A 114,093-nucleotide genomic window follows, 5' to 3' on the forward strand; every position below is an offset into this window, starting at 1 on the left:
CGGCGGCAGCGGCGGAGCCGCCGGCACCAACGGCACTAGCGGCACCGGCAGCAGCGGCGGCAACGGCGGATCGGTCGGCAGCGGCGGGGCCGGCGGCAACGGAGGCAACGGCAGCAACGCCACGGCCGCCGGCGCCAACGGAGGCGGTGGCGGTAACGGTGGCAACGGCGGCAACGCCGGCATCCACGGTCTGGCCGGCGGTAACTCGGGCAACGGCGGAAACGGCGGCAACGGAGCCAACGGCATCTCCACGACCAACAACGGCGCCGGCGGCTCCGGCGGCAACGGCGGCAGCGCCGGAAACGTAGGCGCCGGCGGCACCACAACCGCGCTCGTTGGTCACGCCGGTAACGGCGGTAGCGGCGGCAACGGCGCCACCAACAACCTTGAAACAGGCCCCGGCGGACGCGGCGGCAACGGCGGCAACGCCGGGACTATCGGCACCGACGGCAACGGCGGCAACGGCGGCCACGGGGGTGACGGCGCCGACAATGACGGCACCGGGACCTCGGCGGCCGGCGGGGCCGGTGGCCGCGGCGGCGACGCCAGTGCCGGCGGCGTCGCCGGTCGCGGCGGCGACGGTGGAAGCGGCTTTAACGGCGGCCAGGGCGGAGCCGGCGGAAACGGCGGCAACGCCACCGGCGGGACCGCCGGCAGCGGCGGAAACGGCGGCACCGGCGGTCGCGGCGCGCAGGCGCAAAACAACTCAGGTGTCGGTGGTGCCGGCGGGGCGGGCGGCAACGCGGGCAGCGGCGCCGCAGCCGACGGCGGCACCGGCGGCAACGGCGGAGCCGGTGTGGGCGGCGCAACCGGCGGGGCCGGCGGCAACGGCGGCAACGCCACCTCCAACGCCGGTCACGCCGGCGCCGGCGGCAACGGCGGAAACGGCGGCGACGGCCAGCTCGGCACCAACAATGGTGCCGGAGGGACCGGCGGCCACGGCGGCAACGCCGGCACCATCGGCACCCCCGCCAACGCTGGTGCCGGCGGCGACGGCGGGGCCGGTGCCAACGGCGACGCCTCGCAAAACCTACTCGACGGCGGGGCCGGCGGATCGGGTGGCGCCGGGGGCAACGGCGCCGGCCACGGCGACGGCGGCAACGGCGGCAGCGGCGGCAACGGGACGTCCGGGGGCAGTGGCGGAGCCGGCGGTGCCGGCGGCAATGCCGGCACCAACGGCAACGGCGGTGCCGGCGGATCCGGCGGATCCGGCAGCGCTGGCGCCGCCGTCCACAACCCCAAACCGCTGCCCCCGTCGCAACAGCCCCCGGCGCAGACCGGCACCCCGGGCGTTGATGGCGGTGCACCCAATGGCATCGATGGGGGCAACGGAGGGCCCGGCGGCAATGGCGGTATCGCGCAGCCAGGCGGCGACGGCGGCAGCGGCGGCAGCGGTGAAATCCTGCAAAGTTCCAACGGCGGCAACGGCGGTAGGGGCGGCAATGGCGGCACCACCGACGGCACCGTTGCCGCCGGCGGCGGCAACGGTGGTGGCGGCGGTGACGGCCACTTCGACGGCAGCGGCGGTAACGGCGGTAACGGCGGCACCGGCGGCAGCGGCGGTGGCACCGGCGGCGACGGCGGCCGGGGCGGCCCCGCCGGCACCGGTGCCGGCACCGGCGGCGGCGGAGGCAACGGTGGCGACGGCGGCACCGGAGGCGGCACCGGCGGCAACGGGGGCGACGGCGGTAGAGGTGGCGGCCCCGGCGGCAACGCGGGCAATGGCGGCAACGGCGGCTTTGGGGGCGGGACCGGTGGCAACGGCGGCTTCGGCAGCGGAGACGGCGGCACCGGCGGCACCGGCGGGACGGGCGTGTCGGGCAGTACCGGCGGCAGCGGCGGCGCAGGCGGCGCCGGCGGGGCAGGCGGATCGGTGACGGGCAATGGTGGCAACGGAGGCAGCGGCGGCACCGGCGGCAGCGGCGGCAACGGCGCGATCGGTGGTGGCGGCGGCACCGGGGGCAACGGCGGCAACGGCGCCGGCGGCGGCGACGACGGCGCTCCCGGCGGGACCGGCGGCAGCGGCGGCACCGGCGGCGTCGGCGGCACGGGCGGGACCGGTGGCAGCGGCGGCACCGGCGGGTCGGCCGCCCATGGAGTCGGCGGTGCCGGCGGCGCCGGCGGCGGCGGCGGCACGGGTGGCACCGGCGGCACCGGGGGCACCGGCGGTAACGGCGGTAATGCGGGCATCATCACGGCGGGGGGCGGCGGTGTCGGCGCCCTCGGCGGCGATGGCGGCGCCGGCGGCACTGGAGGCGGCGCCGGTACGGGCGGCGGCGCGGGCGCGGGCGGGGCCGGCGGCGTCGGCGCAACCGGCACCGGCGAGACGGGCTTGTCGGGCGCGACCGGCCCGACCGGCATTCAAGGCGGCAAGGGTGCCGCCGGCGCGCCTGGCTCGCCGCGCTAGTTGCAGCGGTCCCCGCCATTTAACCGCGAGCAGACACAGAATCGCACGGCACGCGACGCGTGCGTGCGATTCTGTGTCTGCTCGCGCTATCTACTAGAGCGACAGGATGGTCGCCGAGGCGGTGCCCGGCGCGCCGTAGACCTGTGCCAGCCCGATGCGCGGGTTGCCCGGCACCTGACGCTCACCCGCCTCGCCGCGCAGCTGGCGGACCAGCTCATGCACCTGCCGCAACCCCGATGCGCCGATCGGCTCGCCGTTGGCGATGAGTCCGCCGTCGGTGTTGATCGGCAGCTCGCCGCCAATTTCCGTGGCGCCGTCGGCAATTAGCTTTTCTTGTTCACCGTCGGCGCACAGGCCGGTCTCGGCCATGTGGATCACCTCGGCGCCGGCATCGGTGTCCTGCAGCTGAGCCAGGTCGACGTCCTCGGGCCCGATACCGGCGGCCTCATACGCCGCCCTGGCCGCATACACCGTCGGCGAGGCGTCCTCATCCAACGGAGCCGAGGTGGCATGCACCTCGTAGGCGCCGTAACGGCGGGTGCGAATCTCGCTGGCGCGCACGTACACCGGCTTGTCGGTGAACTTGTGCGCCAGATCGGCACGACACATGATGACCGCGGCGGCCCCCTCGTCGGGCGCACAGAACATGTACTGGGTCAGCGGATAATTGAGCACGGCCGAGTTGAGTATCTCATCTTCCGCAATGGCCTTGCGGCGGAATGCATTTGGGTTCAGCGCGCCGTTTCGGTAGTTCTTAGCTGCCACCTTGGCCAGGGTGGCCGCGGAGATGTGGTGGTCGTGAAGGTACTTGTTGGCCTTCATACCGAAGAACTTGGTGGTGACGAACTGCCCGTTCTGCGCATACCACTGTGGCAGCGCCAGTTTGGCCGGGTCGTCGGTGAACGCGCCGCGCGGGTGCTTGTCCATGCCGATAGCGATGCCGATGTCGTACTTGCCCAACCGGATGGTGTCGGCAGTCTGCTGAATAGCACTGGCCGCGGTGGCACAGGCATTGAACACGTTGGTGAAGGTGATGCCCGTGAGCCCCACCAGGCGGGTCACCGCGTCGGGGTTGGACACCTCGTAGCTGCCTCCGAAGCCGAACTGGATGTCCTTCCACTCCACACCGGCGTCGGTGAGGGCCGCCTGAATGGCCTCGGCGCCCATCTGCATCGCTGTCTTCTCGAACCTGCCGAACGGGTGCAGGCCCACCCCGACGATGGCTACTTCACTCCCCATTTCAGCCTCCCACTGGTGCGAACGCGAAGGTGAGGATCTCGTTGCCCTCTTCGTCGGTGCTCAACGGCACCATGGTCAGCTCGACCTCCTGGCCGAACTGCAGCTTGGCCGGGTCGTTCTCGGTCAGCCGGCCCTCAACCCGGATCAGGTCGCCAAGCTGAACCAGCCCGATGCCGAACGGCACGAAGTCCTTACCCGCCGGGCCGGCATAGGGCGGCCCGGGCGGAAATCCCTGTGTCGTCCACGCCACCACGGTGCCGCGCCGTGGCAGCAGCAGCTCATTCATGTCCGGCCCGCTACAGCGTGGACACCGCTGCTGCACCGGGAAGGTGGTGGCGCCACAGCCGCCGCATTGACTGCCGATCAACTGGGGGTTCTCGTCGGGCCAGGTCGAGATGTCGGGGGCCAGCGCCTTCTGCATCGAGGGATCCTCCCTGGGTGGGCAGCGAGCGAGCAGGAGAATATTGCACCCCAAACGGTACAGCAGCATTCCACAAAAATGGAAACCACGTTCTCATAGCCCGGTGTGGCAGCATGACGCCCATGCCGGTCACCGTGATACTCGAACTCAAGTTCAAACCCGAAGCGGTCGCAGCCGGACGCGAGGTCATGGGCCGCGCGCTGCAAGACACCCGCGCGTTCGACGGAAACCTGCAAACCGACGTGCTCGTCAACGAAGATGACGAAGCCCACTGGCTCATCTACGAACTCTGGGACACCGTCGAAGCCGACGAGGCCTACCGCAGATTCCGGGCCGGCGAAGGTCGGCTGACCGAGTTGCCGGCGTTGCTGGCCGCGCCTCCCGTCAAGATCCGCTACCTGTCGTCGGATATCTGACGAGACGGCGAATTCTCGCCTTCTTTATAAAATCACGCCATTACAACGCTACTTTCCGACAAATATCTTCACTCTATTAATGGCTTTATAGCGCTCGTAGCGGCCATGCCGGGCGTGCTGCTAAGTTCGCAGTCTCAAAAGACTGGATTCTTCAATCGCCCGATTTAGGCGTTTGACGATGTTCACCCTCGTGGAGCGAATGTCATGGCATTTCAATATGTCCGGAACAGCAAAGCATCGACACGCCTTGCTGCGGCATCGCTTGCGGTGGGGATGGCGGTCGTTATCTGCGCGATTCCCACCGAAGGAAAGGACCGCAAGGCCGAACGGCTGAATTACGTCGCAATGGGCGACTCCGTGGCCGCCGCACCCGGCGTGCCGGACCCGGCGCCGCCCACCGGCTGCGACAAGTCGACGAACAACTACCCGTCCGTGCTGGCTCGGCACTTACGCGTAACACGTTTCATCGACGTCACCTGCAGTGGAGCCACGACCAAGCACATAACCAATCACGCTCAGCAAACGACTAGTGGCGCAATGGCCCGCCAGATCGATGTCGTTGACGAGGCGACCGATCTGATTACGATCACCATCGGCGCCAACGATGTCGCGTTGGCGATCGATGCCGAGCGGTGTGAGGTCAAGTCGCCAAACCCTAAGCCGTGCATGACCGATTTCGTCACCGGCAAGGTGGATAGCATTTCCGCCCACATCACTTCAAAAATCCCCTTGTGGGCCGCAATGATCGACCAGATCCGGGCGAAGGCACCACACGCGCAAATCATATTGGTGGGTTACTGGACCATCACCAACCCCGGCGGATGCTTTCCGGCCGAACCCGTTCTGCCGCAGGACTCCGACTATTTGCAGGCCAAGCTCAACGAAATCGACGACCGACAACGCCAACTAGCGGCGGACAAGGGAATTGACTTCTTCGACTCCCGGCCGCTTTCGCGCGACCACGGCATGTGTTCGCCTCCCGATCAGCGGTATTTCGAGGGGTACATAACGACATATCCCGCGGTCCCGCTGCACCCCACCCCCCTTGGCGCGCGCGTCGTGGGCGAAAGCCTCGCCGATTACGTGCAAACGCTCAATCGGTAGGGCACTACCCCAACGCTGGGATCACTTCCCGCTCGAACAACTCGATCCCGGACCGGTCATAGGCGGCTTCGGGGAAGTAGCAGATCGCGTACTCACACCCCAGGTCGCGAAGCTTGGTCAGCCGCTCGATGACTTGTTCGGTTGTGCCCGTCGCCGAATCCGGCAGACCGGCGGCCATCGAATCCGCCACGGCCTCCGGCACATAGCCGGACAGCCGGTCGCGCGCCCGCTGCAAACGGTCTTTGACGTCGGACTCCGACGACCCCACGATGGCGGTGAGATTGGCCGAGCGGACTATCGCGTCGAAGTCCGTACCCAGCTTGGCGCAGTGCTGCGCCAGCACCTCCGACTTGTGCGCGAACGCCTCGAGTTCGGGCGTGAAATTGGTGTACTGGGCATACTGCGCAGCGATGCGCAGTGTCACCTTCTCCCCGCCGCCGGCGATCCACAGCGGAATGCCGTTGTCCTGCAATGGCTTCGGCGAGACGATCGCGCCGTCAACCTGGTAATGCTTGCCGTCGAAGCTGACCTTGCCATCGCGCCAGGCGTCGCGCATGATTTGCACGCCCTCGTCCAGCCGGCCCAGCCGGACCCCCGCCGAGGGAAACCCGTAACCGTAAGCACGCCACTCGTGTTCGTACCAGCCGCCACCGATACCCATCTGAATCCGGCCACCGGAAATGATGTCGGCGGTGGCCGCCACCTTGGCCAGATACACCGGATTTCGATAGCTCATCGCCGTGCACATCTGCCCCAGCTTGATCCGGGACGTCGTGGCCGCATATGCCGCCATCAAGGACCACGCCTCGTGCGTGGCTTCGTCGCTAGGCAGTGGGACTGTATGGAAGTGGTCGTAGACCCAGAGGGAATCCCACGCCCCTGCGTCGGCATAAGTGGCCAGATCGCGCATCACCGCCCAGTGCCGCTCGGGTTCGATGCCGACCAGATCCATCCGCCAGCCCTGCGGAATGAAGAGACCAAAGCGCATAGTCAGTGACTCTAGACCGGGCCCGCCCGGTGGCGAAGACATGACATCGACCAACGGGCACTGGATACCCCCGGGGATATACTATGGTGCATAACTCACGAAGGGAAACATTATGGTTGGCGACGAGGACAGCATTACGGCGGTACTGAATCGGCTGCGGCGCGCGCAGGGCCAGTTGGCCGGCGTGATCTCAATGATCGAGCAGGGCCGCGACTGCAAGGATGTCGTCACCCAACTCGCCGCGGTTTCGCGTGCGCTGGATCGCGCCGGGTTCAAGATCGTTGCCACCGGCCTGCGCGAATGTGCCACGGGCAAAAAGGGAAAGGGCGCCCAGCCGATGACCGAGGCCGAACTGGAGAAGCTTTTTCTCGCACTGGCGTAACGCGCCAATTCTGATCCGCCACCGGTGGAGTGGCCGAGTGGCGAGGCAACGGCCTGCAAAGCCGCGCACACGGGTTCGAATCCCGTCTCCACCTCGTCTTTAGCCGCCGAGTAGGTCGCGCTGCGCTGCGGCGCGCCTTCCGTACGCCCATTCCAAGGCCGTCGTAACCACTTTACGTCGCGCCGCATGGCTGCCGCCGAAGCGCGACCTATGCTATACCGGGTAGGGTATATCCAGGCGGCACGCACCACTGCGCGCCGTCATCAGGAACGGAGGCGCTGGACATGCCCGCAACGACGATAGGTGCCGAAAGCCATGTCGCGGCGGGCCGAACGGCCCTATCCGCCGTGACTGCGTCGGCGTGAAACTTCGTATCGGCTAGAGCTAGACACAAGGGAAACTTCAATGTCCACTTTTCTCAAGCGGGCTTGGGTGCCGTTGATCGTGATCGTGGCGGTCGCCGCCGGCGCCACGGCCGTCGTACGCCTGCGCGGTGTCTTCGGCTCCGACGCGATGTTCTCGTCGGCCGGCAGCAGCGTCGAATCCATCGTGCCGTTCAATCCCAAGCAGGTGACCTACGAGGTTTTCGGGCCCAGCGCAACCGCGGGAAGCGTGAGCTATCTGAACAAGAATGCCGAGCCCGAACAGGCGAACTTCACCACCCTGCCGTGGACGTACACCATCACGACGACGATTCCGGCGGTGATCGCCAATGTGGTGGCTCAGGGCAATAGCGACACCATCGGGTGTCGCATCATCGTGAACGGCGATGTCCGCGACGAGCAGTCCACCACCGGACATCATGCCCAGACCTTCTGTTTGGTGAAGGCAGCATGAACGCCAACCAAGAAAGCGACAGCCGTCCCCTGTTCATGCGGATGATAAGGACGCTGGCGGTGCCAATCATCCTGGCATGGCTCGTCGTAACGATTGCCGTGAACGTACTGGTGCCGTGGATCGAATTCGTCGCGAGATCACACGCGGTCACCATGTCACCGCAAGATGCGCCGGCAATGATCGCCGCCAAGCACATCGGTGCGAAGTTTCAGGAATCCGATTCCGACAGCATGGTCATGGTCGTCCTGGAAGGCAACAAGGAACTCGGCGACCAAGCACACACCTATTACGACGGTTTGGTGCGCAAGCTCGAGGCCGACACCAAGCACGTACAGCACGTCCAGAATCTGTGGGGCGACCGTATCACCGCCGCCGGATCGCAGAGCGGGGACGGCAAAGCCGCATACGTTCAGCTCAACGTGGCCGGCAATCAAGGCAGCACGCTGGGAAACCAGTCCGTCGATGCGGTTCGCAAAATCGTCGACGATTCACCACCGCCCCCGGGGATAAAGACATACGTCACCGGCCCGGCGGCACTGACTACGGACATGACCGAGGCGGCCGACAAGAGCATGTTCAAAATGATGGGCGTGACGGGCGTGGTCATCATGATCATGCTTGCGATCGTCTATCGCTCCGTCAGCACCGTGCTGCTCGTTCTCTTTATGGTCTTCCTTGAGATGCTCACAGCCAGAGGGGTTGTCGCGATTCTCGGCAACTACGATCTACTGGGATTCTCGACGTTCGTCGTCGCGATGCTGTCATCGCTTGCCATTGCGGCCGGAACGGACTACGCGATATTTCTCATCGGACGCTATCAAGAAGCGCGCCAGGCCGGTCAGGACCGAGAAACGGCCTGGTACACGATGTTTCGTGGGACTTATCACGTCATCTTGGGTTCGGGGTTGACGATCGCAGGGGCGTCGTTCTGTCTGCACTTCGCGCGGTTGTCCTATTTCAAGGCTCTGGGCATCCCCTCTGCGCTGGGGCTTCTCGTCGTGATCGCCGGCGCGTTGACGGTGGCACCAGCTGTGGTCGCCGTGGCCAGCCGGTTCGGTCTGCTGGATCCGAAGCGGATGATCAAGACGCGGGGTTGGCGGCGGATCGGCACTGCTGCCGTCCGCTGGCCCGGCCCAGTGTTTGTGACGTCATTGCTCATCGCCCTGCTCGGTTTGCTCGTCGTGCCCAGCATGAAGATCAGCTACAACGACCGCTTCTACATTCCGTCGAATCTGCCGTCGAACGTCGGATACGCCGCAGCGGAAAAGCATTTCAGCGCGGCAAGGCTCAATCCCGACATCCTCATGGTCGAGGGCGACCATGATATGCGGAATTCAAGCGACATGATCATTCTGGACCGGATCGCCAAAGACATCTTCCGCACACCGGGAATCGCGAGTGTCCAGAGCATCACCCGGCCGCTGGGTGGGCCGATCGAGCACAGCTCAATCCCGTTTCAGGTCAGCATGCAAGCCCTTCCCATCCAGCAGAACCTGCAATTCATGAAAGACCGAACGGCCGACATGCTCACCATGAGCGACGATCTCGGCGCCATGATCGGCTCGATGGAGCACATGTATGCGCTGCTCGGCCAGATGAGCAACACGACTCATCGCATGGTCGGCGACATGGGCGAGATGAAGTCGACGTTGGACGAAATGCGGGATCATCTAGCGGATTTCGACGATTTCGCCCGGCCGTTCCGCAGCTATCTGTATTGGGAACAACACTGCTTCAACATCCCCGCCTGCTGGGCGGCGAAGTCGGTGTTCGAGGCGCTCGACGGCGTGGATAAGTTCAGCCAAGACATGAGCACGCTGCTCAAAGATGTGAACAGAATCGACGAGTTGCTGCCGCAGATGCTGGCCGAATTCCCGCCGATAATCGCGGTGGCGAAGTCCATGCAAGGGACCCTGTTGACGCTACACAGCAGCTTCTCGGGACTGGTCACGCAGATGTCGCGGATGACGGACACAGCAAGCGCAATGGGCCAGGCCTTCGACTCGTCGAAGGCCGACGACTACTTCTACCTGCCCCCAGAAGCGTTCGATAATCCCGACTTTCAGCGTGGCCTGAAACTCTTCCTGTCCGCCGACGGTAAGGCGGCGCGGTTCATCATCACCCATGACGCCGACCCGGCAACTCCGGCAGGAATCGCCGCGGTCAAGCCGGCGCTCAACGCCGCCCACCAAGCCGTGAAGGGAACTCCCCTGGCGAACGCCAAGTTCTATCTCACCGGCACCGCGGCGGTCTACAACGACATACAGACCGGCTCGAGATACGACTTGCTAATCGTGGGCATAGCGGCGATAACGCTGATATTCGTTGTGATGCTTATCATTACCCGCGCCTTGGTCGCTTCGCTGGTGATCGTGGGCACGGTGCTGTTGTCGCTGGGTGCCGCCTTCGGGCTGTCAGTGCTTGTCTGGCAACATATTTTGGGTCTGGATTTGAACTGGATAGCACCCGTGTTCGGGTTGATCATTCTGCTGGCGGTCGGGTCCGACTACAACCTGCTGCTGGTGTCGCGGTTCCAGGAGGAGATGCGCGCCGGGCTGAATACCGGCACCATCCGCTCGATGGGCGGAACGGGCGGTGTCGTCACTGCAGCGGGCCTGGTGTTCGCCTTCACCATGATGTCCATGGCCGCCAGTGACCTTCGGTCGATCGGCCAGGCGGGCACCACGATCGGCTTGGGCCTGCTGTTCGACACCCTGATAGTGCGGTCGCTGATGACGCCATCGATCGCCGCACTGCTCGGGCGCTGGTTCTGGTGGCCGCAACGGGTGCGGCCACGGCCGGCCAGTTACCTGCTGCGGCCCTTCGGTCCGCGCCGCCTGGTGCGCTCGTTGCTGCTGGGCGAGGATGTCGACGCCGTGCCCGCCAAACCGAAGGCCGAGCCGAGTTGCAGTCAATCGGAGCTGCGCGAGCGCCAGCCCGTTCATTAGGGTCATTAGTCCCTACGGCCCGGGGGCATGCGCGCGAAACGATTTCACGAGTGCCCGAAACTACTGCGCGGCGCGGCCCGGTCGGCTGATTCAATACGCGGCGTGGGCGGCACGATGAGCCCGAGCACGTCGCCGACGACGACGCCCGCTACGCCGCGTTCCTAACCGAGCGCGCTTACTGCCGCATGCAGTTTGGCGGCGGCCTCATCGGCGACTGCCTGCAGCGCCTCTGCCTCGCCGGCAACCTTGACCATGATTTGCGGATCCATCGCCTCGACCAGCACCGTGTCCCCTGGACCGTCCGGGTCGGTTCGCACCACGACGTTGCACGGCAACAATTGACCGAGCTGCCGGTCGATTTCCAGGGCGCGATGCGCCAATGTGGGATTGCAGGCACCGAGGATCAGATAGTCCTCCATGTCCTGCCCAAGCTTCTTCTTGAGCGTGGCCTTGACATCGATCGTGGTGAGCACGCCGAAACCCTGGTCTGCCAGGGCTTGAGTGGTGCGTTCGACCGCTTCCTCGAAAGTGGTGTTCAGCTTGGTACTCAGACTCGAGGTCATCAGTACTCCTTCCTCCTCGTTTTAGCCATTCCCCAGATTACCCTGGTCACTATGGAATACCCCGGTGGGTATTTGTATTGTATAAGGCATGACCGAGAACAGCCACTACCACGACGTCCTCAACGACCTCAACCCGCAGCATCGCGCCTTGCGCCAGATGATCCCGGATGTGTACCGGGGATTTGCGGAGATGAGCAACGGCGCGCTGACCTCAGGCGCGCTAGATAAGAAATTCAAAGAGCTCATCGCGGTGGCCATCGGAGTGGTTGCCGGCTGCGACGGTTGCATCGCCTCCCACGCCCAGGGCGCAGCCCGCGCCGGGGCATCCAAGGAAGAAGCCGCCGAGGCGATCGGCGTCAGCATTCTCATGCACGGCGGGCCGGCCACGATCTACGGTGCGCGCGCTTACAACGCGTTCTGCGAATTCGCCGACGAGGCCGCCGCAAAAGGATCAGCCCAATAATCACTCGCCGCGGGTCGCTGCCCGCTGCAAGTACCGAAAGGAAAGTAACATGACAGTAAAGCCCCTCACCACAACGGATTTCGAATCGACGATCCTGGCGAATCCCATCGTGCTGGTTGATTTCTGGGCGTCCTGGTGCGGTCCATGCCGGGCCTTTGCGCCCGTGTTCGAACGCTCCGCGCAGGACAACCCCGACGTCCTGCATGCCAAGGTCGACACCGAGGCCGAGCGCCAACTGGCGGCGACGGTCGGCATCCAATCCATCCCCACCATTATGGCGTTCCGGGATGGGATCCTGGTGTACAGCCAGCCCGGAGCCATGCCTTCGGCGGCGCTCACCGACTTGATCAACCAGATCAAGGGTCTCGATATGGCCAAGGTGCGCGCCCAAATAGCCGAGCGCAAAGCGGCCGCAAACGCCTAACACCCACTCATCTACGACCAAGAAGAGCCAAGATGTGCTATCCCGTGCGTTGCAATCGTTGCGGCAAGATCACCTGGGCCGGCTGCGGTCAGCACGCCAACCGCGTCATGAGCTCAGTACCGGTGCACCAACGATGCACGTGCGGGGACGGCCCCGCGTCATAGCGGATCCACCTCCCCGCCAAACCCCCACAGAAATCAGAAGGAATGACGAAATGCCACCCGACATCGCGCAAGGCCGCACGCCGCAAGAGGTTATCGACGTGGCGCAATGGCTGATCGCGGAAAACGCTTTCTACACCAACTACATCCATGCAGGAATGTATGAAACGCAGATGAAGATCGTCGCCGAGCTGCGCGCGGTCCAGGAGCGTAACGAGCAGCTAACGGACGCCAACGCCGAACTGCGAGAGCGCCTTACGATTCTCACCGAGGCTTATGGAACCCTGTTCGGCGACAAGATGAGCTTGGCGGAGTTCAAGCAGCACACGCCGGCACCGTTCGGCGACGGCGACCCGGCCTGGTGCGCGCAAGCCGCCGCCGCAATGTGCCGGTCCGCGTAGCTCAGAAAGGGAACCACGGGCCTTGCCGCAATGACCTTAGGCCCTACGCACCGTCACGGCATCGGGTGCATGCTGCAAGGCGGAGACGGCACAACGCGCCCACGACCTCAGCCAATAGCCATGCCCGCTCCGGGTAAGGGCTGAGCAACCACGGAAGGGATCGATCACGATGACCACCGCTACAGAAACCGGCGTCACGACCACATCGATGCCACGTATCGGTGACGCCGCGCCCGCTTTCACGGCTTCGACCACCCAGGGCGAGATCAACTTCCCCGGTGACTATGCAGGCAAATGGGTGATTCTCTTCTCGCACCCGGCCGACTTCACGCCGGTCTGCACAACCGAGCTCATGACCTTTGCGTCGATGCGCGACCAGTTCGCGGCCTACAACACCGAACTGGTGGGACTTTCGGTGGACGGGCTCTACAGCCATATCGCCTGGCTACGGACAATCAAGGACAAGATCTCGTTCCGCGGCCTCAAGGATGTCGAAATCGGTTACCCGGTAATCGAAGACGTATCCATGGATGTCGCCACCAAGTACGGGATGATCATGCCCGGGGAGGATTCGAGCAAAGCGGTGCGGGCGGTTTTCGTCGTGGACCCGAAGGGAACCATCCGCGCGATCATCTACTACCCGCTAAGCCTCGGGCGCAACTTTGACGAATTGTTGCGTGTCGTCAAGGCACTGCAGACCGCCGACCATTTCGGCGTTGCGACCCCGGCCGATTGGCGGCCGGGCGACCCGGTGATCTTGCCCGCTCCCGGGTCGTGCGGCACCGCACAAGAGCGCATGGAAGGACACGCTGAGCGCGAGCATTGTGAGGACTGGTTCTTCTGCACCAAAGAGCTTCCGGTCGACGAAGTCGAATCAGCCATCCGAATTTCCCAAGGACGCTGATGGTCGTTGACCGGCTGCCCGAATGGCGTTCAGTTCTCGCCGTGGTCGCCCACCCCGATGACGAGTCGTTTGGGTTAGGCGCAATCCTTTCCGCGTTCGCCGAACAAGGCGCGGAGCTTGCCGTGCTGTGTCTGACCCAGGGCGAGGCGTCGACGCTGCAGGGCGTTGCCGGCGATCTCAGCGAAATTCGCGCCAAGGAGCTGGCGGCCGCAGCCACCGAGCTGGGTGTTGGAACGGTGGAGCTATTGAGCTACCCAGATGGACACTTGGCCGATACGTCCGCCGACGAATTGGCCGTCCCGGTCATCGATCTCGCGAAGCGATTGGGCGCGGACGGCCTGCTGGTATTCGATCCCACCGGCGTCACGGGACACCCCGATCACCGGCAGGCAACTGCGGCCGCACAATCCGCGGCGGCCAGCATCGGACTGCAAGTGCTGGGATGGACATTGCCTGCAGGCGTGGCGGATTCGCTGAACGCCGAATACGGCGCGGACTTCTGTGGACATGCACTGGGCGATATCGACCTGGTCGTGCCCGTAGACCGGCATCGGCAATGTCAGGCGGTACGCCGGCATCGCAGCCAAGCCCTGCCAACCAGCGTGCTTTGGCGTCGCCTGGAAATGCTCGGCTCCCACGAGCATATGCGTTGGCTGCCTCGCGCGGCCTCCAGTGAGGTCGCGCCCCCCGACTCTTAGCAACCACAAGTCGCGTCACACCGAGAAGTGCCAGTAGCAAACGTGTTTGGCGGCTTCCCGGTTGCCCGCGATGACTTGCCGCTGAGCGCTGTAGGCTTACCGAACGTTAAGCAAGCAGGAGGTCGCCGTGCGGATTCTGATATCAGGGGCCAGCATCGCCGGCCCGGTTGCTGCGTACTGGCTCGCACGGTACGGGTTCGACGTCACCGTCGTCGAACGCGCACCCCAATTGCGAAAGACCGGTGGCCACGCCGTCGATCTGTTCCGGCCGGCCGTGGAAATCTCGGAGAAGATGGGTGTCCTACCGCAAATAGAGAAAATGTCAACCGGGACAACCGAACTAACGATCTACCGCGAAGGCGTCGCGCGGCCTGCTCGGGTGAATCTTACGAAGGTCTACGGCGCTTCGTCAGATCGTCATGTCGAGATAATGCGCGATGATCTAAGCGAAATCTATTATCGCGCAGGCAAAGACGACGCCGAATACATTTTTGGCGACTCCATAACCGCCATCTCCCCCGACGGCGACGTGACCTTTGAGCACGCGGCCGCCCGCACCTTCGATGTCGTCATCGGCGCCGACGGCATGCATTCGAACGTTCGCCGACTGGTCTTCGGAGGGGACGCCGCAACCAGCCGGTTCCTAGGCGGCTACCTGTCGGTCGTAGCCGTGCCGAAATCGTCGGCACACAGCGGGCAAATGGTCATTCATTTGGGAGCCGGGCGCATGGCCGGCATCTACACCGCGCAACCACTGACCGACGCGCGCGCACTGTTCCTGTTCCGCAGCAGCAGTGAACTGCAATACCACCACCGAGATGTATTGCGGCAGCAGGACTTACTCCGCGCAGCGTTCACCGGGATGCACCCACAGGTGGACCGCTGGCTCGAAGAGGCCGGCCGAACACCCTCGTTCTACTTCGACTCGATCACCCAGTTGCAACTCGATAACTGGTCGCGCGGCCGGGTCACGCTGGTCGGCGACGCCGGGTACTGTCCGGGACCCGCCGTCGGAGGCAGCACCAGCATTGCGGTGCTCGGCGCCTACATATTGGCCGGCGAACTGGCGCAGGCGAACGGGGACTATACCCAGGCGTTCGCTGCCTACGAGCAGCAGATGGCTGACCCGGTGACCCGCAGCCGCGCCTTCGCGCGGGCGGCCGCCAAGTCGATCGTTCCCAGCAGCGCGACCGGGGTATGGGCGCTGACTCGCGGTGCACAGCTCATCTCGCTGCTGCCCGCGGGACTCAGCAAGGCCGTGGCGAAACTGAACACCAAAGGCGCACGCCTGCACGACTCGATGCGCTACAAGGACTACTCACCCGTCTAAGCGCGACCAGACACAAAAGCTCCCGACACGCTATACGTGCGGGAGCTTTTGCGTTGCCTGGTACTACGTCAACGAGTCCGGCGGCAGGAAGCGGTCGCCGTACTTCGCGGCGAGCTCGCGGGCCCGGGCCACGAAGGCTTCCTTGCCCCTACCGAGCGGACCTTCGTATCCGACGATGTACTGCGCGCTACCACCGGTCCACGGCGGGAAACCGATGCCCATGATCGAGCCGATGTTGGCGTCAGCGGTCGACGTCAGCACGTTTTCGTCGAGGCATTTCTGAGTTTCCAGTGCCTCGGCGAACAGCATTCGATCGATCATGTCCTGTAACGGCGGCTCCGAGGACCCCGACTTGAACGTGTCGCGCAGGCCCGGCCACAAGCCGGACCGCTTGCCGTCGGCGTACTCGTAGAAGCCGGCACCCTTGAGACGGCCGGACCGGCCGAGCTCAATCATCTTCTCCACCACCGCTTCTGCCGGGTGCGGCTCGTACGTGCCGCCGGCGTCCTCGACGCCCTTGCGCGTGGCGGTGGCGATCTTGTGCATCAGCTCCAGGTTGAGCTCGTCGGACAGCTGCAGCGGCGGCGCGGGGTAGCCGGCCTGCGAACCGGCCTGCTCGATGCTGGACGGTTCCACACCCTCGCCGAGCATCGCCAGCGCCTCGTTGACGAAGGTGCCGATGACACGGGAGGTGAAGAAGCCGCGGCTGTCGTTGACCACGATCGGGGTCTTGCCGATGGCCAGCGTGTAATCGAACACCCGGGCCAGCGCCTCATCAGATGTCTTTTCGCCCTTGATGATTTCGACCAGTGGCATCTTGTCGACGGGTGAGAAGAAGTGGATTCCGACGAAGTCCTCCTGCCGCTTGACGCCGGTAGCCAGACCGGTGATCGGCAGCGTCGAGGTGTTCGAGCCCAACAGCGCATTGGGTTCGACGATGTCCTCGATCTCCTGGAACACCTTGTGCTTGAGTTCCTGGTTCTCGAACACCGCCTCGATGACGAAGTCGACGCCCTTGAGGTCGGCCGGGTCGCCGGTCGGGGTGATCCGCGCCAGCAGCGCGTCGCTGCGCTCCTGCGTGGTGCGGCCCCGTTCCAGCGCCTTGGCCTCCAGCTTTTCGGAGTAGCCCTTGCCCTTCTGCGCCGCTTCCAGCGAGACGTCCTTGAGCACCACGTCGTAACCGGCCTTGGCCGAGACGTAGGCGATGCCCGCGCCCATCATGCCCGCACCCAGCACACCGATCTTGTTGATCTTGACCGGCTCGATGCCGTCGGGCCGCGACCCACCGTTGTTGATGGTCTGCAGGTCGAAGAAGAACGCCTGGATCATGTTCTTCGACACCTGGCCGGTGACCAGCGTGGTGAAGTAGCGGCTTTCGATGCGGCTGGCGGTGTCGAAGTCGACCTGCGCGCCCTCGACCGCGGCGGACAGGATGGCCTTCGGCGCCGGCATCGGCGCGCCCTTGATCTGCTTGCGCAGCAGCGACGGGAACGACGGCAGGATGGACGCCAGCCCCGGCGACGACGGGGTGCCGCCGGGCATCTTGTAGCCCTTCTTGTCCCACGGCTGCTCGTGCGAGTCCGGGTTCGCCTTGATCCACGCCTTGGCCGCGGGCACCAGCTCCTCGACCGTCGGCAACACCTCGTCGATCAGGCCGAGTTCCTTTGCCTTGGCGGGCTTGAACCGGGTGCCCTGCGACAGCACCGTGACGAACGCGTTCTGGATGCCCAGCATCCGCACCGTGCGGGTAACGCCACCGGCACCGGGCAGCAGGCCCAGCGTCGCCTCGGGGAATCCGAACTGCGATCCCTTCACGTCGGCCGCAATCCGGTGATGGCACGCCAACGCGATTTCCAGGCCGCCACCGAGCGCAGCGCCGTTGAGTGCCGCCACTACCGGCTTGCCCAACGTCTCGATGGTGCGCAGCTGCTTCTTGACGGTCTCGACCAGATCGAACGCCTCACCGGCGTTCTCGGGACCGATCTGAATCATGCTCTTGACATCACCGCCGGCGAAGAAGGTCTTCTTCGCGCTGGTGATCACCACGCCGGTGATCGAATCCTTCTCCTCGACAAGGCGATCCACCGCCTTGCCCATGGATTCGATGTACGCCTCGTTCATCACGTTGGCCGACCCCGACGGGTCGTCCAGAGTCAGCGTGACGATACCGTCGGCGTCCTTATCCCACTGAATGGTGTTGTCGGCCATGTACTTAAACCCTCTCGATGATCGTCGCGACACCCATGCCGCCGCCAATACACAACGTGACCAAGGCGCGCTGGGCGTTGCGGCGCTCCAGCTCGTCGACCATGGTGCCCAGAATCATTGCGCCGGTGGCACCCAACGGGTGGCCCATCGCGATGGCGCCGCCGTTGACGTTGAGCTTCTCGTCCGGAATGTTCAGATCCTTCTGGAACTTCAGCACCACCGACGCGAAGGCCTCGTTGAGCTCGAACAGGTCGATGTCGTCGACGGTCAGTCCGGCGCGGTCGAGCACCTTGCGGGTGGCCGGGGTCGGTCCGGTCAGCATGATGACCGGGTCGGCACCGCTGGTGGCGGTGGCCACGATGCGCGCCCGCGGGGTCAGGCCCTGCGACTTGCCGGCCGCCTCGTTACCGATCATCACCAGCGCGGCGCCGTCGACAATGCCGGAGCTGTTGCCGCCGGTGTGCACGTGGTTGATCTTCTCCACCCAGTGGTACTTCTGCAGGGCGACGTCGTCGAAGCCACCCATCGCGGCCAGGCCCTCGAAGGCCGGCTTGAGCTTGCCCAGGCCTTCCTTGGTGGTGTCGGGCCGCATGTGCTCATCGTGATCGAGAATCAGCAGGCCGTTCTGGTCACGGACCGGTACCACAGACTTGGCGAAGTAGCCGCCGGACCATGCCTCGGCGGCTTTCTCCTGGCTGCGCAGCGCGTAGTTGTCCACGTCGTCACGCGAGAAACCCTCGATGGTGGCGATCAGGTCGGCACCGATGCCCTGGGGCACGAACATGACGTCGTAGTTGGTGGCCGGGTCCAGACCCATGGCGCCGCCGTCGGATCCCATCGGAACCCGGCTCATGGACTCGACGCCGCCGGCCAGGACCATGTCGTCCCACCCGGAACGCACCTTCTGCGCGGCGGTGTTGACGGCTTCCAGGCCAGAGGCGCAGAACCGGTTGAGTTGCACGCCGCCAGAGGTGACGGGCATGCCGGAGGCCAGCACCGCGGCGCGGGCGATGTCGCCGCCCTGGTCCCCGACCGGTGAGACGCAGCCCAGGATGACGTCGCTGATGAGGTTCTCGTCCAGGTCGGGATTGCGCTTGCGCAGCTCCTCGATCAGGCCGACGACCAGGCTCAATGGCTTGACTTCGTGCAGCGAGCCGTTCTTTTGCTTGCCGCGCGGCGTACGGATGGCCTCGTAGATGAAGGCTTCTTCGGACATGTCTATTCCTGTTCCAAAAAGGGGGGTTTGGATCCGTCTTAAGAGTAGGTCCAGTTGTAGGGGAACACTAACAGCCTCCTCGGCCAACCTGTTGGTTGGGCCAGAGTTCGCTGGTCAGAGCGGTGCCAGCGGCACGCAGTGTGCGCTTATGACATTCGCGGTGACATTCGCTGTGAACTGTGGGCGGGAATTTCGCCAAAACTGCGCCCGGTATTCACTCGCGAAGCCATAAACGCACACTCGTATCCTGGATCGCCATGACGGTGGAGCACCTGCGCCCGTATGCAACCACGGTCTTCGCCGAGATGTCGGCGCTGGCCGCGCGCATCGGCGCGATCAACCTCGGACAGGGCTTTCCCGACGAAGACGGACCGCCGCAGATGCTCACGGCCGCCCAGGACGCCATCGCCGCGGGCGTCAACCAGTACCCGCCCGGAATCGGCATCGCACCACTGCGCCAGGCAATCGCCGCACAACGCCGGCGCAAATTCGGCGCCGAATACGACCCCGACACCGAAGTGCTAGTCACGGTCGGGGCCACCGAAGCCATCGCGGCAGCGGTGCTCGGCCTCGTCGAACCCGGCTCTGAGGTCTTGCTGATCGAGCCGTTCTACGACTCCTACTCACCGGTGGTGGCGATGGCCGGCGCCCGCCGCATAGCCATACCTCTGATTCCCGACGGTCAGGGCTTCGCGCTGGACACCGACGCGCTGCGAAGCGCGCTGACGCCAAGAACGAGAACACTGATCGTAAACACGCCGCACAACCCGACCGGCGCCGTGCTCAACAAGGACGAGCTGGCCGCCATCGCGGAGATCGCGGTGGCCGCAGACCTTTTGGTAATCACCGACGAGGTATACGAGCACCTCGTATTTGACGGCCACCAACACCTGCCACTTGCCACCTTCGACGGCATGGCCGAGCGGACGATCACCATCTCCAGCGCCGCCAAGATGTTCAACTGCACCGGGTGGAAGATCGGATGGGCCTGCGGCCCAAGACAACTCATCACCGGTGTGCGTGCGGCCAAACAATACCTGAGCTACGTCGGCGGTGCACCGTTCCAGCCCGCGGTGGCAGCGGCGCTGGATACCCAGGACGGGTGGGTGGAACAATTGCGTAACTCCTTGCAGGACCGGCGAGATCGGCTGGCTTCGGGTCTGGCGGAGATCGGCTTCGCGCTGCACGACAGCTACGGGACCTACTTTCTGTGCGCCGACCCACGTCCGCTGGGTTACGACGACAGCACGTCATTCTGTGCGGCCCTGCCAGAGCAGGCCGGGGTCGCCGCCATCCCGATGTCGGCGTTCTGCGATCCGGTAGCACCGCACGCCGACACGTGGAATCACTTGGTGCGCTTCACCTTCTGCAAACGCGAGGAAACCCTCGACGAAGCGATCAGACGATTGGCCGTGTTGCGCGACCAGCCCGGGCCCTAACCGTCCATCACCCGCCGGCGCAACCCCTCCAGTGCGGCATTCAGAATTTTCTTGCGCGCGATCCTCACCCAGAACTGCGGCAGCGGCGCCGACGGCTCAACCGTGATCGTGAACCGCACCCGCGTCCGGTCCTCACCTTCGCGGCTCAGGTTGTACTCACCGTGCTGGCCGTGTTGTTGGGCGGTCTTCTTGGCATCCCATACCATCCAGTCCGGGCCCCAATGGTATTCAAGCAATTCGGTGTCGGTGATGCAGGCGACTTTGATGGTCACCTTCACATGGTTGGGCCGGCCATCTTGATGCCTATCGATGACTACGAGGCGCTTGTGCACCGAAGACCATGACGGCACAGCGTCCATATCGGCGAGCGCCTCCATGATCACTTCCGGCTGCGCGTCGATGACGATTTCGCCCGATGCTTGTACGGCCACCGCTACCAAATTAGCAATCCCGGCCCGTCATGGACCATGTTGAAACGGCGGAGGCTACGCAGTTTCTCCAGTGAGCAATTTCTGCAGCCCCTTCGCAGCGGATTCCAGCACATGCTCGCCGGCCCGCTTCACCACGAAACCCGGAATGGGCCCGGCAGGTTCTACGGTGATGTCGAAACGCACCCGCGCTTTATCGATGCCTTCGGGTTTGACGGTGTATTCAACGTGCTGACCATGTTGCTGGAAAGTCTGGCCAGCATCCCAGCACACCCAATCCGGACCCCAGTGATATTCGAGGATCTCCTTATCGGTCAGGCCCAGAATTTTGATGGTCGCCTTCACATGGTGGGGTCGGCCATCAGGGTAATAGTCGATCACTTCGACTTGCTTGTGCAGCGGGGACCAGGAAGTCAGGACGTGAGGATCTGCCAGCGCCTCCATCACCCTTTCCGGAGGCGCGTCAATGACAATCTCGCGCGATACCTGTACGGCCACCGAGCACAACGCTAGCAACGTCGCCCAGTTTATGGACGGTGTTCAGGCGTTACCATCCGATTTCGTTCAGGGGGGTGGTCTCAGCCGGCGGCGATCCGACCGGCCCGGCCGGCGTGCGGGAGAAACGCGGTGCTGGCGCGGCCTGCTGCACGCCATGCGCGTCGATCACGGTCGAGCGTGCCCGCAGATGGGCATCGCCGGCGGCTTCGTTGAAGGTCAGCACCGGCGTCACACACGCGTCCGTGCCGGCGAAGACCTCGGTCCATTCGTCCCGGGTTCGGCCGGCGAATCGTTCGGCGAAGATGGCGTGCATCTGCGGGTACGAGCCGACGTCGAGCTGGCTGGGCACCTCAGCCGGCGACAATCCGAGTCCGGTCAACAGCGCCGCGAAGAACTGCGGCTCGATGGCGCCGACCGCCAGGTACTTCCCGTCGGAAGTCTCATAGCAGCGATAGAACGGTGCGCCACCGTCGAGCAGGAAGGATTCGCGCCGATCGCGCAACCTGCCGGTGGCCTTCATCGTCCACATCATCTGGGCCAGCACGCTGACCCCGTCCACCATCGCGGCATCGATAACCTGGCCCTGGCCTGACCGCTCCCGCTCGTACAAAGCGGCGACGACGCCCAGCAGCGCCAGCATCGAGCCGCCGCCGAAGTCGGCAACCAGGTTCAGCGGCGGCATCGGAGGCCGGTCGGCGTAGCCCAGCGCCGAGAGCGCACCGGTCTGCGACAGATAGTTGATGTCATGCCCCGCAGTTGAAGCCAGCGGCCCGTCCTGTCCCCAACCGGTGATCCGCACGAAGATCAGCCGCGGGTTGACCGCGGCGCACTCGTCGGGACCGATGCCCAGCCGCTCGCACGTGCCGGGCCGAAAGCAGTCCAGTAGTACATCTGCCTTGGCGGCCAGCGTCAGCAGCGCATCGGGCTGCGTCTTGACGTCCAGGTCGACGATCCGCTTGCCGCGGTGCATTAAGTCCCGGTCCTCGGCGGGCATCGCCGCGGCGGCTGTCTGGCGACGACCCGCTTCGCCCGGCTTCGCCGCGCTCGCGATCGCCGCGGCGGCTGTCTGGGGCCGGCGCACTCGCACCACGTCGGCACCGAGGTCGGCGAGCACCATTCCCGCGTGCGGGCCGGGCCCGATGCCGCCCAGTTCGATGACCTTCACCCCGGTCAGCGGCCCCCCGCCGGTCACTCTTATTAGCTCCCCTTCTTCACCTTCAGCACCTGCTTGCGCAGATCTTGGGTCGCGGTATCGACCGTCCCCTTGATGGCGCGTTTGAGCACGAAGCCGGGCAGCGGCACGTTGGGGTCGACGGTTATCTCGAACTTGACCAGGGTGCTGTCGCCTTGGGGAACCAAGGTGTACTTCCCGTCCTGCGACTTCTGCTGGGCGGAGCTAACCAGCGTCCAGCTCACCGTGTTTCCGCTCCAGGTATAGGCGCACACCTGTTCGTCGGTGATGCCTGCCGTCTTGACCTTCATCTTCACTTGGCTCGGCCGCCCGTCATCTCCGGTCGCGAGGATCTCGGCGCTCTGATGGGGCGACGACCATTCGGGCATCGCTTCGAAATCGGCGATGACGTCGAGGATCTCCTCGGGGCTGGCTTCGATGACGATGTCGCGGGACTCTTTGATTGCCATGGCCCGCACGATAGCGAACCAGCGCCTCAGCTGGAATACCCTGCTGCCGGGCGTACCGTCGTGGTCGTGACTGAACCCGTGTATACCGTCGGCGACTATCTCCTCGATCGGCTCGCAGAACTCGGCGTAACGGAGATCTTCGGCGTTCCCGGCGACTACAACCTGAAGTTCCTCGACCATATCGTCGCGCATCCAGCCATCCGCTGGGTGGGCAACGCGAACGAGCTCAACGCCGGCTATGCCGCCGACGGGTACGGCCGCCTGCGCGGAATGGCGGCGGTGGTAACGACATTCGGCGTCGGCGAGCTTTCGGCAACCAACGCCATCGCGGGCAGCTACGCCGAGCACGTGCCGGTGGTGCACATCGTCGGCGGCCCCACCAAAGACGCACAGGTCGCTCGCCGGGCTTTACATCATTCCCTCGGCGACGGCGACTTCGAGCACTTCTTCCGGATCAGTCGCGAAATTACTTGCGCCCAAGCCAATCTCATGCCGGCAACGGCATGCCGGGAGATCGACCGGGTGCTGTGCGAGGTGCGCGAGCAGAAGCGGCCCGGATACATATTGCTTTCCAGCGACGTGGCGCGCTTCCCCACCGAACCTCCCGCAGACCCGTTGCCCCGCTACACCGGCGGCACCAGTCCGCGCGCGCTCGCACTTTTCACCGAGGCCGCGACCAAGCTCATCGATGACCACCAATTGACCGTGCTCGCCGACCTTTTGGTTCATCGCCTGCACGCGGTCAGCGAACTCGAGGCGCTGCTGGCGGCAGACGTCGTGCCGCATGCCACGTTGATGTGGGGCAAAAGCCTGCTGGACGAGAGCTCGCCCAATTTCCTTGGCATCTATGCGGGCGCGGCCAGCACCGAACGCGTGCGCGTCGCGATCGAGGACGCACCCGTGCTGGTGACCGCCGGGGTGGTGTTCACCGACATGGTCAGCGGCTTCTTCAGCCAGCGGATCAACCCGGCCCGCACCATCGATATCGGGCAGTACCAAAGCAGTGTGGGCGACGAGGTGTTCGCGCCGCTGGAGATGGGCGCAGCGCTGGCCGCATTGACCGAAATCCTTACCAGGCGCGGGGTCAGTTCCCCCGCTGTGGCGGCGCCACCTGAAGCACCACCGCCGATTACCCCGGCGCGCGACGAACCGCTGACCCAGCAGATGGTGTGGGACCGGCTGTGTGCGGCGCTCACCCCGGGCAATGTGGTATTGGCCGACCAGGGCACCTCGTTCTACGGGATGGCCGACCACCGGCTGCCGCACGGTGTCACGTTCATCGGCCAACCACTCTGGGGCTCAATCGGTTACACGTTGCCTGCGGCGCTCGGCGCGGGATTGGCGCATCCGGAGCGCAGGACGGTGTTGCTGATCGGCGACGGCGCGGCGCAACTTACGGTCCAGGAACTCGGCACCTTTTCCCGCGAGGGGCTGTCCCCCGTCATCGTCGTGGTCAACAACGACGGCTATACCGTCGAGCGTGCGATTCACGGGGAAACCGCCCCCTACAACGACATCGTGGGCTGGAGCTGGACCGAGGTGCCCAACGCGCTGGGAGTGACCGGGCATCTGGCGTTTCGGGCGCAGACGTACGGCGAACTCGACGACGCATTCACAGCGGCCGCCGTACACCAGGACCGGATGGTGTTCGTCGAGGTGGCCTTGCCGCGCCTCGAGATCCCGCGCCTGCTCGGCCAACTCGTCGGTTCGATGTCGCCGCCGGATGACCGGCGTTGAATCAGGTCTTGGTTTCGTTGACTTCCAGGGAGGCCAATATCGTCCGCACGGTGCGCCGGCAACGCCCGCAGTCGGCGCCCGCGCCGCAGGCCCGCGCAACATCCTTGGTGTTCGACGCGCCCGCTGCGGCGGCGTCGGCCACCATCTGACTGGTGATGCCGTTACACAGGCAAACGAACATGCAGCGGCCCGCTCACTTACGTCTCGATCCGCATCATCTCGTAGAAGCGGCCGACGAACAGGGGTGGATAGGCGCCGATCCCCGCCCCGGTCATCCACTGCGCCGCGGCATCTGGATGTTCGATCCACTCCCGGGCGCCTTCCTCGTCGGGAAACTCTTGCAGGATCAATACCTCATGCGCATCGTCGAAAGCCTGGAAAACCCAAGTCTTTCGGATACCGGCCGCGGTGAAGCGGTCCATCGCGCCCCGCACCCCGGCGGTCAGCGTGGGCACGTCGTCGACCGACGCTATCGCGGCGACGACGACCCCGGGCACCGCCGGCGCGGCCGGCGGCTCGGCAACGTACCTGTCGATGATCTCGCCGGCGAAAACCGCCGGAATGTCCTCGACGCCAACAGCATCGAACCAGTCGAAGAAGATCCGGGACCGCAACAGCTCGACGATCGGCTCGCGGCTGTGCACCCCGATCATCACCAGCACCCGGCCGAAGTCGTGCGTTGACGCATAGACCAGAACATGGTGAGCGCCGATGTCGGCCAGCGCCGACTTGTTGCGCTCCAGCAGCGGCCACACCCGACTGGGATCCGGCACCCGGTAGTCGGATGCGATGACCATCGAATGAATGTCGCCGTCGGTCAACGCAGTTGGTCCTTCATGACTTTCCCGGTGGCGTTGAGCGGTAGGGCGTCGAGGAACTCGACGGATCGCGGCGCCTTGAATCCGGCCATCCGCTGACGGCACCAGGTGAGCAAATCACCTTCGGACACAGCTGTTTTCGCTACCACGAAGGCCTTGCCTACCTGGCCGAGCCGCTCGTCGGGAACACCGATCACGGCGGCCTGGGCAACCGCGGGGTGCTCCAGCAGGAAGCCCTCGATCTCGGCCGGGTAGGCATTGAACCCGCCTACGATGAACATGTCCTTCTTGCGCCCGTCGATCCGCAGCCGGCCCGCCGTATCCAAACTGCCCAGATCGCCGGTGTGCAACCAGCCGTCGTCATCGATCGCCTCCGCGGTGGCAACTGGATCATCGAGATAACCCTGCATGACACTGTACCCGCGGACCAGCACCTCACCGTCATCCGAAATGCGCACTTCCACCCCTTCGCAGGGCAGGCCCGCGGTGGTGGCCACCTCCTCGAAGGAGTCGCCCGGCCTCGACAGCGTTACGTTGCCGGCCTCGGTGAGCCCGTACCCGGTCATCAAGGTCTGGAACGGCAGTTCGCTGTGTATCCGGCGAACCAGTTCGACGGGTATGTCGGCGGCGCCGGTCACGCCGGCCCGCAAGCTCGACAGTTTGGTTTTGTCGCTGACCGTCAACAATGAGTGGTATAGCGTCGGCGGGCCGGGCAGCATCGTAATTCGTTCGCGTTCAACAAGTTCCACCACAGTATCGATGCCGAACACAGCGACCGGCAGCATTGTCGCGCCGCGCAGGAAGGAAGCGATGAGTCCCGCCTTCAAACCGAAGGTGTGAAAGTACGGGTTGATCATCAAATAGCGGTCACCTTCGCGCAGATCGGCGAGCGTCGCCCACTCCTCATACATCCGCAGTGTTTGGCGATGATTCATCATCGCACCCTTCGGACGTCCGGTCGTTCCCGAAGTGAAGATGATGTCGGAGATGTCGTTGCCACTCACCGCCCGTTCGAACGGGGAACCCGCGGCAAGGAATTCGGACTTCAGATCGATGACCGGTATCCCCGCGGGCGCGGTGTAGTCGGTGGCGGAATCGAAGCCCAGGAAGCCCCGCTGCACCAGGACTGCCTTGGCCGCACTGCGGGCGATGACGTCGCCCGCTTCTTCGGACTTGAAACGAGCGTTCACAGGGACCAGCACACCGCCCGCGGTGAGCAGGCCGAATGCCGCAATGACCCACTCTGCCGAGTTGGGCGCCCAGATCGCCACCCGGTCACCCTTTTCGATCCCGAATGACGCGAATGCCCCTGCAGCACAGCGGATCCGGTGGACGAGCTCGCTGAAATTCAGCCGCAGCGGACCGTCGACAATCGCTTCGGCGTCGCCGAAGCGGTCCGCCGCGCTCAAGACCATCTCGGGGATGGTCTGCCAGACACTACTGGATGTCACACCGTGACGAGTCGACCGAGGTTGCCGCCCATGATCTTCGCCTGTTCGTCGATGGACAGGTGCGATAGCGCGTTGACGTAGTAGGTCGGCTCCGCCAGTCCCTCTGGGTGCGGCCAGTCCGACCCGTACAGCACCTGATCCACCCCGACGAGGTTGACCAAGTCGTCGATGCCGTCCTCGAAGAATGGGCTGACATGGATTCGGCTCTTGACCATCTCGACCGGGTCGCTCGGGAAGGCCTCGGGGGCCTTACGGAAGACCTCGGCCAGGCCGTCGAGCAATGGGGTCATCCATTTCGAACCCGCCTCGACGATCGCGACCTTCAGCTTGGGATGGCGATACAGCGCACCGTGAATCACCCACGACGCCACCGAATCCTGGATCGGCCGCCACTCGTTGAGGATGCCCATCGCATTGGTTTGGAACGGCAGCATCTCCTGGTCGGCGCCGTCCCACTCGGAGGTGTAGCGGGAGTAGCCGCTGTCGCTGGAGTGCATGCCGACGAGCAGGTCGTGCTCGACGACCCGCTCCCAGAACGGATCGAACTCCGGCAGCGCGAACGACCGGGGGCCGCGGAATCCGGGGACCGGAGCCGGGCGAACCAGGATGCACCGCGCGCCACGCTTGACCACCCACTCCAGTTCCTCGATCGCCTTCTCGACGATCGGCAGGGTGATGACCGGTGTGGTGAAGATGCGGTTCTGGTAGTTGAAGCCCCAGACCTCGTCGAGCCACTGGTTCAGCGCATGGATCAGCACGTGGATAGCGATCGGGTCGTCGCGCAACCGCTCCTCGATCAGGCTGGCCAGCGTCGGAAACATCAAGGTGCGGTCCAGGCCCAGCTCGTTCATCTTCTCCAGGCGGGGGCCGGGCTCGAAGAACGCCGGGATCGCGCGCATCGGCTCGCCGAACAGCTCGCGTTTGGTCTTGCCCTCCGGATTGCCGTACTTGAAGTACTCCTCCCAGGCACCCGGACGGGCGACCACCTCGAAGGTCGGGTTCGGAATGTAGTTGCTGATCACGCCGCGCAGCGCAATCTTGGTGCGCCCGTTGATCTGTACGTACTGGACGTAGTCCTTGTACTCCTTGGGCAGAAACTTTGTCAGCGCCTCCGGCGGCTCGTAGAGATGGTTATCGGCATCAAAGATCGGAAACGGAACATCTTCCCGATGCGACAACTGGCCCATGAAATCCTCCTTCGCAATTTATGAGAATACTATTCTCTAGCGGGGTTCACCGCAACGCGCCTGGCAACGGGCTCTCCGTGGCCGGAGGTCAGCACGTGGCGATGATCCTGAAGGTTGCGATAGCCGGTTCACTGGGTTGGTCCACCTTGTAGCCGCCCGCGGTACCGGTGATCGTGAATTTGCCGGCGGTCAGGCTCATGTCGGCGTCGCTCCCTGCGCCCCGTGCGTAGCTACCGGTGAAGCCACCCACATTGTGGATTCGCACGGACTCGGCGGTGGCCCGCTGCGCACGGCCATCCACGACAAAGGTGGCCCCGGCAGAATTGCCGCCGATGTGAATCGTCCGGTACCACTGCACCTGCGTGCACTCGACGACATTGAACTTCGCATCGTTTCCGTCGACTGTGACCGATGCCGTGCCCGAGAGCGGCGTTTGCGGCGGCGGGCTGCAAGCTCCTACCACGGCCGAAGCCAACGCCGCAGCGGCCACCGCGATAGGGCGACGCATTGACCACCTCAATCCATGCCTACGAATGTTCTTGGGGCTGCGGCGATGATGTTATTCTCGAAAATGGAGAATGCCAATATCGGCGCCCTCGTCCAAGGTTGGCGGAGGCCGAGCGGACGGAGACAACGCGCGTAAGCAGCGGACTTTCACCGGACGAGGCGATAGCATCCGTTGCACGGCTGTGGGTGGACGACGCACACTGGCGGCGCAGAGCGGGTCATGAACCGCACCGCCAGTCCGCGCCCGGAAGCTAGAGGAGCGACATGATGTACAGGTTGTTGCGCGCGGGCTCTGCGATGTTGGTCGCTGTCGTGGTAGGGGGGGCGGGCTTACTGGCAAGCACCGGACGGGCCCACGCCGATGACCCGGTCATGCACCACGTCAAGTACTCGATCACCGCGAAGAATCCGATCTACGCCAACATCTATTACATCGATCAAGAACCGGCGATCTTCTCCGACTACAGCCACGATCCTTACCGCTTCACCCCCAACGTTCAGGCCGACGTCGGCCCGGATAAAGCGTGGAGCTACGAACTGAATTTAGCGAAACCCGAATACTGGGCCATGGTCGTCGTCAACACCGGTCCCGAGCCCGGCACGCCGCAGTTTCATTGCGACCTGTCGGTGGACGGGGCCGTCGTCGTGTCCAAGGACGGGCCCAAGGGTGTGCTCTGTTCCATCCGGAACTGGTGAACCACCCAGGCCTCTGGCACACCCGCAGTCGGCGGCGGCTCGCCTTCGAGGCGGCGCAGATAATTCTCCACCAGCTCCAAGGTTTCGGCGTGACCGGCCGACATGCCCAGCGCCTGCTCCAGCACGAGCATCCGCGACAGGCTGCTCATGAGCACGGTGAACACCACTGGGGGCACATCCTTATCGTCCACGCCGTAACGCTGCAGCGCGGCCGTCACCGCTCGCTGCTGTTCCTCGCGGAAACGCTCGGCGTAGTGCGCGATTACGGCACGCATCTCCTTGCGGTGGTTCGCCAGCGCCATGAACTCCATCGAAATCCGGGTGAAAGCCGGATCGGTGCCGAATCTCCAGAGCGCCCACAACGGCTGCGGGGATTGCAGCGCTTTCGCCTGCACCTGAAGACCCTCTTCGGCGCGGCGGCGGAAGACCGCCACGAACAAATCCTCCATGGCGCGGAAGTAGTAGTGCACCAGCTGGGGCTTCAATCCGGCCTTGTTCGCGAGCCGGCGCGACGTCACGGCGGCGTAGCCCTCTTCGATCATCAATTGCTCGGCCGCGTCGAGCAGCCGGCCGCGATTCTTCGCGTCCGGCGCCCCGATCCTGCGGGCCGATGTCATCTTGTTCCTAACTCCCCAAATCGCATGTCGATCACGCCGATCGTACTGTCGCCGGCACATGGCCTTGACCACGACATTACCGCCATGCTAAGCAGGTGCTCAGCACAACTATAGGATTCGGGGCGGCGGTAGCTCTGGCCGCCGGTACAAACTGCGGCAATCCAGCTCCGGGAGGCGCATGTAATGACCAGCACCTACGAATCGATCGATTTCTTTACCGACCCTTCCCTGGTACCGGATCCACACCCCTACTTCGACTACCTGCGCAGCCAGAACCCGGTGCTCCGGCTGCCGCACTACGGGGTCGTCGCCGTCACTGGGCACGAAGAAGCAAACGAGGTCTACAAGGACCCCGAAGCGTTCTCGAACATCGTCGCGCTGGGAGGCCCATTCCCGCCGCTGCCGTTCCAACCCGACGGCGACGACATCAGCGCGCAGATCGACGAGCACCGCAGCTACTTTCCGATGTTCGAGCACATGGTCACCATGGACCCGCCAGATCACACCAAGGCGCGGTCGGTGTTGAGCAAGCTGCTGACACCGAGCCGGCTGAAGCAGAACGAGGAGTTTATGTGGCGCCTCGCCGACCGGCAGCTCGATGAATTCCTCAGCAACGGTGAGTGCGAGTTCATCTCCGAATACTCCAAACCCTTTGCCACGCTGGTCATCGCGGACTTGCTCGGTGTCCCTGAGGACGACCACAAAGACTTTCGCAACGTGCTCGGTGCCGGACAGGTCGGCGCGTTGGACCACGAGTCTGTCGGTGTCAACCCGCTGCAGTGGCTCGACGACAAGTTCTGTGCTTACGTCCAAGACCGACGACGCAAGCCACGCGAAGACGTGCTGACCCCGATGGCGACGGCGAAGTACCCCGACGGTTCCACACCCGAGGTCATCGACGTAGTGCGCACGGCCACATTCCTTTTCGCCGCGGGCCAGGAAACCACCGCCAAGCTGCTCAGCGCCGCGCTACAGGTGCTCGGCGACCGGCCCGAGATCCAGCAGCAGTTGCGTGACGACCGCAGCCTGATCCCGAACTTCATCGAGGAATCGCTGCGCATCGAAAGTCCCGTCAAGTGCGATTCGCGACTCGCTCGCAGGCGCACCACGATCGGCGGCGTCGACATCCCCGCCGGCACCGTGGTGATGGTGCTGCCCGGCGCCGTTAACCGCGACCCGCGAAAATTCGACAACCCGCACGAGTTCCGCCTCGACCGCAAGAATGTCCGCGAGCACATGGCGTTCGCACGCGGGGTGCACTCGTGCCCGGGGGGACCGCTCGCGCGCGTGGAGGGCCGAGTCTCCATCGAACGCATCCTGGACCGCATGGCCGACATCCGCATCAGCGAGGTCAAACACGGGCCTAGTGGCGATCGTCGCTACACCTACGAGCCGACGTATATCCTGCGCGGGCTCAGCGAGCTCCACCTCACCTTCACGCCGAAGGGTTAAAACCTTCGGCCGCCGTCAGGTCGGAGGAAGGCGCTCGATCTGCTCGAAGATCGGGCGTGAATCAAGCGCAGGGGCACCATGTCTCAGTGGTCCCAGGAATCACTCGAGCCCCTCCATTGGCGGGCACCCGGTTTGCCTACCTCTTCGCGACAAATTGACTCGAAGACAGAATTGTCGCTGTGGTGCGGGCAACTCGGGACTCAGACGCGGGCAACGGATCCGACAGTCGACAGTCATCACGCCAGCTCCACGACCGCCCGCGCCGAGAACACACGCGTTGCCCACCCATTAGCGACAAGTCAGCGCAGGACACGGAATCTTACGACGGAGTCCACCCATTGTCGCTGTGATGCGGGCAATTCCGCGCAGCGACGAAGGCAGCGGATCCCACACCAGGCTGATGTCACCCGAGCCACTCGAATCTTGGCTCATGCTGACACACGAATTGCCCACCTGTCAGCGACAAATCGGCGGAAAGCCCCGGACTGTCGCTGTGATGCGGGCACAACAGGTGGTGCTTCTTGGGCCGGGCAAGTGTGGCGGATGTGTGACGACGCCTACCCGGCCAAACCGGCGCGGGACGCCCCGAACTATGCGAACGCCAATCCGACTATGTAGCAACTAAAGAGACTCACGCCGATCAGCACGACCCAGGCGTCCGTGAGGCGGCATAGCAAGGCGGGAGCTTGGCGCACTTCCATAAACTCCCGAAAGATGATGCGCACCTTGATAAGAGCGATCACGATAACGCTAGACGTGACCACCACACTAGGTCTCAGTGATCCATCGACCGAGTGGTCGATCCACAGATAGGCCAGCGTGAACCCCGCCAGGATCAGCCAGACGACCAGCAGCCTCTTGTTGAATTTCAACATCACCGATCACCTCACCACGTACAGCAGCGCGAAGATGAGCACCCAGAGGAAGTCGACGGTGTGCCAGTAGGTGGCGCACGTTTCGACCAGCTCCTGGGATCGCCGGGCCGGACTGCGGAGCTGATAGACGATGACACCGAGGACGACGAAGCCAATCAGCAAGTGCACGAAGTGGATTCCGGTGAGGAAGAAGTAGTAGGTGAAGAAGTCGTTGCTGTCCGGTCCATTTCCCGTACCAACCAACCGAGCCCACTCGAACACCTTGAAGAACAGGAAGATTGCGGCGCATGCGGCGGTGATATAGACGTCTCTGTGCGCCGCCCGGTAGGCGCCGGCGCGCGAGGACTGGACACACCGCGCCACCGACCAGGAACTGAGCAGCAAGACGAGGGTGTTGAAAACACCGATGCGAAGGTCCAGATGCGCCTGGGCGTGCAGGAACAGCTCGGAACTTCGAGCGCGATAGAACAGGTAGAAGCCGAAATACCCGGTGAAGACCAGTGTTTCGAACAATACGAAAGCCCACATGTCCGGCTGACCCGGCACGAATGTCGCGCGCTTGTTCTCATCTTCCAGGTCGGTCATGAAGCAGTAGCCCGCTTCCGCGTTAGGTCGGGCCTGACCGGGAGGGGCCCGGTGCCGAAGTCTTCGCGCCGGATCATCCGAAAGAGCATGATGATAAACGTGACTTGGTAAATGCCGAACACGACCATGTCCAGCCACCAAGCGATCTGTCCATTCCAGGCCAATACGCCACGCTGGAAAAGCCAGCACGGCGCCACGACAACCTCGGTGAGCGCGTTGCACAGGTTGAGGTAGCCGAACCATTTGGGAAACACCCGATTCTTGTCGATCAGAATCGCGACCATCCAGATCAGCGATCCGATCAGGAACACGCCCATGGTTCCGTCGAAAGACAAGAAGGCGAAGTCGTAAAGCCAGCCGATCGCCCGAGGATCTCGCTCGGGCCGCAGCGTCCCGACGACCAGCGCGATGCAGAGCAGCAGCAGGCCGGGAACCGCGCTGAGCGAATAGATGAGCAGATACGTATACCCGAAAGCGCGACTGACCGACATGCGGCGCATCGAATACGCAATGAGCGCATTGTTTACCGCGGTCATACCGGTGATGGCGAATACGACGCCTAAGCCAATCGGTATTCCCAGCTGTCGTTCATGGAACCAGTGGACCTGCGTCGCGAGGTCCCAGGTGGGCTGCGGCGGGGGCTGGACTTGCGCCACCACGAAGACCATCGGAAAGAAGAGGTTGTAGAAGACGACCATGATCCACCACGCCACCCACAGCTCGCGCTTGGGGTTGTGCCGCAAGTGCCAGGCGATCCGGCGATGCATCATGCGCTGTCCAGTTCTGTTGCGCACCTTTGGATCTCGGCACGCTCCCGATACACTGCGCGACCCAGGACGACGCCCATCACGACCACCCAGACGCCGATGACGACATTTTTCAACCAAAACGACAACCCACCGTCCCAAGCCAGCGGGCCGGACAACGACACGCCGACGAATGCTGCCGGTACCAGCGCCGCCGCAACGAGAAGGTTGAAGTGCGCCACCCAGCGCGGCAATACGAGGGTGGCGCGATGATCGAAATAGATTGCCAGGGCAAGAATTACGCTTTGTCCGATCAAAAACGGAACCACGACCGTGAAGGTGACCCACGCGAAATCGTTGAGCAACTGCGTCAGCTCCGGACTTCGTTCCGGGCGAAAGGCGGCCAGCAGCCAGCAGACATTGGCGATGAGAAACAAGGTGGGACCGCCGGCCGCGCAACCCAGCATCGCGTAGGAGAAGATCGGCGTGCGATGAGCCATCCTCCGGATCTGCATCACGATCAGCGCCAGGATCGGGATGAGGCCTGCACCGAACCAGTTGAACAGGATCATGCTGTACCGGACGCCCGACGGGTTTTCCCGATAGAACGCCGCCACCTGCTCCGCCGACATCCTCGGCGACATCGGCGGCGTGAAGCCGGGAAACAGAAAAAACGCCGAGATCCAGATCAGCACCGTCGCGGGCAGCGTCCACAGCAGGATCAGCTCTCCATCGATTCGTCTGAGCGCGCTGCGCGTCTCGCCCTCTTCGGACATCGGTGACTCCCTCCGGCGTGATCATCGGCCCGTGGGCCGAAAGTAGCCGATCGGCTAGCGGAGGGTCAATAGCCGATCGGCTAGGCTCTCGGTGTGGTCCCGCACCAGACCCGCAGCGAGTTCCGATTCGTCGCGCGCAGCCCCGCACAGACGCGCATCCTGGACGCCGCACTGAAATTGATCGCCGAGCACGGTGTCGGCGGAACGTCGCTGCAGATGATCGCCGACGCCATCGGAGTCACGAAAGCGGCCGTCTACCACCAGTTCAAGACGAAGGAGCAAATCGTCGTCGCGCTCACGGAACGCGAACTCGGCGGCTTGGAGGAGGCGCTGGAGGCCGCCGAGGCCCACGACGATTTTCCCCGGGCGCGTGAGGTCTTGCTGGGCCGGGTCATCGACATGGCCATTGAGCGTCGCGGCGCGGCGAGCACCCTGCAGTTCGATCCCGTCGTAGTGCGGCTGCTGGCCGAGCAGGAGCAGTTTCAGCAGTTCATACGCCGTCTCTACGGCGTGCTGGTCGACGATACGTCCGCGGACGCGCGGGTGTCGGCGGCGGTGCTTTCGGGCGCCATCGCCGTCGGCGTCATGCATCCTCTGGTCGCCGATGTGGACGACGACACACTGCGCGCACAGCTGCTGCGGATCACACACCGCCTGATCGGTGCGCCCGAGGCTTAGCTACGTGTCGGCGCGGACCCAGCTCATGATGCCGTCGTGTGCAAAGCAGATCAGAAACAGACCATCAGGCGCCTGCGCGACATAGTTTTGGTAGTTCTGGCACGCCGCGCCTTCTTCCTTGACTCCCGCCATTGGAGGTGACCGGAACCATCGCGGCTCGTATCTCCTCGGCGAGCCGCAGAACATCAGCCGCCCGGGCTGTCCGGCGGGGGGAACGACACTGTCGTCGACACCGAAGGCGTAGTAGGTGGTGTTGTCACACGGCGCGCCTAGAACCTGATGCGCCATGATGCCGGGGGTGCAGGCGGGGTAGTCGCAGACGGTCGGCTCGGCCAAGGACGGCGGCGCCGCCAGCACACCCGTGCCGAGTAGCGCGGCCACCACTGCCACCATTAATCGCACCCAATTACTTTGCCACATCTAAAAAGAACCTGAAAAGAAAATTCTCCCAATTGGAGAAGATGACCTGAGCCAATAGCCGCCCACGGCGGATTGCGTCCGAAACCCGCGCCCGCGTTATGGGCTGACGAGCGAGCATTTCCGCATGTAGATCGGCTAATGCAGCCGCCCGATGACGGCGTTGAGCTCCGGCCAAAAGTGATAGGCTGCTTCTCCGTGCACGATCCGGAGGGGCCCGACGTCGACCATTCTGATGACCCGGCTGACGTGACCGATCCCAACGAAGCACAGCCGCGCTCAGGGGTCGATCCCGGCGCCGCAGCGACCGTTTCGGAAGCGGACGCCCAAGACGAGGTTGCCAGGGCTGAGGCGCGCGCGGAGGCGGCTCGGGCCCGTCTGGAAAGGCTGCGCGAGGCAGCCGAAACCGGCTCCCAAACCGGCAAAGCCGACGACGATGACGCCTCCCGAGACGGAGAGCAGCGCCGCGCAAAGTTGACCCGGCCACGACTGGTGCGATTAGGGTTGCCGCGGCGTCCGGGGTGGCTCCAACGCCCAGGACGGAGAACAATCGCCGCCGGCGTCGGCATCGTGCTCGTCTTCGCTTCCGTCGGCGCGAGCGGTTACGTGGTGTGGCAGCACCGAACCACCGTGCACAAACGGCAGCTCGCCGCTGAGTTCAGCGCCGCAGCCCGGCAAGGCGTCACGCTGCTGATGTCGATTGACGCCAACCATGCCAGGGAGGACTTCCAGCGCATCATCGACGACTCTACGGGCGACTTCAAGAGCCAAATGTCAGTGATGTCAGGCCTTATGGTCAAGCAAGCGGAGGAATCGAAGGCAAGTAGCAAGGCCACCGTGGAAGCCGTTGCCGTCGAGTCGTTGAGCGATGATTCGGCGGTCGTGCTTGTCGCCGCGAAATCGGATGTCACCACTGCAGACAACACAACTCGGCCACCTGTCGTGTGGCGGCTCAGCGTTGGTATCACGCGGGACGGCGGTCAGCTGAAAATGTCGAAAGTCGATTTCCTGCAATGACTGTCGAGCAAGGTTCGTCGCTGGACGGCTCCCTGGACGGCAACGAGGCCACACCGTGCGACGAGGTGGGGCCGCCAACCGCTGCGCAGGCTTCGGCTCGCACCAACGGACTGGCCACGATCAATCGCTGGGTCCACCGGTTTTTGGCGCCCTGTTTAACTAGGTGGCGTTCGATAGTCGCGACCGGGGTCGTCGTTACCGCGGTGGGCATCACTGCCGGCCTGTTCTTCGTTGTGTACCGGCCGGATCAGCAAGTCGGCGACGCGGCGGCACACCAGGCAATCCAGGCGGCGTCAGACGGTGCCGTGGCGGTGCTGTCGTACTCGCCTGACAACCTGGACCGTGATATCGCCAAGGCGAAGTCATATCTCACCGGCGACTTCCTCGCCTACTACACCAAGTTCTCCGAACAGATCGCGGCGATGGCATTGCAGAAGCATGTCACGCAGACGGCCAAGGTGGTTCGGGCCGCCGTTTCAGAGTTGCACCGGGATTCCGCCGTTGTGCTGGTGTTCATCAACCAGACCGCCACAAGCAAGGAGAAGCCAGAACCGCAGACAACCGCGAGCATCGCCCAGGTGACGTTGACCAAGGTCAAAGGTTCCTGGCTGATCTCGAAATTGGATCCGCTTTCCTGACCGCGTCAATGCCCTGTGCCGCGTGGCTGGTTGGCCACAAAACACCGCACCCGGTTAACGGCGTCGTCCGGTTTGACTCCCATCCCCACCAAAATCTGAACTATTTGGGCAGGGGGAACACCGCCATCAAAATCGTTCGCGATCACATGGACGCTGGGAAACCAATTTTCCGCACTTACTCCCGGCGGCGGTGGCTTTGTGTCGCCGCCGAGGCACTGAACGTATCCATTAATGCCCGTGTCGGCGTGCGCAGGCGACGGCTCCATCAGCACGACCCGGGCGATGAGTAGGACGGCGACAGCCATGCCGACCGCCGCGGCGCCAGAGATAGAACGCATACTCATAAATACCCACCCTATCGGCGATGCGCAGAAGGCGATATAGACCTTCAACCTGACCCACTGCCTGTCTGAGTTCATTCGGCATCCGGTCAGTGGCGCGGTATTATTCTCATCGCGCGAGAACGCCGTAACCGATGCCGAAAAGCTGCCATTGGCACTGTCGGATCATTCGCGTCGAGGAGCACATGATGCGTTCAGTTCGAACACTCACCATCGCAACGTTGGTTGCTACCACGGTATTCGGCGGTTTGGGCACGGCGCTGGCTCCGTCGGAAGCCCGGGCGACAACCAAGGAAGAAGTGGCCATCAACGGGACTTTCCGTGCCACGTCAATTGGCGATTACGCCCAGAGAAATGACCAGTACTTCGGCGAGCCGACGGTCTACCAAACATGGACCATCAGCTCGACGTGCGACACATTCCAGGAATGCCACGGCATGGTGCATAGCGACCAGGGATGGAGTGCTGCCCTCTATATGAATGATGGGGAGATGTGGAAGGTTAAGCGCTCTATACCGGACTGGGAGCGATGCGAAGACGGTACCGCGTTCCCCGGACAGCAGACTTTCTATTTCTATCCCGTGAACGAATACGGTGGATATCAGCTCGGGTCGTCGACCATGGCCGGAAAAGACAAGACGGTCGGCCCCTCCGGCGCCTGTGGGCAAAACCAGTGGCTTGACATCGCGATGCCGTTCCGCCTGGACAGAATAGGCTGACCGGGCGGGCCAAATCGCCTCAGCCTGAACGGCTTCAGGTGGGAAGCATGTCCTGCCACGTCTTGGGCGCTTTCGCGGCAACGAGATCCGACTGCTGGTACAGCTTCCCGTCCGGACCGACGTAGCGACCCGTATGCGGGTCATACCGCGCGATCGTGACGGACGGCCCAGCCGCAGGACCGAATGCGCTTGGCGCGGCCTGCGGGCCCGGGCCGCCGGCCGTGCCGGGTGGTGCGGCATCGGGAGGTGTGGGCGGTGCGGGAGCGGCTGGCGCCGGAAGTTCCGCCGGTGAAGGGACATCGAGTGGCGCTATGGGCGAAAGGTCGGCCGACATCCCCGACAGGGGCGCCTGCGGGGGCGGTCCCGACGAGGGCACCGGCGGAACAGCCGCGGCAATCGCGCCAGGCGGTGGATTCTCTCCCCGCGGCCCCGGCGGTGCGCCGCGCGGCACCGCCCCCGGCGGCAGCGGCGTCCCCTCGACCGGGCCGAAGAGCCTGTCGTTGACGGTAACCCGATCATCGGGTGGGATGCCCTGGGCGATCAGGTTCGGGTCCAGTGGGTAAGGACCGAGAACGTGCTGGCGCATCGCCAGCGGCATGAAGGGCTTGTCGCTGTTGCAGATTTCGACGGTGGGCGCACGCTTGCCCGGGTGACCCATGCAGGGATAGTTGCGGGCACCGCGAACCGCGATCGGTGAATCCTGCGGGAGTTTGCAATACAAGCCGTCCGGTGTGTCGATGTCGCTGAGGTCGTCCGGGGATCGCCATGTGTTGGGTGGCATGAAGCCAACCGTGCAAATAGGCGGATCGTCGATCGTGAGTGCGAAATCGCCTTGGGCCGTACCCTCGGGGTGGTTCTCCGCCTGGGCGGCCTGCTCGATCGCAACCGCCGACGGCAGCAACACGAGCAGCTGCTCCAGCGAAGGGTGGTAGGTGATACCGATCTGCCCGATGGTGGTCAGGTTGGCCAGCAACACCGGCAGCGTCGGTTTGATTTGTTCGAGAAGCCGGGATGCTTCGTTGGCTGCCTCGGGTCCGTTTCGCAGCAGAGTGCGAACGTTTGAATCATCCTGTACGAACACGTCCGAAATTCCCGCGAGGCTGCGCGCCCACGTTCTGATCGAATCGGTGGTGCGTGCTTGCGAATCCAATAGCGGCCCAGTGTCTTCAGTGAGGGTTCGGGTTTGATCGACGACGCCGTTGGCGTCGCGGGACACTGTCGTTGTGGAGTCGAACAGTGATCCCAGGTCGTAACCGGAACCGTTGAAGCCGTGGAAGGTCTCGTCGAGCAAATGGCCGAGTTTGGTCTTCGGGATGCTCTGGACCAAAGCATTAAGCTGATCCAGCATCGGCCCGACCGGCTGCGGAATTGTCGTGTCGCGCATCGCGATTACCGAGCCGTCGTGCAGGTAGGGCGGCGAATCGGTTCTGGGCTGCAGGTCCACGTACTGTTCACCGACCGCGGAGACACTGAGCACCGCCGCCGTCAGGTCCGCGGGGACCTTGGGTGAAGTGTCAAGCGACAGTGTGGCTTTCGCTCCAGTCGGCGTCAAGCTCACTGAGGTGACCTTCCCGATTTGCACCCCACGGTAGGTCACGTTGGAAAACCGGTAGAGACCGCCGGTGGCCGGCAGCTCCAGCGTCACCGTCATCCGACCGATGCCCAGCAAGGTCGGCGCTTGGATGTAGAAGAGCACCATCGCAATCACGCCGATGGTCCCGACGATCGTGAAAATCGCCAGCTGGATCCGGATGAAGCGGGTCAGCATCTATCCGCCACCTTCCGTGGGTGCCACAGAGGGCGCCACAGAGGTCGTTGTCGGCCCGGGCGCACGTGGCGGGCCGGGCAGCCGGGCCCCGGGCGGAGGCGGGGGCAGCGGCAGCGCCTCCGGATCGACCCACGGCGGCCTGATGGGGTCATTCAGCGGATCATGTGTGTAATTCAGGTAATACGGGTCCCCGGGCGCCGGCACCAACGGCTGGTCCAGCTGCCCCCAGTGCGTCCCCAACATCAGTCCGCGCTTGAGCCGTGGTATCGACAGGTCCAAATCGACGTGCAGGTTGAAGTAGTCGCCCCGGACCGCTCGGTCGACGAAGTTCTGGGTGAACGGGAACACGAAACTCGCCGCGATGGCCGTGCCGAGCTCCGGTCCGACGTCGGAGAGCGCGCGGATGGTCGGCTCCAGGTTCTTGAGATTCTTGACCAGGTCGGCCTGAGAGTCGTTGATCAGCCGGGTGGCGGTGCTGCTGAAAACGCGGAGCCTGTCCAGGGCCGCCGTCAGTCGCGGCCTCTCCCTGATCAGCACATCCAGTGCGGGCGGTACTTTGCGCAGTGCCTGGCTGAGAACGTCGCGTTGCCCGGCGAAGGTGCCGGCAAGCCGGTTCAGCGCCTGGATGGACTCAACGATGTTGTCCCGCTGGTCGTTCAGTGTTCCGACGAACGTGTCGAGGCGGGTTAGCAGATCGCGTACGGCGCCCTCGCGCCCGGACAGGGCGATGGAGAAATTGTGGATGATTTCGCCGATTTGTCCCAGTCCCCCGCCGTTGACGACCGCTGCCAGCGACGACAACGTCTGCTCTGTCGACGGGTACGCCGATGACCGACTGAGCGGGATGGTGGCGCCCGGCTGCAGCCGTCCGGTTGGCTCCTGGCCGAGCGGGGAGTTGAGTTCCAGATGCATCGACCCCAGCAGACTCGTCTGACCGACGGTGGCCACCACGTTGGCCGGGACGACGACATCGCGCTTCACCGAGATCTCGACGTCGGCATGCCAGCCTTGCACCCTCATATTGCCGACACTGCCGACGATGACGTCGTTGATCATCACTGGCGAATTCGACTCCATCGTACCGACATTCGGCAGTTCGACGTGGTAGATATCGGCCCCGGGACCGCGTCCGACCGCGCCCGGCAGGGGTAGTGAGTTCAGGCCGTGGAAGGCGCATCCCGTCAGGGTCAACATGGCGCAGGAGCCGATGGCGAGCAGCCGCCGCCCAGACACCCACACGCGGGCGGTCATGATTGCGGCCCTTCGGCCGGCAGCAGCATGCCTGACACACCCGGCGCCGCCGGTGGTGGCGGTTCCATCGGTGTCGACGGCGGAGGCGGCAGCGGCATCGCCGCGCCCGGTATCCGCGCGGGCGGCTCCGCCCCCGGCGGTCCCACGGGATCACCCGGTAGACCGGTGTAGGCCGACACCGCGGGCGGAATTTCGGGTGGTCCGGGTTTGGGGCCCTCACCGCCAGGTGCCAGGCGCGGTTCGGTGTAGAGGATGTTCTCCGGGTCTATCGACTTCTGCAGGAATATGTTGATGGGGATCGGCAGGCTGTTGAAGTTGAGCACCCGCAACCCGGGACCGAGGAACATCGAGCACAGCTTGCCCGATTCAACCGCGGTGACGTTTTCGATGGCACCCACTGCCGTGCAGCCGGGTACGGGCAGGGGAACCATCAGACCCGAAAACGTGGGGTTCGCGAAGTTCATGATCCCGAACCCGCCCACGATGGTTCCGGTGTCGGCGTTGTAGTCGTTGAAGAAGTTGCCGAGCGCGTTCGGCGCGGCGTGCAGGATGTTTTCCAGCGGCATGCGCTGATTGACCAGGATCTGCGTGACATCGGCCAACCGGGCAATCTGCTCGCTAGTCCCCTCGCGAGTTTCGGCGATGAATCGCTGCACCTCGCCGACCGCCGTCGACAGCTCGGTCAGCGCCGCGTCCAGCTCGGATTTGCTGTCGTTGACCACGCTGGTGAGCGTGGCCAGCCGGTCGTTGAACTGCACGATCTGGACGTTGCTGTCGCGCAGCGCGCTAACGAAGATCTGTAGGTTTTTGATGATGTCGACGATGTTGCCGCTACCGTTGGCGAGGATCCGGCCCACCCCTGACAGTTGCGCGATTGTTTGCCGCAGCTTGTCGCCGTTGCCGTCGAGCGCATTGGCGGCGCTGTCGATGAACCGGCCCACCGACGTGCCCGAGACACCACTCTTGGGTCCCAAATCCGTTGCCAGCCGCATCAACTGGGTCTTGACCTCGTCCCACTCGACGGGCACCGCGGTCCGCTCGACGGGGATCACCGCGCCGTCCGGCATGACCGGGCCGCTGGTCCGGTAGGCGGGAGTGAGCTGGACATAGCGGGCAGCAACCAGGTTCGAGGCAACGATGACCGCTTTCGCGTCCGCCGGAACGGGCACGCTGCGGTCGACCCCGAGGGTCATCTTGACCTGTTTCCCCTGCGGCTCAATGGATTTGATCTTGCCGACCTTGACACCCGATACCCGCACCTCGTCACCGGGATAGACCGCGGTGGCGGTGGTGAAATAGGCGGTAATCGTTCTTGGGGCAAAGAACGTATTCCGGACGAGCACGGCGGCGCCGGCAACGACGAGCCCGACCAGGACAACCGCCGCCACGGTCGAAAGCCGCTTGCGCTTAGCCGGGGGAATTCGAGATATCACTGCGACCCTCCGACCCTGCCGCCCAACGTACAGTCGGGGCATACCGGAATACCGTTGTACGGCCACGGAACCAGCGACCGAGGTACCGGCGACGGGTAGCCAGGACCGCGAGCCGGGTCGAAGGTGCGGAATCCCCAGAGATAGTCGAGGAATGGCTGGAAGATTTGCGGGGCAAGGAAGTTCGGGACGAAAGCCTGATAGGCGTACATGCTGGAGATGCCCTCACCGACCGTGATCTGGAATTTGGCGAGTCCCGGCAGCGCTTTGCTGATGTTGTCGCGGTTTTTTTCCAGCATCGCGGTCAGCGAATTCAGCCTCTTCAGCGTCGGTGCCAATTCGCTTTCGTTGTCATGCACCAGGGCCGTCAGCTGTTTGGCCACCGTCGACGTGTTGGCCAACAGGTCCACGATCTCCTGCCGGCGCGCCACCAGTACTTGGAGCAGGGCGTCGGAGTTGAGGATGAGTTTGTTGACCTGCTGGCTGCGTTCGGAGAGAACCCCGGTGACGTCGGCAGCGCTCTTGAACAGCTCACCCAGATTCTTGTTACGGCTGTTGAGGGTGCGTGACAGTCGGGTGAGTGCGTCAAAAGCCGGTCCCATTTGGGGTGCTATCTGGTCGAGCGTCGCCGACAGTGTGTCCAATGACTGATTCAGCGTCGCGGTGCTCGTCCCGGCGGTGTCGGAGGTCAAGTCGCTGACCGCTTCGGTCAACGAATAGGGCGAAGACGTGCGCGAGACGGGAATGAGCGCCATCGGGTGCAGCTTGCCGGTGCCGGCAGACTCCACTGTCAACACCCGCTCGCCCAATAGCGTGCCCGTGCGGATGTGCGCGGACGTCTCCGAGCCGAACAGGATGTTGCCCTTCACCGCGAACGTCACCAGCGCATCACCCTGGTGCAGTTCAATATTCGACACAGTGCCAACTTTGATCCCCGATACCGTCACGGGGTTGCCTGGCGCGAGGCCGCCGGCTTCGGTGAACAGGGCCTGGTATCTGACCATCGTCGCCCATGTGACGAACCGGTCGGGCGACAGGCCCACCAGGATGGTCAGCGTGATCAAGACCGCGCCAATGAATCCGGCCTTGATCAACCCAGCTCCGCGATATTTCAGCATCAGGGTTCCGTGCACCTTCCAGCATCGGACCTAAATATGGGGGCTTTCACCGTCCGGCCCTGAAGGTCCGTGCCGCGGAGCTCCAACTGGCAGAGGTAATACGGGATCGTGGAGCCGTTCACGCCGAGTCGCACCAGCTTGCGGTAGTTCTTTGGCGCCTTCCCGAGTGCGGCGTCGAGGCGGTCCTTGTCGTCGTCGAGGATCGGCGCCAACCGATTCAATTGGTCTATGGTGCCCGACAGCGGCGGCCGCGCGCTGGTTAGCAGATCCGCCAGCGATGCGGTTCCGTTGTCCAGCGCCGTGATAGCGGCGCCGATTGTGTCGCGGTCGTCCGACAACCCGCTGACAAGCCGCTCGAGGCGATCGATCGCGCCGGAGAACTGGGTGCCGTCCTTGGAAATCGTGCCGATCACGATGTTGAGGTTGTCGATCAGTTGCTGCACGGCTTGATCGTTGTCGGCCAAGGCGTTCGAGAACGACGTCGTCTTGGCGAACAGCGACTCGAGAGTCCCTCCTTGCCCCTGGAATACCTGCAACAATCCTGAGGTCAGCGCATTGACATCGCGCGCATTCAGGCCCTGGGTAACGGGTTTCAGTCCGCCGAGCAGCAGATCGAGGTCAAGCGCCGGCGCGGTGCGGTCGACGGGAATCTGACCGCCGGCCGGCAGATGCTTGGCCGGGCCCGGACCGTCGAGCAGTTCGAGGTAGCGATCGCCCACCAGGTTGAGGTAGCGGACCGCCGCCCGGGTGCCCTCGGTGAGGACCACGTTGCGGTCGGTGTCGAACTTCACCACAACTTTCTTGTCCGGCTGCAGCGAAACGCTATTGACCGTGCCCACCCGGATCCCGGCGACCCGCACCGACTGCCCCTCCTTGAGACGCGACACATCGGTGAACACCGCCGAATACCCGGTCGTCGAACCCGTCCGGTACTGGCCGAAGATGAAGAACAGGGAGGCGGTCAGCATCACCATCACGACCGCGAAGGTCGCGACTTTGATCAGCGTGCCGCGTGTCCTCATCCGGGTTGTCCGATCTGAACCGGGTTGCGTGGCGGTCCGGCGATCGGCCCGTATAGCAGTTGTTTGAGGAGATCGGAGTTGATCAGCAGCTGCGGGTTTCCGTACCCCACCGGGTCGGCGCCGATATCTGAGATCAGCTGCTTTGGATGCGAGTTGAACGGGATTCTCGGCAGACCCATGCACTGGGGGCCGCCTGTCGCCGCGACCTTGGGCAGGTTCGTCGGATACCGATAACGTTCGCCGCCCCAGGTAAGACTCGCCGAGATGTTGATGCTCGGTTCCGACAGCGGCGAACCATGCGAGATCGTTATCAGACCGCCGAAAGCACAGGTGAACACCTCGTGGTACTCGCTGGTCAGATCGGTTGTCGGCACCAGCAGATGCAATACATTCGTCAGCGGTTCGCGGTTGTTCGACAAGACATCGTTGCCGATGTTGGCCAAGCCGATCGCGCTGATCAGCAATGCATCCAGGTTGCTCTGCTCGTCGACGATCGTCTGGCTGATCCGGTTCGCGTTAGCAACGGTTTTCACCAGGTTCGGCGCCGCGTCGGCATAGGCGTTCGACACCGCCGGTAACACCGCGAGGTCATGGCGGAATGCCGGAAGGCTCGGCTCCAGCTTGGCCAGAAAGGAATCCAAGTCGGTGAGCGACTGGCCAAGCTGTGTGCCCCGCCCACTGAACGCTTGTGCCAGCGCGCCCAGGGACTCGTTGAGCTTCGCCGGGTCGATCTGGGCCAGCACCGACACCAATTGCTGGAATACGGTGTTGATTTCGACCATGACGTGCTCGCCCGCCAGCGTCTGGCCGGCATGTAGCCGTTGCGCCGAGGGCTTATCGGGGGCCACCAGTTCGACCGACTTCGCGCCGAACACCGTCGACGACGTGATGTCGACGAGCACGTTGGCGGGAATGTATTGCAACTCCGACGGGAACATCGCCAAGTGCAGAGCCGCCCGGCCGTTCGGCAGCGACTCGATCGATTCAACCTTGCCCACCTGCACGCCGCGCATCTTGACCTTGGCGTCCGCGTTCATCACCAGGCCGGCACGCTGTGAGATCACCGTCACCGGCACGGTTTCGGTGAGGTCGCCCCGGAAAAGGCTTACCGCCAGCGCGAAGATCGCCGCGACCACCAAGACGGTTACCAGGCCGGCCAGCGGCCGTGCGTACGATCGGACGCCGAAGTGGCGGCCGGGTGATGCCGCGACAGGTGCGGCGGCACTGGTGGTTTCAGACTGGTGGACGGGCCGGGGGCCGAAGTCGCGCGTCACTTTCCTTTCACCACCTTTCGCTAGCCGGACAGGTTGAAGTTTCCGTTGGAGCCGTAGACGGCCAGCGAAACCAGGAGTATCACTGACACGACCACGATCAGCGAAGTCCGCACCGCGTTACCGGTCGCGACCCCCACGCCGGCTGGTCCGCCCGAGGCGAAAAAGCCGAAGTACGTATGGATCAACAGGATCGTGATCGCCATCGCGATGGCTTGCAGGAACGACCACAGCAAGTCGATCGGGTTCAAGAACGTGGTGAAGTAGTGGTTATACAAGCCGCTTGACTGGCCGAAGAGCATTGTGGTGATGAACTGGCTAGCCAGAAACGACAGGACGACGGCGATGCTGTACAAGGGCGTGATCGCCAACATTCCGGCCATGATCCGGGTACTGACGAGATACGAGATCGGCCGGATCGCCATCGATTCCAGGGCGTCGATTTCTTCGTTGATGCGCATGGCGCCCAATTGAGCTGTGACACCGGCACCGAAGGTGGCTGCCAAACCGATTCCCGCGACGATCGGCGCTGCGATGCGAACGTTGATGAAGGCGGAAAGGAATCCGGTCAGTGCCTCGATGCCGATATTGCCCAGTGAGCTGTATCCCTGGACCGCCAGCGTGCCGCCCGCGGCGAGCGTCATGAACCCGACAATCGCCAGCGTCCCGCCGATCATCGCCAAAGTCCCCGCGCCCATGCTGATTTCGGCGATGAGACGGATGATCTCGCGCCTATAGTGAGTGACCGCGAATGGTATCCCGCCCAGCGCTTTGCCGTAGAACAGCGTGTGATCGCCGATTCGGCTCAAGGTGGCCACCGGCTTCTGGGCTTGTCGCGTCAGACGCGGATAGGCCACGCGCAGTCCCATAGCTTGCCTTGCACCTCCTTCGCGCTACTTGGTCGAGAACCGGATACCGATAGCAGTGACAACCACATTGACGACCATCAGCGACATGAACGCGAACACCACGGTTTCGTTCACCGCGTTGCCGACCGCCTTGGCACCCCCACCCGACACCGTGAGCCCGCGATAGCACGCCACCAACCCGGCGATAAGACCGAAAAGCGCTGCCTTGACACACGAAATGATCATCTCCGGAACGCCGGTCAATAACGTGATGCCCGCCGCGAACGCGCCCGGGTTCACGTCTTGAACGAAGACCGAGAAGATGTATCCGCCCAGAATGCCGATGATGACCACCAAGCTGTTCAGTAACAGAGCAACCAATCCGGCGGCCAGCATGCGTGGCGTCACCAAACGCTGAACCGGATTGATACCCAGCACTTCCATCGCGTCGATCTCTTCGCGGATCGTGCGCGAACCCAAGTCCGCGCACATCGCCGTGGCTCCGGCACCGGCCACAATCAACACCGTCACCAACGGTCCGACCTGGGTGACCGCGCCGAAAGCCGCTCCGGCACCACTGAGGTCCGCAGCGCCGAGTTCGCGCAACAAGATGTTGAGCGTGAAGCTCACGAGAACCGTAAACGGAATCGCCACCAACAACGTGGGCACCAGCGAGACGCGGGCGACAAACCAGGACTGCTCGAAGAACTCTCGCGTCTGGAACGGCCGGCGAAACAGGAACCTGATCGCATCTGCCGACATCGCAAACAGGCCGCCGACCGCCTGCATTGCCCCGGAGAGATTCCCAGGCAGGGACACTCCCGGCGACCAGCGATTCGGGTTTTTATTCGCCATCGGCGTCAGCCCCAGTCGGCATCGTCAGCCCAGACCTTCGCACCGCCCCGAAGCGAAACACCTTCCGAATTACGGCATCTCGGCTTCGAAACGGTTTTTCTCCTCACGCCGGCCCTCCGTTCTCTTGCGTGAGTTGGCACTTCCAGGCCGTGTGGACCGCCCGAGCCCGCGAGTCTTGAAGCGCTTGGCGATTATGACTCATGCCGCGTCCAGGGGGAATGAAAAACGCATAACCGTTATCAGCGGCCTGGGCAGACATTTCCGACATTTCCTAGTCGCACCCGGCCCTAGGTGACCGCGCCGGCGGTCTTGAGTTCGATGATGCGATCCCAATCCAGCCCTAGTTCCAACAGAATTTCGTCTGTCTGCTCGGCGAATCCAGGCGCGGGACCGGTCTGCGGCGCGGTGACATCGAACTGCACGGGGTTGGCGACAAGCTCGAGTTCGCCTGCGCGAACCAAATATTCGTTCGCTCTGATCTGTGCGTCGTCGGCCGCTTGCAAGGTGTCCTGCACCGGCGCCCAAGGTCCCGCGAGCGTCGCAAAGCGTTCGCTCCACTCGGCAAGCGTGCGGGTTGCGATCACTTTGGTCAAGATCTCCACGGCATCTGCCGTATTCGCGGCAATGGCTTCCGCGTCGGCAAAGCGTGGATCGTCGATCAGTTCGGGCCGGTCTATATGACGGCACACGTCGGCCCAGAACTTGCCGGGCTGCATCATCACCAAGGAGATGTAGCGGTTGTCCGATGTCGGGTACACGCCCACCAAGGGGTTGACCGGCGATCCATGGATGCCCGGCGGCGGCGCTTGCATCAATTGACCAAGGTGTTTGGTCAATGCCACAGTGTGGCCGAGCGACCACAGTCCGCTGCCGAGCAGGGACACGTCGACGACGGACGGTTCGCCGGTGCGCTCCCGCTTGAGGAGGGCCGCCGCGATCCCGCCGGCAAGGTTGGTGCCCGAGATGGTGTCGCCGTAGGCCGGGCCGGGTGGGTTGATCATCCCCTCGTAACCCATCGGCGTGATGGTGGCCGCGGTGCCCGCACGGCACCAGAAGGCGGTCATGTCGTAGCCGCCCTTGACTGACTCCGCGCCGCGGGGGCCCAGGGCACTGCCGCGCGCGTAGATGATCGAAGGGTTGACCGCGCGGATGTCATCGACGTCGATGCCGAACTTCTGCCGGTGGTCGGGCAGAAAGCTGGTCAGGAACACGTCCGCGGTGCGGGCGAGTGCGTAGAGCACTTCCCTGCCCTCGGGCACCGACATGTCCAGTCCGATGCTGCGCTTGCCGCGGTTGGCGTGCTCGATGTTGGGGTTGGGGTCGCCCTCGACCCGCAGCATGCCGGTCTGGCGCAGCCCGCGTTGGGGATCACCGGTGACCGCGTGCTCGACCTTGACTACATCGGCGCCCCATTCGACCAGCACGGCGCCCGCCGACGGGACGAACCCGTACATGGCGACTTCCAGCACCCGGATGCCTTCGAGCGGTTTCACGCTTGGGCTCCCCCTATCACCGGCACGGCAAAAGTCTTGCGTTCCAGGAACTCTTCGAGTCCGGCGACACCCATCTCGCGGCCCACCCCCGACTGCTTGAATCCGCCGAACGGGCTGTCGGCGCCGAAGTAGTTGCCGCCGTTGACGGAAAACGATCCGGCGCGGATCCGGCGCGCTACGGCCAGGGCCCGATCCTGGTCGCGGCTGAAGACCGCACCGGCCAGTCCGTAGATCGAATTGTTGGCGATTCGCACTGCGTCGTCGTCATCATCGAAGCCGATGACTACCAGCACCGGCCCAAACACTTCGTCCTGCGCGATCTCGCTGTCGGGATCGACGTTGGTGAGCAGGGTGGGTGCATAGAAGAAGCCGGGGTCCAGGCGCTTGCCCCCGGTCACCAAGGTGGCCCCGGCGGCGACGGCCCGCTGGACCATGCCGTCCACCTTGTCCCGCTGGCGCTCGTTGATCAGCGGTCCCATGTAGGTTTTCGGATCGGCCGGGTCGCCGTAGCGGACATGGGCGAAGTGCTGCGCGATCAACTCGACGATTTCGTCGTGGTGCGCCTTGGGCACCAGCAGCCGCGATGTCAGCGCGCAGCCCTGACCGGCGTGGGTGACCATGCTGAACGCCGCGAACATGGTGGCGGTGGCGAAGTCGGCGTCGTCGAGCATGATCACTGCCGACTTGCCGCCCAATTCCAGGAAGACGCGTTTGACGGTGTCGCTGGCCGCGGCCATGATTTTGCGGCCGACCGCCGTTGACCCGGTGAAGGTCACCACGTCGACGTCGGGGCTGGTGGTCAGCGCCTCGCCCGACGCGGCATCCGACGAAGTCAGCACGTTCACCACACCGGCCGGGATATCGGTGTGGTTGGCGATCAACTCACCCAGCGCCAGGGTGATCAGCGGGGTGTCCGGCGCGCCTTTGAGCACCACCGTGCAGCCGGCGGCCAGCGCCGGGGCCAGCTTGGCCAGCGCGAGTTGGTTCGGATAGTTGTAGGCGATGATGGCCGCCACCACGCCGGCAGCTTCCTTCTCGACCCAGCGATGATGCTGCATGCCGCGCGATTCTCGGTTGCCCAAATCTTCGGAGAACTGATAGCTGCGCAGCAGGTCGGCGTAGAACCTGACGATGCCGATCGGTTCGTCGAGCTGGGCGCCCTGGGTCAGGGCACGGGTGGCGCCGACTTCGGCGATGGTCAGGTCGCGCAACTCCTCGGCGTGGTCGAGCAGCGCCCGATGCAGCTGATCGAGGCAACGGATCCGCTGCTCGACGTCGGTCGGCCAGCTGATCGTGTCGAAGGCGCGCCGGGCAGCGGCGATCGCCTGCTCGGCCTCACCGACGCCTGCATCCGGAGCGTGCCCCAGGATGGCGCCGGTGGCGGGGTTGATCGACGGGAACGTCTTCTCGGTCGTAACCAGTCGGCCGTCGATCAGCAGCCGGCGGTCGGCCCGTGACGCCTGCGCGCCGACGATTGGCACCCGGACGGTCTCCGCCGTGTCCTGCGCTGGCATGGTGGGGCCCCCTGGTGTGGTGACGGTCACGATAATTTCATTCTCATATCAGGCGAATCTTACATTCGAGCCTAGAGAATTCAAGAAAGCGTCCGGACCCTATAGGCCCGCTGAGCAGCTAAGCAATCGCTCAGCGGCACCCCGGCGAAGCCTCTCTATGCAGGCCGCGCACGGTTTCGCCCTTAGCTTGCACGCCGTTCTGGCGTGAGAGTAGCATTCTCATAATTGCAATCATGGTTCTTAAAGAACGAGATCGACTAGCGAAGAAGGGCTTGGGTGCTGAGCAGGTGAAGACCGCTTGAAGACCGCCCCGAAAACCGCGCTAGTGACCGGTGGCGGATCTGGCATCGGGCAAGCCGTCGCGCAGCGCCTGCAAAAAGACGGCATCGACGTGGCCACCATCGATCTCCGACCCTCCGACGCCGAGCTCGCCTATACCGCCGACGTAACCGATCGTTCGCAGATCGACGCCGCTTTGTCCGCTATCCACGACCGGCTGGGTCCGGTCACGATCCTGGTGAACGCCGCCGGTCTGGATGGGTTCAAGCGGTTCGGCAACCTCACGTTCGAGGAATGGCAGCGCGTTTTGGATGTCAACCTCAACGGAACTTTCCACGCGATTCAGGCGGTGCTGCCCGACATGGTGGAGGCCGGTTGGGGACGGATCGTCAATATCTCGTCGTCCAGCGCCCATTCGGGCCAGCCGTACATGGCGCACTATGTGGCCGCAAAGTCCGCGGTCAACGGACTTACCAAGTCGCTGGCACTCGAGTACGGGCCCAGCGGCATCACGGTAAACGCAGTCCCGCCGGGCTTCATCGACACCCCGATGCTGCGCAACGCCGAGACGCAAGGGTTCCTCGGCGATGTCGAGCAGAACATCGCCAGGACGCCGGTGCGCCGGATGGGCAAGCCCGAAGACATCGCCGCCGCTTGCGCCTTCCTGGTGTCCGAGGAGGCCGGCTACATCACCGGCCAGATCCTGGGCGTCAACGGCGGCCGCAACACCTGAGAGGCCTTAAGGAGAGTGCAACGATGAAGGTCTGGGTTGATCCCGAACGCTGCCAGGGGCACACCCTGTGCTCGATGATTGCGCCAAATTCCTTTCAGCTCAGCGACATTGACGGCAGCTCGTCGGCCGTGCGCGAAGTCGTTCCCGACGACCAGCTGGACCAGGTCAGGGAGGCTGCCCAATCCTGCCCGGAGCAGGCCATCATCTTGACCGACTAACACCAAGGGGAGACGGCACTTTGAGGGTGAATGACGTCGTCGGCGATAAAGACGGCGACAGCGATCGGAAGAAGAATCGGTATCACTTCGATCGGCACACCGCCGAATACCGGTCGCAGTTCAAGACGATCACCGAGGAGATGCACGCCCAGTGCCCGATCGCGTGGACCGACACCTACGGCGGACACTGGGTCGCGGCCGGCAGCAACGAAGTGTTCGAGCTCGCCCGCTGCCCGGCGGTCTCCAACGACCACGACATCCACGGCGAACGCCGCGGCTACAAAGGCATTTCGATTCCCACCGCCAGCCGGGTCAGTGTGGTGCGGGGCGGCATCCTGGAAATGGACGACCCCGAACATCGCACCTACCGGACGGTGCTCAACCCGTATCTGTCACCGGCGGCGGTCAAGCGCTGGGAGCCGTTCATCGACGACGTGACCCGGGCCTGCCTCAACGAGAAGATCGAGGACGGTCACATCGACTTCGTCGACGATCTGGCCAATATCGTGCCCGCCGTGCTGACCCTGGCGATGCTGGGCATCCCGCTGAACAAGTGGAACATGTACAGCGAGCCGGTCCACGCCGCGGTCTACACCCCGGAACACTCCCCCGACATCCAGCGGGTGACCGAGATGCACCGCCAGATGGGCCTCGACATGGTCAACAACATGATCGAGATTCGCGAAAACCCGCGTCCCGGCATCGTCAATGCCCTGGTGCAGATGCGCATTGACGACCAGCCCGCACCCGATCTGGAGATCCTCGGGAATCTCGGGCTCGTCATCGGCGGCGGCTTCGACACAACGACCGCGCTGACCGCTCATTCGCTGGAATGGCTTTCCGAGCACCCGGATGAACGCGAGCGGCTGCGGCAGTACCGCGACGCGCTGCTTGACCCCGCGACCGAAGAATTCCTGCGCTTCTTCACCCCGGCACCAGGTGATGGCCGAACATTCTCCGACGACGTCGCGCTCAACGGCACGCAATTCAAAGAGGGTGAGCGGCTTTGGATTTCGTGGGCGATGGCCAATCGTGATCCCGCGGTGTTCCACGAGCCGGATGAGGTCGTCCTCGATCGTAAGGGCAACCGGCACTTCAGTTTCGGCATCGGCGTGCACCGGTGTATCGGATCGAACGTGGCCCGCACCGTGTTCAAGTCGATGCTGACCGCGGTGCTCGACCGAATGCCCGATTATCGCTGCGATCCCGATGGCGCCGTGCACTACGAGACCATCGGCGTCATCCAGGGCATGCGCAAACTTCCGGCCACGTTCACCCCTGGCCGCCGGGTCGGCGCCGGGCTCGAGGAGACCCTGAACAAGCTGCAACGCATTTGCGACGAGCAAGAACTCGCCCGCCCCGTCACCGAGCGCAAGGAAGCGGCGGTCATCGACTAGTGGCGATCGGGGTAACCACCATCCGACTGAGCCACCCGTTAGCGGGCCCGTTGACGCGCGCGATTTTTCAGAGTAGGCCTGTGCAGCGTGGCCGCGCTTTATATTCAGTCCGAGCGCGCGTACGACAGATGGGAGACGCGTCGGTGAAGACCGTGGCAGTGACCCTTGGGCTTGCCGTGGCCGCGCTGACTCTCACGCCGACCGCCCGTGCGGACATGCAGATTGGCAACTACACGGCGAACACGGACCGGGATCGCGGCCACAACTGGATTTGGGCGATTCGGCCGTGCGTTTCTCGCGCACCGGGATGCCTGACCATCCAAGGAGTACCGCAACCCAACGGGCAAGCGGCGCCCTACAAAGAGGACGCGTACCTGTCCAATGGCCGCTACACCATGACCGTCGATGTGCCAGATGGCGTGCGCTGCGTGGTGCAGTTTTTTCCCTCGCATGACGTCTATTCGTGGGATGCGGTGACATTGAGCGGCGAACTGGTCACCACGTACGACACCGGGTGTGGCGGCGGCCCAGGGGGCACCGACACTTATCCCTTCACGCTCGTGCGATGGTAGCCGCGAACGCCTTCCTCTGCGGGGACGAATTCCCGTGCGAGACCCTTTCGGCAGCGACTCTCCTGCAGTGATGATGGTGACGGGCGTGAATCGCAGTGGGTGACGCGAAGCCGCCGCCAGATGACTCGGCCATATCGCAAGCCGAGGCGATGGCGTTGCTGGAGGAAGCCGAGGCAGAAGCCGCCGAAGCCGAAGCATTGGCCGCCGCCGCCCGCGCGCGTGCCCGTGTCGCCCGGCTACGGCGCGAAGTGCAGGCCGAATCCGCCGAGAGCGCTGAGGCCAAGCCCCCCGACGAACAAGGCCCCGATGTCGAAGAGTCCGATTCGGAGACCCACGAGGAAGCCGCCCATGAAAGCCAGGAACGCTTCGAAGCTGCGGCACCGGAATCCCAGCGGCCGAAGTGGCGCAGGGCCGCAAGCCGGTTGTTGTCACCGTTACCGATTTCCAAAGTGGCCGCGATAATCCTCATCTGCGCATTTGTTGGCGCCAGCGGATACATGTTGTGGCAAGACCGCAACGCCACCGAGCGAAGCCAACGCGCTGCGAACTTCATCGCCGGGGCCAAGCAGGGCGTAGTCAACATGGCGTCCTTGGACTTCCACAGGGCCAAGGAGGACGTCCAGCGGCTACTGGACAGCTCCACCGGCCAGTTCAGGGACGACTTCGCGCAGCGTGCAAACGATTTCGTGACGGTGGTCGAGCAGTCCAAAGTGGTCACGCAGGGAACGATCAATGCGGCGGCCGTCGAATCCATGGACGAGCATTCCGCGTCGGTTTTGGTCGCGGCGACATCGTCGATCACTAATGCCGCTGGCGCCAAGGACGAGCCGCGTGTGTGGCGCCTGCGGGTAACCGTGACTGAAGAAGGCGGACAGTACAAGATGTCGAAATTGGAGTTCGTTCCGTGACCGGTGAAAGGGATGAAACCCACGACATCGAAACCACCGATACCGCAGAGGCCGCAGAGGCCGCAGAGGCCGCAGAGGCCGCAGAGGCCGCCAAACGAACCAAACGCGAGCCGCGGGACCGATCACGCACGCTACGCAAAGTGAAGGTCGTTCCTGCGACTCTGATACTCCTGCTGCTGACATCCGCCGGTGTGGCGACGTGGCTGTACTTTGAGCGCTATCAGCCAAACCGACGGACCGATCCCGGCGTAGCCCGGGTGGTCGTCAGCGCGGCCTCCGAGGGAACGGTTGCGCTGCTCTCATATTCACCCGAATCGCTCGACAAGGACTTCGCGACCGCCAAGGCGCACCTTTCCGGGGATTTCCTGTCGTACTACAACCAATTCACCGAGCAGATCGTGGCTCCGGCGGCCAAGCAGAAGTCGTTGAAAACCACCGCTCACATTGTCGGGGCCGCAGTGTCGGAGTTACACCCGGATTCGGCCGTCGTCCTGGTGTTCGTCAATCAGACCACCACAAGCAAAGACAAGCCCGACCCCTCCATGTCGGCGAGCAGCGTCCGGGTGAGCATGACACGTATCAATGGCACCTGGCTGATCACCAAGTTCGACCCGGTCTAGGACCTCGGTAGCGTTTCAGTGCCGAGCGTGAAGCTGGCTTCACGTGAGCCGCCCAACGTGAAGCTGGCCGCACGTTCGCTAGCCGCGCGGCAATCCCAGCACCCGCTGGGCGATGATATTGCGCTGGATCTCCGAGGTTCCCCCCGCGATGGTGCCGGAAAAGCTTCTGGCGTAACGCTCGAACCAGCTGGCGAAGTAGTGGTCCAGGTTCATCGGCGCGTACGGCCCGGTCAGCGCGGGACTAACCAGCCCGTCGGGCCCGGCGGCCGACAGGGCTTGCTCAAACGCACGCAGTTCCGCTTCGGAACCGAGCAGCTTGAGCACCGAGACGGCGGCGACGTCGTCTTCGCCACGGGAGGCGCGTGCTAGGGCCACCGAGCCCAACAGCCGCAAGGCCTGCTTGTCCATGATCGTGGTCGCATAGTGGTCGCGTTCCAGCTCGGTGGCCGGCCGGAAATCGGCGATCACGTTGTCCAGCCGGTCGGCGAAACCCAGCCACATCATCGTGCGTTCGTGACCAAGGGATCCGTTGGCCACGCGCCACCCGCCGTTGAGCGAGCCCACCAGGTTTTCCGCCGGCACCCGAACATCGGTGAAGAACACTTCGTTGAAGTCCAGGTCGTCGGCCGAGCAGATGGACGGGAAGGGCCGGCGTACCACGCCTTCGGTATCGGTCGGGATCAGTAATACGCTGATGCCCTTGTGCTTTGGCGCATCGGGATCGGTACGCACAAAGGTCAACAGCACATCGGCGTCGTGTGCGCCCGAGGTCCACACCTTCTGCCCGTTGACCACGAAGTGGTCGCCCTCGAGGACGGCCCGGGTACGCAATGACGCCAAGTCGGAACCCGCGCTCGGCTCGCTCATCCCGAGCGAAGCGGTGATCTCAGCGCGCAGGATCGGCACCGCCCACCGATGTTTCTGCTCGTCGCTGCCGAACGACAACAACGACGCCGCAACGATATTCACGCCTTGCGGATTGAAGCTGTGATAAATCCGCCGGCGGCTGAGCTCTTCGAGGTACACGAACTGCTGTAACACCGTTGCGTTGCGCCCGCCGAATTCCGGTGGCTGACTGGGCAATAGCCAGCCGTTTTCGAACAGCAACCGCTGCCAGCGGCGCGCCCACGCCGGCATGTGCGACACCGACCGCGGACGCTCCTGCGTTTCGCTTGCGGGCGGCAGGTTTTCGTCGAGAAACGCCGAGAACTCCGCACGGAACTCCTCGACCTCGGAATCAAAAGTCAGCTGCACGGTACTCCTCGGCGATCCGGGCTCGATGCTGTGCGGCACCCCCGAGCATCAACTCACCGGCTTTGGCCCGCTTCAGAGCGAACTGCAGATCGTTCTCCCAAGTGAATCCCATTGCGCCGTGCAGTTGGATGCCGTGGCGGAATACCAGCGACTGACACTCCCCCGCCGAAGCCTTGGCCATGGCGGCGGCCAGCCGGCGGCGCGGATCGTCGGCGGCGATGGTCAACGCCGCGAAATAGGCAAGTGCGCGAGCGCGCTCCACGGCGATGTGCATGTCCGCGGCCTTGTGTTGCACCGCCTGGAACGAGCCGATCGGCACCCCGAACTGATGCCGGCTCCGGACATGTTCGAGTACCAGATCGAGGATGCGCTGGCAGGCACCGACCATGTGGATTGCCATGCCAGTCAACGCAATATGGCTCGCGCGCTCCGCGTCGGCGGATAGCCGCGAGCTGTCGGGGATCCGGACTGCGTCGAACGACAGATCCGCGACATGCAGCACCGGGTCGAACACCGATTCACGTCGAGTCGACACCTGAGGGGCCTCGACGAGGAAGACCCCGGCCTCGGTGACCACCGCCAGCCGGTCGGCACGATCGCCGTCCAGAACATGACGTGCCGTGCCATCGAGCACCCAACCGTCGGCGGCACGGCGAGCCGTCACTCCGCTGTACACCGCGGTGCCCGACTGGTGTGGGTCGAAGCGGTCCCCGGCCAAGGGCGCGAACTGGCTCATGGTCGCCAGGAACGGGGTGGGATCGGTGGCATGCCCTAGGGCTTCGAACACGATGGCCAGCTCCACCGCGCTGGCCGGGTCGCTGAGCTCTGTCCAACCTAGGTCGACGTAGGCCTTCCAGAGCGGGTCGGAGTCGACGCCGTCCTCGGCCACACTGCGGACCAGTGACGGCGGGCACTGCTTGGTGACCACATCGCGCACCGTGTCCTGCCACAGCCGTTGATCGGCATCGAACTCCAACAGCATCGCGGGGCCGCCTCCCACTGGACAACGTCGTCGATAGCAAGCGAGAATAACATTCTCTGATGCGGAAGCAGTAATCTCGGAAATGGGCTATGGGGTGCAGTCCGATCAGGTAAGGACCTAATGGTGGATGCCGCGACCACGCTGTGCGAGATCGAGGAGATCAAGCAGCTCAAGGCCCGATACTGTCGCTACCTGGACACCAAGCGCTGGGATGACTGGCGTCAGCTGTTCACCGACGACTTCGTGAGTGACACCTCGCCGTCGGGCGGCAAGCGGATCGCCGGCGCCGACGAGTTCGTTGCCTTCGTTCGCAACGCACTGGGCAAGCAACCCACCGTGCATCAGGTGCACGCTCCAGAGATAGCAATGACATCGCCGAGGAGCGCGACGGGGATATGGGCGCTCGAGGATGTAGTGCGCTTGGCCCCCGGCATCAATCTGCACGGGCGCGGTCACTACCACGAGACCTACCAGAAGCTCGACGGCCGGTGGCTGATCGAGACATCCACGCTGACCAGGCTGCGCGAAGACATCGTCAATCCGCTTTTCTCCGTTCGTCTTTCACCACGGTTGCGGGACCTGGGCGCCGCCGTGGCACGCAGGCTCGGCTCATGAAAAGTCAAACAGTGCTTGTCACAGGCGCTTTCGGACAAGTCGGGAAGCGTTGCGTGCAGATCCTGCTACACCGCGGCCACACGGTAATCGCCATCGATCTGCGCACCGACGCTTCGGCGACCACCGCTGGGGCCATGGCACAAACCGCGCTGATCCCGGAATTCATCGACCTGCTCGACGAACCCGCCGTCGCCGACGTAGTGCGACGTCATCGACCCAGCGCGATCGTGCACCTAGCGGCGATCGTCGCCCCGCCTTCATACCGCAACCCCCGGCTGGCCCGCCGCGTCAATGTGGACGGCACCCGAAACCTGGTCACGGCAGCACAGAAGCTCACTGCGGCACCGCTTTTCGTGTTCGCCTCCAGTGCGGCGGTCTACGGCTCGCGCAATCCTTACCGCCGTCCGGAACGCATCACCGGAGAAACTCCGGTGAACCCGATCGACCAGTACGGCGAAGACAAGGTCCTGGCCGAAGCGGCCATCATTGAAAGCGGTCTGCCTTACGCCATATTGCGGCTTGCCGCGATCGTCTCCCCGGACGGTGCGACGACCCTCGACGGTGATTACCTGGTACTGATGCGGGCCACTCCAGCCGACAACCGCATGCACGCAACCGACGCGCGCGATGTCGCGCTTGCCTTCGCCAACGCCGTCGAGCGCCGCGACGCCGTTGCCGGCAAGGTGCTCGTGATCGCCGGCAACGAATCCAACGTGCATCTGATGAGCGACCTGCAGGACGACGTGATGGCCGCGGTCGGCATCGGCCGGCTCGGACCCTCTGCCGGCCTGCCCGGCAATCCCGACGACGAGCGGGGCTGGGCGTTCACCGGCTGGTTCGACACCGCGCAATCCCAGGCGCTGCTCGACTACCAAGAACACGACTGGCCGGAAACCCTTGCCTGGGTTGCCGACTCGATGGGCCGGCGCCGAACGCTGCTCATGGCACTGGGTCCGGTGATCCGCCCGGTGATGCGCGCATTGCTTGCCGTGCAGCGGCGATGCGAGCACCGCGGACCTTACGCCGACCCGTGGGCATTCATCGGCGAAAAGTTCGGTTCCGAGGCGCTGGCGTCCACCGCCGGCTGAGGGCTCGGCATTGGCGTCGACACGCCACTGAGCATTGCGCAATTGACCCTCGCGTAAAGATACAGTTGCCCGAATTGCGCATGAAGTTGGGTGGTGATGAGCAAAAGCGCGGTCGACAATATGTCGCGCCGGGAATTTCTGGCCAGACTCGCTGCCGCCACCAGCACCGGGGCCCTTATGTCGTTGGCCGGGCCAGTGATCGAAAAGGCTTACGGCGCGGGCCCGTGCTCGGGACATTTGACCGACATCGAGCACATCGTGCTGTTGATGCAGGAGAACAGGTCGTTCGACCACTATTTCGGCACGCTCTCCAGCATCGACGGGTTCAGCACCGCGTCCCCCTTGTTTGCGCAAAAGGGCTGGAACCCGCAGACCCAGTCGCTGGACCCGGCCGGCGTTACCATTCCCTATCGCTTCGACACCACCAGGCCCCCGTTGCTCAACGGCGCCTGCATCAACGACCCCGACCACGATTGGGTCACGATGCACCTGTCCTGGAACGGCGGGGCCTGTGACAATTGGCTGCCGGCGCAAGCACGATCGCGCTCGGTGGCCAACACTCCCGTGACCATGGGATACCATACGCGCCAAGATCTTCCAGTTCATTTCCTGCTGGCCGATACGTTCACGGTCTGCGACAAATACCATTGCTCGGTATTGGGTCCAACATTTCCCAACCGGCTGTACTGGCTGAGCGCCTGGCTCGATCCCGACGGTACCGACGGCGGTCCGCTGTTGGAAACCGTCAAAAACTCACCCATCGGAAAATACAGCTGGCGCACCATGCCGCAAAACCTCAGCGATGCCGGGGTTAGCTGGAAGATATACAGCGACAAGATATTAGGGCCCGCCGTCAACAACTACGTGGGCTATGACCAGATCATGCAGTGGTTCAAGCAGGCCGGGGATCCGCGTTCGGAATTGGCCCGATTCGGCATCGCTCCGACCTACCCCCGCGACTTCGCTGCCGACGTGAAAGCCAATCGGCTACCGAAGGTCTCCTGGCTGATTCCCAACTTCATCGAGTCCGAACACTCCGCGATGCCCAACGCGGGCGGCGCCGTCGCGATGCTGGATACGATGCGGATCCTGCTTTCCAATCCGGCGGTGTGGGAAAAGACCGCACTGATCATCAGCTATGACGAAAACGGCGGCTACTTCGACCACGTGGTGCCCCCAACCGCGCCGCCGGGAACGCCAGGCGAGTACGTCACGGTACCTGACATCGACACCGTGGGGGCTTCCGGTGGCATCCGCGGACCGATCGGCTTGGGCTATCGCGTCCCGTGTTTGGTCATCTCGCCGTACAGCCGCGGCGGGCTGATGGTTCATGACGTGTTCGATCACACCTCACAACTTCGATTGATCGAGCGCCGGTTCGGCGTACCGGTACCTAACCTGAGCGCGTGGCGCCGCAGCGTGACCGGCGATATGTCATCGACTTTCAACTTCGCCGTCCCACCAAATCCGTCGCAGGTCAACCTGACTCGGCCCCGTGTGTTGTCGGCACTGGCGCAATGCGGGCTCGGGCTGGAAGCGGTGACGGGAATCTTTCGGCTGAATCCTCCTTACCGGGTTCCCTATCCGCAGACGATGCCCGCCCAGGAGCTCACGCCGGCCAGAGGAATTCCCAGCGGTCCCTGCTGAAACCCGCGCCCTCAAACGAATAACCCCGAGCCCGGCTGGTCCCAATAGTCGAGGTTCACCGCGTCGGCTACCGGGCGGCGACGAACGCGACCGTGCTTGCCCTTCGGCCACCCGACCACGATGTGTCCGGCAAGCATCCAGTCCTCGGGTACGCCGACGGCTTCGCGCAGCAGTCGTTCTCCCCCATACGAGGCCCAGCTCGTCATGCAGGCACCCAGGCCTTGCGCGCGGGCGGCCAGCAGAAAATTCTGCATCGCGGGGAAAATCGATCCGCCCAGCAACAGCTCGGAGGCCGTCTGGTAGTGCTGTTGCGCGAAGAGCACCGAGGTGAATTCTCCTGCCCGGTCATGTAATTCGTAAGTCGCGCGGTAGGTACGGGCCCGGCGGCTGTGGTCGTCCGCGCCGGGCCGGCTCATGCCGTAAACCGGCTCGATCACCCCTAGCGCCTGGGCCGCGGCCTTGGCCACCGCGGCGCGCTGTTGCGGCGACCTCAACACCACGAAACGCCAGGCTTGTGCGTTGGCGCCGGAAGGGGCCCAGGTGGCCGCTTCCAGGCAGCGCGCCAGGGTGGCGTCGTCCACCGGCTTGTCGGTGAAGCGCCGGATCGTGCGAGCGGTCGACATCACCTCCCACACGTCTCTGGTTGCGCCTGTCATGAATCCCTGCTTCCTGTCGGTAAGGCAATTCCCGTTTCCGGCAAGCTAATTCGTTGGTCGTCGTTGACGACTCTAAACTCCTTGCTATGGACAGCGAAACATACCAGCGGGGACGACAGATCCGCTCCGAAGTTCTGGGCAAGGAATACGTCGACAAGGCGATCGCCCAGGCCGACGAATTCACCGGCCCCCTACAGGATCTCGTCACCGAATACTGCTGGGGCGCGGTATGGGGACGAGAGGGCCTGACCCGAAAGACGCGCAGCATGCTCAATCTGGCCATGACCTCGGTCCTCAACCGGCCACACGAATTGCGCACCCACATCAGGGCGGCGCTGACCAACGGCGTCACTCGCGAGGAGATCCGCGAGGTCTTCCTGCAGGTTGCCATCTACGCCGGCGTGCCGGCCGCTGTCGACAGCTTCCGCACCGCCGGCGAGATCTTCGCCGAACTCGACAACGGCTAGCTCTTCATCAACAGGGACCGCTGGGGATCCCACGAGCAGGCGTGGTTTCCTGACCGGGCATCGACTGCGGATAGGGCACCCGATAGGGAAATGGCGAATGGTATGAATTCGCAATGTTCCCCAGCAACGCGTTCGGTACGCATTGCGGCAGTTTGGCTAATGCTCCCAGTAAGGGATTGTCAAGCTTGGGCGCCGCTGGATTCGCCGGGACGGCGAAGTTGAAGGCCGATGTCATATCGCCGACCACGCCGTCGCGCCAGGGAGTCAGGTTGGGCACCGGAACGCCGAACCGCGCCCGGATCAACTTCAGCTGTGAGGTGTGATCGAACGTGTCATGCACCATGAGCGGGCCGCGGGTGTACGGCGACATAAGAATGCACGGAACGCGGATACCCAGACCGATCGGCCCGCGAATACCACCCGAGCCGGCTACGGCGTTGATGTCGGGCACGGTGATGTATTCGCCTTGCGTCCCCGGCGGCGCCGTCGGCGGTACCACATGGTCGAAGAAGCCGCCGTTTTCGTCGTAGCTGATGATCAGCACCGACTTTTCCCACACGGCCGGATTGGAGAGCAAAATCTTGAGTGCCTTCACAATTGCGATGGCGCCGACGTTCACCGGAAACGCCGGATGCTCGGACTCGAGGAACGGCGGAATCAGCCAGGAGACCGCCGGAAGTCTATTCGCTTTCACGTCGTCGGCGAAGTCTCTTGGGTACGCCGGGGCGATGCCGTAGCGGGCCAGGTTCGACCTCGGATTCTGGGCCTGCATGAAACTCTGGACCAGCCCGTTGTCGGAGAACGGCGAGTTGATGAGTGGCCCAGTGCTCTTGTCCTGGTACACCTTCCAGCTCACGCCGGCTTCTTCGAGGTTTTGCGGCATGATGCGCCAGCTGTAGTTCGCCGCCGGCGCGAAGCCCGGCTCGACCAGCACCGGCCCTCCGTTGGTGCCGGCGGGGTCGATGTTGGCGCTGAGCCAGTACAGCCGGTTGGGCAAGGTGCCGCTCAAGACCGAGCAGTGGTACCCATCGCAGATCGTGAATGTGTCGGCCAGCATGTAGTGAACAGGGATGTCTTTGCGGGTGTAGTAGCCGATGGTTGCGGGTGTGTCGGCAACCGACCGGGTCGCCGCCTGTGCCGGCAGCCAACCATTGTTGGCGCCGCCGTTCCACGAATTGTGGATCGCGATCCATTGGTGGTCGGGGTCGTTGACACACTCGCCGTTGAGAAATGGGCCCCGGGTCGTGTCCAGACGGAATGGCAAGGTATTTCCGGCAGGGTCAAGCGATTGCGTCTGCGGATTCCACCCCGGTTGCGAGAACACTACCGGCGGAGTGGGGTCGCCGAACCCGCGGGTGCCTGACAGCGTGCCGAAGTAGTGATCGAATGACCGGTTTTCCTGCATCAACAAGACGATGTGCTCGATATCGCTCAAATGCCCTTGGCACGGCCCAGCACCGTATGCCTTTTCGATTACCGGGCCGGCCCAGTCCATCAAGAATGCCGCGGCACCGGCGCCGCTTAGTTTGGCCAGAAATTCTCGGCGTGGGATGCTGCGGAATTTGCTGTCGGCCACGGACCGCCTTCCTGGTCAAATACCCGGTCACGATAAAGCGGCCTTCGTGATCAAACCCGCAGGGGCAACGGCGTGTCACCCGGGACTTGTCCAGCCCCGCCCGGCGTGCGTTCTTGCCACTGTTAGCTGCGCCGGATTGCGGCGGCGGCCGGCGAGACGGCGCGGGCGGCCGGCACCGCGCAAACGTCGAGAATGCTATTATCCGGATAGAAGAACTACACTTGCATCTAGGTCGTAAAAACCCATTGTCATCAGGGAAAATGATTAACCGAAATGCTTACCGGAGATCCGTTGATTGGCGGCCCACGAGAATGTTAGATTATCTATCATATGGCCCGGACGGCCTCGCCTTCGCAGTTGGCGGGCTGCCGAAAGCCGGAGGGTGGCTTTCGTGATCGAACATGCTGACGGAACTCGTACGCCAGTCATCGACGCCAGCGTGCACATCTTCTTTCCGTCCAACAAAGACTTGCGCTCCTTCCTGCGCGAGCCGTTCAAGAGCCGCGGGTTCCCTGACTACGAGATGGACTGGTACGGAGCGCCGGGCAGTGAGTACGCACCGAACACCGAGGGGCCCGACCGCGCCTATCCCGGTTCGGATCCCGAATTCGTTGGCAATGAACTGTTTTCGAATCGCGGCGTCGACGTAGCGGTACTGCATCCGATGGGCCGCGGCATCATGCCGGACCGGCACCTCGGCAGCGCGCTACATGCGGCGCACAACGAGATGATGGTGTCACGCTGGCTCGAGCACGACGAGTTCGGCGACCGGTTCCGCGGCACCGTGCGGGTGAACCCTGACGACATCGCGGGGGCACTGCGGGAGGTCGAGAAGTGGCGTGAGCATCCGCGGGTGGTCCAGATTGGCGTGCCATTGCAGTCCCGGGAGTTGTACGGCAAGCCGCAATTCTGGCCGCTATGGGAAGCCGCCGCCGAAGCGAACCTGCCGGTGGCCGTGCACATCGAGTCCGGCGAAGGCATCGGTTTTCCGCCCACGCCGTCCGGGCACACGCTGACCTACGAGCAGTACGTGAGCTTCATGGCGCTGAACTACCTGTATCACCTGATGAACATGATCGCCGAAGGGGTATTCGAGCGCTTTCCCACGCTGAAATTCGTCTGGGCCGACGGCGCGGCAGACTTCGTGACGCCGTTCATCTGGCGGATGGACACCTTCGGCCGACCACACCTGGAGCAGACGCCTTGGGCGCCGCGGATACCCAGCGACTACCTGCCCGGGCACGTGTATTTCATCCAGGGCGCGATGGACGGACCCGGCGACACCGAGTTCGCCGGAGAGTGGTTCGGCTTCACCGGCAAGGACGACATGGTGATGTTCGGATCCAGCTACCCGCACTGGCAGTGCGCTGACATCAGCAAGCTACCCAAAGCGCTGTCCACCGAACAGCGCGAAAAGGTCTGCTGGCGCAATGCGGCCAAGCTCTACGGGATCGACATTTCGGTCGACCTGGCAACTAGCTAGTCGCAGAATGGACAGTGAGCAAGGGAGATCACGATGACGCTGACTCATATGCAAGAACGCGTTCCCGCTGCCGAACGCATAGCCGTGCGGTGTGTCGATTCAGATGTCCACCCGGTGCCCAAGCGCGGTGAGATCACGCAGTACATCCCGGAGCCGTGGCGCAGCAAGTTCTTCCTCGACCACCGGGTAGGCGAGCTGATCTACTACGACGCTCCTGATTACGCGCACAGCTTTGCCATGCGCGTGGACACCTTCCCGCCCGATGGCGAATTCCCCGGCAGCGACCCGGATATGGCGTTTCGCCAGCTGATCATGGAAGCGGGATCCGACATCGCGATCCTGGAGCCCGGCGGCCGCACGCCGCGCATTCCCGAAGCCCACCAAGCGTATTCGACCGCTCTCAATCACTGGCAGGCCAACCACTGGCTGGACAGCCACAACAACTGGCACCAGCGCTGGCGCGGCTCGATCTGCGCGGCGGTCGAGGAACCCGAGGGCGCTGCCCGCGAGATCGAGGAGTGGGCGGGACACCCCTATATGGCGCAGGTGCTGATCAAGGCCGAGCCGCGGCCGTCCTGGGGCCATCCAAGGTACGACCCGGTGTGGAAGGCAGCCACCAAGCACGACATCACGGTGAGCTGTCACCTGTCGCGCAGCAATTACGAGATGTTGCCGACGCCGCCGGTGGGTTTCCCCAGCTACAACCACGACTTCATGGTGACGTACTCGCTACTGGCCGCCAACCAGGTGATGAGCCTGATCTTCGACGGTGTCTTCGACCGGTTCCCGACGCTGCGGATCGTCTTCGTCGAGCACGCGTTCACCTGGATTCTGCCGCTGATGTGGCGCATGGACGCAATTTACGCGGCCCGCAAACACCGGTTGGAGATCAAGCGCAAGCCGTCGGAGTACGTCAAGGAGCACATCAAGTTCACCACCCAACCGCTGGACTACCCCGAAGACAAGACCGAGTTGACCCGCGCGCTGGAGTGGATGGAGTGCGACAAGATCCTGCTGTACTCCTCGGACTATCCGCACTGGACGTTCGACGACCCGCGATGGCTGGTCAAGCACTTGCCCAAGGCAGCGCGCGAAGCCGTGATGTTCCGCAACGGCATCGCGACTTATCACCTGCCGGAGACCGTTCCGGTACTCGAGGGTCAAGTCCGGGTTCACTGAGTTGGCTTCCGCAGACGAGGGGGCGACGGTTGAGCGGCCCCGCCTAGCTCAGGGCCGCGAGCATGTCGTCGCAACGGTGGACGAAATCCCGCCGGGCACACATAAACTCGTACCGATCGGACGCCATGGGGTGGGCGTGTACAACGTCAACGGCACCTTTTATGCCATCGCCAACTACTGCCCGCACCAAGGAGGTCCGCTGTGCTCGGGCCGTGCCCGTGGCCGCACGATAGTCGACGAGAGCGCGCCTGGCGACGCCGTCATGGTTCGCGATCTGGAATACATCTACTGCCCTTGGCACCAATGGGGTTTCGAACTCGCGACGGGAACGACGGCGGTCAAACCCGAATGGAGTATCCGCACCTACCCGGTCCGTGTCGTGGGCAAAGACGTGCTGGTGATGGCGTGACACTACAGGAGAATCGCGTGTCTTCGGTCGAGGTGAACGGCGGCAAGGTGGTCTACGAAATCCTCGGCAACTCGGGCGATCTCATCGCCATGACGCCGGGTGGCCGGTTCAGCAAGGACGTCCCGGGTCTACGGCCATTGGCGCAGGCCCTTGTCGACGGCGGCTACCGCACGCTGTTGTGGGACCGGCCGAATTGCGGTTCCTCCGATGTGCAGTTCTACGGGCAAAGCGAATCGCATATGCGGGCCGAGACCCTGCACGGCCTGCTGGGCGAGCTCGGAGTCCAGCGGTGCATTCTGGCCGGCGGGTCCGGTGGCGCAAGGGATTCCATGCTCACTACCATGCTCTACCCCGAGCTCGTCGAGAAACTCGTGGTGTGGAACATCGTCGGCGGCATCTACGGCACGTTCGTGCTGGGTTCCTACTACGTGGTGCCGAGCATTCTCGCGGCACGCGGAACCGGAATCGACGGCGTGATGAAGATGCCCGAGTGGCGTGAACGCATCGAGGACAACCCGAACAACAAACAGCGTTTCCTCGACTTGGACCGCGACGAGTTCCTGACGGTGATGCTGCGCTGGCTCAACGCATTCGTATCCAAGCCAGGACAAACCATTCCCGGCGTCGAGGACGAAATGTTCGACCGAATCAAGGTTCCCACGTTGATCATCCGCGGCGGCGAGAACGACTGGGACCATCCGAAGCGCACGTCGCTGGAGGTCAGCTGCCTGATAAAGGGGTCGACGCTGATCGACCCGCCCTGGCCGGAGGACGCGTGGGAGCGCGCCAGCGAAGAGCGCGCGGCGGGGAAGGTGAAGCACTTCAATATGTTCGACACCTGGGTCCAGGCCGCTCCGGCGATCCTCGAATTCCTGGGGTCGTGATGCGGTTAACGGGTGCGAATGTGGACCTCACAGTTGAGCGACGCTTCGAGCGCCGTGTGAATCCGGCTTTCCGGTACGCGATCGATGTCGTCTTCGCGCAGCGTCACATAAACGATGTCGAAACCGTCATCGCCTGTCTCGCGACGGATTTCGCCGCTGAGCCCGAATGCGGAAAGGACACCGCGCGCATCGTCGTCGGTTCCCCGGCTCACGAAAGTGACTACACCCGTCAACGGACTGGTGTTGAACGCTTTGCCGCACAGCTCGATTGCGGCTCGCTTCGCCGATTCGACGTCATCGGTTTCGATGAGCAGTTCCAGCTCGCGGCCGGGATCGCCGTTGACCACATCGGCGTCCAGTGCCTGGAGTGCAGCCATGCCCTCGCGTAGCTGTCCGGGACTGAGTACACGCGTCGGGTCGACGTTGACCCGCACCACCGCAGTCCGCATGCGGGCTAGCCTAACTGCAACCGAGACAGGCTGATCGATGGAAGCCACCGATACCGCATTCCGGACCGTCGCCTGGTCGGGCTGTGCTCCCCGGCTGCTGACCGAACGCGACGTCCCCGAATACCGACCACTTCGCGATGCCGATGAGCTCCTGCGGGAAGTCGAAGCCAGCGGACTGGCCGGTCGTGGCGGTGCTGCGTTTCCGTTAGGGGTGAAGCTGCGGGCGGTACGGGACAACGGCCTCGCCGCCAACGGGGCTGTCGTCGTCGCGAATGGCGAAGAGGGCGAGCCGGCGTCGGTGAAAGACCGCTGGCTGTTGCGCAACCGGCCGCACCTTGTGCTGGACGGGTTACGATTGGCCGCGGCTATCGTCGGCGCCGAACGCGCGTATGTCTATGTCTCCAACTCGGATTCGGCGCACAGTGTCGAAGCTGCGCTCGGCGAATTGGACCGCGCCATCCTCGGCGTCGCTGTCGAGCTGCGGACCGTCGAGCCGGGCTACGTGGCCGGCGAGGAGACGGCGGCCGTACGTGCCATCGACGGAGGCCCCGCCAAGCCGACCGACAAGCCGCCGCGCCCCTTCGAATCGGGGGTGGGCGGACGACCGACATTGGTCAGCAATGTCGAGACCCTGGCGAATGTGCCCTACGTGCAGCGCCACGGTGCGACCGCATTTCGCTCGCAGGGAACGGCGCTTTCGCCGGGAACTTTTTTGGCCACCATCACCGGAGCGAACAGGTCGCCCGTTCTGTATGAACTCCCGCACGGCCTGCCGTTCACCGAATTACTTTCGCTGCATGGTGTTTCGTCCGAGCAGGTGCGCGGCGCGCTGATGGGCGGCTACTTCGCCGGCTTCCTGAATCGCCGGGTGCTGGATACCACACTGGATCACGAGACGATGCGCGGGCTCGGCAGCGGTCTGGGATGCGGCGCGATCACGGTGATCACCGACGAGTGCCCGGTCGCGGTCGCCGCGTCGGTGCTGGCGTACTTCGACCGCGAAAACGCCGGACAGTGCGGATCCTGCTTCAACGGCACCGCTGCGATGGCGGCGGTTGCCGGGGCGTTGCGGGATTTCGTTGCGACGCAAGAAGATCTCGGTCGGCTGCGGCGATGGTCGGTGGTATTGCGCGGACGTGGGGCGTGCGCGACGCTGGACGCCGCCACCAATGTGGCGGCGACCCTGCTCGACCAGTTCCCCCACGAGGTGGACCGTCATCTGGGCGGCACATGCGTGGATTGCACCCGGGGCGCATTCCGCGCCGACCGTCCCTATCAGGCGGTGAGCTGAGCATGAAGATCCGTCTCGACCGCACCGTGTGCGACGGTTTCGGGCTGTGCGCCAAGCATGCTCCGGGGTACTTCTCGCTGGATGACTGGGGATACGCGTCGCTGATCGGCGACGGCACCGTAACCGATGCCGACCACGACGCGGTGATGCGGGCGCTGCTGGACTGCCCGGTGCATGCCATCACCGAGATCGGCGACCCCCGACCCGAAGTCGTGCATCCCGCCGTCGCCAGCCCGGAGGATCCGGCTCAGAACCTCAAAACCGAGGACAACGAAGCCCAGTGGGGGTTCACCCGGTGACCGGACGGTGCGCCGGGCGCATCGCGTTGGTCACCGGAAGCAGCAGGGGCCTGGGCAAGGCGATTGCGCAGCGGCTGGCCGGGGAGGGAGCCACCGTCGCCCTGACCGCGCGCACCATGAAGCCCGATCCCAAATACCAAGGCTCGCTGCAGGAAACCCTGTCCCAGATCACGGATAGCGGCGGGAATGCTGTTGCGGTAGCGGCCGACCTATCGAAACCCGAAGAGCGCGGACGGCTTTTCGCTGAAGTAGTTGACCGCATCGGCGCACCCGACATACTGGTCAACAATGCCGCGGTCACCTTCCTGCGGCCACTCGACGAATTTCCGGACCGGCGGGTGCGTCTCATGATGGAGATGCATGTGCTGGCGCCGCTGCACCTCACCCAGCTCGCGATCCCCGCCATGCGCGAGCGGGGACACGGCTGGGTCCTGAACGTCACCTCGGTCGGCGGCGACCTGCCTAGCGGGCCGCCGTTCGACGAGTTCGACCGCAGTGCGGGATTCGGCGTCTACGGCACAGTGAAGGCAGCACTGAACCGGCTCACGAAAAGCCTCGCGGCAGAGCTATATGCCGACGGCATAGCCGTCAATGCGGCCGCACCGTCGAACCCGGTCGCCACGCCCGGTGCCGGCACCCTCGACCTGGCCAAGACCGACACCGAAGACATCGGACTGATCACCCAGACGGCGCTGGAACTGTGCACCTGCGATCCGAAGACGATGACCGGGCGGATCGCCCACACTCAGCCCTTTCTTCGCGAACTCGGATGGCTGCGCTGACCGACCGCTACCTCGATCAGCTACGCGGCCGGCTACCCGATGTCGCTGACCTGCGCCCGCTGGCCGGCGGCGCATCCAGCCTGACGTACGCCGGGCGACTGGCGGGCCGGCAAGTCGTGGTCAAAGTAGCCCCGCCCGGGTTGGCACCGACGGGGCATCGCGACGTATTGCGCCACTGCCGTGTCATCAAAGCGCTTGGCGGCACGGCAGTGCCCGTCCCGCAAGCGCTGTGGGAGGACGCCGGCGATCCGCCCGAGCGGCCCCCGCTCTTCGTGATGTCGTGGATCACGGGCAGTTCGGCAGAGCCGCTGTTCGACTTGGACTGCCGGGTGGAACCTACGGTGGCCCAGCGCTTTCGGAACGCGGCCGTCACCATGGCAAAGCTGCACCGAATACGGCCGGCCGCCATTGGGCTGCGAACTGAGCCGGTGATCACCGTCGAAGCAGAGATTGACCGCTGGTGCCGGACGCTCGACACCGTTGACCCCGCACTGGCGCCAGGATGGCAGGACGCCGGTGCGGCGTTGCATGCCTCGCGGCCGTCCCCGTTGCCTGCTGCCGTCGTGCACGGGGATTTCCGGCTGGGCAACCTTCTTGCCGTCGACGACAGGATCACCGGCGTGATCGACTGGGAAATCTGGTCGGTGGGCGATCCGCGGGTGGATGTGGGCTGGTTCCTGGCCAACAGCGATCCGCAAACCTACCGCCGGGCCACTCCCTACGTGGGCCTGACACCCGGCCCCGACGAACTGGCCGCGCTGTGCGGCGCCGGGATGCCGGACCTCGCGTGGTTCCAAGCCCTGGCCTGCTTCAAGTCGGTGGCGACGTGGTCGCTGATCGTCAAGCACAACCGTCGCCGCGGCCGGCCCGATGCCGAGTTGGAAGCGATGTCGAAATCGTTGCCCCACTTGCTATCTCGGGTGCGCTCCCTACTTGGCTGAACTCGGCCTCGCGGTCGGGACCCATAGACGACTTCAGAATGCGATATCACCTGCGATATCGCACTTCAAGATCGCCTATGGGTCCGCTGACCGATACCGGTGTGGCTAATGTGACTTCGATACCGGCGAGCTGCGCCGCATACTTCTTCTCGGCGGCCTCGCGCAGCCGCAACAGATGCTCAGAGGGAAATAGGTCCGGAGCCGGCTTGCGGTCCTTGAGTAGCAGCCGGGCCAACGTGGTCTTGTGCACCTCGGTGGGGCCGTCGGCCAGACCGAGCACGAACGACTCCACCAGATGCTGCACGAAGGGCATCTCATGAGTGGTCCCCAGCGAGCCGTGCAGCTGCAACGCACGCGCCGACACGTCGTGTAAAACCTTCTGCATCATCGCCTTTACCGCCGAGATATCGGCGCGGACCGCCTTGTAGTCGTTGTGCTGGTCGATCTTCCAGGCGGTCTGCAGGGTCAGTAGGCGGAATGCCTCGATCTCCATCCAGGAATCGGCGATCATTTCCTGCACGAGCTGTTTGTCGCCGAGCATCTCCCCTTGGGTGCGCCGGGATACCGCGCGCTCGCACAACATGTCGAAGATGCGGCGGACCAGGCCGACGGTGCGCATGGCGTGGTGGATGCGCCCACCCCCGAGCCTGGTTTGGGCCACCACGAACGCCCCGCCGCGCGGGCCGAGCATGTGGTCGGCCGGAACACGGACGTTTTCGTAGCGCACGTAGCACTCGCGGCCCCCACCGAGGGGCTGATAGCCCAATCCGACTTCGCGCAGGATGTTGATTCCGGGAGTCTCGGCGGGAATCACGAACATCGAATGCCGTTCGTACGGCGGGGCTTCCGGGTCGGTCACGGCCATGACGATCAGAAAGGATGCCAGTTGCGCAAAGGAGGAGAACCATTTTTCGCCGTTGAGGATCCACTCCCCGCCGTCCGGCACGGCCGTCGTGGTGAACACTTTCGGGTCGGCGCCGCCCTGCGGCTCGGTCATCGAGAAACACGACACGATCCGGTTGTCCAGCAGCGGCTCCAGGTACCGCTTTTTGAGTTCCGGTGTGCCGTAATGGGCGAGTATCTCGCTGTTCCCGGAATCCGGTGCCTGCGAGCCGAATACGATCGGAGCACACTCCGACCGGCCGAGAATCTCGTTGAGCAGGGCCAGTTTCAGCTGGCCGAATCCGGGCCCGCCGAGGTGTGCACCGAGATGGGTGGCCCATAGGCCACGCTGTTTCACCAACTTCTGCAATGGCGGGATCAATGCCTGGCGAACGGGGTCGTTGAGGTCATGGGATTCCCTGACCAGCAGATCGACCGGCTCACATTCGGATCGCACAAAGTCGTCCACCCACGCCAGTTGTTCCGCCCATTCCGGGTCGGTGGAGAAGTCCCACGCCACGGGCCGGTCCTTTCGTCTGCTCTAGCGCTTAGCCGACCATTTCCGCCAACGCGCGGCGGCCTCATCGGTGGCATGACTGATCACTTGGTTGCGATTCTCCAATTCGATCGCCGCCTCAAACCCGGCCGCGTCCGTATTCACTTGCAGCGCACGCTTTGTCAATTGCACGCCGAGCGGCGCCAACTCGGCGATCAGGCCGCCCAACTCGAGCGCGTGGTCGAAAAGGCTTTCAGGAGAGACGAGTTGGCTCACCAAGCCCCGTCGTTCGGCCTCCTCGGCGGACACGGTGCGGCCGGTGAGCATCCAGTCCGCGGCCACACTGGTGCCGACGATGCGGGGCAGGTGGTAGCTCATGCCCATCTCCGCGCCCGACAACCCCAACAGGATCGCGGCATTGCCGAACGTCGCAGCCGTTGAACAGATCCGGATATCCGCGGCAAGACACAGGGCCAGTCCCGCGCCGACGCACGGCCCGTTGACCGCCGCGATCACCGGCTGCGGCAGATTGCGAATCGCCTGCGGGATCGCGGCCATCGCCTCCTGGAAGCGCAAGCGGTCGATGGCCGGATCGGTGGCCGTGGGCACGTCGGCTCCGAAGTCGCGGACGTCTATGCCGGAGCAGAACCCGCGACCCGCGCCGGTGATGACAACTGCATTCGGGGCGTTGCCCGACGCGGCGGCGTCGGCAATACCGGCGAAGGCCTGCATGAACTCCGCCAGCATCTCGTCATTGATGGCGTTCAACCGCTCAGGGCGGTTAAGCCGGAGCACAAGAACGCCGGCGCGCGGCATCTGCTGAACCAGCGTTTCCGTCACATCAGACCCCTGCTCGACCTTGCACCGAGATGATAACGTAATTCTCGTATTCGCATAATGGGCGTACCACGCGTTGACGAGCTCCCGGAGGTTAAGTGTCAGCAGCACCGGGACGACCACTGCCGCTGGTCACCGACGAGAACGAATTTTTTTGGACCTCAGGCGCCGACGGCAGGCTGCGTTTCCAGGAATGCCAGGGCTGCCAGTCGCTGATTCATCCGCCCGCGCCGGTATGCCGCTATTGCCGCTCTCGCGAAATCGGAGTGCGGGCCGTATCCGGCAAGGCCGTCCTGTCCGGCTTCACGGTGAACCATCGTTTCAGCCTGCCGGGGATGCCGGCGCCGTATGTGATCGCGCAGGTTGCGATAGTCGAGGATCCTCGAGTAAGGCTCACCACCAACATCGTTGACAGCGATCCCGACCAGCTCGAGATCGGTCAGGCCGTGGAAGTCGTCTTCGAGCAGATCGAGGATGTGTGGCTGCCGCTCTTCCGGCCCGCCCCGGATGCCGAGCCCGGCCCACTCCCGGAAGACGAGATTGCGCCGGAGCGCTTCGGCGAATACGTCCGGCCGATGCTGACCACCGAGAAATTCGAGGACAAGGTCGCACTGACCGGAATCGGCATGTCGCCGATCGGGCGGCGGCTGATGGTTGCCCCGCTGTCGCTGACGGTCCAGGCGTGCGAGGCCGCTGTCGCCGACGCGGGCCTGACGCTGGCCGACATCGACGGGCTGTCCACCTACCCGGGCGGCGGCAATCTTGGCGGGTTCGGTGAAGGCGGCGTGACCGCGCTGGAAGCGGCGCTGGGTATCCGGCCGACGTGGCACAACGGCGGCATCGAGACCTTCGGGCCGGGCGGATCGGTGATCGCGGCGATGCTCGCCATCGCCGGCGGCTTGGCACGTCACGTCCTGTGTTTCCGGACGCTGTGGGAAGCCACCTTCAACGAGCTGATGAAGCAGGGCAAGATCACTGGATCCATGGGACGCACCGCGGGCTGGCAGTTCCCGTTCGGCGCCACCTCGGCCGCGCACACGCTGGCGATCAACGCGCAGCGCCACTTTCACCGCTACGGCACCACGAGAGAAACACTGGGCTGGATCGCGCTGAACCAGCGGGCCAACGCCGAACTCAATCCGACCGCGGTCTATCGGACGCCGATGACCATGGACGACTACCTCAACGCCCGGCCCATCACCACGCCGTTCGGCCTCTACGACTGCGACGTGCCCTGTGACGGCGCCATAGCCGTCGTCGTCTCCGCGGTGGACGCCGCACGCGATCTGGCCAAGCCACCCATCTTGGTGGAGGCGGTGGGCACCCAGATCATCGAGCGAATCGATTGGGACCAAAGCACTCTCACGCACGAACCGCAGGTGCTGGGCCAGGCCGCTCACGTGTGGACCCGCACCTCACTGCGGCCGCACGACGTCGACGTCGCCGAACTGTACGACGGGTTCACCATGAACTGCCTGTCCTGGATCGAGGCACTGGGATTCTGCGGCATCGGTGAGGCCAAGGACTTTCTGGACGGCGGGAAGAACATCGCTCGCGACGGAGCGCTGCCACTCAACACCCACGGCGGCCAGCTTTCGCACGGCCGTACCCACGGCATGGGTCTGCTGCATGAGGCCGTCAGTCAGCTCAGGGGCGAGGCCGGGGATCGTCAGGTCGCCGGTGCCCGCGTCGGGGTGGTCAGCAGCGGCGGCCTCACACCCAGTGGCGTGCTCCTGTTGCGGGCCGACGCATGAGTTCCCCCGTCCCACGGGTGGTTCTCGTCGACGGCGTACCCATGTCGGGAATGCTCGCCGAAGCGCCGGACCCGAAGGCCGTCATCGTGGCCGTCCATGGCGGCGGCACCAGCGCGGTCTATTTCGACTGCCCGGGACATCCGGACTTGTCGTTGCTGCGCCTGGGAGCATCGCTCGGGTTCACCGTCGTTGCCATTGACCGCCCGGGTCACGGCAGCTCAGCGGCCTATCCGGAGTCAATGGAAAATCCCGAACACCGGGTCCATCTTGCGCATGGGGCGATCGATCGCATTCTGGGACAGCGACCACGCGGAGCGGGGCTGTTTCTGCTCGGTCATTCGGGCGGGTGCGAGCTGGCCATCAGGATGGCCGCCGAGAACGGCGCCGAACGCGGGGCAGACGTGATCGGCCTCGAATTGGGTGGCGCCGGAAGGCGTTACCACCCCGCGGCCAAAGAAGTCATGAACGCGGCGGCTCGGCAGGAACGGCCGCCCGGTGTACGAGATCTGCTCTGGCAGCCGCTGGAGCTGTATCCGGCCGACATCCTGCGGGGTATCACGAACTCGTCGGCATCTCCCGCGTACGAACGCGACATGGCGTTGAATTGGCCGCATAAAGACTTCCCGGCGCTGGCGCCCAAGGTGCGCGTACCAGTGCGCTTCACCGTCGGCGAGCACGACAACGTGTACCGGGCCGACGCGACGGCGCTGGCCGAAATCACCGAGATGTTCTCCACGACACCACGTTTCATCAGCCACCGCGAGCCGTCGGCCGGGCACAACCTTAGCCTCGGGCATACCGCCGCCGACTACCATCGCGGCGTGCTTGCGTTCGTCGAGGAATGCGCGGGTTCACTTTCGACGGGCGCTCCGAGCGTGACGCCACAGTCACATTCGCCCGCGGACGCGACTGCACCATCACGTTCGGCGGATACGACCGACGGCCTGGCGGCCGGTTGATGCGAGTCGCGATGAGAGCGGCCGTCAAATCCTTTTCGGCGCGCCAGGAAAGCGCTACCGTTAGCTCTACAGTCAGGCATTCCGTTACCGCCGATCCCAGCCCTCAGCTCACCGTCGAGGAGGACGCTCAATGACCAAACCGAAGCTCGTCTTCGATCCGTTTTCCGAAGACTTCTTCAACGGCGCATGGGACACCTACCGGCGAATGCAAGAGGAGACGCCGGTCTACTACAGCGAGGAATACGACTTCTACGCGTTGACCCGCCATGAGGATGTGGCCGCCGGACTCAAGAACTTCGAACACTATTCGTCGGCATACGGCATTGACCTGTCAATGGTGCGCACCGGGAAGCCGACGGAGCAAAAGTCGATCATCTTCATGGATCCACCTGACCACCGCCACATGCGCAGCTTGCTCAACAAGGTCTTCACGCCGCGCGCCATCCAATCCCAGCAACAAATGGTCGGCGAGAAGATCGACAAGTACCTGAGCATGGCCGATCCCGAGCGGTTCGACGTGGTGCAGGACTTCTCCGGTCCCTTCCCGGTCGAGGTGATCACGACCATGCTGGGCGTGCCCGAGGAACACGCCCAGCGAGTGCGATACCTGATCGACGAATCGCTGCACCGCGAACCCGGACAGGTCGAGGTGGGCGAGCGCGGCATGCAGGCCAACATCGAAACCGCGATGCTGTACTACGAAATCCTGCAGCAACGCAGAGCCGAGCCGCGCGACGACTTGTTCACCAAACTGATCAACGCCGAGATCGAACGTGACGACGGCCAGAAGACCAAGCTCGACGACATTGAAATCGCGGGATTTGCAACACTATTGGGCGGTGCCGGCGCCGAGACGGTGACCAAGCTGATCGGCAACGCGCCGGTGGTGTTCGCCCGCTTCCCCGAGCAGTGGCAGAAGCTCCTCGACGACCGCAGCAAGATCCCGGCGGCCGTCGAAGAGCTATTGCGCTACGAGGCGCCCTCCCAATATCAGGTGCGGTGCTCGACGACAGAAGTCGAGCTGCACGGCGTCACCATCCCGCCCATGAAACCGGTGTTCCTGATCAACGGCGCCGCCAACCGCGACCCCCGAGCCTGGACGGATCCGGAAAACTTCGAGATTGACCGCGACCGGCACGAGGCACTGAACCTCAGCTTCGGCTACGGAATTCACAGCTGCCTCGGCGCGGCCCTGGCTCGGATGGAAAGCGCGATCGCCCTGGAAAAGCTGCTCGACTTCATGCCGCGCTACGAGGTGGACTGGGCTAACTGCAACCGCGTGCATATGCAGAACGTCGCGGGGTGGCAGAACGTACCGGTAAAGGTGTTGCGATGAAAGTTGATGTCGACTGGGACCTCTGCGAGAGCAACGGGGTGTGCATGGGCATCGTCCCCGCGGTGTTTCAACTCGGCGACGACGACATGCTCACCATCCTGCAGCCCGAGGTCGCGCCGGAGAACGAAGAGCTGGTGCGCGACGCGGTCCGCCAGTGTCCACGACAGGCGATCTCGATCCAGGAGTAGCAACTCCGAAAACCCGGATCAGGCCACAGGTACGGCGATACGATCGGCTTCGCCCCACGATCGGAGGACCCATCCATGCCATTTGTCATCGCCACCCCGGACCTGTTGGCCACGACCGCAACGGATTTGGAAAGCATCGGCGCCGCGATCAGCGCCGGCAACGCTGCCGCCGCGGCGCGAACGACGGGTGTGGTGGCGGCCGCGGCCGATGATGTGTCGGCGGCGATCGCGACGACGTTCGGCCAGTACGGCCATGCCTACCAGGCCGTCAGCGCTCAAATGGCGACGTTCCATGACCAATTCGTCGGCGCACTGAGCGCCGGAAGTGCGGCCTATGCCAGCGCGGAGGCCACCAATGCCTCGCCAATGCAGCAACTCCTCAACCTGATCAATGCCCCTACCGAAGCGGTGCTTGGGCGCCCGCTGATCGGCAACGGGACCGATGGGGCACCGGGCAGCGACGCAAACGGCGGAGCCGGGGGGCTGTTGTTCGGCAACGGCGGTAACGGCGGCAGCGGTGGGGGTGCGCACCCCGGCGGTGGCAGTGGCGGTGACGCGGGACTCTTCGGCAACGGCGGCAGCGGCGGGGCGGGTACCTCCGGCGCGTCGGGCGGTCGCGGCGGCAACGGCGGCTTTTTCTATGGCAGCGGCGGCGCCGGCGGAATCGGCGGGAACGCGACCGTCGCGGGCGGTAACGGAGGCATGGGCGGCAACGGCGGCTCGGCCGGCCTGTGGGGCCACGGCGGCGCCGGCGGCAGCGGCGGCCTGGGTGCCCAAGGGGCCGACGGCGTCAACCCCGGCCCTCTCCCCAACCAGGGAAGTCCGGCGCAGGGCGGAGCCCCCGGCCTGCCCAACTCCAACGGCACCGGCGGCCCCGGCGGGTCTGGCTCCAACGGTGTCAGCACCAACGGCGTTGGTCAGGCCGGCGGCAACGGCGGAATCGGCGGAACCGGCCTGGACGGCAGCGGGATTGGCGCGGTAGCGGGCGGCAACGGCGGCTCGGGAGGCAACGGCGGCTTCGGTGCCGCGGGCGGCAACGGCGGCCAGGGCGGTGACGCCCTTCCCGGCAATAACGCGGTCACCGTCGGGGGTGCCGGCGGCGCCGGCGGTACTGGCGGGGCCGGCGCGGTTGGCGGCAACGGCGGCAATGGCGGCAACGCCGAAAACGTCGGCGGCACAGGCGGACCTGGCGGTACCGGCGGAACCGGGGCTACCGGCGGCACCGGCGGCACGGGTGGCAGCGGCAACCCATCACACGATTCCGTCGGCGGTTCCGGAGGCGCGGGCGGCGCCGGCGGAACGGGTGCCGCAGGCGGTAGTGGTGGCAACGGCGGCGCTGGTGGAGCCGGCGGTCGCGGTGGATTGCTCTTCGGCGACGGTGGCGGTGGCGGTATCGGCGGGGACGGCGGTCTGGGCGGCGCCGGCGATACCGGTGGCAACGGCGGTAAAGGGGGCGGCGGCGGCCAGGCCGGCGCCCAGGGAGACGAAAACGGCGGCGCCGGTGGCAATGGCGGCAGCGGTGGAGACGGCGGCGCCGGTGGCGCGGGCGGCAGCGGCGGCAATGGCGGCGCGGGCGGGTCAGGCGGACTGATTTACGGAAGCCACTCGGGCGGCGCCGGCAGCGGCGGAACCGGGGCTGGCGGTGGCGCAGGCGGGACGCCGGGTCTGGGCGGCAGTGGCGGGTTCGGCGACGGCTCAGGCCCGGACGGCACCGCGGGTAACTCCGGCCAGCAGGGCGCCGCCGGCGCTGCCGGCCTCGACGGCCTGCCCGGCTGAACCCGACAAACTCGCGAATTCGCCCGCTCCCGGGGGACGTTTGATCCCTGCCCGCAGTGTCGATCCCTGACGTGGACGCATATTTCTGCCCGCATGCTCACGCGTCGCGGGGAGATACACGACCCACTCGGTTTGTCGATCGGGGTGGCGAACCTGGTGGCCGCCCGGACCAGTAGCGCGCCGGTTACCCCGCCGCTCGGTGTTGACGTTGTTCGGCCACCGCACGCCCGAAGTGGGCGACCCAGACGAGAATCCCAACCTCACCGAGCCCGGCCTGTTGCTGAGCGGCGTCGTCGAGCGGGTCGCGGATTCAGACCCGTCGATAGCGGCCGATGGATCAACCCATCCCGCCGATACACTTGCCGCCGCCGCGCTGGATGCCACGGCAGGCACCGTCAACGCGGTCAGCACAGTGGCAGCGGTCCGCACAACCGGATTGGCGGCCGCGGCGTCCAGCTGAGTCTGTCAGCACTCGCTAATCGCCTGTTCCGGACAACACTCGATGGCCTCACGGGTGGCGGCGTCGAATTCCGTTGGAACATCGGAGGTTATCGCCACCGAGTAGCCGTCTTCGGTCAGGCTGAAGACTTCCGGACACAATGTCAGGCACACGCCGTGGCCACGGCACGTCCCGTCGTCGACCCGAACCTTCATGCCGCAGTGAACTCCAAATGCAGCTCGGTCAGGCCACGCAGGATATAGGTCGGAACATATTGGTAACGGCGGTCATTCGCAGGCCCATGCGCGCGCTCGCTGATTCTGATGTCCGATGTCCGGTCCAGCAGGCGCTCGAGGGCCACCCGGGTTTCGGCGCGGGCCAGCGGAGCACCCGGGCAGCTGTGAATCCCCCGCCCGAACGAAAGATGTTGGCGGGCATTCTTGCGCGCGGGATCGAAAGTCGTGGGGTCGTCGAATCGGCGCGGATCCCGATTGGCGGCGGCCTGCAGCACCATCACAGTGGTGCCGGCCGGAAGGTCAACTCCGCCAACGTTGGTGGGCACCCGTGACAACCGAAAATCGCCCTTGACCGGGCTCTCGATGCGCAGCGCCTCCTCGATGAAGTTCGGGATCAGGCTACGGTCCCTACGCAGTTGCTGTTGAATATCGGGACGCTCACCGATGGTCTGCAAAGCAGCGCCCAGGAGCCGCACCGTGGTCTCCTGGCCCGCCGAGAAGACGTTGCACGCCACCCGGGCGACGTCTTCGACGTCGGGAATGGAACCGTCGGGGAAGGTCGCCGTCGCAAGGCCGGTCAGCACGTCTTCGCGGGGTTGGCGGCGGCGGTCCCGAATGTAATCGGAGAAAGTGCCGTAGAGGAACTCTAATGGGTTGTGCGCCAACGATTCTTTGCCCGTGCCCCCGACACCGCCGCCGGAGTGCTGCCGGATGTTCTTGACGAAGGTGCCCCGGTCCTCCTCCGGAACACCCAACAGATCCGCGATCACCAGCAGGGTGAAGGGGCCGGCAAAGCCTTTGATGAATTCGCCCTCGCCCGAGGTCAGGAACTCGTCGAGCACGCGGTCGGCCAGCACCCACATGGCGTCCTCGTTCTCCTTGAGGCGCTTTGGGGTGATCAGCCGCATCAGCAGGGAGCGATGGTTGGTGTGGGTGGGCGGATCGAGAGTGGGCAGCTGGTCACTGAACGGTAGTTCGTCGCGGTGCTGCTCGATGAGCTCGGTGACATCGTCCCCGTCAAGCGGTACCGGGAAACCGGGAAACGGTCCGGTCACCGAGATACATGACGAGAATGTCTCGGCGTCGTTCAAGACGCCGACGGCCTCCTCCCAGCCGGTGACCATGGTGACGCCGTAGTGGCCTTCTTTGGTGACCGGGCACCGCTGGCGTAGGGCCTCGTAGTAGGGGTACGGATTGTCGACCAGCCGGGCGTCGCGGAAGAAGTCCATCTCGGTGAAGTCGTTCACCATCCCAAGCTCCATTCGAATCTCAACTAGCGAGAATCAGCCTCTCATAGATGAGTATCAGGTTTCCACAGCAGGTGGTGAACTGCAACGTCGGCCCGGGCCGAATCAAGCCGGCAGCAGGTCCGCCGCGACCGACGGGCACGCCATCAGACCGCTGCGAAACTTTTCGGCCGCGTCCACCGCAGCCGTCGGCAACGCCGCGGCGGCCAGCGCCTGGGCTTTGAATGTCCTTGCAGCCGTGCTCAACCGGTGCTGCACCAGCCCAACACTGTCACCCAGCTCCACCGGCCACGTTTCGCCCCACAGCGTGACTTCGGTGACGCCCTGCGCCAGTGCCTGCAGCACTCCACTCCGCACCCGCGGGTCGCAGCCGAGCAGATCGGCCGCGGCGGCCAGCGCTTGTGGGCGCGGGCGGGCACCCACCGATGCCAATGCCTCTTCGAGGCCGAGCGTCTGGAGTCCCAGGATGTCTAGCGGTCGCTCGTCGGTGTAACCGCCATTGGGCTCGGCGATAACCACCGTGACGTCCCACCCCGCCATCGCCCGGTCGAACAGCCACCCGCCGGCGTACTTCACCACGTCGACAACGCTGACCGCGACCACATCGAGGCGGTACCTCAAGTCCTGTTCTAGGTCTTGGGCGGGGAGAAGTCGCGCGCCAGAGCTTCGGCGTACTCCTTGAACACCTCGGCCAGCGGTATCGACGGATCGAGCAACCATGTCATCTCCATTCCGTGGATGAAGGCGAGAATTTCAGTCGCCTTGACGGCGGGGTCTATATCGGCGCGGTAGCGGCCGGCGGCCTGACCGCGACGGATGCCCTCGGCGACGATGTCGGTCGCGTCCCGCTGCCGGGCGACCAGACGATCATGCAGCGGAGCATCGGGGTGGATGTTCTCGACCAGCAGCACGGTGAACGTGCCCACCAGTTCCGGTGCCCGGCTGAAGCGATCGGCGACCTGAGCTATCTCGCCGATCAGGTCGCCGCCGCGGTCGGAGTGGGTGTCGTCGTCCAGGTCGCGTGCGTCCAGCACGGCGTGCAGCAGCTGCTCCTTGGATTCGAAGTGGTGCAGCAGTCCCGCGGGACTGACGCCGGCTTCCCCGGCGATCTGCGCCAGCGTGGTGTTGCGCCAGCCGTTGCGCGACAAGAGCCGCTGCGCGACCTCGAGTATCCGCTGCTTACGGTCCTCCCCCTTGGCCAGCAGCGTGTCGTATGGCCGTGCTTCGGGCACTGCACTCCTTCTCGTCTGGCAAAACCTACTGAACACACAGTAGGTTGGTTGGGACGGCCCTGACAAGGGGCCTGACGGGTATTCGTTAAGCCACGAGCTCGACCAGGGTGGCGTTGGCGGTCCCCCCGCCCTCACACATGGTCTGCAGGCCGTAGCGAATCCCGTTGTCGCGCATGTGATGCACCATCCGCGTCATCAGCACGGCGCCGGATGCGCCCAATGGGTGACCCAGCGCGATCGCGCCGCCCAGCGGATTCGTCCGGCTCGGATCGGCTCCCGTTTCGGCCAGCCACGCCAGCGGCACCGGCGCGAACGCCTCGTTCACCTCGAAGACGCCGATATCGCCCAGCGCAACGCCGGACTTGCGCAGCACCTTCTCAGTCGCCGGAATGGGCCCGGTGAGCATGAGCACCGGATCCGCTCCGGTCACCGCACCCGCCCGGTAGCGCACGATCGGCGTCAGCCCGAGCTCGAGCGCCATGGCAGAGGTGGTGACCAAAAGGGCGGCCGCGCCATCGGAGATCTGCGAGGAATTTCCAGCGTGGATGACGCCGTCGGCGACGAAGGCGGGTTTCAGTCCCGCCAGTTTCTCCACGGTCGTGCCGCGGCGCACACCTTCATCGGCGTGGACGACGGTTCCGTCGTCTTCGAATACAGGGACGATCTGCTCGATGAAGGCGCCACGGTCCTGCGCCGCGGCAGCCCGTTCATGGGACAGGGCGGAGTATTCGTCGAGCCGGCCGCGGGAGAACCCCCACTTCTTGGCGATCATCTCCGCCGACAGCCCCTGGTTGAACGAGAAATCACCATAACGGGCAAGAACTTTCGGCCCATAGGGCATACCGGTCGCGCGGGCCGCACCCAGCGGCACGCGGCTCATAACTTCCACGCCGCCGGCCACCACGACGTCTTGCTGGCCCGACATCACCGCTTGCACCGCGAAATCAAGAGCCTGCTGGCTAGAGCCACACGCCCGGTTCACCGTGGTTCCGGGGATGCTTTCCGGCCAGCCGGCAGCAAGCACCGCGTAGCGGCCGATGTTGCTGGACTGGTCGCCGACCTGGGAAACGCACCCCCAGATCACGTCGTCGATGAGCTCAGGGTTGATACCGGTGCGTTCCAGCAGTTCGTTGAGGACGACAGCGGACAGGTCTGCGGCATGCATTCCGGACAATCCCCCGTTGCGCTTGCCTACCGCAGTGCGCACGGCCTCGACGACGACTGTTTCCCGCATTGATCCGCTCCGATCGCTCCGCTCTCGATACTCGACCAGTAAACGACGGGCCCAGCTATGTGATGAAGGCGGCATCCGCTTCGTGCGCAATCCGCAGGGTTCAGCGAAAACTGCGCCGCCACGCCGCGATCGACGTAAAATTGTTTGCTGATCGCAGGCCCCAGTTACTTAGATCAGCTCGAAAAAGGACAAATGCCATGAATTTTTCGGTATTGCCGCCTGAGATCAATTCTTTGCGGATGTTCTCTGGCGCCGGTTCTGGGCCAATGCTGGCGGCATCAGCCGCATGGGATGGACTGGCGAGCGAATTAGGCTGGGCAGCAACCTCATTCGAAACGGTGACGTCAGGTCTGGCCGGGCAGGCGTGGCAGGGCCCGGCGTCGGCAGCGATGGCGAGGGCTGCGACCTCTTATGCGGGCTGGCTGAGTGCGACGGCGGCGCGGGCGGCGGGAGCCGCGGGCCAGGCGAAAGCAGTGGCAAGTGCATTCGAGTCGGCTCGGGCTGCGATGATCCACCCCTTGGCGGTGGCAGCCAACCGCAATGTGTTCGTGCAGTTGGTGTTGTCGAATCTGTTCGGCCAAAACGCCCCGGCGATTGCTGCTGCCGAGGCCATGTACGAGCAGATGTGGGCCGCAGATGTGGCGGCAATGGTGGGATATCACGGCGGGGCGTCAGCCGCGGCGGCGCAGTTGCAATCTTGGCAACAGGCGCTGCAGGGGTTGCTCGGCCTGCCGGGCCAGACGAGCGCCGTCAGCGCGGCAGCGGCCAACCCCGCCGATGCGATCGGGAACACCGGTGCTACCAACGTGGGCGCCGGCAACATAGGCAACGCCAACCTGGGCAGCGGCAACACCGGGAACGCCAACCTGGGCAGCGGCAACGTCGGCAACGCCAACATCGGTAGCGGCAACAAGGGCGGCATCAACATCGGTAGCGGCAACAGCGGTTCACAAAACCTCGGCAGCGGAAATATCGGTTCCGGAAGTTTCGGCGATGGCAACAACGGCGCCCGGAACTTCGGCTCCGGAAACTTCGGCAACGGCAACATTGGCTTCGGAAACATCGGCGCGGCAAACTTTGGCGGCGGCAATATCGGACCTGCGAACATCGGCGGCGGTAACAACGGCAGCACAAACTTTGGCAGCGGAAATTCCGGCAACTTCAACGTCGGCGCCGGGAACCTGGGCAGCAACAACGTGGGTTTTGGGAACCTCGGCAACAACAACGTGGGCTTCGGACTCACCGGTAACAATCAGGTCGGGATCGGTGCGCTGAACACGGGCGCTAACAACATTGGCTTCGGTAACTCGGGAAGCAATAACATCGGCTTCTTCAACTCCGGCAATAACAATGTGGGCTTCTTCAACTCGGGTAACGGCAACTCCGGCTTCGCAAACTCAGGGGCCACCAACACTGGCTTTTGGAACGCGGGCGGCACAAACTGGGGCGTCGGGAACGCGGGCTTCACCAACACGGGCTTCGGGAACGCGGGCAACCTCAACACGGGCTACGGGAACGCGGGCAACTTCAACACGGGACTTGGCAATGCGGGCAATGCGAACGCAGGCATCGCGAACGCCGGCAATGCAAACGCGGGCTTCGGCAATGGGGGCGCCCAAAATACGGGCTTTGGAAACTCGGGAAGCACCAACACTGGCTTCGGTAATGCCGGCTCTATCAACACCGGATTCGGCAACTCGGGCGACATCAATACGGGCTTCCTCAACTCGACAAACCTGAGCACAGGAGTCGCAAACCTGGGTCCGGTAGGCCCAAACTCGGGCTTCGGCAATGCCGGCACGAACAACTCGGGCTTCTTCAACACCAATACCAGCAGCTTCAACTCTGGCTTCTTCAATGCGGGCACCAACGGCTTCAACTCCGGCATCAATAACTCGGGCGCCTCCACTGCCGGTATCAATAACTCCGGTTTCGCCAACATCGGCATCGGCAATACGGGCAACCGCACTACTGGCATCGGCAACTCGGCCAACAACATCGTTTTCGGCACGTCGGGTGTGTCAAACTCGTCCACGCTCAGCTCGGGCGGTTTCAACACCGGAACTCTGCAGTCCGGTTTCTTTCGCTAATAGCTCCTGGGCAGTTTAAGTGCGTGCGACCCGAGGAAGTTGAGGATCATCTCCTGGCTGACCGGCGCGATCTTCATCAGCCGGGCCTCGCGGAAGTAACGCGTCACGTGGTATTCCTCTGCGTAGCCCATGCCCCCGTGGGTCTGCAACGCTCGGTCTGCGGCGGCAAAGCCGGCATCGGCGCACAAATATTTGGCCGTATTCGCTTCTCGCCCACAGGGTTTTCCGTTGTCGTAGAGCCAGGTGGCCTTGCGCAACATCAGCTCGGCTGCATCCAGCCGGGCCAATGAATCGGCCAGCGGGAACTGGATGCCCTGGTTCATGCCGATCGGCCGCCCGAACACCTCGCGTTCATTGGCGTACTTCACCGCCCGGTCCAGCGCTACCCTGCCGATGCCCAGCGCCTCGGCGGCGATCAGCATCCGTTCTGGGTTCAAGCCATCGAGGATGTACTGAAAGCCCTTGCCCTCCTCGCCAATTCGATCGGCGACTGGAATCTCGAGGTTGTCGATGAACAACTCGTTGGAGCTGACGGCATTGCGGCCCATCTTGCGGATCGGGCGGATATCAACGCGGCTGCGATCTAGATCGGTGAGGAACAGCGTCATCCCATCGGTCTTCTTCGTGCCTCTTTTCTCGACGGAGTCGAGCGCCTCCGTGCGCGTCAGCAGCAGTATCTTGTCCGACTCCATCGCCTTGGAAATCCACACCTTGCGACCGTTGACGATGTAGCGGTCGCCGTCGCGCTTGGCGAATGTGGTAATGCGCGAAGTGTCAAGTCCTGCGCCGGGTTCGGTCACCCCGAAGCACACGTGCACCTCGCCGGTCGCGACGCTGGGCAACGTGCGCGCCTTGAGTTCGTCGGAGCCGTGCACCACCACCGGTTGCATGCCGAAGATGGACAAGTGAATCGAGCTCGCGGCGTTCATCGCGCCACCGGATCTGGCTACCTCTTCGAGCAGAATCGTGGCTTCGGTGATGCCCAGGCCGTGGCCGCCGTACTCGACCGGAATCGTCATGCCCAGCCAGCCACCCTGTGCGATGGCGTCATAGAACTCGGTTGGAAACTCGTGCGCCTGGTCTTTTTCCATCCAGTAGTGGTCGTCGAACTTGCGCGCCAGCTCCGCGACCGACCGGCGAATCAGCTGCTGGTCTTCGGTCAGCTCGAAATTCATTCAGCCGCTCCTTGTTCGCGCCGAGATTGCCGTGTTGGTCGTGGATCGCCGAAAATCACAACCCTGAGCGCAATCTCGACGCAACCCCGGGCGCCTCAATCCTTGTTGCCGGTGAGTTCTTTCGCGTTGGCCGCAAAGTCCGCGAAGGACGAACCTGCCCGCTCCTCCTTATGGTGACTGAGCGCCCGGATGGACACGTCGTGTCCCTCGGCTGCCTTACGCAGCGCGCCAACGCTCGCCTGCTCGACAGTGATGTGAGTGAACGGGTCGAACGAGTACCAGTTCATCGCGTTCTGGTAGGTCATCTTCTTGATTTCGTTGTCGGGCACGTTGTTCACCGACAACACGTCCCAGAGTTCCTCGGGTGCGCCGGGCCACATCGAGTCACTGTGCGGGTAGTCGGCTTCCCAGCAGATGTTGTCGATACCGATCATGTTGCGCAGCGCGACGCCCACCTTGTCGCTGATGAAGCAGGTGAGGAAGTGGTCGCGGAATACGTCGGAGGGCAGCTTGTCGCCGAAGTTCTGATGCGTCCACGTCGAGTGCATCTCGTAGGTCCGGTCGGCGCGCTCGAGGAAGTACGGGATCCATCCCGTTCCGCCCTCCGACAGGGCGATCTTGAGGTCGGGATATTCCTTGATCGGGCGCGACCACAGCAGGTCGGCGGCGGCCTGCACGATGTTCATCGGCTGCAGCGTGATCATCACATCCATTGGCGCATCGGGTGCGGTGATCGCCAGCCGCCCGGAGGATCCGATGTGGATGTTCATCACGGTGTTGGTGTCGCACAAGGCTTTCCACAGCGGATTCCAGTATTCGTTGTGAAAGCTGGGGTATCCCATCGCGGCTGGGTTCTCAGTGAAGGTCAGCGCGTGCACACCCTTTTTCGCGACACGGCGCACCTCGGCGGCACACGCCTCGGCATCCCAGATCACCGGTATTGCCATCGGGATGAACCGCGCCGGGTACGCCCCGCACCATTCTTCGATGTGCCAGTCGTTGTAGGCCTGCACCAGCGCTATGGAGAAATCGTGATCGTCCGTGGCGAACAGCCTCGCGGCAAAACCGGGGAAGGACGGGAAGCAGATCGAGGCCAAGATGCCGCCGGCGTTCATGTCCTTGATGCGCTCGTCGACGTTGTAGCAACCGGGCCGAATCTCATCCAGACCTGTGGGCTCGATGCCGTACTCCTCCTTGGGCCGACCGGCCACCGCGTTGAGGGCGACGTTCGGGATGACCGTGTCGCGGAACTTCCACATGTCCGAGCCGTCGGGGTTGTGCACCAGTCGCGGTGCGTCGTCCAGGTACTTGGACGGCAGGTGGTTCTTGAACATGTTCGGCGGTTCGACGGTGTGGTCGTCGACGCTGATCAGGATCATGTCCTCTTTGTTCATTTGCCGGTTCCCTCTCCAGTGAGTGCGCACGGCTGGTACCGCATCCGTCAAGCTCCCTAATGTGAAAACTATCTTCTCGCCAAGTGAGAATCAACATCCAGGCCGGGTGCGCGCGGCGCTGAGCGGGCACCTAGGGCGCAACGACATGGCCTTTTACCCGCCGTCGCGCGCCAACGGGAAATTTCGCGCGCCAAAGCCGTAGACGGCAAAGCCGATCGCCACGCGTCAGCATTGACCGGACGATGGATTCGTGCAAGTCTATTGGTTACAAATGAGAATCTTATTCTCACTTTTGAGAAGGGAGCGCCGGATGCGCCTGCCGCCCCTGCCTGCCGACCGCTGGGACGAGACCGTCCAGCGTTCGCTGGCCGGCATGCTGCCAGCCGAGCGCCGCAACCCCCGCGACGCCGGCAACGCGCTGTCGACGTTCGCTCATCACCCCGCACTGGCCAAGGCCTTCCTCGGCTTCAACACTTACTTGTTCGCGTCGACGCTGCCGGATCGCGTTCGCGAACTCGCCGTCCTACGGGTCGCTCATCGTCGCCAGTGCGACTACGAATGGACACATCACGTGACCCTGGCCAAACGGGCGGGAGTCAGCGATGAGGAGATCGACGCAGTGCGTCGGCCCGGCGTAGCCGACAGCCCCTTCGACGAGTTCGACCGCTCCGTCATCGCCGGGGTGGACGAGCTCGACGAGAAATCTGAACTTTCCGACGAAACCTGGGCCGCGCTCGGCGAGCGCCTCGATGAGCGCCAGCGGATGGACTACATCTTCACGGTCGGCTGCTACACGCTGCTGGCCATGGCCTTCAACACCTTTGGCGTAGAAGTAGAAAGGTAGAACTTTGCCCCACTTCACCAAGCCGGCCGCGGGGAGCTGGACAGAGAACTATCCCGAATTAGGCACCACGCCAGTCGATTACACTGATTCGATCGATCCGGCGTTCTTCGCCGCCGAGCGTGACGCGATCTTCAAACGGACCTGGCTCAACGTCGGCCGCGTCGAACGATTGCCGCGCACCGGCAGCTACTTCACCAAGGAGCTGCCGTCGGCCGGCAAAGGCATGTCGGTGATCATCGTCAAAACCAAGGACGGCTCGGTCAAGGCGTTCCATAACGTGTGCCGGCACCGCGGAAACAAGCTGGTGTGGAACGACTATCCACACGAGGAGACCTCCGGCACGTGCCGGCAGTTCACCTGCAAGTACCACGCCTGGCGCTACAACCTCGACGGTGAGCTGACCTTCATCCAGCAGGAAGACGAGTTCTTCAACGTCGACAAGAGCGACTACGGCCTGGTGTCGGTGCGCTGCGAAGTGTGGGAAGGGTTCATCTTCATCAACTTTGACCAAACCGCGAAGCCGCTCGTCGACTACCTGGGAGCACTGGCCAAGGGCATCGAGGGCTACCCGTTCCACGAGATGACGGAGGTCTACTCGTATCGGGCCGACGTCGGCAGCAACTGGAAGCTGTTCATCGACGCATTCGCCGAGTTCTACCACGCACCGGTGCTGCACCAGGGGCAGTACACCAAGGAAGAGGCCGCCAAGATACAGAAGTACGGCTTCGAGGCGCTGCACTACGAACTGGCGAGCCCGCACGGGATGATCTCCACCTGGGGTGGGCAGGCGCCACCCGCGGACCTGAACATGGTCAAGCCCATGGACCAGGTGCTGCGCAGCGGACTCTTCGGCCCCTGGGACAAGCCCGATATCGCAGGGCTGGGTGAATTGCCTCCTGGTGTGAATCCGGCGAAAGCCAAGCAGTGGGGCGTTGATTCGTGGCACTTCTTCCCGAACTTCATGCTGCTGATCTGGGAGCCCGGCTGGTATCTGACCTATCACTATTGGCCGACTTCGGTTGACCGGCACATCTTCGAGTCGAGCCTGTATTTCGTTCCGCCGCGAAACGCTCGGGAACGCTTGGCCCAAGAGCTGGCCGCGGTGACTTTCAAGGAATACGCGCTGCAGGACGCCAACACGCTGGAGGCCACCCAGACCATGATCGGCACCAGGGTGGTCAGCGACTTTCTGCTCTGTGACCAGGAAATCCTGCTCCGGCATCTGCACAAAGTGACCGGCGACTATGTGAGGGAGTTCGCGAGCAATGGCCACACCAAATAAGTTGCCCAGCGGATTCGAGGCGCTGCAGCCCTATCTCGATTGGGACCTGGCCACTGAACCCGAGCGCTACGCCAAGCGGCTGGCCTCCTCGATGGCCGAAATGCAGGCGTTCTACGACGCGGCATTCCCGCTGATGAACGACGTAATCGCCTACTGTGACAAGTACCCATTGAACGATCTGCCCGAGGACGCACAAACCCTTATGCATCTAATGCAATCGCTGATCATGGTGTCGTTCCCGATCGAGGCGTGGAAACAACCGCGAGTGCCCGACAGCGGGGCGGCCTGGGTGGAGCTGGTCAGGGAGCCGGTGATCTGAGAGGTGTTGACGCTCAAGGCCGCCGGGCTGCTCGACGTCGATGCCGGCGAGATCGTCCGGCCGGGCTTGCTGCGGATCGAAGGCGACCGGATCGTCGGTGTGGGCGGCGCGGCCGAAGGTGAGCTGATCGACCTCGGCGACCAGATCCTGCTGCCCGGGCTGATGGACATGGAGGTCAACCTCCTCATGGGCGGGCGTGGCGAGAAGCCGGGACTGTCCCAGGTACAGGACGACCCGCCAACGCGCGTGTTGCGTGCCGTCGGCAACGCGCGCCGCACGTTGCGCGCCGGGTTCACCACGGTCCGCAATCTCGGGCTGTTCGTCAAGACCGGGGGCTATCTGCTCGACGTGGCACTGGGCAAAGCCATCGACGCCGGCTGGATCGACGGGCCCCGGATTGTGCCTGCCGGACATGCGATTACGCCCACCGGCGGGCATCTGGATCCGACCATGTTCGCCGCCTTCGCACCCCACGTGCTGGACCTGACCATCGAAGAGGGCATAGCCAATGGCGTCGATGAGATTCGCCGCGCCGTCCGCTACCAGATCAAGCACGGCGCCGAACTGATCAAGGTGTGCTGCTCGGGTGGTGTCATGTCATTGACGGGGCCCCCTGGTGCACAACACTATTCGGACGAGGAGCTGCGCGCGATCGTCGACGAGGCGCACCGGCGTGGACTGCGCGTCGCCGCGCACACCCACGGCGCCGACGCGGTCAGGCACGCGGTGCAAGCCGGCATCGACTGCATCGAGCACGGTTTCCTGATCGACGACGACGCGATCGCGATGCTGGTCGAACACGGCACCTTCCTGGTGTCCACGCGCCGCCTCGCCGACGGCGATGCCATGGACATCTCCCACGCGCCGCCCGAGTTGCAGGCCAAGGCCGCCGAAATGTTCCCGAAGGCGCGCACATCGATACTGGCTGCCTACGAGGCCGGTGTGAAAATCGCCGTCGGTACCGATGCTCCGGCCATTCCACACGGACGCAACGCCGATGAGCTTGTCACACTGGTCAATTGGGGCCTGCCGCCGGCGGCGGTGTTGCGGGCGGCCACGGTGACCGCTGCGGAGCTGATCAATGCCACCGACCGGGGACGACTCGCCGAAGGCCAGCTCGCCGATGTCATAGCGGTGCCGGGAAATCCGTTGGAGGACATCGCTGTCACGCAGAAAGTGAGCTTTGTCATGAAAGGGGGCAAGGTTTATGCCAACCAGAACTGACGACCTCGTCGAGATCCAGCAGCTGCTCGCCCGCTACGCGGTAACCATCACTCAAGAAGACATCGAGGGCCTGATCGGTGTCTTCACCCCGGACGGAACCTACAGCGCATTCGGCGACACCTACCGCCTGGACCGCTTCCCGGAATTGGTGGCCGCCGCCCCGAAAGGGTTGTTTCTCACCGGAACCGCGGTCGTCGAACTCGACGGCGATTCGGCCAGCGGCACCCAACCGCTGTGCTTCATCGAGCACGCCACGCATGACATGCGGATCGGCTACTACCGCGACACCTACTCCCGCACCGCTGATGGCTGGCGGCTGAAAACCCGTGCCATGACGTTCATTCGGCGCAGCGGCGTGCACGATTCAGGGCGACCGCACGCAGTTGGCCGCCCCGCCCCGTGAATGTCGAGAAGTTCCGGGCCGACTTACGCGCCTGGCTCGACGACAATGATCTGACTCCCGGACCGGACCACTCGCTACAAGGCCACATGCAGCAGCTGGCCAGGGTGCACGGCGCGCTGTATGAAGCCGGGTGGATGCGTTATGGCTGGCCGGTCGAGGTCGGCGGATTAGGTGGCTCGGCGCTGTTACGTGCGATCGTCGGCGAAGAAGTCGTCGGCCGCCGCCTCGCCGAGCCCGGTCCGTACTCGATGGTCGAGGTGCTCGCACCCACCATGATCGACTACGCCCCAAAGGAACTGGCCGTCGAGATGGTGCCACGGCTGCTCAGCGGTCGCGAGCAATGGTGTCAAGGCTTCTCCGAATCGGGATCGGGCAGCGACCTGGCATCGTTGTCCACCCGAGCAGAACCCCATGGCGGGGATTGGATTGTCAACGGGCAGAAGGTCTGGACCAGCTATGCGCAGTTCTGCACCCGGTGCGTTCTGCTCACCCGCACCGGGCCCGGACATGACGGCATCACTGCGTTTTTCGTCGATCTGGACACACCTGGTATCACGATTCGCCCGCTGCGCACCATGCATGGAGTCGACGAATTCTGCGAGGTGTACTACGACGATGTGATGATCCCGTCCAGCCGGATGCTCGGCAAGCCCGGCGATGGCTGGCGGCTGGCGATGGACCTGCTCCCTTATGAGCGTTCGACGTGTTTCTGGCAGCGGATCGCATACCTGTACTCGCGCTTGGATGAACTGATCGCCCAGGCGCGTGAACCCGACGAATCTGACCTCGGCGCAGCATATCTCGCCCTGCACACACTGCGGTGCCGCTCGCGTGCCACCCAGCACCGCTTCGAAGAAGGCGCGCGCCTGGGTCCGGAGACCTCCATCGACAAGGTGCTGTTGGCCACGGCCGAACAGCGGCTCTATGACACCGTGCACGACCTGCTGCCCGGAGCGCTCGAACTCGACGAGACGCCGTGGCGGTCGGAGTATCTGTACTCGCGCGCGGCGACCATCTACGGCGGTACCGCCGAAGTTCAGCGCAACATCATCGCCCGCCGGCTGCTCGACCTCGGGAAGGAGTGAGCCATGGACCCCGAGGCGTTGCGCATGCTGGCCGATTCGCTGCGCACCACCATGTATGCGGCGTCCGGCGCAAAGCTCGACGCAGCCCTGGCCGATCTCGGCTGGCGGGATATGCTCGACGAAATACCGGACACAGCAATCCCTTTGGTGTTCCGACTGTTGGGTGAGACCGGCGCACACGCACCTGTGCTCAATGACGTCGTACTGCGGTCGGCGCGCCAGGTGGGCGCCACCATCCCGCTTCCGTATGCCGGCGGCTCCTGGGTGGTGTGGGAGCGCACCGGCCAGACCACCTCGGCGCTGGACGAAGCGTTACCGATTCATCGAGTGCCGCAAGGTGATCCGGTGCCGCTCGAAGCGGGGCGACGGTCGCTGGGCTGGTGGCTGGTCGGCACAAGTCGCGCCATGCTGTCCCTGGCGCGCCAGCACGCGCTGGACCGAATCCAATTCGGCCGGCCCATCGCATCGTTCCAGGCGGTCCGGCACCGATTGGCCGAAGCACTCGTCGCGATCGAAGGGGCGGAGGCCACCGTGGCGGCCGCCACGGATTCCGATGTGTTGAGCTGCCTGTTGGCCAAAGCCGCAGCAGGCCAGGCGGCGCTGACCACCGCACGGCACTGCCAACAGGTGTTCGGCGGCATCGGCTTCACCGCCGAACACCCACTGCATCACCACATCAAGCGGTCGTTGCTGTTGGACGGGCTACTGGGCAGTGCCCGTGAACTCACCCGCGAAGCGGGAATCATCCTGAGCAGCAACGGGTCTGCACCCCGGCTGGTCGACCTTTAGCGCCCGAGTGTACATCTCACGACGCGACACGCCGGTGAGCCGTCGTGAGGTTCACAGTCGGCGGCGAGAGGGTCACGGGCGCTAGCCGCGCGGCAGCCCGAGTATCCGCTCGGCGATGATATTGCGCTGAATCTCCGAGGTTCCGCCCGCGATGGTGCCGGCAAAGCTGCGTGCGTACCGGTCGAACCAACTGCCGTAGTGGTCATCGAGGTTCAGTGGGGAAAACGGCGCCGTCATGGCTGGATGCACGAGTCCGTCGGCGCCCCTGGCGTTCAGCGCCTCTTCCGAGGCGCGCTGCAACGCCTCGGAGCCGAGCAGCTTAAGCACCGATTGCGCGGGCACGTCTTCTTCGCCTCGCGCGGCCTTGGCCATTGCCGCAGAGCCCAACAACTGCATCGCCCGCGCATCCATCACCAGCGTGGCGAAGCGATCTCGGTCCAACTGACCGCGCGGCCGGTAATCGATTGTCATTTCATCCAACAGGTTGGCGTAGTCCATCCACAACATGGCGCGTTCATGGCCGAGCGACCCGGTCGCCACCCGCCAGCCGCCGTTGAGCTCGCCGATCAAATTCTCGGCCGGCACCCGCGCGTCGGTGAAAAATACTTCATTGAATTCGATGTCATTGTGGTCGCACACCGACGCGAAGGGCCGTCGCACCACACCTGGTGTGTCCGTCCGGATCATAAAGACACTGATGCCCTTGTGTTTTGGCGCGCTGGGGTCGGTGCGCACAAAGGTCAGCAACACGTCCGCGTCATGCGCGCCGGACGTCCATACCTTCTGTCCGTTCACCACGAAGTCATCGCCGTCGGGCACCGCCCGCGTTTTCAGCGACGCCAGATCCGAGCCCGCGCCGGGTTCACTCATGCCGAGCGAAGCTGTGATCTCGGCACGCAGGATCGGCACCGCCCAGCGCTGCTTCTGCTCGGCAGTTCCAAACGACAACAGGGATGCGGCGATGATGCCCACGCCCTGCGGGTTGAAGCTGCGGTAGATCCGGCGTCGGGCCATCTCGTCGGCATGCACGTACTGCTGTAACAGCGTGGCGTTGCGGCCGCCGAATTCTGGCGGGTTGCCGGGCAGTAGCCAGCCATTGTCGAACAACAGTCGCTGCCAGCGCGCCGCCCACTCCGGCACGTGGGAGCACGACCGGGGCCGAGCGATCCCGTCGGCCTCGGCGGGAAGGTGTTCGTCGAGAAAGGCGACGAATTCGGCGCGGAACGCCTCGACATCGGCGTCGAACGTCAGCTGCACGGTTACTCTTTCAAATCCGCTTCCTAAACATGCGCGTAAGAGAATAGTATTCTCGCAGTGAGGAAGTTACAATCTCCAAAACGAGGCCCGTGAGGAGGTCGAGCGCAGCGATGGCACGGCGTTCTCCGGTACATTGCAACCATGTTCTCTCCTCGCGGCAATCACCTGAGCCGCCCGTGACCAATCCGAGCGAAGAGCCGGCCTGGAAGCAGCGCGCCGTCGAACGGTCCATCAAGACCGCGAAATTGCGGGCCGCGCAGCGCGTTCAGCGCTTCTTGGACGCAGCGCAGGCCATCATCATCGAGAAAGGCAGCACGGACTTTACCGTCCAGGAGGTCGTGGACCGCTCCCGCCAGTCGCTGCGAAGCTTCTACCTGCAGTTCGACGGTAAACACGAGCTACTCTTGGCGTTGTTCGAGGACGCGCTGAGCCGCTCAGCCGACCAGATTCGGGCGGCTACCGAAAACCACGCCGATCCCCTGGGGCGGCTGAAGGTTGCCGTCGAACTGCTCTATGAGGCTTCCCGGCCCGACCCCACGGCCAAGCGGCCGCTCTTCACCGACTTTGCGCCACGACTGCTGGTCACCCATCCGGCCGAGGTCAAGACCGCACACGCGCCGCTGCTCGCGTTGCTCACCGAGCTCATGGAAGCCGCCAGCGACGCCGGCGAACTGCGCCCGGAGGTCAATCCCAAGCGGATTGCGGCGATGACCATGCAGACCGTCATGTTCATCGCACAATCCAGCGGCGGCGCCGATGACGCAACCACCCATCCCATCACCGCCGACGAGGTGTGGGACTTCTGCTCACGCGGATTCGCCAACACCTGAGCCGGAGCGCCCGGTAGTCCTCACCTCACCTATTGAGCGAATATCGCACGCGGTCGCCGGTATGAGAACGCTATTCTCAGATAATAAGAACTGCAAATAGCCAAAACGGATTTTGCGTTGACACTCGTTGGTGGGTGATGACAGAGTTCAGTTGCGGCACGGTTCCGGCGAGAGGCGATAACCCGTGACAGTCAGCGCAGCCAGCGACGTCTACTTCGACCCCTACGACGTCACGCTCAACGCCGACCCGTACCCGATGTTCCGGCGGCTGCGCGAAGAGGCGCCGCTGTACTACAACGAACAGCACGATTTCTACGCTCTGAGCCGATACGGCGATGTCGACGCCGGGATCGTCGACTACCAGACGTTCAGTTCGGCCAGGGGCGCGATCCTGGAGATCATCCGGGCGAACATCGAGATGCCGCCGGGCGTGCTCATTTTCGAGGACCCGCCGATCCACGACATCCACCGTAAGCTGTTGTCGCGCATGTTCACTCCGCGCAAGATCGGCCAACTCGAGCCGCAAATCCGTGAATTCTGTGCTCGCAGTCTGGATCCGCTGATCGGCGCCGATGGATTCGATTTCGTGACCGACCTCGGGGCACAGATGCCGATGCGGGTGATCGGCATGCTGCTCGGGGTTCCCGAGGAAGACCAGGAAGCCGCACGGGATTTCGCGAACGCGCAGATGCGCACCGAGGCCGGCAAGCCGATGAACACCACACCCGAAAGCATGCTGAACGGCGAATTCTTCGGCCAGTACATCGACTGGCGCGCCGAACACCCCTCCGACGACATCATGACCGAGCTGCTCAACGTCGAGTTCACCGACGAGACCGGAATTGTTCGCCGGCTCACCCGGGACGAACTTCTTACCTATGTCACCGTCGTCTCCGGGGCCGGCAACGAGACCACAACCCGCCTGATCGGCTGGGCCGGAAAGGTTTTGGCCGAGCACCCGGATCAGCGTCGAACCCTAGCGCAGGACCCGTCCTTGATTCCGCAGGCCGTCGAGGAACTGCTGCGGTTCGAGCCGCCGGCTCCGCACGTGGCGCGGTATGTCACCCGCGACGTCGAGTACTACGGCCAGCGGGTGCCGCAGGGCAGCATCATGATGATGCTCATCGGGGCCGCCAACCGCGATCACCGCCAATTCCCGCCGGACGGTGACGTTTTCGACATTCGGCGCGAGCCACGCCAGCACCTGACCTTCAGTGTCGGCACCCACTACTGTCTGGGCTCGGCGCTGGCCCGTCTCGAAGGCCGGATCGCGCTCGAGGAAATCCTGAAGCGCTTTCCGGAGTGGGACGTCGACCTCACCCACGCCAAGCTCTCCCCGACGTCGACCGTGCGGGGCTGGGAGACCATGCCGGCCGTTCTGGGCTGAGCCACGTTAAGAGGAGGAACATGACGGGTCGAGTGGAAGGCAAAGTCGCCTTCATTACCGGGGCGGCGCACGGCCAGGGCCGTAGCCACGCGGTGCGGTTGGCGCAGGAGGGCGCCGACATCATCGCCGTCGATGTCTGCAAGCGCGTCGTGCAGAACAGTCCGATTCCCCCCGCGACACCGGAGGATCTGGCCGAGACCGCCGATCTGGTCAAGGGCCTCAACCGCCGTATCTTCACCGCCGAAGTCGACGTGCGTGATTACGACGCGCTGAAGTCCGCGGTCGATGCCGGCGTCGAACAGTTGGGCCGGTTGGACATCATCGTCGCCAACGCCGGCATCGGCAACGGCGGCGACACCCTGGACAAGTGCACCGAACACGACTGGCAGGAAATGATCGACGTGAACCTGTCCGGCGTATGGAAAACAGTGAAAGCTGGTGTGCCCCATATGATCGCGGCTAAGAACGGCGGTTCGATCATCTTGACCAGTTCGGTGGGCGGGCTCAAGGCCTACCCGCATTGCGGCAACTATGTCGCGGCCAAGCATGGCGTGGTGGGGATCATGCGCTCGTTCGCAGTCGAATTGGGGCAGCACATGATTCGGGTCAACTCGGTGCATCCGACACACGTGAGCACCGGGATGATCATGAACGAGGGAACCTGGAAACTGTTCCGCCCGGATCTGGAGAATCCAGGCCCCGACGACATGGCCCCGATCTGTCAGATGTTCCACACCCTGCCGGTTCCGTGGGTGGACGCCGAGGACATCAGCAACGCGGTGCTGTTCTTCGCCTCTGACGAATCGCGATATGTCACCGGTGTCACCCTGCCCGTCGACGCGGGGAGCTGCCTTAAGTAGCGTTGCGTCTTATGGACGCATTTGACGGACGCGGGGCGGTCATCACCGGCGGCGCGAGTGGTATCGGCTTTGCTACCGCACTCGAATTCGCCCGCCGCGGCGCCAAACTCGTGCTCGCCGATGTCGATAAACCCAATTTGGAACAGGCCGTGACGCGGCTGCGCAACGACGGGTTCGAAGCGCACGGCATCATGTGCGACGTTCGGCATCTCGACGAGGTCGTTCACTTGGCCGACGAAGCCTTCCGGCTGCTCGGCCAGGTCGACGTGGTATTCAGCAACGCCGGCATCGTGGTGGCGGGTCCCATCGCGGAGATGACCAACGACGACTGGCGCTGGGTGATCGATATCGACTTGTGGGGCAACATCCATGCCGTCGAAGCGTTCCTGCCCCGGCTGCTCGAACAGGGCACCGGCGGCCACATCGCATTCACCGCGTCGTTTGCCGGGCTGGTCCCCAACGCCGGACTCGGCGCTTACGGCGTTGCCAAGTACGGCGTCGTCGGTCTGGCCGAGACGCTCGCCCGGGAGGTCAAGGACAACGGCATCGGCGTTTCAGTGCTCTGCCCGATGGTCGTCGAAACCAAGCTGGTGTCCAACTCGGAACGAATCCGCGGAGCCGACTACGGCCTGGCGTCCACCCCAGACGTGACCGGGACGGTCGGTTCCCTGCCGGCACAGGACGACAGCCTCAGGGTCGACGACATCGCCCGGTTGACGGCGGACGCCATCCTGGCCAACCGCCTTTACGTCCTTCCGCACGAAGCCGCGCGCGCGTCGGTCCGGCGCAGGTTCGAACGCATCGACCGTGCCTTCGACGAGCAGGCCGCCGAAGGCTGGAGCCATTGATAACGCGTGTTAACGAGAAGAAAAAAGCTCAATTCGGCGATGTGACACTGGGCGTCGACTGTTGCGGACTGTTGCCGTTTCAATCCGCCGGCCAAAGCGTCCAGCAGCGCTTTTCGCGGTTGCACGGCAACGTGATGTGAGGGGCGCACAAGCCGCAATGTGACCCGGGTGTTAAAGCAATCGCACTATCGCCACGGGCCGTCGGTGAGTATTTTTGCCGGCCCAAAAACCTGCCCTACCCTCGATGAATCACAGCACGACGCTGTTGTTCGCGGAGGAGGCATCGTGGTCGATCTGAACCAGAATCGGCAGACCGCCGCCGACGCCCTGCTCGGATTCGGCAAATATTTTCATCGCGGCGAAATCTCCGCGGACCACCGCGCGCTGCACAAGATCGGGGGCAGATCGGCCGACGATTTTTACCGGGATCGCTGGGCACACGACAAGGTTGTCCGCTCCACTCACGGCGTCAACTGCACCGGCTCGTGCTCGTGGAAGATCTACGTCAAGGATGGCGTCATCACCTGGGAGTCCCAGCAGACCGACTACCCATCGGTCGGCGCCGACAAGCCGGAATACGAACCGCGCGGCTGCCCTCGCGGTGCCTCGTTCTCCTGGTACACGTATTCGCCTGCGCGGGTGCGCTATCCGTACGTGCGCGGCATTCTGCTGGAGTACTATCGCGAGGCCAAAGCCCGGCTCAACGATCCGGTGCTGGCCTGGGCCGACATCGTCGACGACCCGGTGAAGTCCCGCCGCTACAAGGCCGCGCGCGGCAAGGGCGGCTTTGTTCGCGCCGAGTGGTGGGAGGCCGCCGAGATCGCGGCAGCCGCGCACGTGCACACCATCAAACGGTACGGCCCGGATCGGGTGGCGGGTTTCTCGCCGATCCCGGCCATGTCGATGGTCAGTCATGCCGTTGGGGCCCGGTTCATTTCGTTGCTGGGCGGGTCGATGCTGTCGTTCTACGACTGGTACGCCGACCTGCCGGTGGCATCGCCCCAGGTCTTCGGTGACCAGACCGACGTCCCGGAATCGGCCGACTGGTTCGATGCCGGCTATCTGATCATGTGGGGCTCCAACGTCCCGGTCACCCGCACACCCGATGCGCACTACATGACCGAGGCCCGCTACCGCGGCCAGAAGGTCGTCGTGGTCTCACCTGACTATGCCGACAATACGAAGTTCGCCGACGAGTGGCTGCCCGCCCGGCCGGGTACCGACGCCGCGCTGGCGATGTCGATGGGCCACGTGATCCTCAAGGAATTCTTCGTCGAACGCACGACTCCCTACTTCACCGACTATGTGAAGAAGTACACCGACCTGCCGTTCCTGGTGACGCTGACCGAGCGCGACGGGCAATGCCTGCCCGGAAAGTTCCTCACCGCAACCGATCTCGGCGACAGCGGCGAAGGCGCGGCATCCAAGACGGTGCTGCTCGACGCTCACGGCAATCCGGTGGTACCGAACGGCTCACTGGGACACCGGTTCACCGCATCCGGCGAGGGCAACTGGAACCTCGACCTGCACGGTGTGGACCCGTTGCTGACCCTGCACGGCCCCGACAGCGATGTGACGGCGGTGCAACTGCCCCGGTTCGACGGTGACCGCCCGGGCGTCCTGGCTCGCGGCGTGCCGACGAGAATCATTGCGGGCCAACGAGTCACGACGGTCTTCGATCTGCTGCTCGCCCAGTACGGCGTGCACCGCGACGGCCTGTCCGGCGAGTGGCCGGCCGGCTATGACGACGCTGGCCAGCCGTACACCCCGGCCTGGCAGGAACACATCACCGGGGTCCCCGCCCAGGCTGCCGAACGGATCGCGCGGGAATTCGCCGACAACGCGCAGCGCTCCCGGGGCCGGTCGATGATCCTGATGGGCGCGGGCACCAACCACTGGTTTCACTCCGACCAGATATATCGCTCATTTCTCACGCTGGTGATGCTGACCGGTTGTCAGGGTGTAAACGGCGGCGGCTGGGCACATTACGTCGGCCAGGAGAAGTGCCGACCGGTAACTGGATGGTCGACGCTGGCTTTCGGGTTGGATTGGCAGCGGCCCCCGCGGCAGATGCAGGGCACGGTGTTCTGGTACCTGTCGACCGACCAGTGGCGCTATGACCCGTTCACATCGGAGGTGATGGCCTCCCCGCTGGCCGAGGGCCGGTTCGCCGGTCGCACCGCGGCCGACAACATCGCGCTGGCCAGCCGGCTGGGCTGGATGCCGAGCTATCCGACGTTCAACCGCAACCCGCTGGATCTCGCCGACGAGGCCGATCGGCTGGGCAAGGATGCACCGGCACACGTCGTGGATGGGCTGAAATCCGGCCACCTTTCGTTCGCGTGCGAGGATCCGGACGCCCCGGAGAACTTCCCGCGCTGCCTTACGGTCTGGCGCTCCAACCTGCTGGGGTCGTCGGCGAAGGGCAACGAGTACTTCCTCAAACATCTGCTGGGCACCGATTCCAACGTCGCGGCCCGCGATGTGGACGCGGTGCGTCCGCAAGAGGTGCGCTGGCGTGACGAGGCACCGGCAGGCAAGCTGGATCTATTGCTATCGCTGGATTTCCGCAACACCAGCACCACACTGTTTTCCGACATCGCCCTTCCCGCCGCCACTTGGTATGAGAAGCACGATCTGTCCAGCACCGACATGCACCCGTTCGTACACGCTTTCTCGCCGGCCATCTCGCCGCCTTGGGAAACCAAGACCGACTTCGAGGCATTCCACCGGATCGCCCGCGGCTTTTCCTGGCTGGCCGAAAAACACCTGGGCAAGCGCAAAGACATCGTTGCCGTGCCATTGCAACACGACAGCGCCGACGCCACCGCGCAACCGGGCGGACGAGTGCTGGACTGGAAAGCCGGCGAATGCGACCCGATTCCGGGCAGGACCATGCCGCGACTGGTGGTGGTCGAACGCGACTACCCGGCGATCGCCGAGAAAATGGCGGCACTGGGACCGATGGTCGAAACGGTTGGCCTCACCGTCAAGGGAGTCACCACGCATCCCGAGGCGGAGGTCGAGTATCTGCGCGGCGTCAACGGGACGGCACTGTCCGGCGTGGCCGCGGGACGACCCCTGCTGACCAAGGACATTCACGCCGCCGAGGCGATCCTGGCGTTGTCCGGAACGACGAACGGTCGCCTGGCCGTCGAGGGTTTCGAGGCGCTGCAGCGTCGCACCGGCATTGAGCTGGCCGACCTCGCGAAGGAGAACGAAGGGCGGCGAATCAGCTTTGCCGATACGCAGTCTCGCCCGGTTCCGGTAAACACCTCACCGGAGTGGTCCGGTTCGGAGACCGGAGGCCGGCGTTATTCACCGTTCACGATCAACACCGAACGGCTCAAGCCCTGGCACACACTGACCGGCCGTCAGCACTTCTACCTCGATCACGACTGGATGAGCGAACTCGGCGAGCAGTTGCCGATATTCCGGCCGCCGCTGGACATGACGGCGCTGTTCAACGAGCCCGCGGTTGGCGATACCAGCGGCGGCGACCACTCCATTACGGTGCGCTACTTGACACCGCATTCCAAATGGTCGATCCACTCCGCATACCAGGACAACTTGTACATGCTCACACTTTCCCGTGGCGGGCAGGCGATTTGGATGTCCGACGTCGACGCGGCGAAAATCGGCGTCAAGGACAACGACTGGATCGAATGCACCAACCGCAACGGTGTGGTCAATGCGCGGGCGATCGTCAGCCACCGGATGCCCGAAGGCCTGGTGTTCATGTACCACGCCCAGGACAAGGCGGTGGACGTGCCTCGTACCGAGAAGACCGGCAAGCGCGGCGGTATCCACAACGCGTTGACCCGGATCATGATCAAGCCGTCCCACTTGATCGGTGGCTACGCCCAGCAGTCCTTCGCTCTGAACTACCACGGCCCCACCGGAAACCAGCGTGACGAGGTCACCACGATCAGGCGACGCTCGCAGGAAGTGGAGTACTGACGATGAGAGTCATGGCTCAACTCGCGATGGTGATGAACCTCGACAAGTGCATCGGCTGCCACACCTGCAGCGTGACCTGTAAACAGGCCTGGACCAACCGCGGCGGCATGGAGTACGCCTGGTTCAACAACGTGGAAACCCGTCCCGGACAGGGATATCCACGCGGCTACCAGAATCAGGAGAAGTGGAAGGGCGGCTGGACGCTCAACAAGCGCGGCAAGCTGACGCTGAAATCCGGGTCGAAGTTGCGCCGGCTGTTGAACATCTTCGCCAATCCGGACCTGCCGACGGTGTCGGACTACTACGACCCGTGGACCTACGACTACGAGAACCTGCTTGCCGCACCGGCGATGGACACCACACCGGTGGCCCGCCCCAAGTCGCTGATCACCGGACAGGACACGAAGGTGACCTGGGGCGCCAACTGGGATGACGACCTCGGCGGCGGCCCCGAGCAGGTGGGCCGGGATCCATTGCTGGCCAGGGTGTCTGACAAGGTGAAGCTCGAGTTCGAGCAGACGTTCATGTTCTATCTGCCACGGATCTGCGAGCACTGCCTCAATCCCGCCTGCGCCGCCTCGTGCCCGTCCGGCGCGATTTACAAGCGCAGCGAGGACGGCATCGTGCTCGTCGATCAGGACCGGTGTCGCGGCTGGCGGCAATGCGTGACCGGCTGCCCCTACAAGAAGATCTACTTCAATCACAAGACCGGCAAGGCCGAGAAGTGCACGTTCTGCTACCCGCGTGTGGAGGTGGGCATTCCGACGGTGTGCTCGGAGACGTGCGTCGGGCGGCTGCGCTACATCGGGGTGCTGCTGTACGACGCCGATGCCGTTACAGCGGCGGCCTCGGTTCAAGACGAGCAGGACCTGTATCCCGCGCAGCTGGGCGTCTTTCTCAACCCCCACGACCCACGAGTGGTCGCCGAGGCTGAGCGCGCCGGGATCTCCACCGAATGGATTGAGGCAGCACAGAATTCGCCGGTGTACCGGCTCATCGTCGACTATCAGCTGGCGCTGCCGCTGCACCCTGAGTACCGCACTATGCCCATGGTCTGGTACATCCCGCCGTTGTCACCCGTTGTCGATGTGCTGGCCAAGACGGGCCACGACGGCGAGAACAAGAACAACTTGTTCGGCGCCATCGACGCGCTGCGGGTGCCGATCGAATATCTGGCAGAGCTGTTCACCGCGGGCGACGTGCGACCGGTACGCCTTGCGCTGCAACGGCTTGCGGCTATGCGGTCGTACATGCGGGCGGCCAACCTGGGCGAGGAATTCGACGACACTATCCCGGCGTCGGTGCGGCTGCGTGGCGAAGAGATCGAATCGATGTACCGGCTGCTGGCGATCGCTAAGTACGCCGACCGGTATGTGATCCCCAACGGCGCGGGTTCGGACGCGCACCGACTCGACGCGCTGGCCACCGGATGCAGCCTGGACGCCGATGGCGGGCCCGGGATGACGGCCTTCGATGCCATGGCAGATAGGTTCCATCTCACCAATGGCAACGGCGACGGCGGCCATTCCGGCACGGGCGGCCATGCCGGCGGCCGCAATTTGCTCAATTGGGACGGCAAGAGCACCGACGGGCTGGTGCCTACCAAATGAATACGCTTGCCCGCAACCGCAACCGCAACCGCAAACGCTCGATCGATACCATCGGCCCAGCCGAGCGCGACCAACGACTGGTGTGGCGCATCGCCGCGCTGCTGCTGGACTACCCCGCGGCGCAGACGCTTGCAATGGTCGGTCAACTCATTGCTGCGGCAACGGAACTGCCCGTATCGGTGGGCGCGCCATTGCTGGGCTTCCTTGATGAAATCCGCAGCGCGGATCCGCTACAGCTCGCGGCCCGCTACGTCGAGACCTTCGACATGCGCCGCCGCGCCACGCTGCACCTGACCTACTACGCATATGGCGACACCCGTAAGCGGGGCATGGCGTTGCTGCGGTTCAAGCACGCCTACCGCCAGGCCGGGATACAGCTGGGCGATGGCGAACTACCCGATTACCTGCCGCTGGTTCTCGAATTCGCCGCCACGATCGACTATTCGCAGGGACGGCGGTTGCTCGGCGAGCATGTCCCGGTTCTCGAGCTGTTGCGGCTCTCGCTGGTAGACAGTGGATCGTGTTACGCCGATGTGCTGGCCGTTGTCTTGTCCACGCTGCCGCCGATCAGCACCGCGGACCGCCGGCGGATTGCCGAGTTGGCCGCACAAGGCCCGCCCGACGAGGACGTCGGCCTGGAACCGTTCGCGATGGATCCGCTCACCGCCGGCGGCCGTCGATGACCGGCCTGCTGTGGATGATCGCTCCCTACATTGCGCTCACATCGTTTGTGCTGGGGCATATCTGGCGCTACCGGACCGATCAGTTCGGCTGGACCACGCGCTCTTCGCAGGTACACGAAAGCCGCCTGCTGCGCCTGGGCAGCCCGCTGTTCCACTTCGGCTTGCTCGGCGTGTTCGGTGGCCACGTGGTGGGTCTGCTCGTCCCGCAACAGTTGACGGCTGCGGTCGGAATCACTGAGACCACTTACCATTTGGTGGCCGTGACGATGGGCTCACTTGCGGGTTTCGCCGTCGTCGCCGGCCTGGGAATCCTGCTTTACCGGCGTATTACGGTGCCGGCGGTGCGTCAGGCGACATCGCGCAGCGACAAGCTGATGTACCTGCTATTGGTGGGCGCGCTGGCGACCGGGATGCTCAATACGCTGACCAACGTGTTCGCCCGCTACAACTACCGCGATACGGTTTCGCCGTGGTTCCGCAGCTTGTTTTCGCTGCATCCGGCGGTGGATTTGATGGCTGAGGCGCCGTGGACGTTTCAGCTGCATGCGTTGATCGTGCTAGTCCTGCTTGGCATTTGGCCTTACACCCGGCTGGTCCACATGTTCAGTGCGCCGATCGGATACCTGACGCGTCCGGATCTCGTCTACCGCAGCCGGGATCCGCAGAAGGCATCCGGCAACCGATACGCGAGAGCGTGGGCAGCGCCCGAAGCGCCCCCGGCTCGCAGCCGCTGGGTGTAACAAGCCGGGCACCGACAGCTCACCGGCCGCAAATCGCGTTTGTGATCAGGTTGTAGCACATAGGTCATCACGGGAAGCGTTGCGGCAATAACAGATTCCTACTGTGATGGCATGCCAATACAGGTGCGCCAACACACCATCGAAGACTGGGACGCCGAAGACGTCGACGCCTGGAACAACGGCGGCGCGAAGATCGCGCGCCGCAACCTGATCTGGTCGATCGTGGCCGAACACGTCGGGTTCTCCATCTGGTCGATCTGGTCGGTGATGGTCCTGTTCATGCCGCAAAACGTCTACCACATCGACGTCGCCGGGAAGTTCTTCCTGGTCGCGATGCCGACGCTGGTCGGGGCGTTCCTGCGGCTGCCCTACACCTTCGCGGTCACCAGGTTCGGCGGCCGCAACTGGACCATGTTCGCCGCGCTGGCACTCGCGGTCCCAACGGTATTGACGCTGTATTACATGGCGCATCCCGGTACGTCCTACACGACATACATGGTTGTCGCGGCGGTCGCCGGGTTCGGCGGCGGTAACTTCGCCTCATCGATGACCAATATCAATGCGTTCTACCCGCAACGCCTCAAGGGCTGGGCACTGGGCCTCAATGCCGGTGGCGGCAACATCGGCGTGGCGACGATCCAGCTGGTCGGACTGCTGGTGATCGCCGTGGCGGGCAACCGCTCGCCGCATTGGGTGTGCGCGGTGTATTTGGTGCTGCTGTCGGTCGCGGCGGTCGGCGCCGCACTGTTCATGGACAACCTCTCCAGTCAGCGCACCGACGGCCGCTCCATGATGGACGTGATGCGCTACCGCGACTCGTGGCTGATCGCGCTGCTGTACATCGGCACCTTCGGATCGTTCATCGGCTATTCGTTCGCGTTCGGTCAGGTGCTGCAAATAAGTTTCCTGGCCAACCTCAGTCACGGCGGCACGGCCACCCCGGCGATGACGGCCCAGGCGGCGCTGCATGCCGCGCAAATCGCTTTCATCGGCCCGCTGCTGGGCTCGATCGCCCGGCCGGTGGGTGGTTGGCTGTCGGACCGCATCGGCGGCAGTAGGGTCACGCTGTACACGTTCGTCGCGATGATCGCCGCCGCCGGTTGGCTCGTCGCCTTCGGCGAGATGGGCGACGCCACGCATCGCGCCCTGTCCGGTGGAATGCTGACCGCCTACGTGGCCGGCTTCGTCGCGCTGTTCATCGTGTCGGGAATCGGCAATGGATCGGTGTACAAGATGATCCCGTCGGTCCTGGACGCCAAGGCGCAGAGCCTGGATGGTTGCAGCCCCGCCGAGAAGGCCGCCTGGTCGCGGCGGATGTCGGGTGCGCTGATCGGGATCGCCGGGGCCATCGGCGCGCTCGGCGGCGTCGGCATCAACATCGTGCTGCGGGCGTCGTATCTGTCTCCCGCCAAGTCTGCGACGACGGCGTTCTGGGTGTTCCTGGGCTTCTACCTACTGTGCGCCGCGATCACCTGGTTCGTGTACGTCCGCACTCCCAACCGGGCACCGGCCGCCAAGACCGCCACGAAGACACCGGCGCTGACGCCGGCGTGATACCCGGCGCTACTTGGGCCCGAGCTGGTATTCCCCAGTCTGCGGATTGTGATGCCAGCCGCCTGCGGCGTGCGTTCCACCGTCGACATGGATCGTCTGTCCAGTGATGTAGCTCGACATATCGGAAGCGAGAAATACTGCGGTGTCCGCGATTTCGTCGACATGGCCGGCCCGCCCCATCGGGACGACATTACCCACACCGGCCAGTGCCGCATCGCCGCCGAGCTGCCGCAACCCCTCGGTCAACGTGATATCGGGTGCTATCGCGTTGACACGTACGCCGTGGCTGGCCAGTTCGAGCGCCGCGGTCTTGGTGAAGTTGATGACGCCGGCTTTGGCCGCCGCGTACGCGGCGTAACCCGGTGCGGCGCGGGCACCTTCGATCGACGTCAAGTTGACGATGCTGCCGGTCGCCTGGGCGGCTACCAGTTGCCGCGCGATGCGTTGAGTACACAACAGCACATGCCGTAAGTTGGCGCGGTACAGCGCATCCCAACCGTTCTCGCTGGTTTCCAGCAGCGGCGAGGAGAACACGCCGCCGGCGTTGTTCACCAGAATCGTCACCGGACCGAGTTCGGCTAGCGTGCGCTGCAGGGCGCCGTCGACCTGGCCGCCGTCTCGGACATCGGCGGTGATACCCAGTACGCCAAGGGATTCCGCTGCTTGCGAACAGCTTTCGGGGTCGCGCTCCCAAATGGCCACCGAGGCGCCGAAGGCCGTGAGGCCCGCAGCGATGCCACGCCCGATGCCCGAGCCGCCACCGGTCACCACGGCGACTCGGCCGGTGAGCAGAATCCGCGCGGGGTCGACGGGCATGATCAGTTGACCGGGTACCCGGCCGGTGCACGGCCGATGACGCCATCGGCTTCTAGTTCGGCGATCTGAACGTCGGTCAGGCCCAGCTCGGCCAGCAGCTCGTGATTGTGCTGTCCCAGCAGTGGTGCGGGCTGGGTGTGGAATTCGCACGGCCCGCCGGAGAAGCGCATCGGCACGGTGCTGAGCCTAGCCCGGCCGTTGACCGGGTGATCGACCGTTTCGAAAAAGCCGCGCGATTGCAGCTGGGCCAACTCCGTCTGCCGGTGCGGCTGCATCACCTTAGCCACCGGAACCCCTGCATCCCAGAGCACAGTCACGGCGTCGTCAGCGCTGCGGTCCTGGCACCAGGCGGCCAGCCCTTCGTCGATGGCGTCTTCGTGCTCGCGCCGTCCGACTACCGTGGCCAGCGCGGGATCGGTTGCCCACGAAGGTGATCCAAGTGCCTTACCCAGGCTTTCCCACTGCGTATCGGTGGCCACGGCGATGGCGATCCAGCTGTCCAGGCGGCCGAATTCGTCGATGTCAGCGGTGCGGTAGAGGTTCTGCGGCGCCGCCGTCGGTCCCCGGTTGCCCGCCCGCTGCAACACTGCTCCGTATGCCGAGTATTCGATGATCTGTTCGGCGGAGATATTGAGTGCGGCATCGACCATCGCTGCTTCCACCAACACACCTTGTCCGGTGCGGCGCCGGTGCTCCAGCGCCACCAGCACCGCGTTGAGTGCATGCACGCCCGCGTTGGGGTCACCTATCGAGTACGGCTCGTAGGGCGGGCGGTCGGGGTAGCCGGTCAGCCAGCTGATGCCTGCGGCCGACTCGATGGCATAGGCGAAGGCCGGATTGTCTCGCCACGGGCCGTCCAGGCCGAAGCCGGGCATGCGCAGCATGATCGCGTCTGGCCGAATGGCTTGCACGGCGGGGAAATCCAGCCCGATCTGGTCGAGCACGCGGGGCGTGAAGTTCTCCGCGACTACGTCGCAGGTTTCGATCAGCCGCTGCAGCAACTCCCGTCCGCGCGAGTCTTGCAGATCCAGCGTCAGACCCTTTTTGTTCGTATTCAATGCCGCGAATATCGGCGACTTCTCCCACCACCTGTCTTCAGTGGTGGGCACTCCGGCGATAAGCCGCGTGCCGTCGGGCCGGCGGGTGGATTCCAGGTGGATGACCTCGGCGCCGAGCATCGCCAGAAAGTGAGTGCAACAGGGGCCGGCCCAGAACGTGGTCAGGTCGAGAACCCGAATACCATTCAACGGCAACATATTCGGCGGACCCGCTACTGCGGGTGCAGCGCGGGTGCTGACCGTGGCCTGATGCAGAGCGGTGTGCTCGCCCAGCCGCGGCGCCGGGCCTGGCTGCCGAAGCTGCGCCGGCCACATCCGGTATGGAAGGGCCGGCTGGATGAATCCGTCCTGCGGATTGCACACGAACGAGCCGCGCTCTTTGAAGTGGTCGAGCGTAGCGATGTTGGCGCCGTTGGCCACCGGAGCGTTGGGTATGCGGAATGCCGTCGCCAGTTCGCGGATTTCGTCGACCTGATGGCTGCGGACCCAGGCGTAGATCTCGTCGGCATAGACGTTGGCGAGTTCGGTGATAGACAGTGGCGATTTCTGGTCGATCCACTCCGGATGACCGACCATCGCGCACAGATCAAACCATTGCTGCGCGGTCCCGCAGCCAAGGTCCACCAGACCGTCCTGCGCGCAGGCCACCCCCGGCACCGTCAGCCGCCGGGCATCTCGCCAAGGCCGGCCGAGCATTTCGAAATAGGTCACCGGGTAGTAGGTCAGGCACAGAATCTGTGTCTCCAGCATCGACACGTCGATCAGGTCACCCGCATTGCGGTACCGGGAGGCGAGGGTGGCCGCGCTGGCGTAGGCGCCGGTCAGATATTCACCGACCTGTCCGCCGACGAACACCGGCGCACGGTCCGGCGCCCCACGTCCCAGTCCGACGATCCCGCCCGACCATGCTTGCAGCGTGAACTCGGTCGCGGCTCGGTCGCGCCAGGGTCCCGCCAAGCCGAAGGGTGTGATCGCGGTGACGGTGAGATGTGGGTAGCGATTGTGGATTTCGGCCGGCGCCAGTCGTTCGGCAGCTGCCGACCCAGCCGACCACACCACGGCGTCGGCCCTGCTGAGCAACCCTTCGAGCAACGCGACGTCGTCGGCGATTTCGGGATCGACGACCACGCTATGTTTCGATCCCGCCAGGAAATTGAACAGCGCACCGTCCACCCCGGGCCGGATGGCGGCACCCGAGGCTGACCAGAATCGCAGCGGATCACCCTCTGGGGGCTCTACTTTGACGACGTCGGCGCCGCCGTCGGCCAACAGCTTGGTGCAGTAGGCGCCCGCGATTCCGGTCGAAAGGTCGACGACGGTATAACCGGTCAGCGGCGGTTCGACCTGAGATCGCGGCACTCACGCCCGCCAGAACGGGCTGCTGGTCAGTACTTCGGGACCGTCGGCGTTGATCAACACGGCTTCGCGTCCGAACACCGCGCCGATTCCCGGTTCCCACACGTAGCCCGTGACCGCGAGAACCATTCCAGGCTCCAGCAGTTCACCGGCCGCCGTCTGGGGCAGCTCCGGTGAGATGACGGGCGGGTCGAAGCCCATGCCCAGCCCGCGGGCCACCGGCATCGGCGGCGCCGGCTCGCCGGCCGCTTCATAGGCGGCCAGCAAGTCGCTGGCCACCCCACCCGGCCGGCAGGCCGCTATCAGACCGGCCCAGAGGCTATCCCAGCGTCGATATAGGCCCGCGGCGCCCGCGGCCTCCCCGACGGGCAGGGTGCGGCCGACTTCACCGATGTAGCCCCCGGCCAGGACGCCGGCCGAGAAGGCGACCAGATCGCCGGGCTGGACCCGGCCGTCGCCGCCGGCGCGCCGCCACGGATGCTCGCCCGAAGTCACCCAGGCGACGTCCTGATTCGACGGGGTGCTCACCCCGCCGGCCGCCAATGCCTCTAACAGCACTCCGGCCAAAGTTTGTTCGCTTACCCCCGGCCGCAATTCGGATACCGCTGCGGCTAAGCCGTTTTCGGCCACCGCGATCGCCGCACGCAGCGCGCCGATTTCCTCGTCGGTCTTGATCCGCCGCGCCGCCCGCATGGCCAGCTCCCCGTCGACCAGTGCGGCGCTGGGAAACGCCGTCGGCAGCAGCTGCGCGAAAACCGGTGAGAGCGCATCGGTTCCGACTCGCCGCGCGGTGGCCGCACCCTGAATCTGCTTGAGGGCCGAGATCGTATTGGCCGGGTTCCACGTTATGCCGTAGAGATTTTCGTGCGGAATGTCGTCGGGCACTCCTTCGTCCCAGGTGCTGAGCAGATGAAGCGCACCGGTATCCCGCACCAGGACACAGCTCGGGCCGAACGGCCGCGTCCCGGCGACCCACAGTTGCGGCGCGCCGGTGACGTACCGGACGTTTGCCTGGCGGCCGAGCACCAGGACGTCGAGATCGTGGGCCGCCATCGCGTCGAGCGCCCGTTGCCGTCGCCCACAGCGCAGTGCGCGATCGTCAGGACAAACGTCAACCGACATATGGGTCATAGGGGTAGTTGGTCAACCGCGTCGAACCTTCCTCGGTGATCACCAGTACTTCTTCGCTGCGGTAGCCGCCGGTTCCGTCCTCCCACACCACCGGCTCCAGCACCAGCACCATGCCCGGCTGCAAGACGAAGTTCTCGTCGAACTCATCGCCGAGATCCGTCCCGATCATGGGCATTTCGGCGGCATTGACGCCAATGCCATGGCCCAGGTAGAAGTGTGGCAGCCAGGGCTTGGTGCCGCCATTGGCCGCGGTCGCGGCACGACCCAGATCCGCGGCGGTGGCCCCGGCCCGGGCCACGGCCAGTACCGCGATCATGATCTCGTGCCATTTGTCGAACTGCGCCTGCTGGCGCGGTGTGGGATCCCGCCCGACGATCCAGGTCCGGCCGAAGTCCGAACAGTAGCCCCGGTAGGTGATGCTGACGTCGGTCCACAGCACGTCGCCTTCGGCCAGTTCTCGTTCGGTGGTGAGCAACGGCAGCGCCAGGTCGCCGTGTGTGGTCCATACGCCTTCGGCCTTGCTGGGCGGCATCACCTGCCAGATCGGCTCGAGCATGCTGGCCGTGGCACCCAACTCGAACGCCCGGCGCAGAAACCTTGCGGACAGATCGATCTGGCGGATTCCCGGACCCAGTGCCCGGTGGACTTCCACCATGGCCTCGTCGGTGATCCGTACCGCCGTGCGGATGCAGGCCAGCTCGTCGATCGTCTTGATCACCTTGGCGGCACCGACAACGGCAGTGGCGTCCAGCGGATAATTGTTGCCGAACAACGCTTTTCGAGCCCTCGACATGGCACCGGTTAGCTCGTCGACCGCGATCGCCCCACCGGCCGGGATCAGCTCGGCCAATCGGCGCCCGAAATCATCTACACCTTCGTCGAATTCGAGATAGACGGGTCCGTGCAGGTGATCCGCGGGCAAGTCCGACTCGTGCGCCACACCTTCCCGAAACGGCAGAAACAGGTGGGGCCACTCGTCATCGGCCAGCACCACGGCTACCGGCCGCTCGACATGGGACAGCCCGGCATCACCCAGTGGCCAACTGGTTCCAGTGGCATACACCACGGCGTTGTTGCCCAGCAGCACCATTGCGTCGACGCCGCGTTCTG

At 64.3% G+C, this 114,093-nt stretch carries 110 protein-coding genes, 1 tRNA gene and 3 pseudogenes (1 of these 114 only partly in view); 63 read left to right on the forward strand and 51 right to left on the reverse strand.

The genetic code is table 11. From position 1 onward, the window contains the following. Window positions 1–2,407 (forward strand): annotated as a pseudogene (locus tag AWC27_RS32550) (PE family protein); the annotation flags it as partial. A 93-nt stretch (window positions 2,408–2,500) separates the two neighbouring features. On the opposite strand, the gene AWC27_RS00180 reads toward AWC27_RS32550, so the two are convergent. Further along, window positions 2,501–3,646, reverse strand: coding sequence for a thiolase family protein (locus AWC27_RS00180; RefSeq protein ID WP_085668384.1), 1,146 nt, complete (start codon window positions 3,644–3,646; stop codon window positions 2,501–2,503). A gap of 1 nt (window position 3,647) precedes the next feature. Beyond that, window positions 3,648–4,067: a Zn-ribbon domain-containing OB-fold protein gene (locus AWC27_RS00185; protein WP_085668386.1), complete on the reverse strand. Its 420-nt coding sequence runs from the start codon at window positions 4,065–4,067 to the stop codon at window positions 3,648–3,650. Window positions 4,068–4,189: 122 nt separating this feature from the next. On the opposite strand from AWC27_RS00185, the gene AWC27_RS00190 reads away from it, so the two are divergent. Then, window positions 4,190–4,483, forward strand: a complete 294-nt coding sequence (locus AWC27_RS00190) for a putative quinol monooxygenase (protein ID WP_085668388.1) — start codon at window positions 4,190–4,192, stop codon at window positions 4,481–4,483. A 345-nt stretch (window positions 4,484–4,828) separates the two neighbouring features. Then, a complete protein-coding gene (locus tag AWC27_RS00195) occupies window positions 4,829–5,587 on the forward strand; it encodes an SGNH/GDSL hydrolase family protein (RefSeq protein WP_245846758.1) in 759 nt (252 codons plus the stop codon). Between the two features lie 4 nt (window positions 5,588–5,591). Here the strand turns inward: AWC27_RS00195 and AWC27_RS00200 are convergent, their stop codons facing one another. Further along, complete coding sequence (locus AWC27_RS00200) at window positions 5,592–6,575, reverse strand: LLM class F420-dependent oxidoreductase (protein ID WP_085668392.1); 984 nt, start codon at window positions 6,573–6,575, stop codon at window positions 5,592–5,594. Window positions 6,576–6,687: 112 nt separating this feature from the next. On the opposite strand from AWC27_RS00200, the gene AWC27_RS00205 reads away from it, so the two are divergent. The 4 genes from AWC27_RS00205 to AWC27_RS00220 all read left to right on the forward strand — a co-directional run bounded on the left by AWC27_RS00205 (window position 6,688) and on the right by AWC27_RS00220 (window position 10,742). Beyond that, the gene (locus tag AWC27_RS00205) at window positions 6,688–6,957 is read left to right on the forward strand and encodes a metal-sensitive transcriptional regulator (protein ID WP_085668394.1); all 270 of its coding nucleotides are present in this window, start codon (window positions 6,688–6,690) and stop codon (window positions 6,955–6,957) included. Between the two features lie 23 nt (window positions 6,958–6,980). After that, a tRNA-Cys gene (locus tag AWC27_RS00210) sits at window positions 6,981–7,051 on the forward strand. Between the two features lie 311 nt (window positions 7,052–7,362). Then, window positions 7,363–7,794: an MmpS family transport accessory protein gene (locus AWC27_RS00215; RefSeq protein WP_085668395.1), complete on the forward strand. Its 432-nt coding sequence runs from the start codon at window positions 7,363–7,365 to the stop codon at window positions 7,792–7,794. Between the two features lie 35 nt (window positions 7,795–7,829). Continuing rightward, window positions 7,830–10,742 (forward strand): MMPL/RND family transporter, encoded by a 2,913-nt coding sequence (locus AWC27_RS00220; RefSeq protein WP_085668780.1) that lies wholly within the window; start codon window positions 7,830–7,832, stop codon window positions 10,740–10,742. 161 nt (window positions 10,743–10,903) lie between these two features. On the opposite strand, the gene AWC27_RS00225 is transcribed toward AWC27_RS00220, so the two are convergent. After that, window positions 10,904–11,305: a DUF302 domain-containing protein gene (locus AWC27_RS00225; RefSeq protein WP_085668396.1), complete on the reverse strand. Its 402-nt coding sequence runs from the start codon at window positions 11,303–11,305 to the stop codon at window positions 10,904–10,906. Window positions 11,306–11,393: 88 nt separating this feature from the next. Here AWC27_RS00225 and AWC27_RS00230 point away from each other — a divergent pair, with 88 nt between their 5' ends. The 6 genes from AWC27_RS00230 to AWC27_RS00255 all read left to right on the forward strand — a co-directional run bounded on the left by AWC27_RS00230 (window position 11,394) and on the right by AWC27_RS00255 (window position 15,686). Continuing rightward, window positions 11,394–11,768 carry a carboxymuconolactone decarboxylase family protein gene (locus AWC27_RS00230; RefSeq protein WP_085668398.1) on the forward strand — a complete coding sequence of 125 codons (375 nt, stop codon included), beginning with the start codon at window positions 11,394–11,396 and terminating at the stop codon, window positions 11,766–11,768. Between the two features lie 49 nt (window positions 11,769–11,817). Then, window positions 11,818–12,192 carry a thioredoxin gene (gene trxA / locus AWC27_RS00235; RefSeq protein ID WP_085668400.1) on the forward strand — a complete coding sequence of 125 codons (375 nt, stop codon included), beginning with the start codon at window positions 11,818–11,820 and terminating at the stop codon, window positions 12,190–12,192. Between the two features lie 214 nt (window positions 12,193–12,406). Beyond that, window positions 12,407–12,754, forward strand: a complete 348-nt coding sequence (locus AWC27_RS00240; protein WP_085668402.1) for a hypothetical protein — start codon at window positions 12,407–12,409, stop codon at window positions 12,752–12,754. A 169-nt stretch (window positions 12,755–12,923) separates the two neighbouring features. Beyond that, window positions 12,924–13,658: a peroxiredoxin gene (locus AWC27_RS00245; RefSeq protein ID WP_372516849.1), complete on the forward strand. Its 735-nt coding sequence runs from the start codon at window positions 12,924–12,926 to the stop codon at window positions 13,656–13,658. Then, window positions 13,658–14,356 (forward strand): PIG-L deacetylase family protein, encoded by a 699-nt coding sequence (locus tag AWC27_RS00250; protein WP_085668404.1) that lies wholly within the window; start codon window positions 13,658–13,660, stop codon window positions 14,354–14,356. The genes AWC27_RS00245 and AWC27_RS00250 overlap by 1 nt, the downstream gene beginning before the upstream one ends. 127 nt (window positions 14,357–14,483) lie before the next feature. Beyond that, window positions 14,484–15,686, forward strand: a complete 1,203-nt coding sequence (locus AWC27_RS00255; protein ID WP_085668406.1) for an FAD-dependent monooxygenase — start codon at window positions 14,484–14,486, stop codon at window positions 15,684–15,686. A 63-nt stretch (window positions 15,687–15,749) separates the two neighbouring features. On the opposite strand, the gene AWC27_RS00260 is transcribed toward AWC27_RS00255, so the two are convergent. Both AWC27_RS00260 and AWC27_RS00265 read right to left on the reverse strand, forming a co-directional pair. Then, window positions 15,750–17,894 (reverse strand): 3-hydroxyacyl-CoA dehydrogenase NAD-binding domain-containing protein, encoded by a 2,145-nt coding sequence (locus tag AWC27_RS00260; protein WP_085668408.1) that lies wholly within the window; start codon window positions 17,892–17,894, stop codon window positions 15,750–15,752. Window positions 17,895–17,898: 4 nt separating this feature from the next. Continuing rightward, window positions 17,899–19,110 (reverse strand): acetyl-CoA C-acetyltransferase, encoded by a 1,212-nt coding sequence (locus AWC27_RS00265; protein ID WP_083111890.1) that lies wholly within the window; start codon window positions 19,108–19,110, stop codon window positions 17,899–17,901. Window positions 19,111–19,367: 257 nt separating this feature from the next. Between AWC27_RS00265 and AWC27_RS00270 the strand changes: the two genes are divergently transcribed. Next, window positions 19,368–20,549 (forward strand): pyridoxal phosphate-dependent aminotransferase, encoded by a 1,182-nt coding sequence (locus AWC27_RS00270; RefSeq protein ID WP_085668410.1) that lies wholly within the window; start codon window positions 19,368–19,370, stop codon window positions 20,547–20,549. Here AWC27_RS00270 and AWC27_RS00275 read toward each other — a convergent pair. The 4 genes from AWC27_RS00275 to AWC27_RS00290 are packed head-to-tail and all read right to left on the reverse strand — an operon-like array spanning window position 20,546 to window position 23,116. Further along, a complete protein-coding gene (locus tag AWC27_RS00275; RefSeq protein WP_085668412.1) occupies window positions 20,546–20,980 on the reverse strand; it encodes an SRPBCC family protein in 435 nt (144 codons plus the stop codon). The genes AWC27_RS00270 and AWC27_RS00275 overlap by 4 nt on opposite strands. Before the next feature lie 54 nt (window positions 20,981–21,034). Further along, window positions 21,035–21,475, reverse strand: a complete 441-nt coding sequence (locus AWC27_RS00280) for an SRPBCC family protein (RefSeq protein WP_085668415.1) — start codon at window positions 21,473–21,475, stop codon at window positions 21,035–21,037. A 49-nt stretch (window positions 21,476–21,524) separates the two neighbouring features. Continuing rightward, complete coding sequence (locus AWC27_RS00285) at window positions 21,525–22,667, reverse strand: CaiB/BaiF CoA transferase family protein (RefSeq protein WP_085668418.1); 1,143 nt, start codon at window positions 22,665–22,667, stop codon at window positions 21,525–21,527. A gap of 5 nt (window positions 22,668–22,672) precedes the next feature. Further along, on the reverse strand, window positions 22,673–23,116 hold the full coding sequence (locus tag AWC27_RS00290) for an SRPBCC family protein (RefSeq protein ID WP_085668419.1): 444 nt from the start codon (window positions 23,114–23,116) through the stop codon (window positions 22,673–22,675). Window positions 23,117–23,176: 60 nt separating this feature from the next. On the opposite strand from AWC27_RS00290, the gene AWC27_RS00295 reads away from it, so the two are divergent. Beyond that, a complete protein-coding gene (locus AWC27_RS00295; protein ID WP_139836674.1) occupies window positions 23,177–24,853 on the forward strand; it encodes an alpha-keto acid decarboxylase family protein in 1,677 nt (558 codons plus the stop codon). 1 nt (window position 24,854) lies between these two features. Here the strand turns inward: AWC27_RS00295 and AWC27_RS00300 are convergent, their stop codons facing one another. From AWC27_RS00300 to AWC27_RS00320, 5 genes are all read right to left on the reverse strand, one after another. Next, window positions 24,855–25,034, reverse strand: coding sequence for a (2Fe-2S)-binding protein (locus AWC27_RS00300; protein ID WP_085668420.1), 180 nt, complete (start codon window positions 25,032–25,034; stop codon window positions 24,855–24,857). A gap of 16 nt (window positions 25,035–25,050) precedes the next feature. After that, the gene (locus AWC27_RS00305; RefSeq protein WP_085668423.1) at window positions 25,051–25,674 is read right to left on the reverse strand and encodes a fatty-acid--CoA ligase; all 624 of its coding nucleotides are present in this window, start codon (window positions 25,672–25,674) and stop codon (window positions 25,051–25,053) included. Beyond that, window positions 25,671–27,086 carry a FadD3 family acyl-CoA ligase gene (locus AWC27_RS00310; protein WP_211281530.1) on the reverse strand — a complete coding sequence of 472 codons (1,416 nt, stop codon included), beginning with the start codon at window positions 27,084–27,086 and terminating at the stop codon, window positions 25,671–25,673. The genes AWC27_RS00305 and AWC27_RS00310 overlap by 4 nt, the downstream gene beginning before the upstream one ends. A 32-nt stretch (window positions 27,087–27,118) precedes the next feature. Further along, window positions 27,119–28,309, reverse strand: coding sequence for an amidohydrolase family protein (locus AWC27_RS00315; protein ID WP_085668428.1), 1,191 nt, complete (start codon window positions 28,307–28,309; stop codon window positions 27,119–27,121). Between the two features lie 88 nt (window positions 28,310–28,397). After that, complete coding sequence (locus AWC27_RS00320) at window positions 28,398–28,817, reverse strand: lipoprotein LpqH (protein ID WP_085668430.1); 420 nt, start codon at window positions 28,815–28,817, stop codon at window positions 28,398–28,400. Window positions 28,818–28,915: 98 nt separating this feature from the next. On the opposite strand from AWC27_RS00320, the pseudogene AWC27_RS32955 reads away from it, so the two are divergent. Together AWC27_RS32955 and AWC27_RS00330 are read left to right on the forward strand one after the other, a co-directional pair. Next, a pseudogene (locus AWC27_RS32955) lies at window positions 28,916–29,084 on the forward strand (enoyl-CoA hydratase/isomerase family protein); the annotation flags it as partial. Window positions 29,085–29,113: 29 nt separating this feature from the next. Then, on the forward strand, window positions 29,114–29,512 hold the full coding sequence (locus AWC27_RS00330) for a hypothetical protein (RefSeq protein ID WP_085668432.1): 399 nt from the start codon (window positions 29,114–29,116) through the stop codon (window positions 29,510–29,512). Here the strand turns inward: AWC27_RS00330 and AWC27_RS00335 are convergent. Then, window positions 29,428–30,129 (reverse strand): TetR/AcrR family transcriptional regulator, encoded by a 702-nt coding sequence (locus tag AWC27_RS00335; protein WP_085668434.1) that lies wholly within the window; start codon window positions 30,127–30,129, stop codon window positions 29,428–29,430. The two genes, AWC27_RS00330 and AWC27_RS00335, sit on opposite strands and share 85 nt — an antisense overlap. A 183-nt stretch (window positions 30,130–30,312) precedes the next feature. Between AWC27_RS00335 and AWC27_RS00340 the strand changes: the two genes are divergently transcribed. After that, window positions 30,313–31,581 carry a cytochrome P450 gene (locus tag AWC27_RS00340; protein ID WP_085668436.1) on the forward strand — a complete coding sequence of 423 codons (1,269 nt, stop codon included), beginning with the start codon at window positions 30,313–30,315 and terminating at the stop codon, window positions 31,579–31,581. A gap of 590 nt (window positions 31,582–32,171) precedes the next feature. Here the strand turns inward: AWC27_RS00340 and AWC27_RS00345 are convergent. The 4 genes from AWC27_RS00345 to AWC27_RS00360 are packed head-to-tail and all read right to left on the reverse strand — an operon-like array spanning window position 32,172 to window position 34,563. Next, window positions 32,172–32,456 (reverse strand): cytochrome C oxidase subunit IV family protein, encoded by a 285-nt coding sequence (locus AWC27_RS00345; RefSeq protein ID WP_085668438.1) that lies wholly within the window; start codon window positions 32,454–32,456, stop codon window positions 32,172–32,174. A gap of 6 nt (window positions 32,457–32,462) precedes the next feature. After that, on the reverse strand, window positions 32,463–33,041 hold the full coding sequence (locus AWC27_RS00350; RefSeq protein WP_085668439.1) for a cytochrome c oxidase subunit 3 family protein: 579 nt from the start codon (window positions 33,039–33,041) through the stop codon (window positions 32,463–32,465). Then, entirely contained in the window at window positions 33,038–33,811 is a 774-nt protein-coding gene (locus tag AWC27_RS00355) for a hypothetical protein (protein ID WP_085668440.1), read from the reverse strand. The genes AWC27_RS00350 and AWC27_RS00355 overlap by 4 nt, the downstream gene beginning before the upstream one ends. Beyond that, window positions 33,808–34,563 carry a hypothetical protein gene (locus tag AWC27_RS00360; RefSeq protein ID WP_085668443.1) on the reverse strand — a complete coding sequence of 252 codons (756 nt, stop codon included), beginning with the start codon at window positions 34,561–34,563 and terminating at the stop codon, window positions 33,808–33,810. The genes AWC27_RS00355 and AWC27_RS00360 overlap by 4 nt, the downstream gene beginning before the upstream one ends. 93 nt (window positions 34,564–34,656) lie before the next feature. Here AWC27_RS00360 and AWC27_RS00365 point away from each other — a divergent pair, with 93 nt between their 5' ends. Next, window positions 34,657–35,241, forward strand: a complete 585-nt coding sequence (locus AWC27_RS00365; RefSeq protein ID WP_085668445.1) for a TetR/AcrR family transcriptional regulator — start codon at window positions 34,657–34,659, stop codon at window positions 35,239–35,241. Here the strand turns inward: AWC27_RS00365 and AWC27_RS00370 are convergent, their stop codons facing one another. Next, window positions 35,242–35,661 (reverse strand): hypothetical protein, encoded by a 420-nt coding sequence (locus AWC27_RS00370; RefSeq protein ID WP_211281526.1) that lies wholly within the window; start codon window positions 35,659–35,661, stop codon window positions 35,242–35,244. Between the two features lie 195 nt (window positions 35,662–35,856). On the opposite strand from AWC27_RS00370, the gene AWC27_RS00375 reads away from it, so the two are divergent. Then, window positions 35,857–36,675, forward strand: a complete 819-nt coding sequence (locus tag AWC27_RS00375; RefSeq protein ID WP_085668788.1) for a hypothetical protein — start codon at window positions 35,857–35,859, stop codon at window positions 36,673–36,675. Continuing rightward, complete coding sequence (locus AWC27_RS00380; protein ID WP_085668448.1) at window positions 36,672–37,313, forward strand: hypothetical protein; 642 nt, start codon at window positions 36,672–36,674, stop codon at window positions 37,311–37,313. Before AWC27_RS00375 ends, AWC27_RS00380 begins: the two co-directional genes overlap by 4 nt. A gap of 5 nt (window positions 37,314–37,318) precedes the next feature. Here AWC27_RS00380 and AWC27_RS00385 read toward each other — a convergent pair whose 3' ends face one another. Further along, window positions 37,319–37,732, reverse strand: coding sequence for a hypothetical protein (locus AWC27_RS00385; RefSeq protein ID WP_245846738.1), 414 nt, complete (start codon window positions 37,730–37,732; stop codon window positions 37,319–37,321). 110 nt (window positions 37,733–37,842) lie between these two features. Between AWC27_RS00385 and AWC27_RS00390 the strand changes: the two genes are divergently transcribed. Then, window positions 37,843–38,373, forward strand: coding sequence for an Rv2253/PknI dimerization domain-containing protein (locus AWC27_RS00390; RefSeq protein WP_085668792.1), 531 nt, complete (start codon window positions 37,843–37,845; stop codon window positions 38,371–38,373). Window positions 38,374–38,407: 34 nt separating this feature from the next. On the opposite strand, the gene AWC27_RS00395 is transcribed toward AWC27_RS00390, so the two are convergent. From AWC27_RS00395 to AWC27_RS00440, 10 genes are all read right to left on the reverse strand, one after another. Continuing rightward, window positions 38,408–40,141 (reverse strand): MCE family protein, encoded by a 1,734-nt coding sequence (locus AWC27_RS00395; RefSeq protein WP_085668450.1) that lies wholly within the window; start codon window positions 40,139–40,141, stop codon window positions 38,408–38,410. After that, complete coding sequence (locus tag AWC27_RS00400; RefSeq protein WP_085668452.1) at window positions 40,142–41,392, reverse strand: MCE family protein; 1,251 nt, start codon at window positions 41,390–41,392, stop codon at window positions 40,142–40,144. Continuing rightward, a complete protein-coding gene (locus AWC27_RS00405; RefSeq protein ID WP_083111868.1) occupies window positions 41,389–42,867 on the reverse strand; it encodes an MCE family protein in 1,479 nt (492 codons plus the stop codon). Before AWC27_RS00405 ends, AWC27_RS00400 begins: the two co-directional genes overlap by 4 nt. Beyond that, entirely contained in the window at window positions 42,822–43,940 is a 1,119-nt protein-coding gene (locus tag AWC27_RS00410) for an MCE family protein (RefSeq protein WP_083111934.1), read from the reverse strand. The genes AWC27_RS00405 and AWC27_RS00410 overlap by 46 nt, the downstream gene beginning before the upstream one ends. Beyond that, window positions 43,940–44,962 (reverse strand): MCE family protein, encoded by a 1,023-nt coding sequence (locus AWC27_RS00415; protein ID WP_083111867.1) that lies wholly within the window; start codon window positions 44,960–44,962, stop codon window positions 43,940–43,942. Before AWC27_RS00415 ends, AWC27_RS00410 begins: the two co-directional genes overlap by 1 nt. Next, the gene (locus tag AWC27_RS00420) at window positions 44,959–46,122 is read right to left on the reverse strand and encodes an MCE family protein (protein ID WP_245846760.1); all 1,164 of its coding nucleotides are present in this window, start codon (window positions 46,120–46,122) and stop codon (window positions 44,959–44,961) included. Before AWC27_RS00420 ends, AWC27_RS00415 begins: the two co-directional genes overlap by 4 nt. A 134-nt stretch (window positions 46,123–46,256) precedes the next feature. Further along, on the reverse strand, window positions 46,257–47,102 hold the full coding sequence (locus AWC27_RS00425; RefSeq protein WP_083111866.1) for an MlaE family ABC transporter permease: 846 nt from the start codon (window positions 47,100–47,102) through the stop codon (window positions 46,257–46,259). Between the two features lie 24 nt (window positions 47,103–47,126). Further along, window positions 47,127–47,936, reverse strand: coding sequence for an MlaE family ABC transporter permease (locus tag AWC27_RS00430; protein WP_083111865.1), 810 nt, complete (start codon window positions 47,934–47,936; stop codon window positions 47,127–47,129). A gap of 287 nt (window positions 47,937–48,223) precedes the next feature. Further along, entirely contained in the window at window positions 48,224–49,429 is a 1,206-nt protein-coding gene (locus AWC27_RS00435; RefSeq protein WP_085668454.1) for a CaiB/BaiF CoA transferase family protein, read from the reverse strand. After that, window positions 49,426–50,943 carry an aldehyde dehydrogenase family protein gene (locus AWC27_RS00440; RefSeq protein ID WP_085668456.1) on the reverse strand — a complete coding sequence of 506 codons (1,518 nt, stop codon included), beginning with the start codon at window positions 50,941–50,943 and terminating at the stop codon, window positions 49,426–49,428. The genes AWC27_RS00435 and AWC27_RS00440 overlap by 4 nt, the downstream gene beginning before the upstream one ends. Window positions 50,944–51,241: 298 nt before the next feature. Between AWC27_RS00440 and AWC27_RS00445 the strand changes: the two genes are divergently transcribed. The 6 genes from AWC27_RS00445 (at window position 51,242) to AWC27_RS00470 (ending at window position 55,670) form a co-directional block, all read left to right on the forward strand. After that, window positions 51,242–51,955 (forward strand): SDR family NAD(P)-dependent oxidoreductase, encoded by a 714-nt coding sequence (locus AWC27_RS00445; RefSeq protein WP_085668458.1) that lies wholly within the window; start codon window positions 51,242–51,244, stop codon window positions 51,953–51,955. Window positions 51,956–51,978: 23 nt separating this feature from the next. Continuing rightward, the gene (locus AWC27_RS00450) at window positions 51,979–52,173 is read left to right on the forward strand and encodes a ferredoxin (protein ID WP_085668459.1); all 195 of its coding nucleotides are present in this window, start codon (window positions 51,979–51,981) and stop codon (window positions 52,171–52,173) included. A gap of 20 nt (window positions 52,174–52,193) precedes the next feature. Beyond that, on the forward strand, window positions 52,194–53,570 hold the full coding sequence (locus tag AWC27_RS00455) for a cytochrome P450 (RefSeq protein WP_085668461.1): 1,377 nt from the start codon (window positions 52,194–52,196) through the stop codon (window positions 53,568–53,570). A gap of 128 nt (window positions 53,571–53,698) precedes the next feature. After that, window positions 53,699–54,142 carry a hypothetical protein gene (locus tag AWC27_RS00460; protein WP_085668462.1) on the forward strand — a complete coding sequence of 148 codons (444 nt, stop codon included), beginning with the start codon at window positions 53,699–53,701 and terminating at the stop codon, window positions 54,140–54,142. A 95-nt stretch (window positions 54,143–54,237) separates the two neighbouring features. Beyond that, on the forward strand, window positions 54,238–55,050 hold the full coding sequence (locus AWC27_RS00465) for a hypothetical protein (protein WP_085668464.1): 813 nt from the start codon (window positions 54,238–54,240) through the stop codon (window positions 55,048–55,050). Continuing rightward, entirely contained in the window at window positions 55,047–55,670 is a 624-nt protein-coding gene (locus tag AWC27_RS00470) for a hypothetical protein (RefSeq protein WP_372516848.1), read from the forward strand. Before AWC27_RS00465 ends, AWC27_RS00470 begins: the two co-directional genes overlap by 4 nt. A gap of 78 nt (window positions 55,671–55,748) precedes the next feature. On the opposite strand, the gene AWC27_RS00475 is transcribed toward AWC27_RS00470, so the two are convergent. Together AWC27_RS00475 and AWC27_RS00480 are read right to left on the reverse strand one after the other, a co-directional pair. Continuing rightward, window positions 55,749–56,924, reverse strand: a complete 1,176-nt coding sequence (locus tag AWC27_RS00475) for an acyl-CoA dehydrogenase family protein (protein WP_085668466.1) — start codon at window positions 56,922–56,924, stop codon at window positions 55,749–55,751. After that, the gene (locus AWC27_RS00480; protein WP_085668469.1) at window positions 56,908–57,906 is read right to left on the reverse strand and encodes an acyl-CoA dehydrogenase family protein; all 999 of its coding nucleotides are present in this window, start codon (window positions 57,904–57,906) and stop codon (window positions 56,908–56,910) included. The genes AWC27_RS00475 and AWC27_RS00480 overlap by 17 nt, the downstream gene beginning before the upstream one ends. Before the next feature lie 120 nt (window positions 57,907–58,026). On the opposite strand from AWC27_RS00480, the gene AWC27_RS00485 reads away from it, so the two are divergent. From AWC27_RS00485 to AWC27_RS00495, 3 genes are all read left to right on the forward strand, one after another. Further along, entirely contained in the window at window positions 58,027–58,521 is a 495-nt protein-coding gene (locus tag AWC27_RS00485; protein WP_085668471.1) for a nuclear transport factor 2 family protein, read from the forward strand. Continuing rightward, on the forward strand, window positions 58,518–59,609 hold the full coding sequence (locus tag AWC27_RS00490; RefSeq protein ID WP_085668473.1) for an NAD-dependent epimerase/dehydratase family protein: 1,092 nt from the start codon (window positions 58,518–58,520) through the stop codon (window positions 59,607–59,609). The genes AWC27_RS00485 and AWC27_RS00490 overlap by 4 nt, the downstream gene beginning before the upstream one ends. Window positions 59,610–59,705: 96 nt before the next feature. Continuing rightward, window positions 59,706–61,256 (forward strand): phospholipase C, encoded by a 1,551-nt coding sequence (locus AWC27_RS00495; RefSeq protein WP_085668476.1) that lies wholly within the window; start codon window positions 59,706–59,708, stop codon window positions 61,254–61,256. A gap of 11 nt (window positions 61,257–61,267) precedes the next feature. On the opposite strand, the gene AWC27_RS00500 is transcribed toward AWC27_RS00495, so the two are convergent. Next, complete coding sequence (locus AWC27_RS00500) at window positions 61,268–61,912, reverse strand: nitroreductase family protein (protein ID WP_085668478.1); 645 nt, start codon at window positions 61,910–61,912, stop codon at window positions 61,268–61,270. Between the two features lie 86 nt (window positions 61,913–61,998). Between AWC27_RS00500 and AWC27_RS00505 the strand changes: the two genes are divergently transcribed. Beyond that, window positions 61,999–62,379 carry a carboxymuconolactone decarboxylase family protein gene (locus tag AWC27_RS00505; RefSeq protein ID WP_085668480.1) on the forward strand — a complete coding sequence of 127 codons (381 nt, stop codon included), beginning with the start codon at window positions 61,999–62,001 and terminating at the stop codon, window positions 62,377–62,379. Window positions 62,380–62,386: 7 nt separating this feature from the next. Here the strand turns inward: AWC27_RS00505 and AWC27_RS00510 are convergent, their stop codons facing one another. Then, entirely contained in the window at window positions 62,387–63,931 is a 1,545-nt protein-coding gene (locus AWC27_RS00510) for a phospholipase C (RefSeq protein ID WP_139836694.1), read from the reverse strand. Window positions 63,932–64,346: 415 nt separating this feature from the next. On the opposite strand from AWC27_RS00510, the gene AWC27_RS00515 reads away from it, so the two are divergent. The 4 genes from AWC27_RS00515 to AWC27_RS00530 are packed head-to-tail and all read left to right on the forward strand — an operon-like array spanning window position 64,347 to window position 67,910. Then, the gene (locus AWC27_RS00515) at window positions 64,347–65,438 is read left to right on the forward strand and encodes an amidohydrolase family protein (protein WP_085668798.1); all 1,092 of its coding nucleotides are present in this window, start codon (window positions 64,347–64,349) and stop codon (window positions 65,436–65,438) included. Between the two features lie 33 nt (window positions 65,439–65,471). Beyond that, window positions 65,472–66,617 carry an amidohydrolase family protein gene (locus AWC27_RS00520; protein ID WP_085668482.1) on the forward strand — a complete coding sequence of 382 codons (1,146 nt, stop codon included), beginning with the start codon at window positions 65,472–65,474 and terminating at the stop codon, window positions 66,615–66,617. A 1-nt stretch (window position 66,618) separates the two neighbouring features. Continuing rightward, a complete protein-coding gene (locus AWC27_RS00525; RefSeq protein ID WP_085668484.1) occupies window positions 66,619–67,026 on the forward strand; it encodes a Rieske (2Fe-2S) protein in 408 nt (135 codons plus the stop codon). A 17-nt stretch (window positions 67,027–67,043) separates the two neighbouring features. Then, on the forward strand, window positions 67,044–67,910 hold the full coding sequence (locus tag AWC27_RS00530; RefSeq protein ID WP_085668800.1) for an alpha/beta fold hydrolase: 867 nt from the start codon (window positions 67,044–67,046) through the stop codon (window positions 67,908–67,910). A 5-nt stretch (window positions 67,911–67,915) separates the two neighbouring features. Here the strand turns inward: AWC27_RS00530 and AWC27_RS00535 are convergent, their stop codons facing one another. Then, window positions 67,916–68,359, reverse strand: a complete 444-nt coding sequence (locus AWC27_RS00535) for a hypothetical protein (RefSeq protein WP_085668487.1) — start codon at window positions 68,357–68,359, stop codon at window positions 67,916–67,918. Window positions 68,360–68,396: 37 nt separating this feature from the next. Between AWC27_RS00535 and AWC27_RS00540 the strand changes: the two genes are divergently transcribed. Genes AWC27_RS00540 through AWC27_RS00555 form a run of 4 tightly spaced genes read left to right on the forward strand, consistent with a single transcriptional unit; the run spans window position 68,397 to window position 71,672 of the window. Then, complete coding sequence (locus tag AWC27_RS00540) at window positions 68,397–69,650, forward strand: NADH-ubiquinone oxidoreductase-F iron-sulfur binding region domain-containing protein (protein ID WP_085668489.1); 1,254 nt, start codon at window positions 68,397–68,399, stop codon at window positions 69,648–69,650. 2 nt (window positions 69,651–69,652) lie between these two features. Then, complete coding sequence (locus AWC27_RS00545; RefSeq protein ID WP_085668492.1) at window positions 69,653–69,949, forward strand: ferredoxin; 297 nt, start codon at window positions 69,653–69,655, stop codon at window positions 69,947–69,949. After that, window positions 69,946–70,731, forward strand: coding sequence for an SDR family NAD(P)-dependent oxidoreductase (locus AWC27_RS00550; protein ID WP_085668494.1), 786 nt, complete (start codon window positions 69,946–69,948; stop codon window positions 70,729–70,731). Before AWC27_RS00545 ends, AWC27_RS00550 begins: the two co-directional genes overlap by 4 nt. Continuing rightward, entirely contained in the window at window positions 70,719–71,672 is a 954-nt protein-coding gene (locus AWC27_RS00555; RefSeq protein WP_211281527.1) for a phosphotransferase family protein, read from the forward strand. Before AWC27_RS00550 ends, AWC27_RS00555 begins: the two co-directional genes overlap by 13 nt. Window positions 71,673–71,718: 46 nt before the next feature. Here the strand turns inward: AWC27_RS00555 and AWC27_RS00560 are convergent, their stop codons facing one another. Next, on the reverse strand, window positions 71,719–73,074 hold the full coding sequence (locus tag AWC27_RS00560; protein ID WP_085668496.1) for an acyl-CoA dehydrogenase family protein: 1,356 nt from the start codon (window positions 73,072–73,074) through the stop codon (window positions 71,719–71,721). Between the two features lie 21 nt (window positions 73,075–73,095). After that, the gene (locus AWC27_RS00565; protein WP_085668803.1) at window positions 73,096–73,866 is read right to left on the reverse strand and encodes an enoyl-CoA hydratase/isomerase family protein; all 771 of its coding nucleotides are present in this window, start codon (window positions 73,864–73,866) and stop codon (window positions 73,096–73,098) included. 119 nt (window positions 73,867–73,985) lie between these two features. Here AWC27_RS00565 and AWC27_RS00570 point away from each other — a divergent pair, with 119 nt between their 5' ends. The 6 genes and pseudogenes from AWC27_RS00570 to AWC27_RS32960 form a co-directional block, all read left to right on the forward strand. Then, entirely contained in the window at window positions 73,986–75,641 is a 1,656-nt protein-coding gene (locus tag AWC27_RS00570) for a thiolase C-terminal domain-containing protein (RefSeq protein ID WP_085668498.1), read from the forward strand. Then, on the forward strand, window positions 75,638–76,600 hold the full coding sequence (locus AWC27_RS00575) for an alpha/beta hydrolase (protein WP_085668500.1): 963 nt from the start codon (window positions 75,638–75,640) through the stop codon (window positions 76,598–76,600). The genes AWC27_RS00570 and AWC27_RS00575 overlap by 4 nt, the downstream gene beginning before the upstream one ends. 130 nt (window positions 76,601–76,730) lie before the next feature. Beyond that, on the forward strand, window positions 76,731–77,936 hold the full coding sequence (locus AWC27_RS00580) for a cytochrome P450 (RefSeq protein WP_085668501.1): 1,206 nt from the start codon (window positions 76,731–76,733) through the stop codon (window positions 77,934–77,936). Further along, window positions 77,933–78,124 (forward strand): ferredoxin, encoded by a 192-nt coding sequence (locus AWC27_RS00585; RefSeq protein WP_083111843.1) that lies wholly within the window; start codon window positions 77,933–77,935, stop codon window positions 78,122–78,124. The genes AWC27_RS00580 and AWC27_RS00585 overlap by 4 nt, the downstream gene beginning before the upstream one ends. Before the next feature lie 75 nt (window positions 78,125–78,199). Continuing rightward, complete coding sequence (locus AWC27_RS00590) at window positions 78,200–79,900, forward strand: PE family protein (protein WP_085668502.1); 1,701 nt, start codon at window positions 78,200–78,202, stop codon at window positions 79,898–79,900. Window positions 79,901–79,993: 93 nt separating this feature from the next. After that, a pseudogene (locus tag AWC27_RS32960) lies at window positions 79,994–80,297 on the forward strand (Hsp70 family protein); the annotation flags it as partial. A gap of 68 nt (window positions 80,298–80,365) precedes the next feature. Here AWC27_RS32960 and AWC27_RS00600 read toward each other — a convergent pair. The 5 genes from AWC27_RS00600 to AWC27_RS00620 form a co-directional block, all read right to left on the reverse strand. Next, a complete protein-coding gene (locus AWC27_RS00600; RefSeq protein ID WP_085668504.1) occupies window positions 80,366–80,554 on the reverse strand; it encodes a ferredoxin in 189 nt (62 codons plus the stop codon). Next, complete coding sequence (locus AWC27_RS00605; protein WP_085668505.1) at window positions 80,551–81,825, reverse strand: cytochrome P450; 1,275 nt, start codon at window positions 81,823–81,825, stop codon at window positions 80,551–80,553. Before AWC27_RS00605 ends, AWC27_RS00600 begins: the two co-directional genes overlap by 4 nt. Window positions 81,826–81,927: 102 nt before the next feature. Continuing rightward, entirely contained in the window at window positions 81,928–82,443 is a 516-nt protein-coding gene (locus AWC27_RS00610) for a hypothetical protein (protein WP_085668506.1), read from the reverse strand. An 8-nt stretch (window positions 82,444–82,451) separates the two neighbouring features. Beyond that, complete coding sequence (locus tag AWC27_RS00615; protein WP_085668508.1) at window positions 82,452–83,054, reverse strand: TetR/AcrR family transcriptional regulator; 603 nt, start codon at window positions 83,052–83,054, stop codon at window positions 82,452–82,454. Between the two features lie 85 nt (window positions 83,055–83,139). Next, a complete protein-coding gene (locus AWC27_RS00620) occupies window positions 83,140–84,288 on the reverse strand; it encodes a thiolase family protein (RefSeq protein WP_085668510.1) in 1,149 nt (382 codons plus the stop codon). Window positions 84,289–84,485: 197 nt separating this feature from the next. Here AWC27_RS00620 and AWC27_RS00625 point away from each other — a divergent pair, with 197 nt between their 5' ends. Next, window positions 84,486–86,378, forward strand: a complete 1,893-nt coding sequence (locus AWC27_RS00625; protein WP_085668512.1) for a PPE family protein — start codon at window positions 84,486–84,488, stop codon at window positions 86,376–86,378. Here the strand turns inward: AWC27_RS00625 and AWC27_RS00630 are convergent. Both AWC27_RS00630 and AWC27_RS00635 read right to left on the reverse strand, forming a co-directional pair. Beyond that, window positions 86,375–87,553: an acyl-CoA dehydrogenase family protein gene (locus tag AWC27_RS00630; RefSeq protein WP_085668514.1), complete on the reverse strand. Its 1,179-nt coding sequence runs from the start codon at window positions 87,551–87,553 to the stop codon at window positions 86,375–86,377. The genes AWC27_RS00625 and AWC27_RS00630 overlap by 4 nt on opposite strands. Before the next feature lie 95 nt (window positions 87,554–87,648). Continuing rightward, window positions 87,649–88,947 (reverse strand): amidohydrolase family protein, encoded by a 1,299-nt coding sequence (locus tag AWC27_RS00635; protein ID WP_085668516.1) that lies wholly within the window; start codon window positions 88,945–88,947, stop codon window positions 87,649–87,651. 310 nt (window positions 88,948–89,257) lie between these two features. Between AWC27_RS00635 and AWC27_RS00640 the strand changes: the two genes are divergently transcribed. From AWC27_RS00640 to AWC27_RS00670, 7 genes are read left to right on the forward strand one after another with little or no spacing between them, the layout of a single operon-like run. After that, window positions 89,258–89,791 (forward strand): carboxymuconolactone decarboxylase family protein, encoded by a 534-nt coding sequence (locus tag AWC27_RS00640; protein ID WP_085668517.1) that lies wholly within the window; start codon window positions 89,258–89,260, stop codon window positions 89,789–89,791. A gap of 4 nt (window positions 89,792–89,795) precedes the next feature. Next, window positions 89,796–91,073 carry an aromatic ring-hydroxylating oxygenase subunit alpha gene (locus AWC27_RS00645; RefSeq protein ID WP_085668519.1) on the forward strand — a complete coding sequence of 426 codons (1,278 nt, stop codon included), beginning with the start codon at window positions 89,796–89,798 and terminating at the stop codon, window positions 91,071–91,073. Continuing rightward, window positions 91,057–91,392 (forward strand): hypothetical protein, encoded by a 336-nt coding sequence (locus tag AWC27_RS00650; RefSeq protein WP_085668521.1) that lies wholly within the window; start codon window positions 91,057–91,059, stop codon window positions 91,390–91,392. The genes AWC27_RS00645 and AWC27_RS00650 overlap by 17 nt, the downstream gene beginning before the upstream one ends. Window positions 91,393–91,395: 3 nt before the next feature. After that, entirely contained in the window at window positions 91,396–92,616 is a 1,221-nt protein-coding gene (locus tag AWC27_RS00655; RefSeq protein WP_085668523.1) for a metal-dependent hydrolase family protein, read from the forward strand. Further along, window positions 92,600–93,019 (forward strand): nuclear transport factor 2 family protein, encoded by a 420-nt coding sequence (locus AWC27_RS00660; protein WP_085668525.1) that lies wholly within the window; start codon window positions 92,600–92,602, stop codon window positions 93,017–93,019. Before AWC27_RS00655 ends, AWC27_RS00660 begins: the two co-directional genes overlap by 17 nt. Then, window positions 93,016–94,104 carry an acyl-CoA dehydrogenase family protein gene (locus AWC27_RS00665; RefSeq protein WP_085668527.1) on the forward strand — a complete coding sequence of 363 codons (1,089 nt, stop codon included), beginning with the start codon at window positions 93,016–93,018 and terminating at the stop codon, window positions 94,102–94,104. Before AWC27_RS00660 ends, AWC27_RS00665 begins: the two co-directional genes overlap by 4 nt. Window positions 94,105–94,107: 3 nt before the next feature. Next, the gene (locus AWC27_RS00670; RefSeq protein WP_085668528.1) at window positions 94,108–94,893 is read left to right on the forward strand and encodes an acyl-CoA dehydrogenase family protein; all 786 of its coding nucleotides are present in this window, start codon (window positions 94,108–94,110) and stop codon (window positions 94,891–94,893) included. A gap of 81 nt (window positions 94,894–94,974) precedes the next feature. Here AWC27_RS00670 and AWC27_RS00675 read toward each other — a convergent pair whose 3' ends face one another. After that, the gene (locus tag AWC27_RS00675; protein ID WP_085668530.1) at window positions 94,975–96,150 is read right to left on the reverse strand and encodes an acyl-CoA dehydrogenase family protein; all 1,176 of its coding nucleotides are present in this window, start codon (window positions 96,148–96,150) and stop codon (window positions 94,975–94,977) included. 176 nt (window positions 96,151–96,326) lie between these two features. On the opposite strand from AWC27_RS00675, the gene AWC27_RS00680 reads away from it, so the two are divergent. The 9 genes from AWC27_RS00680 (at window position 96,327) to AWC27_RS00720 (ending at window position 108,622) form a co-directional block, all read left to right on the forward strand. Beyond that, window positions 96,327–96,980 carry a TetR/AcrR family transcriptional regulator gene (locus AWC27_RS00680; RefSeq protein ID WP_085668532.1) on the forward strand — a complete coding sequence of 218 codons (654 nt, stop codon included), beginning with the start codon at window positions 96,327–96,329 and terminating at the stop codon, window positions 96,978–96,980. A 184-nt stretch (window positions 96,981–97,164) separates the two neighbouring features. Beyond that, window positions 97,165–98,367, forward strand: coding sequence for a cytochrome P450 (locus AWC27_RS00685; protein ID WP_085668534.1), 1,203 nt, complete (start codon window positions 97,165–97,167; stop codon window positions 98,365–98,367). Between the two features lie 20 nt (window positions 98,368–98,387). Then, window positions 98,388–99,227 (forward strand): mycofactocin-coupled SDR family oxidoreductase, encoded by an 840-nt coding sequence (locus tag AWC27_RS00690; RefSeq protein WP_085668536.1) that lies wholly within the window; start codon window positions 98,388–98,390, stop codon window positions 99,225–99,227. A gap of 11 nt (window positions 99,228–99,238) precedes the next feature. Next, entirely contained in the window at window positions 99,239–100,075 is an 837-nt protein-coding gene (locus AWC27_RS00695; protein WP_085668538.1) for an SDR family NAD(P)-dependent oxidoreductase, read from the forward strand. Between the two features lie 285 nt (window positions 100,076–100,360). After that, window positions 100,361–104,035 (forward strand): nitrate reductase subunit alpha, encoded by a 3,675-nt coding sequence (locus tag AWC27_RS00700; protein ID WP_169726683.1) that lies wholly within the window; start codon window positions 100,361–100,363, stop codon window positions 104,033–104,035. 11 nt (window positions 104,036–104,046) lie between these two features. Continuing rightward, the gene (gene narH, locus AWC27_RS00705) at window positions 104,047–105,645 is read left to right on the forward strand and encodes a nitrate reductase subunit beta (RefSeq protein ID WP_085668807.1); all 1,599 of its coding nucleotides are present in this window, start codon (window positions 104,047–104,049) and stop codon (window positions 105,643–105,645) included. Continuing rightward, window positions 105,642–106,328 (forward strand): nitrate reductase molybdenum cofactor assembly chaperone, encoded by a 687-nt coding sequence (gene narJ, locus AWC27_RS00710; RefSeq protein ID WP_085668540.1) that lies wholly within the window; start codon window positions 105,642–105,644, stop codon window positions 106,326–106,328. Before narH ends, narJ begins: the two co-directional genes overlap by 4 nt. Then, complete coding sequence (gene narI / locus AWC27_RS00715) at window positions 106,325–107,068, forward strand: respiratory nitrate reductase subunit gamma (RefSeq protein WP_085668542.1); 744 nt, start codon at window positions 106,325–106,327, stop codon at window positions 107,066–107,068. The genes narJ and narI overlap by 4 nt, the downstream gene beginning before the upstream one ends. A gap of 111 nt (window positions 107,069–107,179) precedes the next feature. After that, window positions 107,180–108,622, forward strand: coding sequence for a nitrate/nitrite transporter (locus AWC27_RS00720; protein ID WP_085668544.1), 1,443 nt, complete (start codon window positions 107,180–107,182; stop codon window positions 108,620–108,622). A 9-nt stretch (window positions 108,623–108,631) separates the two neighbouring features. Here the strand turns inward: AWC27_RS00720 and AWC27_RS00725 are convergent, their stop codons facing one another. The 4 genes in view from AWC27_RS00725 to AWC27_RS00740 are tightly spaced (at most 2 nt apart) and all read right to left on the reverse strand, a layout consistent with a single transcriptional unit that may run on beyond the window. Then, window positions 108,632–109,438 (reverse strand): SDR family NAD(P)-dependent oxidoreductase, encoded by an 807-nt coding sequence (locus AWC27_RS00725; RefSeq protein WP_085668545.1) that lies wholly within the window; start codon window positions 109,436–109,438, stop codon window positions 108,632–108,634. A 2-nt stretch (window positions 109,439–109,440) separates the two neighbouring features. Further along, window positions 109,441–111,855, reverse strand: coding sequence for a CaiB/BaiF CoA-transferase family protein (locus AWC27_RS00730; RefSeq protein ID WP_085668547.1), 2,415 nt, complete (start codon window positions 111,853–111,855; stop codon window positions 109,441–109,443). Beyond that, window positions 111,856–112,974 (reverse strand): M24 family metallopeptidase, encoded by a 1,119-nt coding sequence (locus AWC27_RS00735; protein WP_085668549.1) that lies wholly within the window; start codon window positions 112,972–112,974, stop codon window positions 111,856–111,858. Further along, window positions 112,964–114,093, reverse strand: partial view of a M24 family metallopeptidase gene (locus AWC27_RS00740; protein ID WP_085668811.1) — the 3' portion only. It continues 40 nt past the right edge of the window; the window shows 1,130 of its 1,170 coding nt (coding positions 41–1,170); the start codon falls outside the window, past its right edge — the gene reads right to left on this strand; the stop codon is at window positions 112,964–112,966. Before AWC27_RS00740 ends, AWC27_RS00735 begins: the two co-directional genes overlap by 11 nt.

The sequence above is a fragment of the Mycobacterium szulgai genome (assembly GCF_002116635.1).
Taxonomy (GTDB): Bacteria; Actinomycetota; Actinomycetes; order Mycobacteriales; family Mycobacteriaceae; genus Mycobacterium; species Mycobacterium szulgai.

Excerpts from the sequence above, each read along its gene's own strand:
- AWC27_RS00180 (WP_085668384.1), bottom strand. The coding sequence starts at position 3,646 with ATGGGGAGTGAAGTAGCCATCGTCGGGGTGGGCCTGCACCCGTTCGGC.
- AWC27_RS00185 (WP_085668386.1), bottom strand. The coding sequence starts at position 4,067 with ATGCAGAAGGCGCTGGCCCCCGACATCTCGACCTGGCCCGACGAGAAC.
- AWC27_RS00190 (WP_085668388.1), top strand. The coding sequence starts at position 4,190 with ATGCCGGTCACCGTGATACTCGAACTCAAGTTCAAACCCGAAGCGGTC.
- AWC27_RS00195 (WP_245846758.1), top strand. The coding sequence starts at position 4,829 with ATGGGCGACTCCGTGGCCGCCGCACCCGGCGTGCCGGACCCGGCGCCG.
- AWC27_RS00200 (WP_085668392.1), bottom strand. The coding sequence starts at position 6,575 with ATGCGCTTTGGTCTCTTCATTCCGCAGGGCTGGCGGATGGATCTGGTC.
- AWC27_RS00205 (WP_085668394.1), top strand. The coding sequence starts at position 6,688 with ATGGTTGGCGACGAGGACAGCATTACGGCGGTACTGAATCGGCTGCGG.
- AWC27_RS00215 (WP_085668395.1), top strand. The coding sequence starts at position 7,363 with ATGTCCACTTTTCTCAAGCGGGCTTGGGTGCCGTTGATCGTGATCGTG.
- AWC27_RS00220 (WP_085668780.1), top strand. The coding sequence starts at position 7,830 with ATGCGGATGATAAGGACGCTGGCGGTGCCAATCATCCTGGCATGGCTC.
- AWC27_RS00225 (WP_085668396.1), bottom strand. The coding sequence starts at position 11,305 with ATGACCTCGAGTCTGAGTACCAAGCTGAACACCACTTTCGAGGAAGCG.
- AWC27_RS00230 (WP_085668398.1), top strand. The coding sequence starts at position 11,394 with ATGACCGAGAACAGCCACTACCACGACGTCCTCAACGACCTCAACCCG.
- trxA (WP_085668400.1), top strand. The coding sequence starts at position 11,818 with ATGACAGTAAAGCCCCTCACCACAACGGATTTCGAATCGACGATCCTG.
- AWC27_RS00240 (WP_085668402.1), top strand. The coding sequence starts at position 12,407 with ATGCCACCCGACATCGCGCAAGGCCGCACGCCGCAAGAGGTTATCGAC.
- AWC27_RS00245 (WP_372516849.1), top strand. The coding sequence starts at position 12,924 with ATGACCACCGCTACAGAAACCGGCGTCACGACCACATCGATGCCACGT.
- AWC27_RS00250 (WP_085668404.1), top strand. The coding sequence starts at position 13,658 with ATGGTCGTTGACCGGCTGCCCGAATGGCGTTCAGTTCTCGCCGTGGTC.
- AWC27_RS00260 (WP_085668408.1), bottom strand. The coding sequence starts at position 17,894 with ATGGCCGACAACACCATTCAGTGGGATAAGGACGCCGACGGTATCGTC.
- AWC27_RS00265 (WP_083111890.1), bottom strand. The coding sequence starts at position 19,110 with ATGTCCGAAGAAGCCTTCATCTACGAGGCCATCCGTACGCCGCGCGGC.
- AWC27_RS00270 (WP_085668410.1), top strand. The coding sequence starts at position 19,368 with ATGACGGTGGAGCACCTGCGCCCGTATGCAACCACGGTCTTCGCCGAG.
- AWC27_RS00290 (WP_085668419.1), bottom strand. The coding sequence starts at position 23,116 with ATGGCAATCAAAGAGTCCCGCGACATCGTCATCGAAGCCAGCCCCGAG.
- AWC27_RS00300 (WP_085668420.1), bottom strand. The coding sequence starts at position 25,034 with ATGTTCGTTTGCCTGTGTAACGGCATCACCAGTCAGATGGTGGCCGAC.
- AWC27_RS00310 (WP_211281530.1), bottom strand. The coding sequence starts at position 27,086 with ATGGTCTTGAGCGCGGCGGACCGCTTCGGCGACGCCGAAGCGATTGTC.
- AWC27_RS00315 (WP_085668428.1), bottom strand. The coding sequence starts at position 28,309 with ATGGGCCAGTTGTCGCATCGGGAAGATGTTCCGTTTCCGATCTTTGAT.
- AWC27_RS00320 (WP_085668430.1), bottom strand. The coding sequence starts at position 28,817 with ATGCGTCGCCCTATCGCGGTGGCCGCTGCGGCGTTGGCTTCGGCCGTG.
- AWC27_RS00330 (WP_085668432.1), top strand. The coding sequence starts at position 29,114 with ATGTTGGTCGCTGTCGTGGTAGGGGGGGCGGGCTTACTGGCAAGCACC.
- AWC27_RS00335 (WP_085668434.1), bottom strand. The coding sequence starts at position 30,129 with ATGACATCGGCCCGCAGGATCGGGGCGCCGGACGCGAAGAATCGCGGC.
- AWC27_RS00340 (WP_085668436.1), top strand. The coding sequence starts at position 30,313 with ATGACCAGCACCTACGAATCGATCGATTTCTTTACCGACCCTTCCCTG.
- AWC27_RS00345 (WP_085668438.1), bottom strand. The coding sequence starts at position 32,456 with ATGTTGAAATTCAACAAGAGGCTGCTGGTCGTCTGGCTGATCCTGGCG.
- AWC27_RS00350 (WP_085668439.1), bottom strand. The coding sequence starts at position 33,041 with ATGACCGACCTGGAAGATGAGAACAAGCGCGCGACATTCGTGCCGGGT.
- AWC27_RS00355 (WP_085668440.1), bottom strand. The coding sequence starts at position 33,811 with ATGATGCATCGCCGGATCGCCTGGCACTTGCGGCACAACCCCAAGCGC.
- AWC27_RS00360 (WP_085668443.1), bottom strand. The coding sequence starts at position 34,563 with ATGTCCGAAGAGGGCGAGACGCGCAGCGCGCTCAGACGAATCGATGGA.
- AWC27_RS00370 (WP_211281526.1), bottom strand. The coding sequence starts at position 35,661 with ATGTGGCAAAGTAATTGGGTGCGATTAATGGTGGCAGTGGTGGCCGCG.
- AWC27_RS00380 (WP_085668448.1), top strand. The coding sequence starts at position 36,672 with ATGACTGTCGAGCAAGGTTCGTCGCTGGACGGCTCCCTGGACGGCAAC.
- AWC27_RS00385 (WP_245846738.1), bottom strand. The coding sequence starts at position 37,732 with ATGAACTCAGACAGGCAGTGGGTCAGGTTGAAGGTCTATATCGCCTTC.
- AWC27_RS00390 (WP_085668792.1), top strand. The coding sequence starts at position 37,843 with ATGCGTTCAGTTCGAACACTCACCATCGCAACGTTGGTTGCTACCACG.
- AWC27_RS00395 (WP_085668450.1), bottom strand. The coding sequence starts at position 40,141 with ATGCTGACCCGCTTCATCCGGATCCAGCTGGCGATTTTCACGATCGTC.
- AWC27_RS00400 (WP_085668452.1), bottom strand. The coding sequence starts at position 41,392 with ATGACCGCCCGCGTGTGGGTGTCTGGGCGGCGGCTGCTCGCCATCGGC.
- AWC27_RS00405 (WP_083111868.1), bottom strand. The coding sequence starts at position 42,867 with ATGCCCCGACTGTACGTTGGGCGGCAGGGTCGGAGGGTCGCAGTGATA.
- AWC27_RS00410 (WP_083111934.1), bottom strand. The coding sequence starts at position 43,940 with ATGCTGAAATATCGCGGAGCTGGGTTGATCAAGGCCGGATTCATTGGC.
- AWC27_RS00415 (WP_083111867.1), bottom strand. The coding sequence starts at position 44,962 with ATGAGGACACGCGGCACGCTGATCAAAGTCGCGACCTTCGCGGTCGTG.
- AWC27_RS00425 (WP_083111866.1), bottom strand. The coding sequence starts at position 47,102 with ATGGGACTGCGCGTGGCCTATCCGCGTCTGACGCGACAAGCCCAGAAG.
- AWC27_RS00430 (WP_083111865.1), bottom strand. The coding sequence starts at position 47,936 with ATGGCGAATAAAAACCCGAATCGCTGGTCGCCGGGAGTGTCCCTGCCT.
- AWC27_RS00440 (WP_085668456.1), bottom strand. The coding sequence starts at position 50,943 with ATGCCAGCGCAGGACACGGCGGAGACCGTCCGGGTGCCAATCGTCGGC.
- AWC27_RS00450 (WP_085668459.1), top strand. The coding sequence starts at position 51,979 with ATGAAGGTCTGGGTTGATCCCGAACGCTGCCAGGGGCACACCCTGTGC.
- AWC27_RS00460 (WP_085668462.1), top strand. The coding sequence starts at position 53,699 with ATGGGAGACGCGTCGGTGAAGACCGTGGCAGTGACCCTTGGGCTTGCC.
- AWC27_RS00480 (WP_085668469.1), bottom strand. The coding sequence starts at position 57,906 with ATGCTGTTGGAGTTCGATGCCGATCAACGGCTGTGGCAGGACACGGTG.
- AWC27_RS00485 (WP_085668471.1), top strand. The coding sequence starts at position 58,027 with ATGGTGGATGCCGCGACCACGCTGTGCGAGATCGAGGAGATCAAGCAG.
- AWC27_RS00490 (WP_085668473.1), top strand. The coding sequence starts at position 58,518 with ATGAAAAGTCAAACAGTGCTTGTCACAGGCGCTTTCGGACAAGTCGGG.
- AWC27_RS00495 (WP_085668476.1), top strand. The coding sequence starts at position 59,706 with ATGAGCAAAAGCGCGGTCGACAATATGTCGCGCCGGGAATTTCTGGCC.
- AWC27_RS00500 (WP_085668478.1), bottom strand. The coding sequence starts at position 61,912 with ATGACAGGCGCAACCAGAGACGTGTGGGAGGTGATGTCGACCGCTCGC.
- AWC27_RS00505 (WP_085668480.1), top strand. The coding sequence starts at position 61,999 with ATGGACAGCGAAACATACCAGCGGGGACGACAGATCCGCTCCGAAGTT.
- AWC27_RS00520 (WP_085668482.1), top strand. The coding sequence starts at position 65,472 with ATGACGCTGACTCATATGCAAGAACGCGTTCCCGCTGCCGAACGCATA.
- AWC27_RS00535 (WP_085668487.1), bottom strand. The coding sequence starts at position 68,359 with ATGCGGACTGCGGTGGTGCGGGTCAACGTCGACCCGACGCGTGTACTC.
- AWC27_RS00540 (WP_085668489.1), top strand. The coding sequence starts at position 68,397 with ATGGAAGCCACCGATACCGCATTCCGGACCGTCGCCTGGTCGGGCTGT.
- AWC27_RS00545 (WP_085668492.1), top strand. The coding sequence starts at position 69,653 with ATGAAGATCCGTCTCGACCGCACCGTGTGCGACGGTTTCGGGCTGTGC.
- AWC27_RS00555 (WP_211281527.1), top strand. The coding sequence starts at position 70,719 with ATGGCTGCGCTGACCGACCGCTACCTCGATCAGCTACGCGGCCGGCTA.
- AWC27_RS00565 (WP_085668803.1), bottom strand. The coding sequence starts at position 73,866 with ATGCCGCGCGCCGGCGTTCTTGTGCTCCGGCTTAACCGCCCTGAGCGG.
- AWC27_RS00575 (WP_085668500.1), top strand. The coding sequence starts at position 75,638 with ATGAGTTCCCCCGTCCCACGGGTGGTTCTCGTCGACGGCGTACCCATG.
- AWC27_RS00580 (WP_085668501.1), top strand. The coding sequence starts at position 76,731 with ATGACCAAACCGAAGCTCGTCTTCGATCCGTTTTCCGAAGACTTCTTC.
- AWC27_RS00585 (WP_083111843.1), top strand. The coding sequence starts at position 77,933 with ATGAAAGTTGATGTCGACTGGGACCTCTGCGAGAGCAACGGGGTGTGC.
- AWC27_RS00590 (WP_085668502.1), top strand. The coding sequence starts at position 78,200 with ATGCCATTTGTCATCGCCACCCCGGACCTGTTGGCCACGACCGCAACG.
- AWC27_RS00600 (WP_085668504.1), bottom strand. The coding sequence starts at position 80,554 with ATGAAGGTTCGGGTCGACGACGGGACGTGCCGTGGCCACGGCGTGTGC.
- AWC27_RS00605 (WP_085668505.1), bottom strand. The coding sequence starts at position 81,825 with ATGGTGAACGACTTCACCGAGATGGACTTCTTCCGCGACGCCCGGCTG.
- AWC27_RS00620 (WP_085668510.1), bottom strand. The coding sequence starts at position 84,288 with ATGCGGGAAACAGTCGTCGTCGAGGCCGTGCGCACTGCGGTAGGCAAG.
- AWC27_RS00625 (WP_085668512.1), top strand. The coding sequence starts at position 84,486 with ATGAATTTTTCGGTATTGCCGCCTGAGATCAATTCTTTGCGGATGTTC.
- AWC27_RS00630 (WP_085668514.1), bottom strand. The coding sequence starts at position 87,553 with ATGAATTTCGAGCTGACCGAAGACCAGCAGCTGATTCGCCGGTCGGTC.
- AWC27_RS00635 (WP_085668516.1), bottom strand. The coding sequence starts at position 88,947 with ATGAACAAAGAGGACATGATCCTGATCAGCGTCGACGACCACACCGTC.
- AWC27_RS00640 (WP_085668517.1), top strand. The coding sequence starts at position 89,258 with ATGCGCCTGCCGCCCCTGCCTGCCGACCGCTGGGACGAGACCGTCCAG.
- AWC27_RS00650 (WP_085668521.1), top strand. The coding sequence starts at position 91,057 with ATGGCCACACCAAATAAGTTGCCCAGCGGATTCGAGGCGCTGCAGCCC.
- AWC27_RS00660 (WP_085668525.1), top strand. The coding sequence starts at position 92,600 with ATGCCAACCAGAACTGACGACCTCGTCGAGATCCAGCAGCTGCTCGCC.
- AWC27_RS00670 (WP_085668528.1), top strand. The coding sequence starts at position 94,108 with ATGGACCCCGAGGCGTTGCGCATGCTGGCCGATTCGCTGCGCACCACC.
- AWC27_RS00690 (WP_085668536.1), top strand. The coding sequence starts at position 98,388 with ATGACGGGTCGAGTGGAAGGCAAAGTCGCCTTCATTACCGGGGCGGCG.
- AWC27_RS00695 (WP_085668538.1), top strand. The coding sequence starts at position 99,239 with ATGGACGCATTTGACGGACGCGGGGCGGTCATCACCGGCGGCGCGAGT.
- narH (WP_085668807.1), top strand. The coding sequence starts at position 104,047 with ATGGCTCAACTCGCGATGGTGATGAACCTCGACAAGTGCATCGGCTGC.
- narJ (WP_085668540.1), top strand. The coding sequence starts at position 105,642 with ATGAATACGCTTGCCCGCAACCGCAACCGCAACCGCAAACGCTCGATC.
- narI (WP_085668542.1), top strand. The coding sequence starts at position 106,325 with ATGACCGGCCTGCTGTGGATGATCGCTCCCTACATTGCGCTCACATCG.
- AWC27_RS00720 (WP_085668544.1), top strand. The coding sequence starts at position 107,180 with ATGCCAATACAGGTGCGCCAACACACCATCGAAGACTGGGACGCCGAA.
- AWC27_RS00725 (WP_085668545.1), bottom strand. The coding sequence starts at position 109,438 with ATGCCCGTCGACCCCGCGCGGATTCTGCTCACCGGCCGAGTCGCCGTG.
- AWC27_RS00735 (WP_085668549.1), bottom strand. The coding sequence starts at position 112,974 with ATGTCGGTTGACGTTTGTCCTGACGATCGCGCACTGCGCTGTGGGCGA.